Source organism: Canibacter zhuwentaonis (assembly GCF_018531145.1).
Classification (GTDB): domain Bacteria; phylum Actinomycetota; class Actinomycetes; order Actinomycetales; family Microbacteriaceae; genus Canibacter; species Canibacter zhuwentaonis.
Genome location: NZ_JAHDSZ010000001.1, coordinates 57,672 through 173,014, shown reverse-complemented (window position 1 = coordinate 173,014; position 115,343 = coordinate 57,672). Strand labels below are relative to the sequence as shown.

At 52.9% G+C, this 115,343-nt stretch carries 107 protein-coding genes, 6 tRNA genes and 1 other RNA gene (2 of these 114 cut by a window edge); 28 read left to right on the top strand and 86 right to left on the bottom strand.

Going from position 1 to position 115,343, the window contains the following annotated elements:
• Window positions 1-255: the start of a sensor histidine kinase gene (locus KJY78_RS00810; RefSeq protein ID WP_214336532.1), read on the bottom strand. It extends 1,218 nt beyond the left edge of the window; the window shows 255 of its 1,473 coding nt (coding positions 1-255); its start codon is at window positions 253-255; its stop codon lies beyond the left edge, outside the window.
• A gap of 207 nt (window positions 256-462) precedes the next feature.
• Between KJY78_RS00810 and KJY78_RS00805 the strand changes: the two genes are divergently transcribed.
• On the top strand, window positions 463-912 hold the full coding sequence (locus KJY78_RS00805) for an Rv3235 family protein (protein WP_214336530.1): 450 nt from the start codon (window positions 463-465) through the stop codon (window positions 910-912).
• Window positions 913-1,032: 120 nt separating this feature from the next.
• On the opposite strand, the gene rlmB is transcribed toward KJY78_RS00805, so the two are convergent.
• The 4 genes from rlmB to KJY78_RS00785 all read right to left on the bottom strand — a co-directional run bounded on the left by rlmB (window position 1,033) and on the right by KJY78_RS00785 (window position 4,991).
• On the bottom strand, window positions 1,033-2,010 hold the full coding sequence (gene rlmB, locus KJY78_RS00800) for a 23S rRNA (guanosine(2251)-2'-O)-methyltransferase RlmB (RefSeq protein WP_214336528.1): 978 nt from the start codon (window positions 2,008-2,010) through the stop codon (window positions 1,033-1,035).
• Complete coding sequence (cysS, locus tag KJY78_RS00795; protein ID WP_214336527.1) at window positions 2,010-3,443, bottom strand: cysteine--tRNA ligase; 1,434 nt, start codon at window positions 3,441-3,443, stop codon at window positions 2,010-2,012. Before cysS ends, rlmB begins: the two co-directional genes overlap by 1 nt.
• Before the next feature lie 126 nt (window positions 3,444-3,569).
• The gene (phoU, locus tag KJY78_RS00790; RefSeq protein WP_214336525.1) at window positions 3,570-4,208 is read right to left on the bottom strand and encodes a phosphate signaling complex protein PhoU; all 639 of its coding nucleotides are present in this window, start codon (window positions 4,206-4,208) and stop codon (window positions 3,570-3,572) included.
• 288 nt (window positions 4,209-4,496) lie between these two features.
• Window positions 4,497-4,991 (bottom strand): DNA modification methylase, encoded by a 495-nt coding sequence (locus tag KJY78_RS00785; protein ID WP_214336524.1) that lies wholly within the window; start codon window positions 4,989-4,991, stop codon window positions 4,497-4,499.
• Between the two features lie 162 nt (window positions 4,992-5,153).
• Here KJY78_RS00785 and KJY78_RS00780 point away from each other — a divergent pair, with 162 nt between their 5' ends.
• Complete coding sequence (locus KJY78_RS00780) at window positions 5,154-5,654, top strand: CarD family transcriptional regulator (RefSeq protein ID WP_214336523.1); 501 nt, start codon at window positions 5,154-5,156, stop codon at window positions 5,652-5,654.
• Between the two features lie 82 nt (window positions 5,655-5,736).
• On the opposite strand, the gene KJY78_RS00775 is transcribed toward KJY78_RS00780, so the two are convergent.
• From KJY78_RS00775 to KJY78_RS00755, 5 genes are all read right to left on the bottom strand, one after another.
• Complete coding sequence (locus KJY78_RS00775; protein WP_214336522.1) at window positions 5,737-6,471, bottom strand: phosphoglyceromutase; 735 nt, start codon at window positions 6,469-6,471, stop codon at window positions 5,737-5,739.
• Between the two features lie 155 nt (window positions 6,472-6,626).
• Window positions 6,627-7,979: a CAF17-like 4Fe-4S cluster assembly/insertion protein YgfZ gene (gene ygfZ / locus KJY78_RS00770; protein WP_250544009.1), complete on the bottom strand. Its 1,353-nt coding sequence runs from the start codon at window positions 7,977-7,979 to the stop codon at window positions 6,627-6,629.
• A 126-nt stretch (window positions 7,980-8,105) separates the two neighbouring features.
• Entirely contained in the window at window positions 8,106-8,426 is a 321-nt protein-coding gene (locus tag KJY78_RS00765; protein ID WP_214336521.1) for a hypothetical protein, read from the bottom strand.
• A gap of 25 nt (window positions 8,427-8,451) precedes the next feature.
• Window positions 8,452-8,958: a methylated-DNA--[protein]-cysteine S-methyltransferase gene (locus KJY78_RS00760; protein ID WP_348771146.1), complete on the bottom strand. Its 507-nt coding sequence runs from the start codon at window positions 8,956-8,958 to the stop codon at window positions 8,452-8,454.
• A gap of 233 nt (window positions 8,959-9,191) precedes the next feature.
• Entirely contained in the window at window positions 9,192-10,322 is a 1,131-nt protein-coding gene (locus KJY78_RS00755; protein WP_214336519.1) for a glycerate kinase, read from the bottom strand.
• Between the two features lie 256 nt (window positions 10,323-10,578).
• Between KJY78_RS00755 and ssrA the strand changes: the two genes are divergently transcribed.
• Window positions 10,579-10,949: a transfer-messenger RNA gene (gene ssrA / locus KJY78_RS00750) on the top strand.
• A gap of 171 nt (window positions 10,950-11,120) precedes the next feature.
• Here the strand turns inward: ssrA and KJY78_RS00745 are convergent.
• Window positions 11,121-11,684, bottom strand: a complete 564-nt coding sequence (locus KJY78_RS00745) for a hypothetical protein (RefSeq protein ID WP_214336517.1) — start codon at window positions 11,682-11,684, stop codon at window positions 11,121-11,123.
• Between the two features lie 193 nt (window positions 11,685-11,877).
• Here KJY78_RS00745 and KJY78_RS00740 point away from each other — a divergent pair, with 193 nt between their 5' ends.
• The 5 genes from KJY78_RS00740 to KJY78_RS06850 all read left to right on the top strand — a co-directional run bounded on the left by KJY78_RS00740 (window position 11,878) and on the right by KJY78_RS06850 (window position 16,763).
• Window positions 11,878-12,168, top strand: a complete 291-nt coding sequence (locus KJY78_RS00740) for a hypothetical protein (protein ID WP_214336515.1) — start codon at window positions 11,878-11,880, stop codon at window positions 12,166-12,168.
• Between the two features lie 439 nt (window positions 12,169-12,607).
• Window positions 12,608-13,840: a DNA cytosine methyltransferase gene (locus KJY78_RS00735; protein WP_214336512.1), complete on the top strand. Its 1,233-nt coding sequence runs from the start codon at window positions 12,608-12,610 to the stop codon at window positions 13,838-13,840.
• On the top strand, window positions 13,840-14,997 hold the full coding sequence (locus KJY78_RS00730; protein WP_214336509.1) for an ApaLI family restriction endonuclease: 1,158 nt from the start codon (window positions 13,840-13,842) through the stop codon (window positions 14,995-14,997). The genes KJY78_RS00735 and KJY78_RS00730 overlap by 1 nt, the downstream gene beginning before the upstream one ends.
• Before the next feature lie 630 nt (window positions 14,998-15,627).
• On the top strand, window positions 15,628-16,263 hold the full coding sequence (locus KJY78_RS00725) for a DNA cytosine methyltransferase (protein ID WP_214336507.1): 636 nt from the start codon (window positions 15,628-15,630) through the stop codon (window positions 16,261-16,263).
• On the top strand, window positions 16,239-16,763 hold the full coding sequence (locus KJY78_RS06850) for an Eco29kI family restriction endonuclease (protein WP_214336898.1): 525 nt from the start codon (window positions 16,239-16,241) through the stop codon (window positions 16,761-16,763). Before KJY78_RS00725 ends, KJY78_RS06850 begins: the two co-directional genes overlap by 25 nt.
• A gap of 404 nt (window positions 16,764-17,167) precedes the next feature.
• On the opposite strand, the gene KJY78_RS00715 is transcribed toward KJY78_RS06850, so the two are convergent.
• From KJY78_RS00715 to KJY78_RS00710, 3 genes are all read right to left on the bottom strand, one after another.
• On the bottom strand, window positions 17,168-19,441 hold the full coding sequence (locus KJY78_RS00715; RefSeq protein ID WP_214336505.1) for a hypothetical protein: 2,274 nt from the start codon (window positions 19,439-19,441) through the stop codon (window positions 17,168-17,170).
• A gap of 306 nt (window positions 19,442-19,747) precedes the next feature.
• Window positions 19,748-19,882 carry a hypothetical protein gene (locus KJY78_RS06670; protein WP_284675954.1) on the bottom strand — a complete coding sequence of 45 codons (135 nt, stop codon included), beginning with the start codon at window positions 19,880-19,882 and terminating at the stop codon, window positions 19,748-19,750.
• A 273-nt stretch (window positions 19,883-20,155) separates the two neighbouring features.
• Window positions 20,156-21,202 carry a DNA-methyltransferase gene (locus KJY78_RS00710; protein ID WP_214336503.1) on the bottom strand — a complete coding sequence of 349 codons (1,047 nt, stop codon included), beginning with the start codon at window positions 21,200-21,202 and terminating at the stop codon, window positions 20,156-20,158.
• Window positions 21,203-21,452: 250 nt separating this feature from the next.
• On the opposite strand from KJY78_RS00710, the gene KJY78_RS00705 reads away from it, so the two are divergent.
• Window positions 21,453-21,526, top strand: a tRNA-Met gene (locus KJY78_RS00705).
• A 118-nt stretch (window positions 21,527-21,644) separates the two neighbouring features.
• Here KJY78_RS00705 and KJY78_RS00700 read toward each other — a convergent pair.
• The 10 genes from KJY78_RS00700 to KJY78_RS00655 form a co-directional block, all read right to left on the bottom strand.
• Window positions 21,645-24,155 (bottom strand): HtaA domain-containing protein, encoded by a 2,511-nt coding sequence (locus KJY78_RS00700; protein WP_214336501.1) that lies wholly within the window; start codon window positions 24,153-24,155, stop codon window positions 21,645-21,647.
• A gap of 287 nt (window positions 24,156-24,442) precedes the next feature.
• Window positions 24,443-24,518, bottom strand: a tRNA-Ala gene (locus KJY78_RS00695).
• A gap of 86 nt (window positions 24,519-24,604) precedes the next feature.
• The gene (gene rsfS / locus KJY78_RS00690) at window positions 24,605-24,970 is read right to left on the bottom strand and encodes a ribosome silencing factor (protein WP_250544008.1); all 366 of its coding nucleotides are present in this window, start codon (window positions 24,968-24,970) and stop codon (window positions 24,605-24,607) included.
• A gap of 8 nt (window positions 24,971-24,978) precedes the next feature.
• Entirely contained in the window at window positions 24,979-26,148 is a 1,170-nt protein-coding gene (locus tag KJY78_RS00685; protein WP_214336500.1) for a hypothetical protein, read from the bottom strand.
• Complete coding sequence (gene nadD / locus KJY78_RS00680; RefSeq protein ID WP_214336498.1) at window positions 26,145-26,744, bottom strand: nicotinate-nucleotide adenylyltransferase; 600 nt, start codon at window positions 26,742-26,744, stop codon at window positions 26,145-26,147. Before nadD ends, KJY78_RS00685 begins: the two co-directional genes overlap by 4 nt.
• Before the next feature lie 5 nt (window positions 26,745-26,749).
• A complete protein-coding gene (locus KJY78_RS00675) occupies window positions 26,750-26,959 on the bottom strand; it encodes a hypothetical protein (RefSeq protein ID WP_214336496.1) in 210 nt (69 codons plus the stop codon).
• A gap of 266 nt (window positions 26,960-27,225) precedes the next feature.
• Window positions 27,226-28,734, bottom strand: coding sequence for a GTPase ObgE (gene obgE / locus KJY78_RS00670; RefSeq protein WP_214336493.1), 1,509 nt, complete (start codon window positions 28,732-28,734; stop codon window positions 27,226-27,228).
• A gap of 164 nt (window positions 28,735-28,898) precedes the next feature.
• A complete protein-coding gene (rpmA, locus tag KJY78_RS00665) occupies window positions 28,899-29,150 on the bottom strand; it encodes a 50S ribosomal protein L27 (RefSeq protein ID WP_214336490.1) in 252 nt (83 codons plus the stop codon).
• A gap of 32 nt (window positions 29,151-29,182) precedes the next feature.
• Complete coding sequence (rplU, locus tag KJY78_RS00660; RefSeq protein ID WP_214336487.1) at window positions 29,183-29,491, bottom strand: 50S ribosomal protein L21; 309 nt, start codon at window positions 29,489-29,491, stop codon at window positions 29,183-29,185.
• A 181-nt stretch (window positions 29,492-29,672) separates the two neighbouring features.
• Window positions 29,673-32,648 (bottom strand): Rne/Rng family ribonuclease, encoded by a 2,976-nt coding sequence (locus KJY78_RS00655; RefSeq protein WP_214336484.1) that lies wholly within the window; start codon window positions 32,646-32,648, stop codon window positions 29,673-29,675.
• A gap of 193 nt (window positions 32,649-32,841) precedes the next feature.
• Here KJY78_RS00655 and KJY78_RS00650 point away from each other — a divergent pair, with 193 nt between their 5' ends.
• Entirely contained in the window at window positions 32,842-33,456 is a 615-nt protein-coding gene (locus tag KJY78_RS00650; RefSeq protein WP_214336480.1) for a vitamin K epoxide reductase family protein, read from the top strand.
• A 172-nt stretch (window positions 33,457-33,628) separates the two neighbouring features.
• On the opposite strand, the gene coaE is transcribed toward KJY78_RS00650, so the two are convergent.
• From coaE to KJY78_RS00635, 3 genes are all read right to left on the bottom strand, one after another.
• Entirely contained in the window at window positions 33,629-34,252 is a 624-nt protein-coding gene (coaE, locus tag KJY78_RS00645) for a dephospho-CoA kinase (RefSeq protein ID WP_214336477.1), read from the bottom strand.
• A 229-nt stretch (window positions 34,253-34,481) separates the two neighbouring features.
• Window positions 34,482-35,921 carry a 30S ribosomal protein S1 gene (rpsA, locus tag KJY78_RS00640; RefSeq protein WP_214336474.1) on the bottom strand — a complete coding sequence of 480 codons (1,440 nt, stop codon included), beginning with the start codon at window positions 35,919-35,921 and terminating at the stop codon, window positions 34,482-34,484.
• A gap of 168 nt (window positions 35,922-36,089) precedes the next feature.
• Complete coding sequence (locus KJY78_RS00635) at window positions 36,090-39,296, bottom strand: choice-of-anchor M domain-containing protein (protein WP_214336472.1); 3,207 nt, start codon at window positions 39,294-39,296, stop codon at window positions 36,090-36,092.
• 100 nt (window positions 39,297-39,396) lie between these two features.
• On the opposite strand from KJY78_RS00635, the gene KJY78_RS00630 reads away from it, so the two are divergent.
• On the top strand, window positions 39,397-40,338 hold the full coding sequence (locus KJY78_RS00630; protein ID WP_214336470.1) for a cutinase family protein: 942 nt from the start codon (window positions 39,397-39,399) through the stop codon (window positions 40,336-40,338).
• A gap of 2 nt (window positions 40,339-40,340) precedes the next feature.
• Here the strand turns inward: KJY78_RS00630 and polA are convergent, their stop codons facing one another.
• Window positions 40,341-43,010, bottom strand: a complete 2,670-nt coding sequence (gene polA / locus KJY78_RS00625) for a DNA polymerase I (RefSeq protein WP_431732312.1) — start codon at window positions 43,008-43,010, stop codon at window positions 40,341-40,343.
• A 63-nt stretch (window positions 43,011-43,073) separates the two neighbouring features.
• Between polA and KJY78_RS00620 the strand changes: the two genes are divergently transcribed.
• Window positions 43,074-43,490 carry a PaaI family thioesterase gene (locus KJY78_RS00620; RefSeq protein WP_214336467.1) on the top strand — a complete coding sequence of 139 codons (417 nt, stop codon included), beginning with the start codon at window positions 43,074-43,076 and terminating at the stop codon, window positions 43,488-43,490.
• 71 nt (window positions 43,491-43,561) lie between these two features.
• On the opposite strand, the gene KJY78_RS00615 is transcribed toward KJY78_RS00620, so the two are convergent.
• The 8 genes from KJY78_RS00615 to KJY78_RS00580 all read right to left on the bottom strand — a co-directional run bounded on the left by KJY78_RS00615 (window position 43,562) and on the right by KJY78_RS00580 (window position 49,924).
• Window positions 43,562-44,170, bottom strand: a complete 609-nt coding sequence (locus KJY78_RS00615) for an ANTAR domain-containing response regulator (protein WP_369804396.1) — start codon at window positions 44,168-44,170, stop codon at window positions 43,562-43,564.
• 89 nt (window positions 44,171-44,259) lie between these two features.
• Window positions 44,260-44,341, bottom strand: a tRNA-Leu gene (locus tag KJY78_RS00610).
• A gap of 91 nt (window positions 44,342-44,432) precedes the next feature.
• Window positions 44,433-45,860, bottom strand: coding sequence for a pyruvate kinase (gene pyk, locus KJY78_RS00605; RefSeq protein WP_214336465.1), 1,428 nt, complete (start codon window positions 45,858-45,860; stop codon window positions 44,433-44,435).
• Between the two features lie 23 nt (window positions 45,861-45,883).
• Complete coding sequence (gene lgt / locus KJY78_RS00600) at window positions 45,884-46,843, bottom strand: prolipoprotein diacylglyceryl transferase (protein ID WP_214336463.1); 960 nt, start codon at window positions 46,841-46,843, stop codon at window positions 45,884-45,886.
• Window positions 46,844-46,868: 25 nt separating this feature from the next.
• A complete protein-coding gene (gene trpA / locus KJY78_RS00595; protein ID WP_431732315.1) occupies window positions 46,869-47,672 on the bottom strand; it encodes a tryptophan synthase subunit alpha in 804 nt (267 codons plus the stop codon).
• Window positions 47,666-48,877, bottom strand: coding sequence for a tryptophan synthase subunit beta (gene trpB, locus KJY78_RS00590; protein WP_214336457.1), 1,212 nt, complete (start codon window positions 48,875-48,877; stop codon window positions 47,666-47,668). The genes trpA and trpB overlap by 7 nt, the downstream gene beginning before the upstream one ends.
• A 33-nt stretch (window positions 48,878-48,910) precedes the next feature.
• Window positions 48,911-49,687 carry an indole-3-glycerol phosphate synthase TrpC gene (gene trpC / locus KJY78_RS00585; protein ID WP_214336454.1) on the bottom strand — a complete coding sequence of 259 codons (777 nt, stop codon included), beginning with the start codon at window positions 49,685-49,687 and terminating at the stop codon, window positions 48,911-48,913.
• A gap of 3 nt (window positions 49,688-49,690) precedes the next feature.
• Window positions 49,691-49,924: a DUF6704 family protein gene (locus KJY78_RS00580; RefSeq protein ID WP_214336451.1), complete on the bottom strand. Its 234-nt coding sequence runs from the start codon at window positions 49,922-49,924 to the stop codon at window positions 49,691-49,693.
• Between the two features lie 152 nt (window positions 49,925-50,076).
• Between KJY78_RS00580 and KJY78_RS00575 the strand changes: the two genes are divergently transcribed.
• Window positions 50,077-50,149, top strand: a tRNA-Arg gene (locus tag KJY78_RS00575).
• Between the two features lie 134 nt (window positions 50,150-50,283).
• Entirely contained in the window at window positions 50,284-51,573 is a 1,290-nt protein-coding gene (locus tag KJY78_RS00570) for an MFS transporter (RefSeq protein ID WP_214336449.1), read from the top strand.
• A 145-nt stretch (window positions 51,574-51,718) separates the two neighbouring features.
• Here KJY78_RS00570 and def read toward each other — a convergent pair whose 3' ends face one another.
• Entirely contained in the window at window positions 51,719-52,285 is a 567-nt protein-coding gene (gene def, locus KJY78_RS00565; RefSeq protein WP_214336446.1) for a peptide deformylase, read from the bottom strand.
• 49 nt (window positions 52,286-52,334) lie between these two features.
• Here def and orn point away from each other — a divergent pair, with 49 nt between their 5' ends.
• From orn to glpK, 5 genes are all read left to right on the top strand, one after another.
• Window positions 52,335-52,889 carry an oligoribonuclease gene (orn, locus tag KJY78_RS00560; RefSeq protein ID WP_214336443.1) on the top strand — a complete coding sequence of 185 codons (555 nt, stop codon included), beginning with the start codon at window positions 52,335-52,337 and terminating at the stop codon, window positions 52,887-52,889.
• Between the two features lie 78 nt (window positions 52,890-52,967).
• A tRNA-His gene (locus KJY78_RS00555) sits at window positions 52,968-53,040 on the top strand.
• A gap of 215 nt (window positions 53,041-53,255) precedes the next feature.
• The gene (locus KJY78_RS00550) at window positions 53,256-54,983 is read left to right on the top strand and encodes a glycerol-3-phosphate dehydrogenase/oxidase (protein ID WP_214336440.1); all 1,728 of its coding nucleotides are present in this window, start codon (window positions 53,256-53,258) and stop codon (window positions 54,981-54,983) included.
• 77 nt (window positions 54,984-55,060) lie between these two features.
• The gene (locus KJY78_RS00545) at window positions 55,061-55,816 is read left to right on the top strand and encodes an MIP/aquaporin family protein (protein WP_214336437.1); all 756 of its coding nucleotides are present in this window, start codon (window positions 55,061-55,063) and stop codon (window positions 55,814-55,816) included.
• A gap of 29 nt (window positions 55,817-55,845) precedes the next feature.
• Window positions 55,846-57,360, top strand: a complete 1,515-nt coding sequence (gene glpK, locus KJY78_RS00540; RefSeq protein WP_214336434.1) for a glycerol kinase GlpK — start codon at window positions 55,846-55,848, stop codon at window positions 57,358-57,360.
• A 110-nt stretch (window positions 57,361-57,470) separates the two neighbouring features.
• Here the strand turns inward: glpK and mnmA are convergent, their stop codons facing one another.
• The 4 genes from mnmA to KJY78_RS00520 are packed head-to-tail and all read right to left on the bottom strand — an operon-like array spanning window position 57,471 to window position 62,694.
• Window positions 57,471-58,652 (bottom strand): tRNA 2-thiouridine(34) synthase MnmA, encoded by a 1,182-nt coding sequence (gene mnmA, locus KJY78_RS00535; protein ID WP_214336431.1) that lies wholly within the window; start codon window positions 58,650-58,652, stop codon window positions 57,471-57,473.
• Window positions 58,653-58,666: 14 nt separating this feature from the next.
• Window positions 58,667-59,905: a cysteine desulfurase family protein gene (locus tag KJY78_RS00530; RefSeq protein ID WP_214336428.1), complete on the bottom strand. Its 1,239-nt coding sequence runs from the start codon at window positions 59,903-59,905 to the stop codon at window positions 58,667-58,669.
• Between the two features lie 2 nt (window positions 59,906-59,907).
• Window positions 59,908-60,876: a tetratricopeptide repeat protein gene (locus KJY78_RS00525; protein WP_214336425.1), complete on the bottom strand. Its 969-nt coding sequence runs from the start codon at window positions 60,874-60,876 to the stop codon at window positions 59,908-59,910.
• Window positions 60,877-62,694 carry a DUF8094 domain-containing protein gene (locus KJY78_RS00520; protein WP_214336423.1) on the bottom strand — a complete coding sequence of 606 codons (1,818 nt, stop codon included), beginning with the start codon at window positions 62,692-62,694 and terminating at the stop codon, window positions 60,877-60,879. It abuts the gene before it with no gap.
• 116 nt (window positions 62,695-62,810) lie between these two features.
• On the opposite strand from KJY78_RS00520, the gene KJY78_RS00515 reads away from it, so the two are divergent.
• On the top strand, window positions 62,811-65,390 hold the full coding sequence (locus tag KJY78_RS00515) for a hypothetical protein (RefSeq protein WP_214336420.1): 2,580 nt from the start codon (window positions 62,811-62,813) through the stop codon (window positions 65,388-65,390).
• 39 nt (window positions 65,391-65,429) lie between these two features.
• A complete protein-coding gene (locus tag KJY78_RS00510) occupies window positions 65,430-65,903 on the top strand; it encodes a ribonuclease H family protein (protein ID WP_214336418.1) in 474 nt (157 codons plus the stop codon).
• A 37-nt stretch (window positions 65,904-65,940) separates the two neighbouring features.
• Here the strand turns inward: KJY78_RS00510 and KJY78_RS00505 are convergent, their stop codons facing one another.
• The 8 genes from KJY78_RS00505 to rpsB all read right to left on the bottom strand — a co-directional run bounded on the left by KJY78_RS00505 (window position 65,941) and on the right by rpsB (window position 71,527).
• On the bottom strand, window positions 65,941-66,222 hold the full coding sequence (locus tag KJY78_RS00505) for a hypothetical protein (RefSeq protein ID WP_250544007.1): 282 nt from the start codon (window positions 66,220-66,222) through the stop codon (window positions 65,941-65,943).
• A gap of 2 nt (window positions 66,223-66,224) precedes the next feature.
• Window positions 66,225-66,818 (bottom strand): aggregation-promoting factor C-terminal-like domain-containing protein, encoded by a 594-nt coding sequence (locus tag KJY78_RS06760; RefSeq protein ID WP_348771145.1) that lies wholly within the window; start codon window positions 66,816-66,818, stop codon window positions 66,225-66,227.
• Window positions 66,819-66,879: 61 nt separating this feature from the next.
• Complete coding sequence (locus KJY78_RS00495) at window positions 66,880-67,443, bottom strand: DivIVA domain-containing protein (protein WP_214336891.1); 564 nt, start codon at window positions 67,441-67,443, stop codon at window positions 66,880-66,882.
• Window positions 67,440-68,324: a phosphatidate cytidylyltransferase gene (locus tag KJY78_RS00490; RefSeq protein WP_348771144.1), complete on the bottom strand. Its 885-nt coding sequence runs from the start codon at window positions 68,322-68,324 to the stop codon at window positions 67,440-67,442. Before KJY78_RS00490 ends, KJY78_RS00495 begins: the two co-directional genes overlap by 4 nt.
• A 50-nt stretch (window positions 68,325-68,374) precedes the next feature.
• Window positions 68,375-68,929: a ribosome recycling factor gene (frr, locus tag KJY78_RS00485; protein ID WP_214336416.1), complete on the bottom strand. Its 555-nt coding sequence runs from the start codon at window positions 68,927-68,929 to the stop codon at window positions 68,375-68,377.
• A gap of 78 nt (window positions 68,930-69,007) precedes the next feature.
• On the bottom strand, window positions 69,008-69,721 hold the full coding sequence (pyrH, locus tag KJY78_RS00480; RefSeq protein WP_214336888.1) for a UMP kinase: 714 nt from the start codon (window positions 69,719-69,721) through the stop codon (window positions 69,008-69,010).
• Between the two features lie 127 nt (window positions 69,722-69,848).
• On the bottom strand, window positions 69,849-70,676 hold the full coding sequence (gene tsf / locus KJY78_RS00475; RefSeq protein ID WP_214336414.1) for a translation elongation factor Ts: 828 nt from the start codon (window positions 70,674-70,676) through the stop codon (window positions 69,849-69,851).
• 29 nt (window positions 70,677-70,705) lie between these two features.
• On the bottom strand, window positions 70,706-71,527 hold the full coding sequence (rpsB, locus tag KJY78_RS00470) for a 30S ribosomal protein S2 (protein ID WP_214336412.1): 822 nt from the start codon (window positions 71,525-71,527) through the stop codon (window positions 70,706-70,708).
• A 302-nt stretch (window positions 71,528-71,829) separates the two neighbouring features.
• Between rpsB and KJY78_RS00465 the strand changes: the two genes are divergently transcribed.
• Window positions 71,830-72,570 carry a M23 family metallopeptidase gene (locus KJY78_RS00465; RefSeq protein WP_214336410.1) on the top strand — a complete coding sequence of 247 codons (741 nt, stop codon included), beginning with the start codon at window positions 71,830-71,832 and terminating at the stop codon, window positions 72,568-72,570.
• On the opposite strand, the gene KJY78_RS00460 is transcribed toward KJY78_RS00465, so the two are convergent.
• From KJY78_RS00460 to KJY78_RS00440, 5 genes are all read right to left on the bottom strand, one after another.
• Window positions 72,521-73,447: a tyrosine-type recombinase/integrase gene (locus tag KJY78_RS00460; RefSeq protein WP_214336407.1), complete on the bottom strand. Its 927-nt coding sequence runs from the start codon at window positions 73,445-73,447 to the stop codon at window positions 72,521-72,523. The genes KJY78_RS00465 and KJY78_RS00460 overlap by 50 nt on opposite strands.
• A gap of 30 nt (window positions 73,448-73,477) precedes the next feature.
• Window positions 73,478-74,845: a DNA-processing protein DprA gene (dprA, locus tag KJY78_RS00455; RefSeq protein WP_214336404.1), complete on the bottom strand. Its 1,368-nt coding sequence runs from the start codon at window positions 74,843-74,845 to the stop codon at window positions 73,478-73,480.
• Window positions 74,845-76,380: a YifB family Mg chelatase-like AAA ATPase gene (locus KJY78_RS00450; protein WP_214336401.1), complete on the bottom strand. Its 1,536-nt coding sequence runs from the start codon at window positions 76,378-76,380 to the stop codon at window positions 74,845-74,847. The genes dprA and KJY78_RS00450 overlap by 1 nt, the downstream gene beginning before the upstream one ends.
• On the bottom strand, window positions 76,373-76,717 hold the full coding sequence (locus KJY78_RS00445) for a YraN family protein (protein ID WP_214336398.1): 345 nt from the start codon (window positions 76,715-76,717) through the stop codon (window positions 76,373-76,375). Before KJY78_RS00445 ends, KJY78_RS00450 begins: the two co-directional genes overlap by 8 nt.
• A gap of 210 nt (window positions 76,718-76,927) precedes the next feature.
• Window positions 76,928-77,251: a DUF2469 family protein gene (locus KJY78_RS00440; RefSeq protein WP_214336395.1), complete on the bottom strand. Its 324-nt coding sequence runs from the start codon at window positions 77,249-77,251 to the stop codon at window positions 76,928-76,930.
• Window positions 77,252-77,291: 40 nt separating this feature from the next.
• Between KJY78_RS00440 and KJY78_RS00435 the strand changes: the two genes are divergently transcribed.
• Entirely contained in the window at window positions 77,292-78,614 is a 1,323-nt protein-coding gene (locus tag KJY78_RS00435; RefSeq protein WP_214336392.1) for a nicotinate phosphoribosyltransferase, read from the top strand.
• A gap of 1 nt (window position 78,615) precedes the next feature.
• Here KJY78_RS00435 and KJY78_RS00430 read toward each other — a convergent pair whose 3' ends face one another.
• From KJY78_RS00430 to prfB, 9 genes are all read right to left on the bottom strand, one after another.
• Complete coding sequence (locus tag KJY78_RS00430; RefSeq protein ID WP_214336389.1) at window positions 78,616-78,882, bottom strand: DUF3039 domain-containing protein; 267 nt, start codon at window positions 78,880-78,882, stop codon at window positions 78,616-78,618.
• Window positions 78,883-78,892: 10 nt separating this feature from the next.
• A complete protein-coding gene (locus KJY78_RS00425; RefSeq protein ID WP_214336386.1) occupies window positions 78,893-79,441 on the bottom strand; it encodes an ATP-binding cassette domain-containing protein in 549 nt (182 codons plus the stop codon).
• Window positions 79,395-79,616, bottom strand: coding sequence for a hypothetical protein (locus tag KJY78_RS00420; protein ID WP_214336384.1), 222 nt, complete (start codon window positions 79,614-79,616; stop codon window positions 79,395-79,397). The genes KJY78_RS00425 and KJY78_RS00420 overlap by 47 nt, the downstream gene beginning before the upstream one ends.
• A 53-nt stretch (window positions 79,617-79,669) precedes the next feature.
• A complete protein-coding gene (locus tag KJY78_RS00415; protein WP_214336382.1) occupies window positions 79,670-79,855 on the bottom strand; it encodes an ATP-binding cassette domain-containing protein in 186 nt (61 codons plus the stop codon).
• 327 nt (window positions 79,856-80,182) lie between these two features.
• On the bottom strand, window positions 80,183-81,712 hold the full coding sequence (locus KJY78_RS00410; RefSeq protein WP_214336380.1) for a S1C family serine protease: 1,530 nt from the start codon (window positions 81,710-81,712) through the stop codon (window positions 80,183-80,185).
• Between the two features lie 119 nt (window positions 81,713-81,831).
• The gene (gene smpB, locus KJY78_RS00405) at window positions 81,832-82,311 is read right to left on the bottom strand and encodes an SsrA-binding protein SmpB (protein WP_214336378.1); all 480 of its coding nucleotides are present in this window, start codon (window positions 82,309-82,311) and stop codon (window positions 81,832-81,834) included.
• A 68-nt stretch (window positions 82,312-82,379) separates the two neighbouring features.
• A complete protein-coding gene (gene ftsX, locus KJY78_RS00400; RefSeq protein WP_214336375.1) occupies window positions 82,380-83,294 on the bottom strand; it encodes a permease-like cell division protein FtsX in 915 nt (304 codons plus the stop codon).
• Window positions 83,291-84,772 carry a cell division ATP-binding protein FtsE gene (gene ftsE / locus KJY78_RS06845; RefSeq protein WP_214336373.1) on the bottom strand — a complete coding sequence of 494 codons (1,482 nt, stop codon included), beginning with the start codon at window positions 84,770-84,772 and terminating at the stop codon, window positions 83,291-83,293. The genes ftsX and ftsE overlap by 4 nt, the downstream gene beginning before the upstream one ends.
• Before the next feature lie 73 nt (window positions 84,773-84,845).
• The gene (gene prfB, locus KJY78_RS00390; protein ID WP_214336370.1) at window positions 84,846-85,973 is read right to left on the bottom strand and encodes a peptide chain release factor 2; all 1,128 of its coding nucleotides are present in this window, start codon (window positions 85,971-85,973) and stop codon (window positions 84,846-84,848) included.
• A gap of 249 nt (window positions 85,974-86,222) precedes the next feature.
• Here prfB and KJY78_RS00385 point away from each other — a divergent pair, with 249 nt between their 5' ends.
• Window positions 86,223-87,617: an aspartate aminotransferase family protein gene (locus tag KJY78_RS00385; protein ID WP_214336367.1), complete on the top strand. Its 1,395-nt coding sequence runs from the start codon at window positions 86,223-86,225 to the stop codon at window positions 87,615-87,617.
• A 307-nt stretch (window positions 87,618-87,924) separates the two neighbouring features.
• Here KJY78_RS00385 and rpsO read toward each other — a convergent pair whose 3' ends face one another.
• Window positions 87,925-88,194 (bottom strand): 30S ribosomal protein S15, encoded by a 270-nt coding sequence (gene rpsO, locus KJY78_RS00380; protein WP_214336364.1) that lies wholly within the window; start codon window positions 88,192-88,194, stop codon window positions 87,925-87,927.
• 425 nt (window positions 88,195-88,619) lie between these two features.
• On the opposite strand from rpsO, the gene KJY78_RS00375 reads away from it, so the two are divergent.
• Both KJY78_RS00375 and KJY78_RS00370 read left to right on the top strand, forming a co-directional pair.
• Complete coding sequence (locus KJY78_RS00375) at window positions 88,620-91,484, top strand: hypothetical protein (protein ID WP_214336361.1); 2,865 nt, start codon at window positions 88,620-88,622, stop codon at window positions 91,482-91,484.
• A 220-nt stretch (window positions 91,485-91,704) separates the two neighbouring features.
• The gene (locus KJY78_RS00370) at window positions 91,705-92,571 is read left to right on the top strand and encodes a fumarylacetoacetate hydrolase family protein (protein WP_214336358.1); all 867 of its coding nucleotides are present in this window, start codon (window positions 91,705-91,707) and stop codon (window positions 92,569-92,571) included.
• Between the two features lie 111 nt (window positions 92,572-92,682).
• Here the strand turns inward: KJY78_RS00370 and KJY78_RS00365 are convergent, their stop codons facing one another.
• The 3 genes from KJY78_RS00365 to KJY78_RS00355 all read right to left on the bottom strand — a co-directional run bounded on the left by KJY78_RS00365 (window position 92,683) and on the right by KJY78_RS00355 (window position 95,774).
• Window positions 92,683-94,173, bottom strand: a complete 1,491-nt coding sequence (locus KJY78_RS00365) for an aspartate ammonia-lyase (protein ID WP_214336356.1) — start codon at window positions 94,171-94,173, stop codon at window positions 92,683-92,685.
• 127 nt (window positions 94,174-94,300) lie between these two features.
• Window positions 94,301-95,173 carry a M48 family metalloprotease gene (locus KJY78_RS00360; protein ID WP_214336353.1) on the bottom strand — a complete coding sequence of 291 codons (873 nt, stop codon included), beginning with the start codon at window positions 95,171-95,173 and terminating at the stop codon, window positions 94,301-94,303.
• Window positions 95,174-95,198: 25 nt separating this feature from the next.
• Window positions 95,199-95,774, bottom strand: a complete 576-nt coding sequence (locus tag KJY78_RS00355) for a LemA family protein (protein ID WP_214336350.1) — start codon at window positions 95,772-95,774, stop codon at window positions 95,199-95,201.
• 99 nt (window positions 95,775-95,873) lie between these two features.
• On the opposite strand from KJY78_RS00355, the gene KJY78_RS06665 reads away from it, so the two are divergent.
• Complete coding sequence (locus KJY78_RS06665; RefSeq protein ID WP_256438179.1) at window positions 95,874-95,999, top strand: hypothetical protein; 126 nt, start codon at window positions 95,874-95,876, stop codon at window positions 95,997-95,999.
• 103 nt (window positions 96,000-96,102) lie between these two features.
• On the opposite strand, the gene KJY78_RS00350 is transcribed toward KJY78_RS06665, so the two are convergent.
• Together KJY78_RS00350 and KJY78_RS00345 are read right to left on the bottom strand one after the other, a co-directional pair.
• Window positions 96,103-96,176, bottom strand: a tRNA-Leu gene (locus KJY78_RS00350).
• A gap of 183 nt (window positions 96,177-96,359) precedes the next feature.
• Window positions 96,360-98,237 carry a phosphoenolpyruvate carboxykinase (GTP) gene (locus KJY78_RS00345; protein ID WP_214336347.1) on the bottom strand — a complete coding sequence of 626 codons (1,878 nt, stop codon included), beginning with the start codon at window positions 98,235-98,237 and terminating at the stop codon, window positions 96,360-96,362.
• A gap of 115 nt (window positions 98,238-98,352) precedes the next feature.
• Between KJY78_RS00345 and KJY78_RS00340 the strand changes: the two genes are divergently transcribed.
• Window positions 98,353-99,864: a helix-turn-helix transcriptional regulator gene (locus KJY78_RS00340; protein WP_214336345.1), complete on the top strand. Its 1,512-nt coding sequence runs from the start codon at window positions 98,353-98,355 to the stop codon at window positions 99,862-99,864.
• Between the two features lie 194 nt (window positions 99,865-100,058).
• Here KJY78_RS00340 and KJY78_RS00335 read toward each other — a convergent pair whose 3' ends face one another.
• From KJY78_RS00335 to KJY78_RS00255, 17 genes are all read right to left on the bottom strand, one after another.
• Complete coding sequence (locus KJY78_RS00335) at window positions 100,059-101,390, bottom strand: NAD(P)/FAD-dependent oxidoreductase (RefSeq protein WP_214336342.1); 1,332 nt, start codon at window positions 101,388-101,390, stop codon at window positions 100,059-100,061.
• A gap of 248 nt (window positions 101,391-101,638) precedes the next feature.
• Window positions 101,639-102,124, bottom strand: a complete 486-nt coding sequence (locus KJY78_RS00330; protein WP_250544005.1) for a DUF501 domain-containing protein — start codon at window positions 102,122-102,124, stop codon at window positions 101,639-101,641.
• Window positions 102,125-102,216: 92 nt separating this feature from the next.
• Complete coding sequence (locus KJY78_RS00325) at window positions 102,217-102,684, bottom strand: FtsB family cell division protein (protein WP_214336338.1); 468 nt, start codon at window positions 102,682-102,684, stop codon at window positions 102,217-102,219.
• A 195-nt stretch (window positions 102,685-102,879) separates the two neighbouring features.
• Window positions 102,880-104,160 (bottom strand): phosphopyruvate hydratase, encoded by a 1,281-nt coding sequence (eno, locus tag KJY78_RS00320; protein WP_214336335.1) that lies wholly within the window; start codon window positions 104,158-104,160, stop codon window positions 102,880-102,882.
• Window positions 104,161-104,230: 70 nt separating this feature from the next.
• Window positions 104,231-105,073 (bottom strand): PP2C family protein-serine/threonine phosphatase, encoded by an 843-nt coding sequence (locus KJY78_RS00315; RefSeq protein WP_214336332.1) that lies wholly within the window; start codon window positions 105,071-105,073, stop codon window positions 104,231-104,233.
• Between the two features lie 43 nt (window positions 105,074-105,116).
• The gene (gene yaaA, locus KJY78_RS00310) at window positions 105,117-105,887 is read right to left on the bottom strand and encodes a peroxide stress protein YaaA (protein WP_214336330.1); all 771 of its coding nucleotides are present in this window, start codon (window positions 105,885-105,887) and stop codon (window positions 105,117-105,119) included.
• A 232-nt stretch (window positions 105,888-106,119) separates the two neighbouring features.
• Window positions 106,120-106,380 carry a F0F1 ATP synthase subunit epsilon gene (locus tag KJY78_RS00305; protein WP_214336327.1) on the bottom strand — a complete coding sequence of 87 codons (261 nt, stop codon included), beginning with the start codon at window positions 106,378-106,380 and terminating at the stop codon, window positions 106,120-106,122.
• Between the two features lie 2 nt (window positions 106,381-106,382).
• Window positions 106,383-107,831 (bottom strand): F0F1 ATP synthase subunit beta, encoded by a 1,449-nt coding sequence (atpD, locus tag KJY78_RS00300; RefSeq protein WP_214336325.1) that lies wholly within the window; start codon window positions 107,829-107,831, stop codon window positions 106,383-106,385.
• A 25-nt stretch (window positions 107,832-107,856) separates the two neighbouring features.
• The gene (locus tag KJY78_RS00295) at window positions 107,857-108,744 is read right to left on the bottom strand and encodes a F0F1 ATP synthase subunit gamma (RefSeq protein ID WP_214336323.1); all 888 of its coding nucleotides are present in this window, start codon (window positions 108,742-108,744) and stop codon (window positions 107,857-107,859) included.
• Window positions 108,745-108,802: 58 nt separating this feature from the next.
• Window positions 108,803-110,428: a F0F1 ATP synthase subunit alpha gene (gene atpA, locus KJY78_RS00290; protein WP_214336320.1), complete on the bottom strand. Its 1,626-nt coding sequence runs from the start codon at window positions 110,426-110,428 to the stop codon at window positions 108,803-108,805.
• A 45-nt stretch (window positions 110,429-110,473) separates the two neighbouring features.
• On the bottom strand, window positions 110,474-111,247 hold the full coding sequence (gene atpH / locus KJY78_RS00285) for an ATP synthase F1 subunit delta (protein ID WP_214336317.1): 774 nt from the start codon (window positions 111,245-111,247) through the stop codon (window positions 110,474-110,476).
• Window positions 111,247-111,810, bottom strand: coding sequence for a F0F1 ATP synthase subunit B (locus tag KJY78_RS00280; protein WP_214336314.1), 564 nt, complete (start codon window positions 111,808-111,810; stop codon window positions 111,247-111,249). Before KJY78_RS00280 ends, atpH begins: the two co-directional genes overlap by 1 nt.
• A gap of 39 nt (window positions 111,811-111,849) precedes the next feature.
• On the bottom strand, window positions 111,850-112,083 hold the full coding sequence (gene atpE, locus KJY78_RS00275; protein ID WP_214336312.1) for an ATP synthase F0 subunit C: 234 nt from the start codon (window positions 112,081-112,083) through the stop codon (window positions 111,850-111,852).
• Window positions 112,084-112,132: 49 nt separating this feature from the next.
• A complete protein-coding gene (gene atpB, locus KJY78_RS00270; protein ID WP_214336309.1) occupies window positions 112,133-112,915 on the bottom strand; it encodes a F0F1 ATP synthase subunit A in 783 nt (260 codons plus the stop codon).
• A gap of 152 nt (window positions 112,916-113,067) precedes the next feature.
• Complete coding sequence (locus tag KJY78_RS00265) at window positions 113,068-113,544, bottom strand: Cg1360 family ATP-synthase-associated protein (RefSeq protein ID WP_214336306.1); 477 nt, start codon at window positions 113,542-113,544, stop codon at window positions 113,068-113,070.
• A 55-nt stretch (window positions 113,545-113,599) separates the two neighbouring features.
• Window positions 113,600-114,724, bottom strand: a complete 1,125-nt coding sequence (locus KJY78_RS00260; RefSeq protein WP_214336303.1) for a glycosyltransferase family 4 protein — start codon at window positions 114,722-114,724, stop codon at window positions 113,600-113,602.
• Window positions 114,725-114,732: 8 nt separating this feature from the next.
• Window positions 114,733-115,343, bottom strand: partial view of an L-threonylcarbamoyladenylate synthase gene (locus tag KJY78_RS00255; RefSeq protein WP_214336300.1) — the 3' portion only. The gene runs 79 nt beyond the window's last position; only the last 611 of its 690 coding nucleotides appear in the window; its start codon lies off the right edge, out of view; it ends in the stop codon at window positions 114,733-114,735.

Below are 115,343 nucleotides of genomic sequence, written 5' to 3'. Positions count from 1 at the left end.
GCGCTCCAGCAGGTCAACCCAGTCGGCGCGCAAATAATCACCTATAACACTGCGATAAAACACGGTTATCAAGCCGGTTGGGCGGTTGTGCGCAACGGCCAGATACTCACAGTCTTTGGTTGGCACCCACAACACTACATCGCCCAGCGCAAGATCTGCCAGCAACGACCAATCGCGCACCAGAGCCTGCAACCAAGAGATCTCCTCCTCGTTAAGGTTTGTGTATTTCTCTGCCATCTCAGCTAAGTTAGACATATTTTGATTAAACCATGGTTTTCTATGAGTTACCCCTGAAGGCAATAAGCATAAAAGAGCTAATACACCCTGGGCATGAAACCCGTTTGCTAAATACAACAAAAAGTGTTTATCTTTGATATATAAAAGACAAAGGTTCCGGTTCGACGCGGAGTAAATGAGTTTGGGGGTGCAAACTGTAACCGGACACAATCCGAAAGGGCAATTATGCTCGCTACACAACAGCAGCTTTCTAAAACAGCGCAGGCTTCAGCAGCCCAAACGTCCATAGCTGTCACCGCAGCACGCACAACGCACGAGATGCAGGGGCACAATCACAAGGCGGATCTGCCAGATCCGCTGCTCGTGAGAAACATTGCGCTGTGCGCAGCGGAAATAGTTTTCTGTAACCGCCCGCTCACAAAAATAAACGCTTTTATCAACAACAGCGTGGCACAAACCCTGCGCTTACAGCAGCGCATCGCGAAATCAGCGGGCGGGCAATCGGCAAAAGTCACCTGGCTCAGCAACCGTTCCCTCGCGCACCTTTATCGCGTGAACAACGAAACTGTTGACTGCGTTGTGATGCTGCTGCGCGATAAAATCGCCTTTGCCGTTGCGCTGCGGATGCAACGCGCCGGCATTCGCTGGCGCGTAACAGAACTCACGATTATCTAGCAAACAGCGTGATTTAAGCCTCCGCGCACGATTTATGCAGCAGCGCGAAAGCTACTTGCGCGCACAGTGTTATATACGGCACGTCACGCACCACGCACTAAACACCACACTGCGGCACGTTTAATCCTCCGCGCGCAGTTTTGCCACCTCGTAGCAGGCAATGCTCATCGCAATTGCCGCGTTCAAAGACTCGGTCGCCTGGCTAATCGGAATTGACACAGTCGCGTCACACTGCTCCGTAACAAGCCGTGACAGTCCGCTGCCTTCGCTGCCAACCACGAGCGCAAGCGGACGATCCGCCAAATACAGCCCCGGCAGCTCAGTTTCACCGTGCCCGTCAAGTCCCACAACAAAAACGCCCTGTTTTTTCAGGTCTTTAATTGCCCCGGTGAGATTACTCGCCATCGCAACCGGGCAGCGTGCTACAGCACCGGCCGAGGTTTTCCACGCCGCCGCAGTCACTCCCGCAGAGCGCCGCTGCGGCACAATCACACCGTGCCCACCAAAGGCGGCAAGCGAGCGGATAATAGCGCCTAGATTGCGCGGGTCAGTAACCCCGTCAAGCACCGCAAATAACGGTATTTCGCCAGAGTCAAAAGTCTGTTCCAGTAGGTCCATGTGGTGCGCATACCTGTACGCGGCAACTTTCAAGAGCACGCCCTGATGCACGCTATCGCGCCCAGCAAGCCTGTCCAGCTCCGCTTTTGTGATCTCCATAACGGGAATATCACGACCCGTTGCAATGCCCAAAATCTCTCGCACGCGCTCATCAAACTCTGTGCGCTGCGCAATATACAGTGTGGTTGCGGGAATCTTTGCGCGCAATGCCTCCAGCACGGAATTGCGCCCCGTTACAGTCTCGGTATCCGCCCCGCCACGCACGCCACCGCGGTTATCACCACCGCTGTTGTTGCGCCGCAGCTTCGCCTTCTCGCGCAACAACTTCGCCTTATATGCCGGATGGTATGTGCGATCTTCCGCCTTCGGCGTGGGGCCTCTTCCCTCCAGCGCTTGTCTGCCCTGACCTCCCGATCCAACGGCTTTACCACGGCTCTTCTTACGCACCGCGCCGGGTCGACCCTTTCTAATGTTACCCATCACAAACTCCAATTTGTGCCCTGACCCGTGTCGGTCAGAGTAATTCCGGCAGTGCTTAAAAAGTCTCTTATTTCATCGCTGGCTGCCCAGTTTTTTTGTTCACGAGCAAGATTGCGTTTTGCAATCAACTCACTGACCAGTGTATCAAGCGCTATATGAGATTTTGCGGACGCGACCGCAGCGTTTTTATTATGCCACTGCGCATGACGCGGATCAAGGTGTAAAACGCCAAGCATCGCAACCAGATTGGCGCAGTGCCCACGAGCGGCTGATACATCTTCCTGCTGCAATGCGGTATTAAGCGCGCGCACGCTCTCATGCACGCACGATAACGCCTGCGGCAGCGCAAAATCGTCACACATAGCCAGCGCAAAAGCCTCGGGAACGAGTTTTGCCAACCCTTCGCAGCTCTCGTGCACGGGTGGCATTTCAGCCCCCAACAGGATCGCCGCGCGAGATAGCGCTTGCACTATCCGCGTTACCGCAGCGCTCGCTTCCTCCATCGCCTTTAAGCTAAACGTTAGTGTTGAGCGATAGTGCGCCGCGCCCAGCATATACCGCACCGCGAGCGGATCCGTCTGCGCTAGCAGATCCGCCGCAAATAACGAATTACCCAGGGATTTTGACATTTTCTGATCGCCAACGTTAATCAGCCCATTGTGCACCCAGTATTTCGCGAACTCGTCACCGGCCGCCCGCGACTGCGCGTGCTCGTTTTCGTGGTGCGGAAAGCGCAGATCGCGTCCGCCACCGTGAATATCAAAGGCGCTGCCCAAATAACGCGTTGCCATCGCCGAGCACTCAATATGCCAGCCGGGACGCCCGGCAGCGCCGTTTGTAATCTGCCATTGCGCATCGTCGGGCTCGCCCTCCCGGTGCGCTTTCCAGAGCGCAAAATCTGTTGCGTGGCGCTTGCCCGGCACGGTTTCTGCCCCGGTTTCAACCGCGTCAAGGCTCTGGCGTGTTAGTTCGCCGTATCCGCTCCACGCCACAGTGTCAAAATACACGCTGCCGTCGTCGCTCTGGTAGGCGTACCCGCGCTCAATAAGGCGCCCAATAAGCGCGTCGATTTCAGGGATGTGCCCGGTCGCACGGGGTTCTGCCGCACCGGCTGCAACGCCAATAGCGCTGTAGCACTCGCTAAAATCACGCTCAACACGCGCTGCCAGCTGCCACCAGCGCGCTGTCGTGCCGGCAGCGTTCGCCAGAATCTTATCGTCAATATCGGTCACATTGCGGATCAGGGTCACCCGATGCCCGGTCGCGAGAAACCAGCGGCACATCTGGTCGTAGACAAGCGCGCTTCTGAGATGCCCAATATGTGGCGGCGACTGCACAGTTGGTCCGCACACGTACATCCCGACCTGTTCGGCTTCGCGCGGCTCAAAAGCAACCGTCTGCGCCAGATAAGAATCATATATTTTCTGCTGCATAACTATCTATATCTATTGTTTAACGGTGACTTTTCCACTGTTTAGCCAGCAGATTTCTGCGACGCAGCAAACTGCGTACCTGCTGGCAACGAGCGACCCACTAGCCGCGCAGCGAGCAACTTAAAATTAGCGGTTGCCCGCCAAAAAGTAAGTCATCTGCTTTGAAATACTGACCGCGTGATCGCCAAAACGCTCGTGATACCGACTCGCAAGCGTTACGTCGATCACGTGCTCGGGTTTTTGCTGCTGGGTTGCGCTCAGCACCTTTGCAAAAACCTCCGCGTGCAGCTCGTCAAGCTCGTCATCAAGATCACGGATCTTAAAGCACGTGCCGAGATCCTGCTCGCGCAGCAGGTGCATAATATTTTGTGCCATCTCAATATCCAGCTGCCCCATCCGCATAAAAATCGGTTGCAAACTCTGCGGCACAACCGCATCCGGATACCGCATCCGCACCAGCTGCGCAATGTGCTGCGCAAGATCCGCCATCCGTTCCAGTGACGCGCTCATACGCAAGGAACTCACCATCAACCGCAGGTCACTCGCAACCGGCTGCTGCCTGGCGAGCACGTCAGTGACGCGCTCATCAAGCTGCAGCACCAGCCTGTCAACAAGCGGATCCTGCTGAATTACGGTCTCTGCCAGGGTTAAGTCGCTGCTCGCAAACGCGGTTGCCGCGTTGTCAATTGCAACCATCACAAGCTCAGCTATTTCTGCTAGCCCGTCTTGAATTTCACGTAGTTCTTGCTGAAAAACAACTCGCATTAAAAACTCATTTCTTATCGTACCGAGCGCGCGAGGGTATAAACACCGCGCACATTTACAACACTAATAATCTCACAGAAAGTTATGTTTTTAATCATAAAGCATCTACTGTATTAACTATGCAATACAATCTGATACTCGCGCTGGTCGTGGGATTTCTGCTGGGCGCGCTGCTGTTTGGCACAATCTAGCTGGGCAGTACGCAATTGCGAGCGGATCAAACAAGCGTCCGAGTGTCAAAAAATAAACGGGGGGATATTATCCGTAACAACACCCCCGCAAATCTGTTTAGTTTTTAGGCGGGGTTACCGCATAAGGTTTGTACTCGTCAAGGGTGCCGTCAAGAACTGGCACGTTAACACGCTCTTCGTTTGATCCGCTAACTTGCAGATACGCGGTTGCTGTTGAACCGATTTCCTGCGCGCCAAGATCAACCCAGTTGATGTTTTCGGCAGCTCCGCGCGGGTCACCGTACTGCGTCACGCCCTCAGGCACTAGGAACTTAACCTGCGCCTCGGTGCCATCACTTCCAATAAACTTCATGGTTGCAATTTGCGGATCACCTGTGTTGTTAACCGCTGTGAAAACAACGTTCAGCGGCTTGCCGGATTTTGCCCCAACCAGCATAATGTTGCGCAGATTAATGCCGTTAATGTCCTGGTTGATGCCATCGCTGGCGCTGTATGGTTTGGTGGTTGCCACAGGTGCTACGAGCGAGCAGCCGCTTAACGAAACAGCGAGCACCCCCGCAAGCGCAAAAAATTTTACTGTGCGAGTTTTCACAACTTACCCTCCGAGATAAATATTTTTAATGTCTTTTTAATCATATCTAAAAAAGAAGATTTTCGCGGTTTGACGCACCTACTGGACGCGCTCAGATTAGGTGTTAATGAATGTGCTATCCTGATATGAGGCACTGATTTCTAAGCTAAGGAGCATTCCACTATGCAATTCGAGGTAGGCGAAACAGTTATCTACCCTCACCACGGTGCGGCAAAGATTATTGAGATTAAAAACCGCAAACTCGGCGGAGTTTCAAAAGTTTTTCTAAAACTCGAGGTTCATCAAGGCGATCTCACTATTGAAGTTCCCGCAGAAAAATGCGAGATGGTTGGTGTGCGCGATGTAATCAACGACGCCGGTCTTGCAGAAGTGTACGCCGTATTACGCGAGCAGTTCACAGAAGAGCCAGCAAACTGGTCACGTCGCTACAAAGCAAACCTTGAAAAACTCGCATCAGGCGATGTTCTCAAAGTTTCAGAGGTTGTGCGCGACCTGTGGCGCAGGGAGCACGATAAGGGGCTTTCTGCCGGTGAGAAGCGGATGCTTGTGAAGGCTCGCCAGATTCTCACCTCAGAGGTGGCGCTCGCTAAGAACAGCTCTGAAGAAGCAGCCGAAGAGCTCTTAAACTCTGTTCTCGAAAGCACTATCATGCCCGATTTCTAAAAACCTTTAGATAGTTAAAAGGGCGCGCAGGTTGTTCAAATTACAGCTGCTTGCGCGCCCTCTAACTTATTGCGCAGAAAGCCTATTTACCCTGCGCAGCAACCTGCGCGGCTGCTTCTTGAGCAGCCTCATAGTCAAGATATTCTCCCTTGCCCAGCGCTTTACCAGAGCTGTCAATCGTGTAAACCAGCGGCATTCCCGTTGGAATGTTAAGCGATGCAATATCGTCATCGCTAATTCCTTCAAGGTGTTTTACGAGCGCCCGCAGTGAGTTGCCATGAGCTGTTACCAGCACGGTTTTGCCGCTGTTCAGATCCGGCAGAATCTGCTCTTCCCAGTACGGCAGCAGCCTCTCAATAACGTCTTTTAAGCACTCTGTTACCGGAACTTCAATATCGCTATAGCGCACATCCGCGCTCTGATTGTATTTATCGGCTGCAGCAATTGCAGGCGGTGGCGTGTCGAAACTGCGCCGCCACAGCTGGAACTGCTCCTCGCCGTACTCTGCGAGCGTTTGCGACTTGTCTTTGCCCTGCAGTGCGCCATAGTGCCGCTCATTAAGTCGCCAGCTACGGCGTACCGGAAGCCACGCCCTGTCGGCGCTCTCAAGCGCCCGGTTTGCCGTCATAATTGCCCGCGTCAGCATGGATGTGTGCACAACATCTGGCAGCACACCAGCTGCCGTTAGCAGCTCGCCAGCACGCTGCGCCTCATTACGCCCCTGCGCTGTTAAGCGCACGTCTACCCAGCCGGTAAACAGGTTTTTTTCATTCCATTCGCTCTGCCCGTGACGCAGTAAAATCAGTGTATTGCTCATGCTTATTAGTTTATCCGCACCGGCAGAGTATATGCTCAACAGCGGTGCGTTTGTTTGGGGGACGACAGTGAGGATGACGCGCACTGCGCTGGTGGTAAATCGCCGCTGCCTCGCAAAGAGCGTCACCACTGGCGACGCACCTAATAACAGCGCAATTACTGGCGGCGCAGCAGCTGCTGACGCAGCAGCGGGTCGAGCGCCTGCGTGGCACCTGCATCGGGGGGCACGATTACCGTGGGAGCGGCACGCACGGTCGCGCCCGAGCTAGTAACTATCGCATACGAATCGGTCGTTTTGGCGGTGCGTTTCACAAGCCCCAGCCCGATCGCGCCAAGCTCGTAGTGCATTATCGCGCGCGTCACAATCCCGATTGGGCGCTCTGTTGCCGGGCTAGCTTCCGCGCCCCCGTGGACTGTTTTTGCGTCTGCCGGGCTAACTTCTACTCTCACCAAATCCGCTGCTAATTCTGGCGCACTTTTTGTTGCGCCTAACGGGTGCGCAGCAAAAATCTTATCCCCGGCAACCGGCAGAATTGCGTCACTGCCGTCGAGGTGCAAAAACACCAAACGGCGCGGCGGATGCCCCAGATTGTGCACCTTCGCGACGGTTTCTTGCCCTCGATAGCAGCCCTTGTTAAGATGCACGCTGCTACGCAAAAGATCATACTCGTGCGGCAGGCTGCGCTCATCAAAATCCGCCAGGCTCGGCCGCCACAGCGCAATTTCGTGAGCTGCTACCGCGTATGTGCCAGCCAGCCGCAAACCGTTGGATACCCCGCCGCGCACAAGCTCTGCCAGCAGTTTTGCATCTAGAATCAGCCGCACAGTGCCGTTCCCTGTTGCTGCGGGATGCTCACCGCCCCGGTAGTAAGAAATCTGCGCGGCAGAATCCGCAAAAACCCACGGATCACACCAGATCGCAGTAATATCGCTATTATTGGCGGATAAAAACTCGCGTATCGCGCCCCAAATCGGAACGCTACCCGCCAAATCAGCCTCGCGCAGTGCCGCATCGGCATCGCACAACGCCAAATCAGCCTCGCGCAACGCACCACAGTTCTGAATATTTTTAAGCGCCGCCCGTGGCGCGCAAATATCCGCACAAAAAAGGGTTTCGCTCGAGTCTGCAATCTGGTAATCGAACGTAAAGCGCATCCGCGTGAAATAATCCACTATCTCCTGAGCCTGCGCGCGCAACAGTGTTATCAGAATACAATCGCCCGCGTGCACTATTGCAAGCTGCGCAATAATTTTACCCTGCGGGCTGAGCAGCAAGGTTTCCGCGCTCTGCCCGGGTTGTAAACTATCTAATTTTTGAGTTGTTTGCGAGTGCAGTATTTTCAGCGCGTCAGTGCCGGCTAGTTTCAGCACCGCCAGATCAGTGCGCGACACAAGAGCTCTGCCCTCGCTGAAATGGCGGCTTTCCGCAAAAGGGCTGCCGTAGTGCAAAACTGCGTCCCCAGAGCTATCTAGCACAGCTTGCGGAATCTTAAACAGCTCGCTGCGCATTTAGAAAACTATTTCTGACCCTTGTAGAGTTTGTAAACAACAGCTCCGCTAACAAACGCAATACCCGCTGAGGCAAGACCCAATAGCGCCAGGAAAAAAATCTCAAAACCAAGAATCATACCTCTATTATAGCCTAGAAATCAGCGTCCAGACGCCGCTAACAAAGAGAATTGCAAGGCTTCCAGAAATCCCCACCGACAGCCGAATAATAAAACCGTTTTTATCCGCAACAAGCAGCTGCAAAATAAAGTTTACAAAAACAGCAACACCGATTGTTAGAATAATCCACTCAGCTCGCATGAACTTAACGTGCCCGTATATCGCCCAGATCGCGAGCGGCAGGGTCAAAGCCCAAGCCAGCGCAACGCTCCAAAGATGACCGACTTTAGTGATCTTGAAGATCTTGTCGAGGCAGTATCCCCCGGTTTTTCTATCAGGCTCACTCATGTTTTACAACAATACCGCATGCAGATTAATTTAATGACTCAAACCTTAAAATCGACTTTTTAAGCTCCATGCCCCACGCAAATCCGCCCAGTTGGCCACCCGTGCGCACAACCCGATGGCAGGGCACAAACAGCGGCGCGGCATTTCGCGCGCAGGCACTGGCGGCCGCACGCACCGCCGCAGCATTCCCGGTGGCTCGCGCAAGCTCGGCATAGCTGAGCGTGCTGCCGAATGGAATCTGCCGCATCTGATGCCAAACACCGCTGTGAAACTCTCCGCCGTGCTGTTTCACAGCAAAATTAGCGAGCGGATCCGGATCGCCACTGTAGTACGCCAAGACTGCGCTGCACGCAGCGGTGTCTGTCACGCAGAACTGCTCCGGTTGCAGTCTGGGATGAATCAGTGCTCGCAGGACGGTGTGATCCGCTGTCCATCCCGAAGCTAAAACCGCGCCGTTAGAAGCTGTTATAACTGTGAAATCACCGTCGGGAGTTTTTACCGTTTGATAATGCGCAATGTTTTCTGCGATCACAGTTATCACTTTCTAGCAGGCGTTCCGGGATTAGTTATGCCCATATTACAACGTTTACATCTTAAACCCTGTGCAATATCACGAGCGCGGCTCAGTTATCTTCTGCCACCGGACGCTTTCCACCGGACATTTTCCACCGGACGTTTTCCACCAGACGCTCTCAACCCGGGCATTTTTCTGCTTCTCCATGCTTTTTAAGCCTCCCAGCCAGATACTTAACTAACGCCCCACTGCTAAAGCCCAAAATCGCGCGCGAGCTGAGCCGCAGCAGCACGCACATAGGTGCGCGGATCGCGCAGCGACTCCGCAACAGTCACAGTGTCGCTAACAGTTTGATACACAGCGGCAACACCGCTGTCAGCCAGCTGTTCGGGCGTTAGATCGGAAACTCCGCACACCATAGCAACCGGAATATTTCTGGCCGCTGCCGCAGCAGCAACGGCCGCCGGCCCCTTACCGCATAGGCTCTGCGCATCTAACTTACCTTCGCCGGTGATCACCAGATCCGCTGTTGCAAGCTGTTCATAAAACCCTGTTATGTTAAAAACAACATCGGCGCCGGCACGCATTTTTGCGCCCAACACGGCCATACAGGCAAAACCAAGACCGCCCGCCGCCCCCGCGCCCGGCAAATCGCGGTAGCTGCCGGGCGGTGTTTTAAGAGCATCCTCTACCGCGTTTGCGGTTAGCTCCAGCGCATTTTCAAGCTGCGCGATCTGCGCAGCAGTTGCTCCTTTTTGCGGCGCATACACCGCAGCGGCCCCGTTTTCTCCGAGCAGCGGATTATTCACATCGCAAGCAACAGTGAGCTCGGCTGCGAAGATCCGCTCGTCAATTTCGCTGAGATCAGCAGCCGTTAAGGTTGCAAGATCTTTAGCACCGCGAATGTGCCCTGCCGCAACGCCCTCAAACCGCGCTCCGAGGGCGCGCAACATACCTGCGCCGGCGTCTGTTGTGGCGCTGCCGCCGAGCCCAATAATAATGCGGCGCGCGCCCGTGTCGAGCGCGTGCAATAGCAACTCACCAACCCCGTAACTGGTCGCGGTTAGAGGTAGTAGCTCGCCTTCCAGTAAGCTAAGACCGCACGCCTGTGCGATCTCTATTACGGCTGTTGCATCGCTGGCGCGGTATGCGTAGCTGGCGCGAACAGGGATGCCCGCCGGGCCTGTCACTTGCGCACGCTGCTCGCTAAAACCGGCGCTAACAGCTGCCGCAACCGTGCCATCGCCACCGTCTGCGATATTACACACGGATATTACCGTGTCGCTCCGGCTGTTTTCGCGCAGCCCAACAGCTATCTCACGCGCCAATTCCGCGCCCGAGAGCGACCCCTTAAACTTATCAACCGCGATGAGTACTTTCATAGCTCCGATTATAGCGGTTTAAACACTGCGCGCCCCCATCTGCCCTGCCGCACCCGGCGCACATGAGCCGAGGCATCAAGAACGGACGCGCCAAGAGGCAGCGCACCAAGAGCCGACACACCAAGTGCCAAGAGCCGACACACCAAAAGCCAAAGCCAAGGCTAAGAGCCAAAGCCAAGAATTGACCCGCTCTATATTTTGCGATAGATTTATATTCTCACTATATGTGCAGATCGTTGAAAATTAAACAGCACTAGGGGTCGATCGGTTTCGACATTTCGATTTGAGACCGTGAGAAGCGAGCCGAGAATGTAAGGTCATCTCGTTAATGTCCCTTGCAAAAAATAGGTGCAAACGTAAAACGCGCCGACTTCGCTCTTGCTGCATAAGTAAGACCGTAAAGTCCGTCAGGCAGAGTTCGTCTCCGCCTCTGTTCTGGTGTCATTTAGGAGACTGGCTAAAACACTGTGTTGCAGGGTGTTTTGGGACTTTAACTGCAACTGGGTCTGTCGTTTCAGAAGTTCGCAACAGTAAACGAGACCGAGTAAAACAGCTTAGCGAACTACGCTCGTAGAAGGCACGGAATCATCCAAATGGACCCGGGTTCAATTCCCGGCGACTCCACCATTAGGACTACCTTTGTGATACAAATGCACGAAGGTAGTCCTTTTTCATTTCCAGCGGTTCACCCCACAACTAAGCTCTAAAACTGCTGGCCAGAGCAGATTTTCTAGAATAAGTGGGATGTGATGACTCCACGATCGTCGTTACAGAGAGCTTCAAAGTTATCTTTCTTGACTAGATACCGTTCTTGAACTCGACCTTGATGCTGCCGTCCATGGCGATCATGAACCGGTCGGTGATGATCCGATAGAACACTTCGTCCCACACTAAGGCTTCTGGTTCTAGTTGGTTGATGGCTTTGCGTATGCGCTTCAGCTCAGTTGCGACCCCTTGCCTGCGTGCCAGTAAGCCTTGTGCTTCATCCAGTTTGGTGATGGTGTGCTGGTAGCGTTCTTCCAGTTGGGTGAAGCGTGCAAGGTAGTCAGCCTGGTCTTGCTGGATTCGCTTGTTGCCTTCAATCATATAGGTCATTAGCCCAGCAACGGTTTCCATTTCGCCTTGTAGGTTGAGGATGCCAGCTTCAACACCTGTTGTGTCAGCCAAGACGGTGTGAAGTTCCTCCCAGTCGATAAGGTTTTTCCGCTTCACCAGCCCAGTCACTGTGCTAACCCATGCTGCTTGCAGCTTCTTATCCATGATGGTTGGAGTCTTGCTTGGATGGTATTTGTCGTAACGGTCGTTGCATTTCCACACGACCTGCTTGTACTTCGAGTCGAATGCCAGGTCTTCACTCCACACAAACCACCGCAATGCTCACAAAACACCATGCGCGAAAACGTGCTGTCAAGCCTACCCGCGATGGAAGTGGCGGCAACAATGTGCTGGGCTACCTCCCAGCCCGTTCGCGCCTAATTTACAACACCGACTTTTCTCAGGTGAAACAACTGACCCGGCATCGCAAAAGTGCGAAAAGGGAGCGCTAACTCCTTTCTTGAGCAAGCAGCTTGATGATATGGATCATCGCCGGGGTGAGATAAAAGATAAGCTGGAGGCGTCCGGGGTTGCCAACAGTGAGGAATGTCAGCAGTCTTTGCAAGCAGAGTTAGGTCAGATCGTTGCTAGACAGGATAAAATTCCAGCCAAGCTAACCGAAATCACTGCATCTGCACAGAAACTCCAAGCTGAAATTCAGCAACACCTACTGCTGAGACAAAAATATGAGGAAGCTACAGAGTGTTTATGTCGGCAACCTCAACCGGCTAGGTCCGGTCATCAGCGCTGAAGATGCTATCGATGAACTGGATGTCCCCACGTATTGCCCGTTCTATGACAACGAACTAAATCAGAGCCAGCAGGTTCGGTATGTAGAGTCTGCAAGGGTTGAAACATCAAACACTATTGATAACATTCAGACCTTGAGCGAGGTTCAGGAAAACAATAATCAGCGCCTAAGCTCTTCGACTACATGATTGACTCAGGAGAGGAAAGCCAGCTCATTATCCTTAACAACACTGACGTGACTCCGACCAGGGACTTTAATAGTAAAGGCACAAAGGAGCTACGCTTCGGTGCAGCTGATGAGAGTGTATGTCAGCAGGGCTTCTAGCAACTGTTCCTGAGCGATTGAAGTTGTGCGAGGTGGTAATCTATCGGTTAGTAAGAGGTTGATACTCTAGAAAGAGTTATGAAAAATTCATTGGATTGGATACGGTGATTAAAGTTTGAACGGTGAAGAATCTAAAGCTCCGTTGCTCGTTGATCTATTTTGCGGTGCAGGCGGGTTAGTTACTGGCTTTGCTTCGGTTGGCTTTGAAACAGTACTAGCCTCAGATATTTGGGTACCGGCCGCAGAGACCTACCAATGTAATCACCTTGGTCATAGGTTTGTACAATCTGATATCCGTGACCTTGACCTCGTAGATGAACTTAAAGAATTTCAAGGTTGTCGACCTCTAGTGATTGCTGGAGGACCACCGTGCCAAGGATTTTCTTCGGCTGGCGCAAGATCAGCTAATGATGAACGCAACACGCTAGTTTCTGTATACGCTAAGAGAGCGCTATCTGTTGATCCTGATGTGATAGTTTTTGAAAACGTCGAAGGGTTTCTGACTGCTGAGGGTGGCAAATTCGTACTGGACTTGTTAGCTCCTCTCGTAGAAGCAGGTTACAAGGTTCGCCTTGAGAAGCTAAATGTCGCAAATTTTGGCGTGCCGCAACTCAGAAAACGCGTAATTGCGATCGCGGCAAAACGGAAAATTCCTGTGCCCTTACAGATTTCTACTATGGCTTTTGGCATGCCGGGAGCGGATTTGCTTGCTCGAGACAAGCCAAACGTTAAAGGAATCATTGAGTACTTGCAGCAGTTTCAAATTGATTCAGAGTCAGATTCGCTCAGCGAAGTGCGCAGACTATCAGGAATTGAATATGAGAGGGTAAGTTTGATTCCTCAAGGGGGAACTATGAAAGATCTTCCTGAGGAGTTACAACATAAAAGTTGGGGCACTAGAGCAAATCGAAGAGTTCGTGACGGAATTGTGACCGAAAAGCGTGGAGGGGCTCCTGTCGGCATACGAAGATTGAAAGCCACAGATCCTTCAAAAGCTATCACTTCCGCCGCAACCCGAGAGTTCATTCATCCTGAGGAGAATCGAATGCTTACTCTTCGCGAAGCAGCACTATTGCAAACTTTTCCAGTTAATTACGAGTTTGTAGGAAATAAATCTGAAATTGCAACTCTTATCGGAAACGCAATTCCTCCAGTGTTTGCGGCGGTTCTCGGTAAAGCGGTCAAAGAGACTCTCAGCGCTGATATGGTGACCGACACTAACGGTGGGATTGTTGAGCTTTCTTTGACGAACTCAACTGGGATGAGCCCAGCCCTTGCTAGAACTAAAAAACTAATCACTGCCAATATTCCTGACTTATCTAATCCTGCAGTTGAAAGGCTGTTCTAATGGCAAACTCATTGACTAATCCACAGCAACTCTCATTCGAGAAGCTTTTTACGAAGGGTAGCTCGCCTCAAGATAGAAAACTGTCGCACGATCTGGTTAGGTCATTAATCTTTATTACAGCAGAAGATTTGGATATTGACCTTGGATACAATGAAGTACCCATTCCTAAAGTCTATTCAACGAGCCTTTTTGATGAGTTAAGTTTCTTACCGGAATTGGACACGAAAGACTTATATTCGAAGCTACTCGGTCTCAACCCCAATGCTGAAACTTATGTCGCCTGTCTCGCGCAGGTTGTCCGCGCTAGGTTGAAGTTTGAGCGAGTACTTAAGACTCAGCCGTTATCGACCATGGAGCAGGTGGGTCCTCGTAGCCTTCTCCAGTTTGGCTCGATTGACAATGAAGCACTTGTCTCACTTTTGGTTTGGAGGAAATGGCTCTATGACATTGATAACCGAGCTGCGCAGGATACTGGTTATCTTTTTGAACCCGTTATCGCAGGCGCAATTGGAGGTATTCCGTATGGTCACAAGAATTCGCCAATTCGACGTTCGTCTGGCAAGGGCGGAAGACAAGTAGACGCAATTAAAGGCGCTTACGCGTATGAGCTTAAGATCCGAATTACGATTGCAGCTTCCGGTCAAGGTAGATGGAGCGAAGAACTATCGTTCCCTGAGGAATGTATTAAATCTGGATATACGCCCGTACTCGTAGTTTTGGACTCAACGGATAATCCCAAGTTGAGGGAGATTGTTGCAAAGTACCAAACTGCTGGAGGGCAAGCATATACTGGCGAAGACGCCTGGCAACATCTAAGAGATGAGGCTGGTGCTGAGATGGGAGTCTTCTTAAAGAAGTACGTTGAGCTGCCACTTAAGACAATGGTTCAACAAGAAAACTCAAGAACAGTTCTATTACCTTTAGGTCTCTCGCAGGAACCTTTTGGAATAAGTATTGACGTTGGGGGATCCTCAATGCGCATTTCTCATGGTGATTTTGCGCCTCTCGAAGATGAAGCAGATATCCCTGAAAATGCTGCTGACTTCTTACCTGGAAATCAGACCTGTTTTGTGGAGTTTGAGACTCAATGGGGATCACCGTTGAACGAAGCTCGCACCCGATTTCTAGACGAAGTTCGTCGTTCTAGATGTTGCTGACGTTCTAGCTTGTTCTTGGCTTGGTGAAGACCATCAACCGGCATAGTTCTTACCCCTCCCGAAAACCCCTATTTTCTAGGGTAAACGCCCGTATCGACATCGGCGGAAGAACCGGCTCGTTTGTATCCTATTTGGAGCGCAAACAACTCTAGGGGGAAGTGTCGAACTCTCGCTTTCGAGCGTAGGTTTGAACTTCCCACGCTTTGTCTCTATTGTACAGCACTGCTTCGAGGTCCTCAAACTAGGCAGGCTGAGAACAGCTGGATGTGTTCTATCCCTAGAATGCTAGTTCAGCCTTGATCTTCACCTCGCGGCGCTTATTAATGAAAAACCGGCATTGGATCTCTTAAATATGAGGTCATCAATTAGGCGAGGCATCTCACCGTCAATCACGTGCCAGAATGACCCCAAGCCCCTATCAGATCGCAAAAAACCAGTCACCTCGTGGCAGAAGGCACGCCAAATACTCGCGCAGCTACGCAGTTCGTAGTGTCTCACGCTGAATGCCGGGCGGTGCTCTAGCAAGACCCGGCACGTCTGCCTTTCAACAGGTGTGACGCAACTAGCACGTCGCCTTGTTTCAAGCGTTTCTCTCAACCGTGAGAGTCACGACGGATTGTAATGGAGTCTATGCGTAGTGTTGAATTGTTTGCCGGTGGCGGTGGACTTGCGCTCGGTACGCATCTGGGAGGATTCTCAACTGAAGTCATGACCGAGTGGAACTCATGGTCCTGTGACACTTTGCGGCTCAACAGCCATCTTGGTCATCCAATCCTCCGTAGAGCCAATGTCTACGCGGGAGACGTACGCAATATCGACTGGACTGGAATCGCTCCTGGCATTGACCTCGTGAGCGGTGATCCACCGTGCCAGCCCTTTTCGATGGGCGGCAAGACCATGGCAGCCGATGACCCGCGTGACATGTTCCCAGCGACCGCCGAAGTGATTCGCCAACTTCGACCTCGTGCGTTTATGGTTGAGAATGTCCGAGGTCTCACACGTCCGGCGTTTGCTAACTACTTCTCATACATCCAGTTACGTCTCGCACACCCTGACCTGGTTGCCCGCGCCGACGAATCGTGGAGCGACCACTATGCTCGCCTTCAGGCCGAACATACCTCCGTGCGTACGGATCTCCAGTATCGGGTCGTCACTCGTCTCGTCAACGCAGCCGACTATGGAGTCCCGCAACAGCGATGGCGCGTCTTCGTTGTCGACTTCCGCTGTGACATTGATGCCGAATCCCGAGGCGACACACAGCGCTAGCGCGCTTCGAAGGTGCGGGCATCTATGCGCTCTGCTACCATGGTTCTTTCGAAGCATACTCACTCCTGACTGTACAGAATCAACACAGCAGCCGCAAACCCGTCTACATCGGCAAGGCTGTGTCGTCAGGCGGACGACGCGGCATTGCGGTCGAGACAAAGACGACCGCTTTGTTCAAGAGGCTTGGTGACCACGCGAAAAGTATCATCGCCGCGTCCAATCTCGACATTGCCGACTTCCGTGCTCGATGGTTCGTTATGGAAGACATCTGGATTCCCCTAGGCGAGTCAGCAATGATTCGTCAGCATACGCCCGTGTGGAATGCCCTACTTGACGGTTTCGGCAACCACGACCCCAGCAGAGGTCGTATCAATGTCGTCCGCTCCAAGTTGGACACGCTGCACCCTGGTCGCCCATGGGCTAACAGGTTTCCAGCGAATCCCGAGTCGCCTGCCGCTGTCACACAGGAGGTTACGGAGTTACGTTCTCGTTTGACCTGAAAACAGATTTGGGCGCGAAGCGCAAAGGCACTCAAATAGCGCCCATCTTCTGCCTACTCCGCCACTAAGGCCATCTTTGTGTTATCTATGCACAAAGATAGTCTTTTTTTATTGCATAATATTTGCTCTTGCATAAAGATAAAAACAGCTGGTTAAGACAGGTATCGAAAGTAACTTCCCGTGCTTGTTCTATCTCAGCGGATCGAGTGGTGTAGCGGTTAGGGTGTTGGTTCGTGGTTTTCCTGGCCTGAATCAGGTGCTCAAAATATTTTCGAGGCTGAGCGAATTTATCCTCTAGCGCTACGCTTTAAGTTTCCAAGAATTAGCCTAAGAGAACCCCTTGAACTGGTGTTAGCGAATCCAAGGGGTTCTCTGAACTGTCGTGTTAAAACACAGTAGCTAAACTATGCCCTACTGCTGCGGCGGCGGTGAGCGGTGATAATCACAACACCAGCTCCCAAAAGAACAAAAACACCACCCAACAACGGCACAACCGTTCCCCCGGCACCCGTGTTTACCAGTGTCCTAGCACCTGTTTCACTACTATCCGCAGACGTTTCCACTGGCGCAACAGACTCCGGTGCTACCGGTGTCTCCGGCACAACAGGCACTGACGGTGCTGGCATCGACGGTGCTGGCTGTTCTGGCATCACCGGTGGTACCGGTTCTGTCTCCGTCTCTGACTCTGGCTCTGGTGCCGGTGCTGACTCCTGCTCCGGTTCTGATGGCGCTGTCTCCGGTTCTGTCTCCGTCTCTGGCGCTGGAGCTGGCACTGATGGTGTTGGCTCCTGCTCCGGTTCTACCGTTGGTGGCACAGGCGATGCTGGTGGAGTATCCACAACAACCCGCAACCCTACACGCACCTCAGCCGCAGCCTCCGTCACCCTAACAGTCTGCATCACCGGAACTCCAGTCTCCAACTTCCAACCAGCAGGAACCTCAACCTTATTAACAGTCACACTACAAGTACTACCCCTATAAACACCCTGAGATAACTGCCGCATACTACTAATCGGAGACTGGAAAACCTGAGTAAACGGAGCAGTAATATAATCCCCATCCCTACCAGGCACAGCACAAGTCAAAGTTCCAGAAACTTTAACCTCACCAGTCCAAGACCCACTCCCGGTAAAATCAAACACCCCCGTAAGAGACACCTGCTCTTCTTTAACCTTAAACGAAGTACCAGAATAATTATCGTCCTTCTTCTCCTTATTCTCCGTAACAGTATCCTGCGCATCCTCAGCAAGCATAACAGCACCCGCTAACACCCGCTCTGTACTCTGCAACTTCGACTGCAACCCAGCCTCACCCGTCGCCGTAAACACCAAACTACCACCAGCAGGAATACTATCAACCACAGTAGTCAAAAAACCCGTCTCATCATACATCCAACCATCATCAGTCGGGCACTTAGCACCATTTGACGCCGTACACGATGGTTTCAACTTTTCACCAGCGTGAATAAACCCCTCTGCTTTTGACGGTAAAAACAACTGCACATTAACCCGCTTAGCCTCACTACCAGTCACCTTCACTGTTGAAGTAACCGTCACAGGATCACCAGGAAGATACTCCGCCTTATCCACCGCAGTTATAACCGATACCTCACTAGCAGCAGCAGCTTTCAACGGCACATCCACAATATCACTCTGCATAACCCGCTTCACCACCGAACTCTTATACACCAACTGCCGACCCTCAGGAACCTCAACCTTAGTAACAGTCACAGCACAAGTACTACCCTTCACAACACTACTCATCATGCTCCACTGCAAAAGCCCCATACCATCATTGTTATTAAACGTTTTCTCAAAACTTTCACTAACATCATTATTACCAGGCACAGTGCATTTAAACATTCCAGAAACTTTAACCTCACCAGACCAAGACTCCTCACTCTCAGTAAGATTAAACAACGCAGTAACAGTCACATTCTCCTTTTTAACAGTAAACGAAGCCTTAGAAAAAGCATTAGCACCATTGCCAGCCCCCGCTATTATCCCATACTCATCCTGCATCATCTTCTGCACACCAGCCTGACCGGTTATCTTAAACTCCAAACTACCACCAGCAGGAATACTATCAACAGTCACATCCAACGAACCAACAACCGCTTCATAATTCCACTTACTAGCATCCGGGCAAACCGCATCACCCGATGATATGCACGATGGTGATCCTGTCTGCGCAGTAGCAAAAAACCCCTCATTAGCTTCCGGCAACAAAACAGAAACCTTAACCTTTTTAGCCTCACCACCAGTCACCTTTACTTTTGAAGTAATTGTTACAGTATCACCAGGAAGATACTCCGCCTTATCCACCATAGTTTCGGTTGATATGTCGGGATTAGCTGTCGCCTCTAAACGTGTTGCAAAACTAGCGGGTGTTTTAAAACCAGTTGTGTTAAACAAACCCATAGCCGTTGTAACAGCTTCACGCAACAAAACATTCACAGCAACACCACGCGCCACCAGGCTAGCAGCCTGCGCACCAACACCAGCAGCATCCACCTGCGTCGCAACAAAACCACCGGTTTTACTAGCCTGCCCGGTTGTAGACTGGTCAAGCGCTCCCGCCGGTTGCGGCGTAACCAAAACCCCCAACACCAAACCCAACACCAAAACAACAGACGCTACACCACGCGCGCCAAAAAACCCTGAAACCACACGCTTCAAAACAAACTCCTTCAAAACCATGAACCTAAACCCTTCCAATCAAATTTTAGAAACCATTAACACAAAAGAACCCGCACCGCACAAACACGAAACAAATTCAAACACACACAAAACACTACCCCCCCCCCCCCGAATAAATCAAATCAAAAACCACCCACGCACAAAAACACCCACCCCACAACCACACACAAAACCACACACAAAACCACACACAAAACCACACACAAAACCACCCGCGCAAAACCACCCGCGCAAAAAACCAGCCAAAACACCCCACACCAACAACACCCCCCGCCCAACAAAAGATTAAGCAACTTCTAGGGTGGTGATCTGCAGGATGCGGGCTTCTTTCCCGGCGGCGAGCTTATCCACGGTTGGTGTGGGTTTCGCGCCCGCTCGCACACGCCGTTCGCTACGCATCGTGCCGTCTTGTGCTGCCATACCAACCTGCTCGGAAAAAATCCAAGTCAGGGCATGGTTTTATGCACCCCGGTGGTGAACTTTCGACCGATGAGGGTAATACCCTGTTTGATTCCAAGATTGTACACGCGCAGAACCAGCCCCGCTGTGAGGTGGCGAGAGTGTAGAGATTTTATACCCCACCTCAAAAAATAAATGCGCGATAGCTAATCAACTACCTCACAATCCTAATGTTTTCTATTTTCTTAACAAGAGCATCAATAAGTTCCCGATTATATAGCCGCATAGTGGCATCTAAAAGAGATTAATCTGAGTTGAATGCAGCTCTGACCTGATAACAGACTTTTTAGGTTCTGTTTTCTGACTTTGAAATGTATTCCGCTCCCAAAATACACCGTCTGCGTATCCTTGGATACCAGGCTCCGCCACTGCGTTCTCGAGCCGCTTCATTGCCCATGCACAATAAGTCGGATTCCATTCAATCCCCACAAATTTTCGTCCCAGCTTTTTCGCCACAACCGAAGTTGTTCCTGATCCTAAAAATGGATCTAGCACAACTGCTCCAGGAACACTGCTTGCCAGTATAAGCTTTGCAATAAGTTTTTCCGGTTTCTGTGTCGGATGATCAGTGTTTTCAGTCATACTCCAAAAAGGAATTGTTATATCATCCCAAAAATTAGATGGTCTGGTATTCCGAAAATTCCCAGCTTCAGTTTCTTCCCAATCTTTCGGTTTCCCATCGACCTTGTAAGGTGCGATCACTTTACGGCGCATAAGTACATTTTCCAAATTAAAAACGTAATCTTCTTTATTAACCGTTGCATACCAAATATCCTCGAGTGAATTCTTCCAGTTTGAAATGGCTCCCCGACCCTTTTCTCTTTGCCAAGTAATTCGATTCCGTATATGAAAAAACTCAGATAACATTTTTCCAATCACTAAACTACTACTCCAATCGCAACAAACATAAATTGACGCATTTGGTTTGAGTAACGGAATGCAACGTTCCATCCACGACCTAGTATAGTGTTCATATTCTTCCATGGAACGCGCTTTGAAACGAACGCCGTGGAATTCTTTTGAAAGATTATAAGGAGGATCGACTATTAGCAGATCAATCGATGACTTAGGCAGATACGGAAGAACCTCAAACGTGTCGCCTTGAATTGTCTGATTACAAACAAGGGAAAAATCAATCGGCGCACTAACACTAAGCAGTTTCTCTTTCAATGCCAGCTCTTCTGGAATAGACAGAGTCAAGGTACGATTTCTGCCGGATCTTTGTTTTTGCGCACTGGGGGTTGCATGAACCGAAGTTTCAGATCCTCTGGAAACACACATGACAACATTATACTCTGCATCAATAGTGTCTCAATCATTTAGGTTTTAGATTTTCAAATCATAGTTTAGAAAACCTCATCTCTAAGATTACTTGATATCAGCTTGAACACATCCTTTTCAACGCATTCAACCGGATATAACCATCTAATCATTGTTCGTAACCCAGTGATAAAAAGAAACTGCCATCAGCTAGTACGACTGAGATTACAATTGCCTAAGCGCTAAATATCTGCTAGAATACTGTGTGTACCGCGGGGTGGAGCAGTTCGGTAGCTCGCCGGGCTCATAACCCGGAGGTCGTTGGTTCAAATCCAGCCCCCGCAACTGGAATAGCCCCTGTTATCAGGGTGCTAAACTTTTATGCCCGACTTTAGCGGCGGAAAATCTCCCGGCAGCGACCGTACAAGATCGTTACCGGGAGATTTTCGCTATAGCCAATCAGCTACGCATCGCGCCTACTACGGCGCAAAATCCCTGCGACACCAAGCGCAACTGCCCCAAGCGGCAACAGCGACGCACTAGATCCTGTGTTAGCAAGCTGCTTTTGCTCTTTGGCTTTATCAGCAACCGGTTTGTCAGTGGTTTTCTCAGCTGCTGCCTTTTCAGCTGCTGCCTTTTCAGCTGCTGCCTTCTCCGCTGCAGCCTTTTCCGCTGCCTTCTCCGCAGCGGCCTTCTCCGCAGCGGCCTTCTCAGCAGCGGCCTTCTCCGCAGCGGCCTTCTCCGCAGCGGCCTTCTCAGCAGCGGCCTTCTCAGCAGCGGCCTTCTCCGCAGCGGCCTTCTCCGCAGCGGCCTTCTCAGCAGCGGCCTTCTCAGCAGCGGCCTTCTCAGCAGCGGCCTTCTCAGCAGCGGCCTTCGCGTCCGCTATTTCTTTAGCAAGAGCGGTCTCAGCGTTCAGCGTTGCCTGCTGTGCGGCGGCATAAGCCAAATCAGCTTTTGTTTTCTCTGCCGCAAGCACCTGATTAGTCGGGTTTCTCAGGCTCTTCTCTGCGGCGACCTGGCTGTCAAACTTAGCTTCCGCCTCTTTCAACTTGGCCAGCGCAACAAGCACTCGCGCATCCGCAATTTCCTTCTCAGCAGCGACCGCATTAGCCGCAGCTTTTTCTGCCTTTGCCAGCGCGGCACGCGCATCCGCCGTTGCCTTCGCTTTAGCTTTCTCAGCTATTTCCTTGAGCCGCTGCTCTTCATCAATTTTTGCAATGGGAGTAGATTCCGGCACGGGCAAAACAAACTTGCGCAGCACGTAATACTCACGATAGTCGCCGCGCGACTCGTCAAAGGTTGGCACGAAAATTGCGTTGTTGCGCACAATAAAAGTATTATTGCCCGATTTTTGGGTGCTCTTGCCGTTCGGCAGCGGCAGCGTGGAAACGGTCTCAAAAGTGTTTGGCTTCAGATACCGCAGGCTACCGGTGCTACCCTCCTGTAGCACCGGCGTGCCGTCAGGAGCGAAGGCAATCGCCGCGATTCCCGCAATGCCATCTTTTGACACGGGAATCACGCTTGACACGTCACGGTTAGCGTATTTCAGAATCTCTGTTGTTGTGGTTCTGCCGTACGGGCTAACGTTGAAACGGTAAATAATCTCACCGTTAGTTACAAGGTTACGCACGTAGGCGCTCCCGTCGCCGTGGTGTGATCCTGCCATGAACTTTGCGCGGTCTGCCGGTGTTTTACCAGTAGCATCAATAGACACCAAAAGCCCCTTAGCACTGCGCGATGTGTCATCACTAAGGTACGGGCTTCCCTCAGAGTTGTACACAAAAGTATTGTCGTTCATCGCGGCAAGCTCAGCGTGCTCTTTGAAAGATGATCCGCCCCATATGCTGCCACTAACATATTTATCGCCCAGCAGCTCCTGTGACGACGGCAGCGCCAGCTCCGCAAAAGCGCCAGAGGCGTTAGTTAGCAGGGTCGCCTCTTCGTAGTTCTGGCTCACCGCAACCGCCGCAACCTGACCCGCGCCGTTCACTCCGATTGCGGCGATATTCTTGACCGCGGTGGTAACAAGCTCTGATTTGCTAAAGGTGTTATTTTCGATCTTCACCGCGCGCAGCTCTGTGGCTTTATCGAGGGCGGTGTAATAGACGAGTTTCGACTTTTTATCGTAGGCGTATGTTGCCTCTTTGGAGATGTTCGTTTCTGTGCGCGCCAGCTCCTTGAGGTTTTCATCGAGCAGCACCAAGTGACCGCCTGGCTCGCCCACTAGCACGTAAGGGTCGGCATCAGCTAAGATGTGCGGCCCGTCAGTGTACTCTTTTTTACTGTCCCAGCGCGCATCAGACAGGGTTGGTTTTCCGCTGTCGCTCGCAGGGCGGCTGCCCTCGCCCAGGTAGCTAATGGATAGCGGATCAAGCGCTTCGCCTACGCTGTAGAACTCGGAGAACATCTTGTTGCCAGCCTCAGTGAGCGTGGTTGCGATGTTTGACCAGTTAACCCGCCCATCCTGCACGGTCATAGTGGCGGATGCGGTGTGCAGCTTAGCAATACGCACAGGATCAGCGGGTGCGTAAACTCCGCCTGAAGGATACTGTTTGGAATAAACTTTCGCTTCTAGATAAGATTCGGTATCTGAGATCACCACGCGCGGATTCTGAAACTTAAGATCCAGAGCGCAATTACCCTCGAGCGGTTTTTCAGGGTTGTCACAGTATTTGAGATACGCAACGGTGCCGTTAAACTGCAGGTCTGTGAGGTTTGTTGCGGCCTCGTATTTTTTAGACGCGAGTTTAAAGGTGAACCCGTTTGTGTTTTTGGTGACACCGTCGAGCAGCTGAGTTGCGCCGCCCGTGTAGTTGTTGAAGCTGGTGCGGATCCCCCAGTCGAGATTACCGTCTTCAGCTGACTGCGTGAACGCTGAGTTTTGCGCAAAAGCAGCGTTTACTCCCAGGGGTGTTACCATCGCAGCACCCAACAAAACCGCGCCGATTTTAGCGCGGAACGAATGTTTTTTCATATTTCCCCCTATGCGAACTAAAGAATAACATCTGATGATATTTAAGTAGCATAACCATCATCAACCCATTATTCCACACATAGCGAAAATACAACACGGTTAATTTCTAAATCGCACCGCTAATTGAGCGCGCAATCGCAGCGGATCTGGCACTGCTCGACACCGCACAGCAGCAGCTCAGTTGCCGCGTCACCGGGACAGAACCTGCTTGTGTGCCAAGTGCGCTCATGCCCGATTACGCGAGCGAAGGCACTCTACGATCAAGACTCAGCTTTCACCTCATTTATTGGTGGATCTGAGGGGACTTGAACCCCTGACCCCCTGCATGCCATGCAGGTGCGCTACCAGCTGCGCCACAGACCCAGAAAATCAGCCTTTCGACCGATTTACCTAATCAAATATACCCTAAACGCACATCCTGCACAAAGCAAAACGCACCAAAAGACAACCTAAGCCGTTGTCAAATATCCGCTCAGGTCGATTTCTGGCTGATCCGCCCACAGTTTTTCAAGCGCGTAGTATTCGCGATCTTCCGCGTGAAAAATATGAACTATCAGATCACCGAAATCAAGCAGAATCCAGCGTCCGCCCTCACGCCCCTCACGGCGGAGTGTTTTCACACCCTGCAAGTTCAGCTCATCCTCAATATCGCGCGCAATCGCTTGCACGTTCCGCTCAACCTGACCGCTTAAAATCAAGAACGCATCTGCGTACCCAAAAGCCTCGCCAACTTTAAGCGCAACAGGATTCTGCGCACCAGATTTCTGAGCCGCCTCTAAAGCAGCCTCTATCATTTTCGTGTAATCAAAGCTCATAACTCTACCTATCCTAGTAACCCGTTTACAGCCGCGATTACAACCCCCACAGCGCTCACAATCAGCACACCACCGCCTATCGCAAAAAACATGGGTGCGCGACTGCTGTCTTTTTTGGCCTCGTTAAACATTTTCGCGCCCTCCTGTCGGTGCGCAGAAACAGCACGCACAGCAGCTATCGGCTGCGTGTTATTACCCGTCTGATAAATACTGTCGTTCTCAATTTCCATATCATCGCTCAGCCCGTCTGCTGTGCGGCGGTATCCGCCGGTCTGCGAGATTGACGGGTGCAGCTGCAGCGACCCCGAAATAAAAATCCCGCGCTCTTCATCTAGCGCGCTCTGCTGCATCGCCTCGCTCGGAATCTGCGGCAGAATCAGCGCGGCCGTGCCAATACTAACACTGCCCGTTGTTTCCTCCTCAACAGCGCGACTTATCAGTGTGTCAAACCCCACCGACGTATCAACAGTATTATATCTTGGCGCGTCAAACACCGACTGCTCAGTATCGAGCGGCGCAATATCGGGGAAAGAATATCCCTCCGCGTCTTTTCTAACCTCGCCCGCAGCTGTCGCAGCGTTATTTTTTAGCGGATCACCCAGCCCGGCATCTAGCCTGACGGCTTTATCCTTGTTAGCCGATACCGCACTCTTAGCAGCCGGTTTTGTCGCTTTTACTGGTTTTGAAGCTGTGCTCGCGGCGGTTTTAGAAATGCTTTCACTAACTGGCGCAGGCTCTGCGATTTCGGACGCTACTGGCGCATACTCTGCGGGCACCTCTTTTTTAGTATCGGCCGCGGTTTTTGCTTTAGCTGCCGCCTTCTGCTGCTCTTTCTTAGGGTCGTACGCGCCAAGCTTACCGTGCGCAGCTTCCCACTCCGCCAAAATCTTGCCGTATGCTTCGTCTTTAGCGCGGCGAATCCCGCGCCGATCAAGCGGCTTACCATCAGCGCCAACCTCTGGCGCAACAAACTCCGCGTCAAGCTTCGCCTCAAGCTGCTGCACAATCTCAAGCTGCGCCGTGGTTAAATCATACTGCTGACCATCAATTTGAATTGCAGCGGTTTCATTAAGCTTCAATTCTTGCGTGTGCCTGGCAGAGCTCTGTGACTCCTGCCTTGCCGCGCGCTCTCGCATCTCACGGCGCGATAAGTTAAGCTCTGGTTCCTTCTGATTCATGCGGCCTCATTACTTTCATAAAGACGGTGCTTCGCAATATACTGCACAACACCATCAGGTACTAGATACCATACCGGATAACCCTGCGCGACACGACTGCGACAGTCAGTCGAGGATATAGCCAGCGCGGGCACCTCTAACAAACTAACACTTTCGGCAGAGAGTCTGCTCAAAGACAGCTCGTGCCCGGGGCGCGACACTGCGATTAAACGCGCAAGCTCATAAACCTGCTCAATGTTCTTCCACTGCCCTATTTGCGCTATCGCGTCCGCTCCAGTAATGAAGAAAAGCTCATCTTCGGGATATTGCACGCGCAAATCGCGCAGCGTATCAGCCGTGTAGGTGGGCTGGTTACGGTCAATATCAACCCTGCTAACTGTGAACATGGGGTTTGACGCGGTTGCAATAACGGTCATTAAATATCTATGCTCCGCGTCAGAAACAGCCCGCTTATACCAGGGCTGCCCGGTGGGCACAAAAATTACGCGGTCAAGCTCAAAGCTCTTAGCAACCTCGCTGGCGGCCACCAAGTGTCCATGGTGGATCGGGTCAAAGGTGCCACCCATAACCCCAATTCTTTGCCGCACAGTGAGCATATTGCCTACCTGTGATGCGGTGCCTGACCACCAAATTTGCGTTTATACGCCTCGGCTTTTTCCGCGTGGCGGTTGGCAACATCCCGAAAACTGTAGGTCACAAGCGCCAGCGCCGACAAAAAAACAAAGGCAATAACGCCAAAAACAATAGCTGGAAAAGGCAACTCCTTAACTACGTTCGCCCCATTAGAGACATAAAAAACAGCTGCAATCATAAAACTCCCTCAACCCTGTTAGCGTGCAAAGCACAGCCCTGCCCAATGTTACCGCTTCTATCATATCGCACTGCGGCTAATAACCCCTGTTTCTAGCGGATCAGCACCCGCAAATAACAGCTCCATAGCGCAGCCTACCGCGCCGCACGCACTCTGGCACTCACCGGTAGCAGCTCCGCGCAGTTGGCACGTCAAGCGATCGGTCGCACGGGTGGCTGCAAGCACGCAGGCACGTGCGGACAAACCGCTACCTGTGGAAGCGTCCGCTATTGCTCCCACATTCCCCCCTCGCGGGCACGCTCCAGCTCGTCGCGGGCGGCGGCTTTTGCGTCCATCCACTCGTGATACTCCTTGCGGCGCTCCTTATTTGTGCGCCTGTCAGCCTGATCGAAGCGGTTATCGGTGCCACGTGCGCCAACCTGCGCCTCGGCGGCACTCGTCAGAGTTGGCTCCCAGTCAAACACCACGCCCTCACCGGCGCCGATAACAACCGCCGCACCCGCAACCGCGCCAGCTTTCACAAGCGCCTCTTCAATGCCGATTTTATTAAGCCTGTCAGCAAGATACCCAACAGCCTCATCGTTAGTGAAGTCGGTCTGCTCTACCCAGCGCTCGGGCTTAGCACCCAGAATACGGTACAGGCGGTTATCATCGCCGCCCTCAACCTTGATTGCAAAGCCACTCTCGTGCGCACGTTTTTTGTGCGGCACACTAACCTGTGTGCGCTCTGTCTGCGCGGTTTCTGCGAGCCTTGCCGCAAGCTCTGCGGCAACAATTTCACCGAGCGCGTAGCCCAGCTCGCGCAATCCCTCGCGAGTGTACGCGGACACGGGAAACACGCGATAACCGCGCGCTTGCAGCTCAGCTGTCACGAACTCTGCCAGTTCGGCGCCATCGGGAATGTCTATCTTATTGAGCGCGACCAACTGCGGACGTTCCAGCAGCGGAGTTTGCCCCTCAGCAACCGGGTAAGCCGCCAGCTCGGCGCGGATCACATCCAAATCGCTCAGCGGATCACGATCAACCTCAAGCGTGGCACAGTCTAAAACGTGCAACAGCACACTGCAACGCTCAACGTGACGCAGAAAATCAAGCCCCAGCCCTTTGCCCCGACTCGCGCCCTCAATCAGACCTGGCACATCCGCTATTGTGTACCGGTACTCTCCGTGCTCAACAACTCCCAGGTTGGGGTGCAGAGTTGTGAACGGGTAGTCAGCAATCTTGGGCTTAGCCGCGCTCATCGCCGCAATCAGGCTTGATTTACCAGCCGAGGGGTACCCCACCAGCGCAACATCCGCAATGCTTTTCAGCTCGAGCGTCAACGTCACCTCTGCACCAGAAGTTCCCAGCAGGGCAAAACCGGGAGCTTTACGCTTTGCGCTGGCCAGGGCAGAGTTGCCAAGCCCGCCAGAACCGCCTCGCGCGGCAATATATTCTTGCCCTGCTGCGGTAAAATCCACCAAGGTCTGGCCGGAGGCGTCTTTTACAACCGTCCCAACAGGAACCGGCACGGTTAGCGACTCTCCGTGCGCGCCATTACGCCAGTCACCAGCGCCATAGCTGCCATTGCGCGCGCTCAAATGCGGGCGGCGATGATATTCCAGCAGGGTTGTTATTTGCGGATCCGCCACCAGCGTAATATTACCGCCGTCACCACCGTTACCGCCGTCTGGCCCGGCAAGAGGCCTAAACTTTTCACGCTTCACCGAAACACAACCGTTACCACCGCTGCCGGCGGCAAGAAAAACCTGCACTCTGTCTACAAACGCGACCATACTATGCTGCTTTCTGTAATTGATCGCTAAACAGCTAATTCTGCTCAGCTACCTAACACTATTAGCGTACCGGTTACAGCAGAGAATCTGTGCTGTAACTTGCAACCCTGTGGCTAAACAAATGAGGGATGAGCAAAGCCCACCCCTCATAAAAAGCGTAAACGCTACGCGGCTACAATATTGACCACTTTGCGACCACCCTTTGTGCCAAACTCTACAGCACCGGCTACAAGAGCGAACAGAGTATCGTCACCGCCGCGACCAACATTAGCACCGGGATGAAACTTAGTGCCGTGCTGGCGCACAATGATTTCGCCAGCATTAACCTGCTGACCACCAAAACGCTTTACACCCAAGTACTGAGGGTTAGAATCACGACCGTTGCGCGTAGATGCCGCGCCCTTCTTATGTGCCATGAGTTAAGCTCCTTAAAATATAAACGAACGAACTATTTGATGCCGGTAATTTTCAAGCGGGTCAAATCCTGACGGTGACCCTGCCTTGATTTATAACCTGTTTTGTTTTTGTAACGCTGAATCACAATTTTAGGACCGCGCACATCTTCCAAAATCTCAGCTTCAACCTTAACTTTAGCTAATTTTCCAGCATCGGTTGTAATGTTATCGCCATCCACAAGCAAAACAGCCGGAAGCTGCAGTTTACCGTTATCATCGCCTTTAATGCGATTAACAGTGATAACCGAACCAACCTCAACTTTTTCTTGACGGCCACCGGCGCGCACTACCGCGTAAACCAATTGACACCCTCTTCTAATCTCACGCCTTACAAAGTAAAGCTATTATTCTGTACATATTGACCTGCCCGCAAGCAGTATGTTAATTAAACTCTTACCCGTTAAAAACAGGAGGAACTAATCTAATATACTACCGCACAAAGGCGCGAGCGGTCAAACACCACGCCCGTAATTTACGATCGCACTAATTGTCAGAATCAGCGCTATCCTCCGGCTTTTTACCCAGAGACGAATCCAGCAAAGTTTCCAAAATTGACATTGTCAAATCTCTGCTAACCTCTGGATCGTTAAGCGCACTCTTGCTCCGTGACTTCTCAACACGAGCCTGAATCTCAGCTTCCATCCGCGCCCGCTCACGCCCCCTACCAGAGGCGCGCGGATCAGGCAAAGCCCCCAGAACCTTGTCGAACAGCTGCTTCATCTCGCCCGATTTCTCGCCGTGACGCTGAATTATCTCGCCAGCGCCACCGTCCGCGGCGCGTTCTTTCGCCTTCTTCGGAGCGCGCTTTTCCATGTGCCCAAATAAAGCGTCAACCGCGTTATACGCAATTGTGGGATCTATGCGCACGTGCGGCTCATCCGATTCTACGCGCTCCTCTTCGCCGTCATACTCAAATTCGTCGGCGGTATCGTCCAGGTCGATCGGCACAATATCCAAGTCATCATCAAAGCTGTCAGAGTCGCTGTCGAGATCGTCCATATCGTACTCGTCAGCATCGTCAATATCATCAGCCTCAGCTGCTTCCTCAACATCTTGCGACTGTTGCTCTGTCAGATTCTGCTCAGTAGTTAATGCTGCGGAAGCTTGCTCAGCAGCAGCCTCTGCACCTACCTGCTCGCCCGCAGTCTCTGTCTTCTCAGCTGTAATCTCCGCCTGCTCAACAGCCGCTATCACCTGCTGCTCAACAGCATTTGCCCGCTCAGCCGGAACATCCACAGACTCTTGCTTGCCAGAATCACCCTCCCGCTCAGCAGCATCCGCTGATACCTGCTTTAGGGCAACCTCTTCAACCCTGTTTGAGCCAGCAGCTTTCACAACCCGGCGACTGCGGCGCGGCGCAAGCTTAGGCTGCTCCGTATGCTGTGCTTCCGGTGCGGTTTCGGTCGGTTTTACAGCGAATCCGCCACCGCCGCTCAAAACATCCCGCGCACCATCATCGCGCGGTTCGACCGCCGCATCCGCCCGGGTCTTATTCGCCCGCGACGAATTCGCCTGTTTCTTATCTGCCCGCGCTACATCCGTCTGCGACACAACGCTCTCTGCAGAGCCGTCAGTGAATTCTGCGGTCTCGTCTTTCTTGGCATCAGCGTTTATAGCTGCAACCACCTGCGCGATTTTAGCTGAAGCAGAACGCTTAATCTGGCGCGCCTGCTGCGCACGAGCCGCCTTCTTGCCAGAAGTATTCTGATCATGCTTGTGTGAAACCGGTGCCTGCTGAACTATCACCCCGCGACCCTCACAGACCTCACAATTATTACTGAACGACTCGAGCAGACCTAACCCGATCTTTTTGCGAGTCATCTGCACCAGCCCAAGCGATGTCACCTCAGCCACCTGATGCTTTGTGCGATCTCGACCTAGGCAGTCAATCAGCCTGCGATACACCAGATCACGGTTCGTCTCAAGCACCATATCAATAAAGTCAATCACAATAATACCACCGATGTCACGCAGGCGCAACTGGCGCACAATCTCTTCGGCCGCTTCAAGGTTGTTTTTAGTGACGGTCTCTTCGAGATTACCGCCGCTGCCAACAAACTTGCCCGTGTTCACGTCAATCACGGTCATTGCCTCGGTGCGGTCAAGCACGAGCGAGCCGCCAGAGGGCAACCAAACCTTGCGATCGAGCGCTTTTTTAATCTGCTCTGTGACGCGGAACTTAGCAAAGGCATCGCGCTCACCCCTGTGTAAAACAACCCGTTCTAACAGCTCGGGCGCAATCTTTTCAAGATAGCTGACGATTGTGCCATGCACGCTCTCACTGTCGATTACGAGTTTCTGGAAATCCTCGTTAAACACATCACGCACGATTTTAATCAACGTATCCGGCTCCGCGTGCAAGCACACCGGCGCTTTCGCCTCGGTTACGCCCTTGGAAATAGCCTCCCAGCGCGCACTCAAAGACCTCACATCGCGCTTCAGCTGCTCATCACTAGCGCCCTCGGAAGCGGTACGCACAATCACGCTTGAATCCACCGGCACAATCTCTTTCAGAATTTTTTTCAAACGCTGCCGCTCAGTATCCGGCAGCTTGCGTGAAATACCGTTTGTTGATCCGCCCGGCAAAAACACCAGAAAACGCCCGGACAGTGAAATCTGCGTCGTCAATCGTGCGCCCTTGTGCCCAACAGGGTCTTTCAACACCTGCACCAGAATCGAGTCACCCGGCTTTAGCACCCTGTCAATTTTGCGCGAGCGGTAGCTGCCGCTGTACTCTGACCAGTCAACTTCGCCAGCGTACAAAACAGCATTGCGCTCTTCGCCAATGTCGATAAACGCGGCCTCCATACCCGGCAGCACATTTTGTACCTTGCCCAGATAAACATTACCTATCAGCGAGGTCTCATCAGAGCGCGCAACATAGTGCTCAACCAGCATCTTGTCTTCAAGCACCCCGATCTGCACAAAATTTTGAGAGCTATGCACGATCATGCGCCGGTCAACAGACTCGCGCCGCGCTAAAAACTCAGATTCGGTAACCACCACACGGCGCCTGCCAATATCGCGGCTATCACGCTTGCGGTGCTTTTTAGCCTCCAGGCGCATAGATCCGGCAACAGGCTGCGTATCGTGCTCGCCCCGCTCCTGCTGCACCGCTTTTTGCAACTGGCTCCGCTCGTCGCGGGCGGGCGCACCCTTATCATCGCGATCTTTCTCGCGCAGAGCCTGCACAACCGGCTCCAGCGGCTTACGCTTCTCATCGCCTGCTTTACGAACAAGATCGAACAGCGGCATTCCCACTTCAAAACTCAGATACGGCACGCGCGGTTTTGGTTTTACCGGTGGCACATCCGGCGCAAGAAACATCACGCACTTCGTGTCAACCCGATCCGCCGCGATTGCTGCCGGTTGCGCGCTGACCTCCCGCGAGTTGCCGTCCACCATCTGAATAGCTGCTGGCGACTGTGTGTCACCTGCGGCAATATGTTCTTTCACCATAACAGTGTGCTCCTTAGCATTACGCTAGCCACTATTTTTGCTGTAGTGCGCCATATAGTGGCAAAAATCTTACACCTGCATGAAATCATGCATTAAATCTTGCGGTTTAATGAAAATAGTACAATAAACCTGTAAACAATTATTGCACTATTTATCAAGCCAAAACTGAGTAAACGCTAGTAAAATTAGTTTTATGAAAAATAACCGAGACAAAACCTTAAAATTAGCACTGGTCTCAATTTTATTTGGGGCAATTGGGTGGTTTGCGTCCATGGAGCTGGCCGTGGAATACCTTAAAAAGCTGAAAAACCCTGACTATGTCACAAACTGCGAGTTCAGCATTCTGGTCACCTGCGGGCCAAACATGGACTCTTGGCAAGGGTCGCTGTTCGGGTTTTCCAACACATTCATCGGCATTGCCGCTTTTGTTGCGCCGGTGCTAGTGGGGGTGGCGCTGCTCGCGGGGGCACGTTTTAGTAGCTGGTTCTGGCACATCTACAACTGCGCCCTGCTTACCGCAGTGGTGTTCGTTTTCTGGCTCAGCTGGCAGAGCGTTTTTGCAATTGGCACGCTGTGCCCATGGTGCATGGTGATATGGCTCGTAACAATTCCACTGTTCTGGCTAACTGTGCCCGCGACGGTCGCGGAGAATCACGCACGGGTAAGCGCCGGACTGCGCCGCATCTGCCAGTTTTTGCACGAGTGGCGCTGGGTGCTGGTAATTTTATCCTACGCGGCAATCGCTTTCTACGCACAACTGGGGCTCGACTGGATAACTCACGTGCGTCTCGCTTTTAGTGGCGGGTAATCACACTTATTTTGGCAGCGGATCGGCGCTGCGCGCTGTGGTTGGAGTGACAGCTGGAATTCGCTTTTAGCGGCGAATCCCCTCCCAGCACGAGATAGCTCAGAATCAGTCCGCCCAAAAACTGGCTTGTTATGCGCTAATCCGTCTTAAGAAGGTGCTCGGTCTCACGGTGCTAATTCACTCCACGCGCGCTCATATACGGAGCAGCGGTAATTTGCTGCCAAATCTGCTGTACCTGCTGCCGTGTTTGCGCAATATTCACATCAGTGGGCACAACCCAGTTGGCGATTGCGATCCGCGCTTCGTCTGAAACCTGTGCAGCAAGGCGCTGTGCAGCCATTTCAGCCGACAGCCCACGCTCTATTGTTAGTCGCCGCAGTCTGGTCTCTTTGTCTGCCACAACCACGACCACACCGTCAAAGTTGTGCTGTTGTCCGCTCTCCACCAGGAGCGGGATTTCGTACACGCAAACCGGAACTTCGCGCTGCTTTAGTTCGGTTGCGTGCAGCGCGAACAGGCGTTTCACCTCGGGGTGCACAATTGCTTCGAGCGCGCGTCGCTTAGCCGCTGAGGCAAAAACCACAGTGCCCAGTTTGCGCCGGTCGAGCTCACCGTCTGTGCCAATAATATCAGCGCCAAACTCTGCGAGCACAGCGGCGTGTCCGGGAGTGCCTTCGGCAACGGCTGCGCGCGCTAAAACATCGGCGTCAATCAGGGCAGCGCCGCACTCGCGGAACAGTTTTGCAACGGTTGTTTTACCGGCCGCAATGCCTCCGGTAAGTGCAATAATTTTCATACTACTTACTCTACTAAAAGATGGGTTGTAAGCGCTGCAGGAGCTTCGCGCCCGCAGCGGAAACCAGCTTGTAAGCGCTGCATGAGCTTCGCATCTGCCATAGAATACCGGGCAGCAAACGCTGGAGTGACCCCGTAACCACCTCAGAAAACCGGGTCATAAACACTAAAAGAGGCTCGCACTTTCCGCAGAAAACACGAGCCCCTGTTACCGCTTGTGAGCGGTAAAATTATTTAGCTTCGAGCTGTTCTTTAAGAGCTGCCAACGCTTCATCATCCACCAGAGCGACCGGTGCAACACCCTCTGCCTCAGCAGAAGCTGCGACCTGCTCAGACACAAGAGCCGGAGCTTTTACAGCATCAGCAACCTGAGCCTTGTGAGCCTCCCAGCGTGTCTGCGCAGCTGCGTACTCTTGCTCCCATACCTCACGCTCAGACTCGAATCCTGCTTTCCATTCTTGGGTTTCCGGGTCGAATCCTTCAGGATATTTGTACTCGCCGTTCTCATCATACTCGGTTGTCATGCCGTAAAGAGCGGGATCAAACTCAGTGCCCTCAGGATCAACGCCCTCATTAGCCTGCTTCAGGCTGAGTGAGATGCGACGACGCTCAAGGTCAATGTCGATGATCTTTACGAATGCTTCGTCACCAACTGAAACAACCTGCTCAGCAAGTTCAACATGGCTTGCAGAAAGCTCTGAAATGTGAACAAGACCCTCGATGCCATCAGCAACGCGCACAAATGCGCCGAACGGAACAAGCTTTGTGACTTTACCAGGGGTAATCTGCCCGATAGCGTGACTACGAGCGAATACCTGCCAAGGATCTTCCTGGGTTGCCTTCAGAGAGAGTGAAACGCGCTCGCGGTCAATTTCAACAGAGAGCACCTCAACGGTAACCTCTTGGCCAACCTCAACAACCTCTGCTGCGTGGTCGATATGCTTCCAGCTGAGCTCAGAAACGTGCACAAGACCGTCAACTCCGCCAAGATCAACGAACGCACCGAAGTTAACAATCGATGAGATAACGCCGCGGCGCACCTGACCTGGCTTCAGATCGTTCAGGAATGAAGAGCGTGTAGCCGACTGGGTTTCTTCAAGCATTGCGCGACGTGACAACACAACGTTGTTGCGGTTTTTATCAAGCTCAAGGATTTTAGCTTCAATCTCTTGCCCAAGGTAAGGGGTAAGATCACGCACACGACGCAGCTCAATAAGCGATGCTGGCAAGAAGCCGCGCAACCCGATATCTACGATCAAGCCACCCTTAACAACCTCAATTACAGTGCCTGTAACAATAGAATCGTTTTCTTTGATGTTTTCGACATCGCCCCAAGCGCGCTCGTACTGTGCACGCTTCTTAGAGAGGATCAAACGACCTTCTTTGTCTTCTTTCTGCAACACAAGAGCTTCAACGGTGTCACCGACTTCGACAACTTCACCGGGAGCAACATCGTGTTTAATTGAGAGCTCGCGAGAAGGAATTACACCCTCAGTTTTATAGCCGACGTCTAGCAACACCTCATCGCGGTCAATTTTAACAACGGTGCCCTCAATCATGTCACCATCGTTAAAAAACTTAAGAGTCTTTTCGACCGCGGCAAGAAAATCTTCTGCTGAGCCGATATCGTTTACGGCTACCTGGGTTGCCTTGGTCGTTTTGCTTGTCATAAAATGTACTCCAAATAAGGAAGAATCGGGCGCTAACAGATTTTGCTAGCGCGAATCGAACATCGTAAATCGCAACAATAGCGATCGCTCCATAATATAATATTTGGCTGGGTAAAAGCAAAGTGTGGCTGTGAATTTTAAATTCACAGCCACACTTTGCTTACCAGCCTAAGAAACGGCGCAGCTAGCTAGCTCAAAGACGCCATCACCAACGCGCATATTACCGCCGAGGATAATCCGCTTCGCACTAGGCGCATATTTTGCAATCGCATCCGCTGTTTGTTTGCTTAAGCAGGAGCCCGCAGTTAGCAACAGCGGCGCCCCATCCAGAGCCGCTTTCGCGCCTCCTGTAAGCGCATCCGCGTAGGTCTCACCGCTCGCGAAATAAACCTTTTGTGGTTTATTCCACAGCAGCTCCTGGTTTACCAGGAACGCTGTCTCGTAACGATCCTCTCCCGCTTTGCGCACCACCTGCGCGCCCAAGCGCCGCAAGTCAGATTCAATGCCTCCAGATACTGCGGCCGTGCCACCCAAGATCACAGCGTATTTGGTTTTAGCAGCGCCCAGCAGCTCTTTAGTTGCCGAGCTTAGCCCCGCCTGCTTACCATCAACGAGCAGCACAGGGGCTTTTTTAGCGCCCGCCAGGCTGGTCGCCGCAAGCGCGTCGGGGAAATCGCGGCCTGTTGCAATAACCGCGCTCGCAAACTTGCCGTTAAAGACCTTCAACGCGAGTAAGCGATTTGTTTCGTAGCGATCGTCACCGGCGATGCGCTCCAGGCTGAAGCCCTTTTCGCGCGCAAGCTCGCGCAGTGCGTTCTCGCTCGCGCGAGTTACGGCGTGTTCGCCTCCCACGATGTAGACAGTTTGCGGATTCAAACGCCTAATCTCAGCGAGGGTTGCGCTGTTAATGCCCTCGGTTTTAGAGCTGAGCAGCACCGGCGACTCGAGGTGTGCCGCCGCTGCTCCGGCACCCAGCGCGTCCGCGTAGCCACCACCGTCAGTGATAAACAAGGCTTTTACTCCCGCGCTGTACTGCTTTGAGATCTGCACTGCGGTTGCAAAACGATCCTCACCAGACAAGCGCTGCGGGGTTTTATCAATACTGTCAGCAGGAGCATTGTCCGCTATGGCTTTATCGCCCACCAGGAAAAACAGTTTCTCTGCCGGTGTTGCAAAACGCTCGCCCGACTTGTGCTCTCCCGTGTAACGCAGCTCAACAGAGTAAACACCCGGCTTTGTAAACACCCATCCGGTGTGCAAGTGATCGCCCGGATACACATCAAAACTACGCGGCTTACCCTCACCACTGCCAAGCAGCACCTCCGGTATTCCAGCAACCCTGCGCACGCTGTAAAGATTCAGCTCGCCCGGGCCGCTAAAATCGGTCATCTCAAGTTTCATAGTGCCGTTAATATCGGCTTCACTAACCGTTTCAGAGCTGTAACCTGGCCACGGCAAATCAAGTTTCTGTGCTTCTGGCAGAACCCAGTTGATGCCCTCGTAGTCGAACACCCGCTGCCACTCTTCCTTGTTTTTCTTAGGCAGGCGGCGCTGGATCGCGGTATCTGCAACGGCTATCGCAATATCGCGCACGCTGCGATTCACCTCCTGCTTTGAGTGCTCGCGACTACTGTCTTTAAGCACCATGCTGGCTTTACCGTGATGCAGGTAGACTGCAATGTCAAGGTGTCCCTTCCTGATCAGCAGGCGCTTCTCAAGCGGAGTATCACCGCCGTGCTGCACATCACTTCCCGGTTCTGCCGGAGCAGGAACTGACGGCGTTACCGTTGGCGGCGTGGGCTGCGCGCTGTTTTCACGCTTGATTTCTCCTGTGGCACTGTACTTGGTGTTTGGCTGGTACTCTTCAGCAACCTTTAGCACGCTAGATTTTAGGTTTGTTACAGCCGGGTGTGGCAAGAAAATAGCCTCAAAGCTGCCGTCCAGCCCATCATTATCTTCCGTGTAGAAGCTAACACTGCGGCTGCCCTGCCCCGATGAGAACATATATTCGCTCTGTACCTGCCCGTCAGAGGTTCTCCTGACAATCCAGAACAGCCCATAAACTCCGTCGCGATCAACCGCCACAGTAACCCTGCGAGTGTTGGTGTAGTTAACAGGCTCTGATGCAACCGTGTACTTAATGTCAGAGTCGTAGGAAATATTTTCCGGCAGGAACTGCGGCGCAGCAGCCGGCGCAGCAGCAATTATTTCCCCTGTTTCTGCTGTGTTAACAGTTTTGCCCGGCTCTGTTTCAGGACCGTAATTAAGGACTGCAGATGTGTAAACAACCTCGCCCTGCTGGTTTTTCACAGCAACCTGGTATTTACCGGCGCTCGCGCCGATCATCTCGGTGTAACCGGCTTGCCCGTCGTGCAGTTCAACCTCGGCGAGCTTAAATCCGTCGATATAGAACTGGGCTGTTCCTGCGAGTGTTTTATCGGTGACAACTCTAAGATCACGCGCGCTCGCTATAACATCTTCTGGTGTTTTAGCGTTTGCGGGGGCAATACTAAACCCGAGCTGCGCATTTTCCTCTTTGGGAAGACTGAAAATGGACTGTGCGTTTTTTTTGCCCTCGGGTTGCTCGGTCTCGTCTTTATGCACCGGTTCTGGCTTGATCTGCTGCCCCGGTTCGTTACCGCCAACCTGCCACTCCAGGGTTTTTATTTCGCTGCTGATAAACTCGCCTGCGGTTGTGCGCGCGGTTGCGCGGTATATCAGCTCGTAGCGACCTGGTTTTTCAAACAGGTTGTAGTTGTGAGTGTGAGTTCCAGCGGATAGTTTCGCGCTCCGGTAGTTTGCGTCCGAGCTGCTCAAAAGTCGTTTAACAAAACCTGCGCCGCCCTCATCTTCAGCCTCGTACCAACCCAGCAGCTCTACCCTGCCGGGGCCTTTAACGTCTATCAGATCGAGCGTGAAGCTCTTGTCTCTAAAGTTTTCGATTGGCACACCCGCATCAGCGGCGTATCCCGACCAGATGACCGGATGCCTAAGCCCTGAAATATCAGGACCCATATACCAGCTGGTGCCAGCTTTGCCCAGAAAATCAAGCTCCGGGGCGTGCTCTGGCACCCTAAAAATAAACCTCTGTTTTCCGTAATTGTAGCCGGGCCCGAGATAGTTAATTGTTTTTTCAAGCGGCAGTCGATTGTGGGAAAACTCAGACTTCAGCACCAGTCTGCCGTCTTCATAAAACACCTTCGGGCTGTCTACGTGAGCCCGGGTTGCAACAATTTTCTGCTCTTCTGCAGGCGGATTATCAACCGCGTTCGCGCCACCAATAAAGGCGCATGAAAGCAGTATCGTGGCAGCAATAAACGAACCACCAAGCTGGCGGAGCGCTCTCAACTTTGATTTTTGGGTTATGTTTTGCATATTTATATGATAATGAATATCATTAACATTATCAAGTTAGCGGTCAAAAATTACCTACACACCAAAAGCACGACCCTAAAACTAGAGTAAAATTACTGCTGTGAATTTCGCTGCTCCAGCTCAAAAACTAACCAAACTAGCACTCGTGGCGGCGCTGCTAACCGCGCTTGCAATCATTTTTGCAGGGTGCTCTGCCAGCACACCCAATGCCGCCGCGCAAATCTTAGCTATCAACGCAATTGCCGACCGCGAAGAGGTTAATAACGGCAGTAAAAAGTGGGATCTTAACGCACACCCCGCATCCACCGCAGCCAAGCTGAGCGGCTGCTCGGCGGTGCTGCTAATCACAGCTCGCGGCACAGATGAGCCGCTCTCCAGGGGAAATCTGCTGTCCGTAGTTGCAAATAAACTCACCGAGGTTCTTAGCAAAGCGCAAATGGAGTATAAAAGCAACCCAGCAGCAAACACCAACCAGAGATCCGCCGCAGTAGTTGCCAGCAAAACGGCGGTCCCGATATTTCAGCACTACGATCTTGAGTATCCCGCAACCGCGGAATTTGGCGAGAGCGCACCCGAAGGAATGCGCAAACTCACAGACACCCTAGAAAATCAAGCGCGCCTGTGCCCGGAGCAGAAAATCCTGCTAGCAGGGTACTCGCAGGGGGCATTTACAATCGCAGAGTCTCTTACCGCCCCCAGTAAGCGCTTTCTCGGCACCAACACCGGGTTGCCGAGCGATAAGGCAACAGCCAATATTGCGGGCATTATTCTCTACGGGGATCCGCGCTTTGTGGCGTCTGAGCCGTACGCATACGGCAGCTTCAAACCGGGGCGAGACGGCATAATCCCAAGACTCCCCGGCACGCTTGACCGGTATGCGGATATTATCCGCAACTACTGCGTAGCGCACGATATTGTGTGCCAAGCTATGCAGCAAAACCGCGAAGACGGGCACGTTGCGTATTTCCACAACGGGATGCAGGATGAGGGCGCCAAATTTTTGCTTGAAAAACTTGCTGCCAGCTACGAGCAGGAGCAGTAACCCTAGTGCGCCGCCAGCTGCCAGTTAGCGCCAACCCCCAGCGAAACCTCCAGCGGAACTAGCAGCTGCGCGGCTGCGGACATCTCCTCGCGCACAATCTGTTGCAGTGTTTCAAGCTCACTCATGGCGGCCTCAAACATAAGTTCGTCATGGATCTGCAGCACCATTCGGCTGCGCAGCTTACTCTCGGCTAGGCGCTTTTCTATTGCCAGCATGGCAATTTTAATAATGTCTGAGGCGCTTCCCTGAATCGGTGCGTTAAGCGCCGCACGCTCAGCGTTTTGCCTTACAACCCGGTTTGATGATTTCAGCTCCGGAAAAAGCCTGCGCCGCCCAAAAATGGTTTCTGTGTAGCCTTTTGTGCGCGCCTGCTCAACAACGCTGCGCAGATAGTCGCGCACTCCGCCAAACCTGTTAAAGTAGTCAGACATAAGCTGTTTTGCCTCCGCCTGCGAAATATTAAGCTGGCTGGCAAGTCCAAACACGCCCAGCCCGTAGGTCAGCCCATAAGACATCGCTTTCACTTTTGCGCGCATACTTGCGTTAACATCCGCCGGAGCAACCCCGAAAACCCGCGCGCCAACAGAGCGGTGCAGATCTTCGCCTTCTTTGAACGCCGCAATCAGCCCCTCGTCATTAGACAGGTGCGCCATGATCCGCATTTCAATCTGCGAATAATCAGCGGTCAGCAGGCAGTCGTAAGCGTCATCATAGGTGAAAGCGCCACGAATCCGCTCCCCCTCAAAGCTCCTGGTGGGAATATTCTGCAGGTTCGGAGCGGTTGAGGCAAGCCGCCCGGTAACAGCACCTATTTGCAGCAGGGTTGTGTGGATCTTGTTATCCGCCGGTGAAATCGAGTCAATTAGCGTTTGCACCATCTGCGCCAGCTTGTTTTTTTCACGGTGCTCGATAAGCGCCTCCAAAAACGGGTGCGGATGCGCCAGCTGCAGCTCTTTAATGCTTTTCGCGTCAGTTGAATAGCCGCTCTTAATTTTACGCGACGGCGGCAGAGCCAGGTCTTCAAACAGCACTTTTTGTAGCTGCTTCGGCGACGCAAGGTTGATTTGCTGGTTAATTGCGGCGTAGGCTTTGCGCTCAAGCTCTGCAACCTGCTCTTTCAGCTCCAGCCGATGCCCCTCTAAAACGGGCAGGTCAATCGCGATTCCACGCTCTTCTAGGCTTGCAAGCACCGCCGTTAACGGCAGCTCAATTTCCCTATAGAGACGCTCGCTGCGCGTATCAAGGTTGCTCAGCGCATAAGAATTAAGGCGCAGCACTAGCCAGGCGCACTTTGCAGCCCCGATTTCGCCCGCGACAATCTGCTCTTCTGTAACCTCTTCGCCCAGAAACTTACCGCACGATTTAGCAAAGTTTTTCTCGTTAATATCAGGGCGCAAAACGTTCAGCGCAAGCTGCGCGTCCGCTGTAACACCGTTCAGCTGCACGCCCAAGCTGGCCAGTTCGTGGCTCAGCTTTTTTGCGTCCCAAACCTGTTTGGCAGACTCGCTTGCAAGCCACTTTGCAAAACCCTGATAATCTGACCCGCCAGGCAGCCAGCTAAACTCAACGCTGGCTGTGACCGTTGCAAGCCCGACCGTGTACTTACCCGAGGCACGCTCACGGTCGGGCGCAATAAATACGCTCTTAGCTTCGTCCCTGTGCAGCCAGGCTTCAAGCTCCTCATCCAGGAGCAGCTGCGGATCAGGAAACTCCGCTTGCAAACTGACAGCAGCGGTATTTGCCGCACCTGCTAACTCGGGATCTGACAGATCCGCCACTGTTACCTCCCCCGCAAACTTAGCGACCCGCCGCAGCACACTTCTAAACTCTAGTTTCCGTAAAACCGGGGTCACCCGCGCCATGTCTATTTGCCCGCGTGCAAGATCGCTAATTTCAAACGGGAGTTCAACATCGCGTAAAAGCCGGTTTAGACGGCGGTTGCGCTCGGCAAGATGCGCGTTTTCGCGTAGATTCTCACCAACTTTGCCCTTTATGCTGTCTTTGTTTGCGAGAATTTCGGCCAGTGAGCCGTACTCGTTAATCCACTTTGCGGCGGTTTTTTCACCAACCTTTGGGATGCCCGGCAGGTTATCGCTTGTTTCACCAACCAGAGCCGCCATATCGGGATACTGCTCGGGTTTAATCCCGTATTTTTCAACCACCGCAGCTGGCGTGTACTCTTTGAGCAGTTTCACGCCCAGTGCGCCCGGGTACAGCAGAGTGACATTCTCGTTAACAAGCTGAATAGTGTCTCTGTCACCGCTCACAACATAAACCGCATAGCCCTGATTGTCTGCGGCGGTTGCCAGAGTAGCGAGAATATCATCCGCCTCATAACCCTGTTTTTCTACTGTGACAATACCCATCGCTTCAAGCACCTCTTTGAGCAGCGGCACCTGCCCCTTGAACTCCTCGGGCGTTGCACGCCGGGCGCCCTTATACTCGGGGTATTCTTCGGTGCGGAAAGAGTGGCGCGAAATATCAAAGGCAATCGCCAGCGAATCGGGATTGTATTTTTCCAACAGCACCAAAAGCATAGAGATAAAAGCGTGAACCGCGTTTGTGTGCTGCCCAGAAGTGGTTACAAACGCGTCAACGGGCGCGCCGTAAAAAGCTCGAAACGCAAGCGAGTGACCGTCAACTATCATCAGGGTTGGCTTAGACTTATTCACATATAAAGCGTAGCGCTGCCCTCTGTGTATCATTTATGAAAGGCATTAAAGACAAGGAGCAAAATGAGCAAAACAAACAGCGGCATGGAGTTTATAGCTGCTCGCGGGCTGGGGAAACTCGCCGCAAAAATGGAAATCGAAATACTCGAATTCACCCCCGATCGCGCAGTTGCAAGAATGCCCGTTGCCGGCAACACGCAGCCAATCGGGCTGGTGCACGGGGGCGCTTATGCTGTGCTCGGCGAAACTCTCGGCTCGATGCACGCCAACTTCTTAGCACCCACAGATAAGGTCGCAGTGGGAGTGGATATTAACGCAACCCACACTTCCAGCGCGACAGAAGGGTATGTGATCGGGGTATGCACACCCATTCGCACGGGCAAATCTTTAACGGTGCACGAAATAGTAATCACACGAGACAGCGATGGCGCACGCTGTTCAACCGTACGGATCACAAACTTTTACAAGCCCCAACGATAATCATTAAACTGAGGGTGCACAGCGCAAAACACTGTGCCCCCTCAGCTACCAGTTATCATTAAAGGAGCTGATTATGCTGGATTGTTTTTCTTTGGACCTAGCTGGTCGATAACTGTTTTAGCAACATCGGCCATCGTCAAACGGCGATCCATAGAAGCTTTTTGAATCCACCTAAACGCCTCGGGCTCGCTCAAACCCATTTTGTCGTTTAGAATTCCCTTCGCCCGATCTACAAGCTTACGGGTTTCAAAACGCTCTGCCAAATCAGCCACGTCGTTTTCAAGCGTCATAATCTGGTCAAAACGTGAAACCGCAATCTCAATCGCGGGCAACAGGTCGTTAGGTGTAAATGGTTTTACAACGTAAGCAAGAGCTCCTGCCTCTGCTGCGCGCTGCACCAATTCTTTCTGACTAAACGCGGTGAGGAGCACAACCGGAGCGATTCCCTCCTTGTTGATTTGCTCTGCCGCTGAGATACCGTCTAGCTTAGGCATCTTTACGTCCATAATAACCACGTCCGGCTTCAGCTCGGTAACAAGCCGCAAAGCCTCTTCACCGTCGCCGGCTTCGCCGACAACTTCGTAGTCATTGTCTTTAAGCGTTTCGACTATATCTAGCCGAATCAAGGACTCATCCTCGGCAACAACAACTCGTCTCTTGGTAATGTTTTCTTCGTTCACGATTATAGACTATCCCTTATCTCTAAAAAACTGCTGAATAAAAAAAACTATAAACCGGGCAAATTAGAGCTTCTTAATAAAGCTAACTGTGCCGGATGAGAGACTCGAACTCTCACACCTTGCGGCAACGCATTTTGAGTGCGTCGTGTCTACCAATTCCACCAATCCGGCATATGCTACAGAGTGCCTTAACAAGCGTATCGTAATTTGACGCGAAGATAAAATCGGGGCGCGACAGAAAACCCCTGCCGCGCCCCGAGACTTAGACGATCCGCCCGGTAGCCTCGCCAATTTTGTGAATCCGCATTGTGTTGGTTGTGCCAATAACACCCGCGGGGGTGCCACAGATCACAATCACAATGTCACCCACCCGGGCTTTGCCCGAGTCTATCAGCACGTTATCAACCTGCTCGAACATTTTGTCGGTGTTTTTAACGTGCGGCACGTTGTAACTACGCGCACCCCAGGTTAGCTCCATTCTGCGACGCACCTCTTCAGAGGTTGTGAAGCCGAGAATCGGAATCAAACTGCGCAGGCGTGAAACCCGACGCACAGTGTCGCCCGACTCTGTGAACACCGCAATAAACTTCGCATTAACAAAGTTGGCAATCTCGTTAGCAGCGAGCGTGAGCGCGCCACCCTGCGTATGCGGATCCTTCCCCAGCGGCGCAATTCGTGACAGCGCATGGGTTTCGGTCGCCTCAATGATCCGCGCCATAGTGCTCACCGCGACGGCTGGGTACGCACCTACGCTGGTTTCACCCGAGAGCATAACCGCATCCGCGCCATCAATAATCGCATTCGCGCAGTCTGACGCCTCCGCCCTGGTTGGGCGCGGATTCTCAATCATCGACTCCAAAACCTGCGTCGCAACAATAACCGGCTTCGCCTCCTGCCGCGCCAGCATAATCGCCTGCGTCTGCACAATCGGCACCTGCTCGAGCGGCATCTCCACGCCCAGATCACCACGGGCAACCATAATCCCATCAAAGGCATCCACAATCTCAGCTAGGTTATCAACAGCCTGCGGCTTCTCAATTTTTGCGATAACGGGCAGGCGCTTGCCCTTTTCGTCCATGATTTCATGCACCCGGGCAATATCTTTCGCACTGCGCACAAAAGAAAGCGCAATATAGTCAACACCCAAATCGAGCGCAAACCTAAGATCGTCTTCATCTTTCTCAGAGAGCGCAGGCACATTAACGGCAACGCCCGGCAGGTTAATTCCCTTGTTGTTAGAAACAACTCCCGGCACTTCAACAACTGTGTGCACCGTGTCAAAGGTTACTTTAACAGCTCGCAAAGCAACTTTTCCGTCATCAATTAGCAGCGGATCACCAACTGCAACATCCTGCGGCAACCCCTTGTAGGTAGTGCCGCAAATTTCTTTTGTGCCCTCAATATCCCTGACAGTGATTGCAAATTCGTCACCCAGCTGCAGTTCGTACGGCCCGTTGGCAAACTTGGTGAGCCGAATTTTAGGACCCTGCAGATCCGCCAGAATCGCAACGGGACGCCCCACCTCGATTTCGGCGCGGCGAATATTGCGGTAGATCCCGTCGTGCACATTGTGCGTGCCGTGAGACATATTCATGCGCGCAACGTTCACACCGGCCTTCAACATCTCGAGTGTCATCTCGTATCTGGCAACAGCCGGCCCCCATGTTGCAACAATTTTCGCGTGACGCATAGCCACCCTTTCTCTAATCTACTCTAGCTTTCAGTATCTTTTGCAGTCGGTTTAGTTACGCTCGCAACAACTCCTGTGTGCGCCAAAATCATGTGATATTTTGACGGATCAGAGGTTATCGGCAACACCGACTTTCCGGGGCGATATTTACCCGGCAGATACACGTTATTTTCAATTCCGGTGTGGCGCGTTTTTTGATAGCAGTAGAGCGCAATACCCAGCACAATTGCGAGCAACGCAGCAAGTTGGTTTGTACGCAACCCGAAAACAACTATAAAGCTGGGATCCAGTCGCATTCCTTCAATTACGAACCTACCAAAACCGTACCACACGAGGTACATCGCAAAAAAAGTACCCCACCGCGGGCGTAGTTTGCGCTCAATTAGCAGCAACACAACAACACCCGCAAAGTTCCAAATCATCTCGTACAGGAATGTTGGATGAAACAACACTCCCGATGGCAACCCCAGCGGATACGCGGGATTGCTCAATGATATTTCCAGACCCCACGGCAGAGTTGTGGGCGCACCAAACAACTCGTGGTTGAAATAGTTACCCAGCCTTCCAAAAGCCTGCGCCAGCAAAAGCCCGGGCACAAGCGCATCCGCAAAAGACAGAAACCTAATTCCGGTCATGCGCGAAGCTATTAGAACACCGCCTGCGCCACCGATTAGCGCGCCGAAAATAGCTATTCCGCCGCGCCAAATCTGGAACACTTCAAGCGGATCACGCCCCGCACCAAAAAAATCATCCCAGTGCGTTAGCACGTGAAAAACTCGCGCGCCGATTACGCCCGCAATAACAGACCACACGGTTAAATCGATCGCCGCACTGCGCTCCCCACCGCGCTTAGCAAGCCTCTTGCCGGTCACAATAGCGGCAACTATCACGCCAAAAATTATGCACAGCGCGTAGATGTGGACGCGGAACGGGCCCACCTCAAAATACTGTAGCTCAGGGCTTGGAATACTCGTTAGTAACATCTGTTATTTTCGCTTTCAACCGTCTTTAAGAGTTAGTAATTCTTGTAGCCGCCGTAGCGCTAGCAAACTCTGCCGCCTTATCACCGAGCGATTTTACACCGGCATCAGCCAATTCTCGCACCAGAGCCGTGCCAACAACCGCGCCGTCAGCGTACTGGGCAATTGCGCTCACGTGCGCGGGCACGCTCACGCCTATTCCTACGCAAACGTATTTTGCACCCGCGTTTTTAAGCCGCGCAACAAGCTGTTTCGCAGCGCTATCAAGTTCGTCCCGCGCGCCTGTTATGCCCATTGTTGAAACGGCGTAAACAAAGCCGCGGCTGCTGCTCGCGATCATTTGCAGCCGCTCAGCAGAGGAGCTGGGCGCGGCCAGAAATATTTTATCTAAGCCTTCAGAATCGGCGGCGGCGATCCACTCATCCGCGCACTCCGGCGTAATATCCGGGGTGATAAGCCCCGCGCCACCGGCTCTGTTAAGATCTGCGGCAAATTTTTTAACGCCGTACTGCAAAATTAGATTCCAGTAGCTCATAATCAAAACCGGCGTTTTAACCGTGCTTGTTATCTCTTGCACTATCTGAAACAGCTGCTCAAACTTAAAGCCGTTAGCGAGCGCCGTATTGGTTGCGCGCTGAATAACTTCACCGTCCATAACCGGATCAGAATAGGGCGGGCTCAGCTCGATAATATCCACTCCCGAATTGGCAAGCTCTATTGCAGCTGCCACAGTTGTTGCGGCATCGGGAAATCCGAGCGGCAAATACCCGACAAAAGCGGTTCTGCCAGCCTTGTGCGCGGCAGCTATTGCCCGTTCTGTTTTACTCACGATATTTCCCCGTCGTTAATAAGCCCGAAATAGTTAGCCGCGGTGTGCATATCTTTGTCGCCGCGCCCTGACAGATTCACCAGAATTGTGTCGCTACTCGTGAGGGTTTTTGCAACCTCAAACACACCCGCAAGCGCGTGCGCCGACTCTATCGCTGGAATAATACCCTCGGTGCGGCTGAGCAGTTTAAATGCCTCCATCGCCTGCGCATCGCTTGCGCCAATGTATTTAACGCGCCCAATATCATGAAGCCAGGCATGGTGCGGACCAACACCCGGGTAGTCAAGCCCGGCAGAAATCGAGTGCGAGTCGAGCGTCTGCCCGTCACCATCCTGCAGGGCGTAAGTCATCGCACCGTGCAGAACTCCCGGGCGACCGCGCTGAATTGAAGCAGCGGTGCGCCCAGAATCAAGCCCTTCACCAGCCGCCTCAACGCCATAAATACCCACATCGCTATCGTCTAAAAACGCGCTAAACAGCCCAATCGCATTCGATCCGCCGCCAATGCAGGCAATAATCGCGGTTGGCAGCGAGCCGGTACGCTCGAGCATCTGCTCTCTGGCCTCTTCTCCGATTATTTTTTGAAAGTCACAAACAATAGTGGGAAACGGATGCGGCCCTGCCGCGGTTCCAAAAATGTAGTTGGTGTTGTCAACCGTTGCAACCCAGTCGCGGAAGGCCTCGTTAATAGCGTCTTTCAGCGTGCGAGATCCCGTGTTCACGGGGATCACTTCCGCCCCCAAAAGACGCATTCTCGCAACGTTTAGAGCCTGCCGTGCAGTGTCTAACCCGCCCATGTATATTGTGCACTCAAGCCCGAGCAAAGCCGCTGCGGTTGCGGTGGCAACTCCGTGCTGCCCAGCACCGGTTTCTGCGATTACTCTCGTTTTGCCGAGCCGTTTTGTGAGCAGAGCCTGCCCCAGCACATTGTTTATTTTGTGCGAGCCGGTGTGGTTAAGATCCTCCCGCTTCAGAAAAATTCTGGCTTTGCTGCCAATCTGCGCCGCAAAGTTTTGCACCTCCGTAAGCTCTGAGGGTCTGCCCACATAGTGCTTAAGATACTCCCGCAGCTCGCGGTTGAACTCCGGATCAGCCAGCGCAGCATCGTGCGCCTCCGTCAGCTCGGCAATCGCCATAATCAGCGACTCTGGCATATACCGCCCGCCGTATTCGCCGAACTTCGGGCCGCGTGCACCGCTTAAAGCCATAATCCCTCCAAAATAAGCAAAGCGCCCAGTTTACTAGGCAACACTGGCAAACTCGGCAACCGTCTCGGTCGGGTCGCCGTTCACAACTAGCGCCTCGCCAACAAGCACCGCATCAGCTCCGGCGGATCGATAATGCGCCACATCAGCAACGCTCATAACAGCAGATTCTGCAACCCTAATAACGCCGCTCGGGATCTGATCGGCAACCTGCGCAAAAAGATCACGATCGAGCGTAAAATCGTTCAGATTACGAGCGTTCACACCGATCAGCTCAGCCCCCAGATCAACCGCGCGGGAAACCTCCTCTGAGGTGTGCGTCTCGACCAGAACGGTCATTTCCAGCTGCAGAGTTAGCTCGTACAGGCGCTTCAGCAAAGGCTGTTCCAACCCCGCCACTATCAACAGCACCATATCGGCACCCGCCGCACGAGCCTCCAGCAGCTGATACTCACTGGCAATAAAGTCTTTGCGCAAAACAGGCACGCTAACGGCTTTACGCACGCTCTCAAGATCCGCCAGGGATCCTTTAAAGCGCCGCTGTTCTGTGAGCACACTCACTGCCGCAGCGCCCCCCGCTTCATACTGCTTAGCAAGCCGTTGCGGATCTACAATCTCGGCCAGTTCACCCCGGGACGGGCTAGCCCGCTTAACCTCCGCGATAATCTTTATCACCTCATCGGGCGCAAGGGCTGCAAGCACGTTAAGCGCGGGAGGTTTTAGAGCGATAGCAGCTTCCAGCTCCGCTATAGAAACTCGTTCTTGGCGTGCCCTAGCATCTTCCAGCGAACCTGAATATAAGTCGCTCAGCACAGTTTAGTGATGCTCCTTTGGCACGAACCTAGGCCCTTTAATGCCGTACCCTACCTTTGCCATGATGAACCCGATAACGGGACCGAGCAGAAAAACAGCAAGGCTCGCCCACACGTAAACGGGCTTATCCAGCACAAAAAACACAGCACCAACTGCAAAAGCAAGAATCATAATGATAACTCCCGTCCAGGCGGCAGGGGAATCTCCGTGTCCGGGATCGTTGTGTGCGGTACTCAAAACGCCTCCATATTAAAGTGAAATAAATTTATTCTTGCTCAAGTCTATACTTTTATAAGCCCTCGCCGCTACTTGACAAACAAAATAACCCTCGTCTGACAGCGCTCACACACAAACCCATCTTTTTACGGTAAAATACTCAGTGCTGATATGCCCTAATAGCTCAAAGGATAGAGCAACGGCCTTCTAATCCGTAGGTTGCAGGTTCGAGTCCTGCTTAGGGCGCAGTGCAACAGTCAGCGGTTTCCTCACTTTGGGCTGCTGGTTGCATCATGGTAAGAGCACCACCGTAGTAATCGGCGGTGCTCTACTTAAGTAGTTGTAATTTTAGTAGCAGTCATTTTGAGGGGGTTGTACGGGTGTCACATCACAAGCTTCCCCACGAGCTCTGGGCACTAATTGCCGCATCTTTCTGCGTTTCGCTCGGTTACGGTGTTGTCGCACCGGTGATTCCGCAAATAGCAAAATCTTTTGGCGTTTCAGTGACCCTCGCCAGCGCCCTGATTAGCGCCTTCGCGCTAATGCGCATTGTTGGCGCGCCGCTCGCGAGCCTGTTCACAAGCAAGTTCACAGAGCGCGCCGCATATATGCTCGGTCTTACAATAGTCGCCGTTTCAACGGGACTTTGTGCGTTCGTTACAAACTATCAGAGCATGATTGTGATGCGCGCCCTCGGCGGCATCGGCTCGGTTATGTTCAGCGTTGCGGCAACGTCTCTGCTCATTAAGTTTGCCCCCGTTGATATGCGCGGCAGGGTTGTTAGCTACAACGGCGCCGCTTTTTTGCTCGGCAACCTGTGCGGGCCGGTTTTAGGAGCTGCGGTAACACACTTCGGAATCCGTACCCCCTTCGTTTTCTATGCAGCTACGCTGATAATATCCGTTATTGTAATCGGCTTCACAATCAAAGCCCAGCCAGCGGCAGACGCAAGCGGCGCAAACACTGCGGCGGATGAGCACGTCACAATCGCACAGGCATTCAAAAACCCATCGTTTAAGGCCGCTATGTCGTCGCTGTTTGCAACGGGATGGGCAATCTGGGGCGCGCGTATCTCGGTGGTGCCACTGTTCGTGATCACGGTGGTAGACAAAAGCCCCGCCGCTGCGGGATGGGCGCTGGCAGCGTTTGCAGCGGGCAACGCGCTGCTTATAATCCCTTCGGGGCGCTGTAATGACAGGTACGGGCGCAAACCGATGGTGCTAATAGGGCTGGCGATTATCGCCGGCACGTATTTCACATTGCCGTTTATTGCCAATATTCAGGTGTTGTGCGCCCTGATGGCTGCCTGTGGTATGGGCGCATCACTCGCCAACCCCGCACAGCAGGCTATTATTGCCGATGTTGCCAAAGGATCGCGCAGCACCGGCGTGGTCTCAGCAAGTCAAATGGCGGTAGATGTCGGCAGCATGATAGCACCCATTGCGGTCGGATTATTAGCTGACCACTACGGCTACCGACCCGCTTTCACGGTGACGGGCGTAATTCTGTGCGTTGCGCTAGTATGGTGGCTTTTCGCGCCAGAAACCCTGCCTAAAAACAAGCGAAATGCGGGCGATGATCTAAACACCAGCGAGCTTATCGAGCCAAACCACGTAACCGGAGCCATTCCTGTTGTACGAGAGTACTACATAAGAAAACCGCGTCACTAGTTGGCGAGTCACTAGAAAGCCTGCGCGCCAGCTGACGCGCTGTCAGAAAGCTGCGTCGCTAGATGGCTGCGCGACCAGTTGGTGATCCCCTGGCTGGTACGCCGCCAGAAAATCGTACTACTAACCGGTGCGCTAGCGCAATCCGCTACCCCTCGAGGCTGTCAATTCCGGGAGTCCAGCTTAGCCCCGGCTTACCCCAGTTGCGTTTTCGTTTAATGCGCATTGCTTCGTTGTGAGCATAGCCGGTTAGCCTGTCCACGTAGATGTAACCGTTTAGATGGTCGTATTCGTGCTGCATAATGCGAGCAAACCATCCCGTTGCAGAGATCTCAAACCATTTTCCGTCGGCATCCTGCGCACGGAGTTTAGCCGCGGCTGATCTACGCAGCTCAAACCGCTCACCCGGAAAAGAAAGGCAGCCTTCAGCCTCGTGCTCCGGATCCGCCTGCCCCGGTTCTGGCGGGATTATCCACAGCTCAGGATTGATCGCAACACCGATCGCGGGAGCCTCGTCCTGATCTGCGTAGTTCCACACAAAGATCCGCTTTCCAATACCAATCTGCGGCGCAGCAAGCCCCACACCGGGAGCTGCAACCGTAGTTTCGTGCATATCCGCTATCAAACGGTGTAACTCTTTATCAAACTCGGTGACAACCTCTGCTAAAGTGTGCAAAACCGGCTGTCCGTAGATGCATATTGGTAAAATTGCCATAATTAGATTTTAGCGATAAATATCAGCGGCACTGGCTAAACTGGTGCGCATGGGGAAACAAAGCGCGAATCATATTGTGTGGATAGACTGTGAAATGACGGGGCTTGATCTGGAGCGAGACCGGCTGGTGGAAATAGCGGTAGTCGTCACCGACTTTGAGCTGCGCCCGCTCGCACCGGGGCTGCAGCTAGTTATTAACCCGGGTTCTGACGCGCTTGCAAACATGAACGATTTTGTGCGCAAAATGCACACAAAGAGCGGATTACTGCCCGAAATTAGCGCGGGCCTTTCACCCGCAACAGCTCAAGAAAAGGCGATTTCCTACCTTGCGCAGTGGCAACAGGATAACGCGCGGCCGCTTGTTGCGGGCAACACTATCGGCACGGATCGGGCTTTTTTGAGCCGCTATATGCCACAGTTGCACGAGCTGTTGCACTACCGCAGCATTGATGTTTCCACAATTAAAGAGCTTGGTAAGCGCTGGCATCCTGAGGTATGCAAAAAAGCTCCCGTAAAAACCGGTAATCACCGTGCGCTGGATGACATTCTGGAGTCTATCGCCGAGCTTGCCTACTATCGCGAAAATATTTTTGTTAGCGACTAAAACGCGCCTTAACGGCTTTGCGCAATCGCTTTTTGTCCTATATAGTTTATTGAGTTAAGTGCAATCGCACTTAATATGGTGGCTATAGCTCAGTCGGTAGAGCATCGGCTTGTGGTGTCGAGGGTCGCGGGTTCAAGTCCCGTTAGCCACCCTATCCCCCCCCCCTTAATCCCAGTGCAAAAACACGTGTGCTGGAATCTTTTTTGCTTTGTTTCAAATCTGTTTCAAAGCGCATTTGATAGCTGGTTGTCACAGCTTTTTGCGGTAATATACTTCAGAACCGTGTGGTTGTTCTTATAATGCCCTCACTTTGTAACAGTCAAAGCGTTAATTAACGCCCTAACCAGCAATAGAAAGAGACATCAGGTGACAAATCTAGTTCCCCGCAGCGCAGTTAAAACACTCCGCGACCGAGCTGAGGCAGATGTTTTAATCATAGGCGGCGGCATCAATGGCATCGCTACTTTTAGAGATCTTGCGCTACAGGGCATAGATGTTGCGCTTGTTGAGCAGGCTGACTTTGTTTCCGGAGCCTCATCCGCATCCAGCCACATGGTACACGGAGGTATCCGCTATCTCGAAAATGGCGAGTTTCGCCTCGTGCAGGAGGCGGTTGTAGAGCGCAATCGGCTGCTTAAAAATGCCCCGCACTTTGTGAAGCCGCTGCGCACCACAATGCCAATTTTTTCCACTTTCTCCGGCATAGTTTCAGCCCCCTGGCGAATGCTTGTAACCCACGGCAAAGGGAAACCGGCGGAACGCGGCGCAGCTCTTATTAAAATTGGGATGACAATCTACGACATCTTCTCTCGCGACGGTGGCGCAGTGCCTAGACATCGCTTTGTTGGGCGCAAAAAGAGCCTTGAGTCATTCCCCGAGATGCGTTCTGACGTCAAATACACCGCAACTTATTACGACGCTTCGATGCATGATCCTGAGCGGATCGCACTTGATGTGCTACGCGACGGCAAAATTCACGGCGGCGATCTGGCGCGTGCAGCAAACTATGTTGCGGCCGTCGGCTTTGAAAACGGCGCGGTGCAGCTTAAAGATAAAACAACCGGTGAGGTTTTTGCGTTTAAGGCAAAGGTTGTTTTAAACGCTTCCGGAGCGGAAACAGACATCACCAACGCAACCTTTGGCAACGCAACAAATTTTATGGGCGGCACTAAAGGATCACACATTGTGCTTGACAACCCTGAGCTTTACAAAGCAACGGGAGGCAACGAGATTTTCTTTGAGCACAAAGACGGTCGTATCGTACTGATCTACCCGTTCAAAAACCGCGTGCTTGTGGGCACAACAGATGTGGATGCCGATCCGTCTCAAAAAGTTGTTTGCACTGACAGCGAGATTGACTACTTCTTCGACCTCGTACATCACGTGTTCCCGGGCATAATCCTTGATCGCAATCAGATTGTTTACACCTTCAGCGGTATTCGCCCGCTGCCAAGTCACGACGACACCGCCCCCGGCTTCGTGTCACGTGACTACCGCATTGAGCGCACACAGCTCAGCGGAGTTCCTTTCCTTAGCCTGATTGGCGGCAAATGGACCACGTTCCGCGCGCTTGCCGAGCACTTTGCGAACGACGCAATGAAAGAGCTTGAAATAACTCGCAAGGCGAGCACGCTGGAGCTGCCGATCGGTGGCGGTAAGAACTTCCCAGCCAATGCTAAGCAGATCAACAAGTGGCTTGCCGCTAACCGCGGTTCAGTTGCGGTGGATCGCGCAACCGAGCTGCTACACAGGTACGGCACTCACGCAACCGAGATATTCGCACAGATTCAAAACGGCGAAAAAATGCTCGAGCACGCGCACGGATACTCGCAGGAAGAGCTCGCCTACCTTGCAACAACCGAGCAGGTTGTGCACCTTGACGATCTGCTCAAGCGCCGCACCCACCTGGCATTCCTCGGTTACCTAACCGAGCAGACCCTGCAGGAGGTCGCAGCAACTATTGCAAAACCGCTCGGCTGGGATGCTGCTAAGCAAAAAGCAGAGATCGCCCGCACAGCAGCAATATTGCGCGCAAACCATCGAGTGCTGCTGTCGCAAACCGGCGTTGCTGATATCGGAACTCCGGTACAATAAACACATATTTATCCTCACTAATAACAATGCGTCAGAGCCAAATACTCTGACCCTAAACTAGAAAGGTCAATGTCAAAATGGAAGACATTAATCTAGGCTTGTACTTCCTATCTGAAACGGTAGGCACAGCGATGCTGCTTTTGCTCGGCGCTGGCGTTGTCGCTAACGTCGCTCTTAAGGGTACAAAAGGCAACGGTGGCGGCTTCCTCATGGTTACGTGGGGCTGGGGTCTTGCTGTTTTCTCGGGCGTGCTGGTTTCAGCGTACTCGGGTGCACAGCTAAACCCTGCGGTTTCAATCGCGCTGCTAATTAAGGGCGCTATCACCGCAGAACAGTTTATGGTTGCTGTTGGCGCGCAGCTGGTTGGCGCTATGCTGGGCGCGTTCATTGCGTGGCTCGCATACAAAGAGCACTTTGATCTAGAGCCAGAGGCTGCAACCAAACTCGGCGTATTCGCAACCGGCCCGGCAAACCGCTCATACGCTTGGAATCTCATAACCGAGGTTATCGGCACTTTTGTGCTCGTCTTCGTGATCTTCGGTTTCGCCGATTACGGCGTTGCAGAGGTTGGCGTTCCTGCTGGTCTCGGTGGTGTTTCAGCTCTGCCGGTTGCGCTGCTCGTTGTTGGTATCGGTGTCTCGCTTGGCGGACCTACCGGATACGCTATCAATCCTGCTCGTGACCTAGGTCCACGTATCGTGCATGCGCTACTGCCTATTAAAGGCAAAGGATCAAGCGATTGGTGCTACTCATGGGTGCCGGTTGTTGGTCCGCTAATCGGCGGCAGCCTGGCTGCTCTTGCCGCTCCCGTACTACTCGGACTGGTCGCATAAGCGACCGGCTATCTGATAGGAGACAAAAAATGTCAAAATATGTAATTGCAATCGATCAGGGAACAACCTCTAGCCGCGCTATCGTGTTTGATAAGTCTGGCTCGGTAATCTCTGTTGGTCAAAAAGAGCACGAACAGATTCTACCCAGGGCAGGATGGGTTGAGCACGATCCAGCCGAGATCTGGCAAAATGTGCAGGAGGTAATCGGCATTGCCCTGTCGCGGGCCGATATTACCCGCCACGATATAGCTTCTGTTGGTATCACCAATCAGCGCGAAACAACCGTTGTGTGGGATAAAAACACTGGAAAACCAGTTTACAACGCGATCGTTTGGCAGGACACCCGCACCCAGTCAATCGTTGACGAGATTGCTGGCGAAGCTGGCACAGACAAGTACAAAGCAAAAGTTGGGCTGCCGCTAGCAACCTATTTCTCAGGCACGAAAATCAAATGGATTCTTGACAATGTTGAAGGCGCTCGCGAAAAAGCTGCGGCTGGCGATCTGCTATTCGGCACAACTGACTGCTGGGTGCTGTGGAATCTAACCGGCGGTAAAGACGGTGGCGTGCATGCAACCGACGTTACCAACGCATCACGTACGCTGTTCATGGATTTGAAAACCCTGTCATGGGATGAATCGATCCTGGCTGACTTCAACGTGCCGCTCTCAATGATGCCAGAGATCCGCTCTAGCTCAGAGATTTACGGCTACTGCAAAAACAGCTCACTGCTCCGTGAAACACCTGTTGCGGGGATTCTTGGAGATCAGCAGGCAGCGACCTTTGGTCAGGCTGCTTTCCAAGCTGGTGAAAGCAAGAACACCTACGGCACCGGCTGCTTCCTGATTTTCCAAACCGGCGAAGAAATTGTGCAGTCTGAAAACGGTCTGCTCACAACAGTTGGATACAAAATTGGTGACGAGCCAGCACACTACGCTCTCGAGGGCTCAATCGCGGTTACCGGATCACTTATCCAGTGGCTTCGCGACCAGCTCGGCATTATCAGCCAAGCGCCAGAAGTTGAGGATCTTGCTAAACAGGTTGCGGACAACGGCGGCGTGTACATTGTGCCAGCGTTCTCTGGTCTTTTTGCGCCATACTGGGATTCAAGCGCCCGCGGTGTTGTAACAGGTCTTACCCGTTACTCAAACAAAAACCACATTGCACGCGCAGCGCTTGAGGCTGTTGCTTACCAGACGCGCGACGTGCTTGACGCTGTGAATGCGGATGCCGGAGTGGATCTAACAGAGCTGAAGGTTGACGGCGGTATGATCGCTAACGACACCCTGATGCAGTTCCAAGCGGATGTGCTTGGCGTGCCAGTTATACGCCCGGTTGTTGCCGAAACAACCGCGCTTGGCGCAGCTTACGCAGCCGGCCTTGCAGTTAAGTTCTGGGCAAACAAGGACGAACTGTCAGCTAACTGGCAGGAAGATCGTCGTTGGGAGCCTAAGATGGATGCGAGCGAGCGCGAACGCCTGCTACGCAACTGGAAGAAAGCCGTTGCACGTTCTAAGAACTGGGTTGATGAGGATGTTGCATAACTAACCGCAACCTAATTGTGGGGGCTGTAACCTAGGTTACAGCCCCCACTTTTAATTAGCCAGCTGCCATAAAGCTGCTTGCGCCGCTACTAAACAGCGGCGCAAGCAGCTTAACTGCCCGCAGCAACCGATCCGCTATCAACTGTTGTATCGCCCTCTGTGACCGATATGGCACGGTCAATTGTGAACTGCCCCAGCACCCGTGTGCCAATATAAATAACAGCGCTCTGCCCCGGCGCAACACCCGTTAAAGGTGTTTTAGGGTCAATAATCATTTCGTGCGTCGCCTCTGCCCGGTGCTGCTCTGTGCGATTGGTCTCAGTTATTGCAACGAGTCGCGCCCGAGCTGGCATCGTGTCAGCATGCGCTCTAATCTGAATTTCACATTCAAAACTCTGCGCAATATCAAACCCCGGCTCTGATGTGAACGACATTCTACCGCCGGCTATTCGCGCAACTGCTAAAGCCTCGCGCGGCCCGACAACAACCTGGTTGGAAACTGGTCTAATGGAAAGCACAAATCTGGGTTTACCGTCTGGCGCGGGGCGTCCCAGTTTCAGCCCTCGCCGCTGCCCCACAGTGTAGCCGTGAGCGCCGTCGTGACTGCCAACAACCTCGCCAGATTGATCCACAATCTCACCCGGGGTGCGCTCAATATGCTCTTTTAACCAGCCGCGAGTGTCACCATCAGGGATGAAACAAATATCGTAGCTGTCAGGCTTCTGCGCTATTCGAATGCCACGCGCCGCAGCCTCTTGTCTCACAAGGGTTTTTGACGGAGTGTCACCGAGCGGGAAATAACAGTATTTTAACTGCTCCTGCGTTAACACCCCGAGCACGTACGACTGGTCTTTAGCCTCGGCGCTGGCGCGATGCAGTTCCCTGCCGTTTACGGTTTCAATAATGTTCGCGTAGTGACCGGTGGCCACCGCGTCAAACCCGAGAGCAATAGCCTTGTCTAGCAGAGCTTCAAACTTAATTTTCTCATTGCACCGCAAGCACGGGTTTGGCGTTCTGCCAGCTTGATACTCGAAAATGAAATCGTCAACAACCTCAGCCTTAAAGCGCTCAGAAAAATCCCACACATAGAATGGAATGTTCAAAAGATTCGCTACGCGCCGCGCGTCCATCGCATCTTCAACCGTGCAACAGCCGCGGCTTCCCGTGCGCAGCGTGCCCGGCATTCTGCTCAACGCCAGGTGCACGCCAACAACTTCGTGCCCGGCCTCAACCGCTCGCGCCGCAGCAACGGCGCTATCCACTCCGCCGCTCATAGCCGCTAAAACTTTCACCGTGTTAGTCTACCCTACTTTGTTTCTATCGAGGATAGCCCGGCTCTGCGCGCAGCCGCAATACTGTCGGGCAAGGCTCGCAGCAAACGCAACACGTCAGCGTCGCTCGTGTCGGCGCTAAATGTTATCCGCAAAGCACCGATCGCGACCTCATCGGGCAGTCCGATTGCCTTACAGACGTGTGATATTGCGACAACCCCGGCGGTGCAGGCGCTCCCGGTGGAGACCGACACCCCGTGTTGATCCAGCAAAAACAGCAACGAATCGCCCTGGCAACCAGCAAAGGTGAAATGCAGATTACCAAATGCTCTGGCTGGCAGCTGCGCACAACCGTCCACCGTATAATCCCGCCACAAAACAGGCTCGCTGCCGCGCAGCACCGCACCGCTGTCAAGCTTTCTGATCCGCTGTAAAATCAGCTGCTGAATCTGCGACATTCGCTTTTGCGAGTTGCACATATCGCGATCCACGATTTCTATTGCTTTAGCAAACGCGATCGCCGCTGGCGCGTCTTGGGTGCCAGATCGCGACCGCTGCTGCGTGCCGCCGTGCAGCAGCGGCACGGGCGTGTATTTGCGGCGCAAAACGAGCGCTCCGCAGGCAACCGGTCCGCCTATTTTGTGCGCAGAAACACTAAAACAGGCGGTTTTTAGCACATTTTTTAGCGGAAACTGCCCCAGCGCGGCGACAGCGTCAAAGTGCAGCGGAATGCCGTGCTTGTCTGCAATATTTTGCAGCTGCTGCGCGGGCTGCACCGTGCCGATTTCGTTATTAACGAGCACAACCGTGATAACCGCTATTTTTGCAGCTTCGTGTTCTAGAATCGCTCGCTCGAGCACCTCGGGGTGCAGCACCCCGGCTGCATCCAGGGGCAGCCACACCAGTTCAGCTCCCTGACTGGTAGCCAGCCACTCCACAGTGTCAACCGTTGCGTGGTGCTCGCCCTCAGCGACAAGAATAATTGGGCGCTCCCCCGCGCTGTTGCGCTGCCAGTAAAACCCCTTAAGCGCCAAGTTTATTGCTTCCGTGCCGCCGGCGGTAAAGACTATCTCGGCGGGCGTAACTCCGAAACTGCGCGCTATTGTTTCACGCGCCAGCTCCAGCAAGTCGCGCGAGTTTTGCCCGTCGCTGTGCTGTGAGGCGGGGTTGCCAACGGTTTCACGAAGCGCTCGCACATAGGCGTCTAACACCTCAGCGCGCATAGGCGCGGTTGCGCCATAGTCAAAGTAGCTACGCTCCCTGTTTGTGAACATTTTCAATAGAGCAGGTTTGCAAGCTGTCTCCGAGCCGCGCTAACTCGCGAATCCGCCACCCCAACAACCTCAAACAGCTCGAGCAGTCGCTCTTGAATTTTTTTGCGCTCCTCGACACCGTGCCGGGCAAACTGCTCGAGCACTCGCAAAAATCCATCTTCCACGTGCCCGCCCGAAATATCAAGGTCAGCAACCAGTAACTGCGCCTCAGTGTCTAGCGGATCATCGACCGCCGCCTGTCGTATTGCAGCGGCGGTTTTACCTTGCAAACGCAATAATAGGCTAATCTGCGCCCGGGCGGCGATCGCCTCCGCATCGCGCGGAGATTTCAGAAGCACACTGTCGTATTCAGCAACCGCTGTTGCATAGTCGCCCCGCTCAGCTGCCTCAATTGCCTTTTGGTGCGCGGGGTTGACTTTTTCTTCTGGCAACTCCTGCACGCCAGAAAGATCCTGCGCAGCAACCTGCCCGGTCATTCCCTGCGAAGCCGCAAGTTGCACAATCTGCTGATAAACCTGCCGCAGCGCTGACTCCTGCTGCGTCCCTTCAAAAAGTTTTTGCGGCTGCCCGGCGATCATTAGCAACGCGCCCGGCATTGCCTGCGGCGCGAACACCTGCGCTAACCGTGCGTTAGCTGCCGCGTCAATAACGCCCAGCACGATTTTACCGCCGGACGCGCGCGTAATACCGGTCAGGGTGTTAAGCATCTGCTGCGATTCATCCGTCTCGTCAACCAACAACAGCACAACCGGAACAATGTTTGAAAGCTGTGCCGCGTTGTCAAAGCTCGCTTCGTTAATCTCGAACACAACGGCTGGAATCTCGACGGTGTTTAATCCGCCGCCTGCGCCGCCCGTCTGCGCCCCGACTGCTGCCCCTCCGGGCAGGGCAAAACCTGTGCTGTTAGCAGTTTGTGCTTTATTTGCGAGGTGGCTCAAATCAACCCCGCCGCCAATATAACGCTGTGACATTTATCCGTTCGCTCCTATTAGTTCGCTTGCCGAGCCGAGCAGCTGAATCTTGGCGTTCTCAGTGTTACCCTGCTTAGGAACATAAAACAGTAGCTGGTGCAAAACCTGCTGCTCAATTTTTTTCACGTTACCCGACAGATCTGACACGCTTTTAACAACTGTGCCCACGGGCAGTTCTGTGTTGCCCTGCGCCTCTGTGACCCGGTTTTCAACCAGGGAAATAGCAACTAGCGCGCCGCCAGCTCCCGTTGAGAGCGCTGTTGGCACCATCTCTCGCGGTGCAACCGAAACGCTGAATGAAGCCTTGTGCTCCTGATTAGCGATTCGTTCTTCTTCTGATTTCACCCATGACATCCCGCCACGCCCGAGCACCGCATCACCCTCGGCGTTAAAAATTGCGATGTGCTCAGATTCACCACCCTTGGTTAGCAAATCTGCGTAGTACACGGCAAGGTCTTTAGGCGCAACCACCAAACTACTCTGCACGTTATCTAGCACCGCTGTGCCCTCCACAGCTGGCGCGGCCTGCGGCATTTGAATGCCTCCGCGCAGCGCGAATATGCGCGACACCTGGTAGTTTGAATGCGGATCATTCTGGGTCATTAAAACACCCAGTGTTGAAGATGTTATTTTCGCGCCCGCCGAGCCTGCTTCTCCAGACCCAATGAACGCCTCAAGATCAGGGTTTTCTTTTGAAGAGTTTAGGGTTAAGAAGATTGTGCGCGGCCACACATCGGTGTCTTGAATCAACTCGTAACCAATCCGCTCGGGCAGCAGATACGGCGGCACAACGGCATAGTCTCCGTCAGCCTTGCGAATTTGATAGTTTGCCTTGCGTTGCGCCAGCGCGTCTCCCGTGAAACGCTCCTCCAGAATCTCGCTGTTAAGCTCGGTATCTGCGGCATCGCTCACGGTCACCAGCTCGTGCACAATTCGCGATAGTTGCTCATTGTTAGGCACAACGCTGTTTTGCCCCTGCTGCTCTTTGGTTAGCGGATCAGGAGCTGCAAAATCTGGCCAGTACTGCGCGCATCCGCTAAGCAGCAGTGCGGAGACGGTCATAAGCCCCGCAGCTGCAACGGCGCGCCCGGCAATTCGCGAATCCTGCCCGGCAGCTCTCTTTTTAACCTTCAAGCGCGAGCTTCTAAAAGTATTACGCAGACCAACAAAGACGCCGGTTTGACCCCTGCGCGGCCCGAGCCCACGCCTGTCACGATCCACAAAAATAATGTACAAAATCGCTCCGAGAACCGTGAATACACCCCCAGCAGTGAGCAGCGGTCCTGCCCACTGCGTTTTGCGCTCAAGCGTTAAATTAACTGTTAGCACCGCGCCAATGCTTTTGCCCTCTTCTGAAGTTGCGATTAACAACGCCTGGTCTTGAGCCAGCTCAGAGTCAAACAGCAGACCAGAGCCAGCCTCACCCCTTTTAACTTCCTGCCACAAGTCACTCTGCGCTACCGGCACACTGCCTAGATCACGCGATGAGGTCTCAGCCGGCACGCTCTGCGATACTAAACTGCGCGAATCGGGGTTAACGGTGAGCATTTCATAGCCCAGCGGCACAACCCACGCCACCACATCGTTAAGAGAGCCCACAGCCAGCACCGCCTCAGTGCGTTCCAGCTCAAGGCTCCTGTTTTTGTGGGGCAGTTTCGCAAGTTCTGCGGCAGGAATAACCGCGTAGGAAGCTTGCTGAGTGGCATCACTCTGCAGGCTAAGCTCTGTTGGGCCGGCAAGAAAAGTGGCTTTACCAACGCCGAGCAACAGCAGAACCAGCCCCAGCAGGAGCGAGCCCAGCGCCAGCGTATAACGCACAAAAACTCCTTACTTTATAGCAACAGCAGGTTAGTAAATATCAAATAATTTTAGCTGGATACGCTCGGAGCAGACTGGAAGAATTATCCATTAGAATTATTAAGATAGGAGGAACAGTGTCTCAATTCAATATCACTATGCGCGGATACAATCGCGCACAGGTCGACCAGCACATTACCGAGCTTAGCAGGCTACTGCAGGAGGCTCAAGACGCGCACGCTCGGCTCGCAAGCGAGCACAAGGCGACGCAAGCTGAGGTCGCCGCAAACAAGCTACTCATCGCAGATTTACAGGAGCAGCTTGAAAACCTGGGAGCAACGGGCTACACAGGGCTTGGTCTACGGGTTGAAAAGAGCCTGCAAATAGCTGAAGACACTGCAAACCGCCTCATAACACAAGCTGAGGCGGATGCCGAAAAACTGCACAGGAAAACCGAGGCGGAAACAAAAAGACTGCTAACTCAGGCGCAAACACAGGCGGATAAACTAATCGCCAGCGCGCACGAACTCACAGAAAATATGGTTAACGGGGCGCGCAACGACGCGGCAGAGCTCACCGCTAACGCTAACGCAGAACACGAAACCACCCTCGCCGAAGCGCGGCAGGAAGCGGATCACATCCGCACAACAAGCAACAAGGAAGCAGCACACACTCTCGAACAGAGCCGCCGCGAGGCGGCCAAAGCTGTCGCAGACGCGTATGCAGAAGCAACCACGATTCTGGAGCGAGCACGGCAGGAAGCATCCGAGTTGCAGGCGGAAACAGAGCGTACGGCGGCTGAATCTGCTCGCAACAGCGCACAGATAGCCAGCGAGCAGAAACAGGCGCAGACGCAAATGCTCGCCGAGCACGAGCAAGCGCGCGCCGCTTTTGAAACGGCACAGGCGCAGCGCGAAACGGCTTTTGCGACCGAGATGGCTCGCAAAGAAAACGAGCTAAACGCACGGATAAGTAAAACCGAAGCGGATCTCGCTGCGCGATCCGCCGCACAGCTTAATGAGCTGCAGCACGCTAAGGAAACCCAGCAGCAAGAGCTTGCAGCACAGCTGCGCCAGCACGAAGCCCGGCTGGTACAGGAGCGTAAACAGCACCTGTTGCAAATAGCGCAGGAGCAAAACGAGGCCAAAGCAGCCGCTGCACAGTTGCGCGAAAGCGCCCAAAAGCACAGCGAGGAACAGCTAGCAACAGCTAAAGAAAACAGCGCAAAAGCTCTTGCAAAGGCCGTCGCAGATGCTCAGCGCATCTGCGACGAAGCCGAGACAAACGCCGGCGCGATAGTCTCCGCAGCACAAACCTACGCGGCTCAGCTGCGCGACAGCGCCGTTGATGAGATTACAACCGAGCGCGAGCTTGCCGCAGCGCAGATAGAGCAAGATAAAAAAGACGCGGCAGCACAAATTGCAAGACAAAAACAGCAGCACGAAGAGGATATCGCAGCTTCTCAAAAAGCGCACGAAGACGCGCTTACGAGCGAGCTGATTACGCACCAGGAGCGTATAATTAACGAGAGCACGCAGCACGAGCAGCGCCTGCAACAGGAGCTTGAAGAGCACAATAAAACCATCGCTTACGAAAAAAACGCGCACGCTAAAAAACTAGCGAGTGAACGCGCACAGCACGATCTCGCGTTAGAAGCTGAGCTGCAAAGAGCACAACAAACCATTGCGAGCGAGCGCGAAACAACCAGCACAGAGCTGGCTCAGCTGCGCGAGAGCCAGCAGCAGAAACTCGCGCAGGAGCTCGCATATGCCGCCGCTGAAATTGCTAAAAAGCACGAAGAATTCGCGGTTATGCAGGATGTGCATCGTGCCAAGGCGCTGTTTGAGCTCGAAACTATGCGAACAGCTCACGATCGCAAAATTGCCGATGAGACGCGTCTTCACACTGAAAAGCTGGCAAGCGCTGAAAAACTGCAGCGCGCGCGGCTAACGCTGGAAGCGAGCACCGCTGCAACAGACGCTAATAACCGCGCTAAAATTATTATTTCTGAAGCGGAATCAACCGCCGCTAAGCTCGTGTACGACGCAGAGATGACCGCCACACAGCTGCGTGATGATGCTGCCACCCACGCGCGTGAAACACGGGAAACCGCTGACGCAGAAAAACGCGCTCTGGCCACAGAGCAGGCAGCCTCGCGCAAGGAGTTTGCAGCGCAGCTGCAAAGCGACTTTGAGCAGGCGGCAGAGACAAACGCTAAAGCCATTAGCGCCGCGCAGAATGAACTGGCAGAGCTCACAGCGGCGACCGCCGCGAAGCGTGAAGAGCTAAACCAGATAACCCAGCAGGCACAGCAGGAGGCGCGTTCTATCCGAATTACGGCAGAAACGCGCGCCGCAGAGATTGTCGCAGAAGCCCAGCAGCGCGCTCACACAACCTTCACGCAGGCAGAGAATCGAGCTCAAAAAATGCTCAACGCGGTGGAAGATCGCATGAATCAGCTGAAGGTTGAGCGCGCGGCCGTGGCGAGATACTTTGAGAGCCTCGGCGATGTTGTAACCAACGCTAAAAAGCTCACCACCAGCGCGGAAAATGCGATCCTCAACAAAATTGGTGAGCACGCGGCAAACACTGTGGCAACTGCTACAACTGCGGCTGCGGGTATAGCAGTTGCTGCGGATCCAAATACAAAAAACGCGGCTTCACCTGCGTGCGTAACCGAAGACACGGGCACAACCGCAAATGCAGACCCTCGATAAACCGCGCGAACAACATCACCCGAGCAGAAAGAAAACTAAGTGCCCGCTGTTATAACCGCAGCGACTGACGGATCCGCTCTCGGAAACCCCGGTCCAGCAGGCTGGGCGTGGGTTATTGACAAGCAAAACTGGCGTGTCGGCGGCTGGCAGCACGCCACCAACAATCAAGCCGAGCTGATGGCGGTGCTTGACCTGTTACGCGCAACCGAAAACGCCGCGGGCGAGCTGGTGATTCAAAGCGACAGCAAATACGTTATCGACTCTTTAACCAAGTGGATGCCCGGCTGGAAGAAAAAAGGCTGGCGCAAAGCCGACGGCAAACCCGTGCTAAACGTAGAACTAATGCAGGAGCTAGATCGCGCACTCACTGGGCGTAAAGTCACTTTCGAGTGGATCAAGGGTCACTCAGGGCACTTGCTCAACGAAACCGCTGACACGCTCGCAGTTGAAACCGCAAACTCCTTTCGCGTGCATGGCACAGCAACAAACGCGGGTCCCGGGTTTAACCTCTAAAAAATACTCCAGCAGACGCAGACCCAGGGTTCAATCCCTAGAAAATATTCCAGCAACGCAAATGCCAGTGACGCCGCTCGGCAATAGCCGCGCTATCACCCATAATATAGTCACTACGCCAGGCTACGGTATGCGCAACACCGGGCGCAATATTACCACCGCACCCGGGGCACACATAGTTTTTTAACGCCCGCTTTGCGGGAATTAAGCGCACCGTGTACGCTTCATCCCGCTTAGTAACTATCGCACCGCCATAGTTGCTCAAACTCTCAACATCTTTTAGCGAATCCTGCGGCGCACGACGATTTTTGCGCCCCAATACTAATACCAGCCAACCGCTTGTGAGTGCAACCATGCAGCACACGGTGAACCGTATCTAGCAGAAATATAGCCTAGCCCCCAGCGGATCTGAGTTTCCGCATTTGTTTGCCAATCTGCTCCGGCGGATGCCATTTTACTGCCCGGTAGCGCTTGCGGAATGCCGTATGCGCCGCTTGACGAGTTCATCGCACTAGAGTTCCAATTAGACTCTTTTTTCCACAGCGCGTAGAGGCAAGAAAACTCAGCGTCGTTACCAACATAACCGCGCGCAATATCCTGTGCTGTGCCGGGGCTTGTTGCAGGGGCTGCTGGCGGTGTGAACCCGGCACTGCCCGCTCCGACTTCTGCGGTTGGCGCGGATTTTTTGATCGCAACAACCTCAACCGCGGGAAGCTCAAACTCGGTTTCTTCAGTTGCCTTAGCCATTAGTTGCTGGTTCATAACCGATCCGCGCTCAAGCGGCACAACATCCGCCTGCGCAGGTGTTATAGCTGATAGCGGCGCACCAATAACCACCGCCGCAACCGCCAACGCAGAAAGGCATGCTAGCACCTTGCGCGGCTTGCTAACCGAACTAGTTTTAGTGTTTCTCATGTTTAATCCCCCGGCTCACAATATTAACAATTATATTTCACTTGAAAATCAATTCCTGAAATTATCTTTGATACAAGTACAGCTCGACAAGAGCATCAATAAACGCATCAACCTGCGCTTCGTCATAGCCGCGCCACTGCCTGTGAAACACGCTCTCACGCAGCTGCGCCACCGTCACCCGCTGCCCCAGTGCCTGCACCGCCTGCTCCACCAGGCTATCGACCTCGACGCAGTTGTAGCCGGACGCAAAAATCCCACGCCGTCTGAACTTGCGGCGCTTGCGCAGTCCTGCGCGAAACTTCACATCCTGCACCAGGTGCGCGATTGCAGCGTTGCTCATCCGCCGCGCGTCAACATCGCTCAGCAGCTCCGCCCGTTCGCGTTCGTAGAGCACGTCTTCTATGCGATCCAGCGCGGCATCAACAAATCTGGTGGCGTATCCGCGCTTGACAAGGTCGAAGGATGTTTTGCGCAAATCCTGCGAGGTTAATCTGTTAGCGGATCGATCCGCTCCCTCGTAGGTTTCACGCGCACGCGCTAAAAACTCGTTCACCTGCTGCACATCATAGCCCAGCTCACGCCCCGTAACCAGCGGTAGCCTGTTATCAGTTTCAGAAGATGTCATACTGCTCCCGTCAGAATCGCAACGGTGTAAAAGGGAATAATTGAGGGCAAAATAGAGTCCAGGCGGTCGAGCATCCCGCCGTGCCCGGGCAGTAGTTTGCTGATGTCTTTAACTCCCAGGCAGCGTTTGATGAACGACTCGACCAGGTCTCCGGTTGTTGCTGTAATTAGCACCGCAGCTCCGAGCAGCACACCAACCCACCACGGCAGCTGCAGCAGGTAAACAGCGGTTAGCGTGCCAGCTATCAGCAGCGCGAGAGCCGCACCTGAGAAGCCCTCCCAGGTTTTGTTGGGGCTAATACGGGGTGACATTTTGTGCTTGCCGAGCGTTACGCCAACGATGTAAGCGCTAATATCGCACACAACACAGAGCATAATTATCGCAAACACCCAGAGTTTGCCATTAACTTGGTCAGAAAGATACATTAGCACTGCCATTCCCATTAGCAAGGGAATGTAGACGAGGGTGAAGATGCCGGCGCTTAAATCTGCCAGCATGGTGCGTTTGTGAACCACCTGCTTTGCGAATATCCCCTCGGATAACCGCCATAAAAGCAAGAGAGAGGATCCAAAGAACATTCCCCAGAGCATCCCGTCAGCGCCCCAGAACCATGTCCCGATCAGGATCATTATCGAGCCGAGAATAACACCGATGCGCGGCACGCGCAATCCGCCGATCCGAAACGCAGTGGCGAGCTCATAGATTGAAATCGCGCTGAGCGCAATAATCAGCACCAGCATTAAGGGTTCCAAGAAAACCAGCGAAATCACGAATACAGCGCCGAAAAACAGTCCGCTCGCAACCGCAAAAACCAGGTTACGCCCCGCCCGGGCAGTAACCTTGGCGTTTGCGGCCTCAAACTTCTGTTGTCTTTTGCTCACCTTAGCTCGTAAACTGCCTCGCTTATTCACAACAGCTTCTGGCTTCAAACCTAAACCTCTAGCAGCTCTGCTTCTTTTTTGCTAAGCGCAGAGTCAATCTGATCGATAAAGCTTTTAGTGATGCTCTCAAGCTCTTTTTCGGCGCGCCCGACCTCGTCTTCGCCAACTTCCTGCTTGAGTTTATCAAGCTCATCTTTAGCTTTGCGACGCGCGGCACGCACGGCAATACGCCCCTCTTCTGCGCGATTTTTAACCATTTTCACGTAGTCGCGGCGGCGTTCCTCGGTAAGCTCTGGCAGCGTAACGCGCACAACGTTACCATCGTTACTGGGGTTTGCCCCCAGGTTAGGCATCTCGCGGATAGCTTTTTCGATGCTCTGCAGAGCCGATTTGTCGTAGGGTGTAATCAGCAGACTGCGCGCGTCTTGATTTTGCACGGATGCCAACTGCGGCAGCGGTGTCATCGTGCCGTAATAATCAATCTGCACGTTCTGCAACAGCGCCGGATTAGCACGCCCGGTGCGCACGTTGGCAAAGCCGTCTTTGATTGCGGCAGTAGCCTTTTCCATTTGCGTTTTAACTTCGCTTAAAACTTCAGTAATCACTGTTTTGCTCCATTCTAGAAATATATTTACCAGCTTAGCGAGTGCACCAAAGAAGTTCTGGAGTTTCACCACCATTGGCTAACCTGCGGTAACTTTTGTGCCAAGCGCCTCGCCGCGAATCGCGGCAGTTAGATTTCCTGCGGACTCCATGCCAAAAACGCGCATCGGCATTTTATTGTCTTTGCACAGACTGAATGCTGTTGAATCAACAACTTTTAGACCGTCCTGCAGGGCTTTTTCGTAGGTAATAGCGATTATCTTCTTAGCTTCAGGATTTGTGCGCGGATCCGCTGAATAAACCCCGTCAACACCGTTTTTAGCAACGAGCACTTCATCCGCCTCAATTTCAAGCGCGCGCTGCGCGGCAACCGTGTCGGTCGAGAAATAAGGCAGCCCCGCACCGGCTCCAAAAACAACAACGCGCCCCTTTTCAAGGTGGCGTATAGCCCGCAGCGGCACATAGCTCTCAGCAACCTGTGTCATTGTTATCGCAGACTGCACCCGGCACTGCACACCGGCCTGCTCGATAAAATCTTGTAACGCCAGGGCGTTCATAACGGTGCCAAGCATACCCATATAGTCAGCGCGGGCGCGATCCATACCGCGCTCAGAAAGCTGCGCACCGCGAAAGAAGTTGCCGCCGCCAACAACAATTGCGACCTCGGCGTATTTAGTGCCCTCAGCGATTTCACGCGCAATCTGCCCCACGATATCAGGGTTTACACCCAGCATACCGCCGCCAAAAGCCTCGCCCGAAAGTTTGAGCAGCACACGGCGCTGCGCCTGTTTCATATATGTTTTTTTCACTTACTCACCAATCATCTCAGAGTTTTTCTACAAATATTTTAGGGGTTGCTATTAGGCAATTAGATAAAACAAAACACGGGGCGCAAACAGCAACCCCGTGTTTCATTTTTAGCTATGCTCCAACCTTAAAGCGCGCAAACGCGGTGGGTTTAATACCCGCCTCTGCAACAACCTGCGCAACGCTCAGCTTGTTGTCGCGAGCGTAAGGCTGGTCGAGCAGCGCAACGTTCTTAAAGAATCCGTTAAGGCGACCTTCTATAATCTTTGGCAGCGCAACCTCTGGCTTGCCCTCAGATTTTGCAATCTCGGTTACAATATCGCGCTCTTTATCAACCTCAGCAGCTGGCACGTCTTCACGGCTCAGGTACTGCGGATCAGCGAACGAGATGTGCTGCGCAATAGCGCGTGCGGTTTCAGCATCCGCCCCCTCGTATGCAACAACAACACCAACCTGCGGTGGCAGGTCTTTAGAGGTGCGGTGCAGGTAAACAGCGAAGTTATCGCCGGTGACCTCTGCAACCCGGCGCAGCTCAATTTTCTCGCCGATAATAGCGGCCTCATCATTAATCAGCTCCGCAACGGTTTTACCCTCGGCATCAGCCTCGAGTGAGCGTGCTACGCAGTGGGTGTCAGCCTTCACAATTGCGTCAAGAACTTTTTCTCCCAGGTCGATGAACTTCTGATTTTTAGCAACAAAGTCTGTTTCGCAAGCCAGCTCGATCATAACAACCTTGCTGCCTGTTTCGCGGATCGTAATCAGACCTTCGCTGGTTGTGCGACCCTCACGCTTAGCAACGCCTTTAGCGCCCTTCAAACGTAGGATTTCGATCGCTTTCTCAATATTGCCGTTAGCTTCTTCGAGAGCTTTTTTGCTATCAACCATGCCCGCGCCAAGACGCTCGCGTAGCTCTTTTACTGCCGCCATACTTACTGCAGTCATATTAACTCCTTAAAGAATAGTTTTCTAAATTATTTAGCTTCTGATTCTGCCGCTTTATCAGCTTCAGCCTCAACTGGTTTTGCTTCCTCTTTAGCGCTGTTGTTCTCGAGCAGCTCAACCTCCCACTCAGCGAGTGGCTCGGCTTCACCCTCCTCAGGCTTCTTGTGGCGATCAATCAGCCCCTCGGCTGCCGCATCCGCCATTAAACGTGTTAGCAGCTCAACAGCGCGGATTGCGTCGTCATTACCCGGGATCGGATAGGTTACATCGTCAGGATCGCAGTTGGTGTCGAGAATAGCAATAACTGGAATGTTGAGCTTTTTCGCCTCATCAATTGCCAGGTGTTCTTTATTCGTGTCAACAACCCAGAGCGCTGCCGGGGTTTTTGACATATTACGGATACCGCCGAGCGACTTCTGCAGTTTCTCAAGCTCGCGCTTTTTCAGCAGCAACTCTTTTTTGGTGAAGCCGCTTGTGCCGCCCTCGTAATCAAGGTCTTCAAGCTCTTTCATGCGATCAAGGCGGCTTGTAACGGTCTGAAAGTTTGTCAAAAGACCACCCAACCAGCGCTGATTCACATACGGCTGGTTAACGCGGGTAGCCTGCTCAGAAATAACCTCCTGAGCCTGTTTTTTGGTGCCAACAAACAGAATCTGACCACCGCGCGCAATTGTGCTCTTAACGAACTCGTATGCAGAGTCGATGTAGCCCAGTGACTGCTGCAGGTCAATGATGTAAATACCTGAACGCTCGGTGAAAATAAAACGTTTCATTTTCGGATTCCAGCGACGAGTCTGGTGTCCAAAGTGTACGCCGTTGTCCAGCAACTGACGTGTTGTCACTACTGCCATTGCAGCTCTCCTTGTGTTTTTGTGCATATTGCACGCTTACAGTTAATGCGCTAATAGCGCCCTGATGCCCCAATTCTCATCACTCTGTGCGAGCACAGAGACTATGACCAAAATTGTTTTGTGAGCACGCGAAGTCACCTCGAAAGGCGCTATATAAGCATAGCAGGCGTAACAGACATTTCTTTTGGAAAACTCACCGCCGTGGCAGAATTATTTGCTTGTCACAGGCACAATTTACGCCGGTTATCAACATCGCACGCAAAATAAGCGTTTTTATCGAAGTTTGCGCACAGAATAGCAGCATGATTTTTTCAAAACGCAGCACGCTACAACTGTTGCGCTCCCTGTGTGCGCTAGTTTTTACAATGCCGCTTGTTATGGCGGATCATGCGAGTGTGACGGCTCGTACGAGCACGGCTGATAACACAAGCGGGACAGTTGAAAAATGGTGTGCGCCGCTCGGTGGTCCGCTAAAAATAACTAGATACTATGAAGCGCCCGCGCACAGATACGCTCCCGGGCATCGCGGAGTTGACATTAAAGGCAACAACGCTGTGCGTGCGCCCGCAGCGGGAACCGTGAGTTTTAACGGCATGGTTGTTGACCGGCACATAATAAGCGTTAAAACTCACAGCGGAGAAACTTATTCTCTTGAGCCTGTTATCAGCTCGCTGCAGGCTGGAGATAGGGTTGCCAGATGTGAGATTCTGGGAAATGTTGCGGTGGGCGGACACGTCGGTCACAACACCGTGCACCTGGGAATTCGTAAAAACGATGTCTATGTAAATCCGCTCAGGTATCTAAGCAAAAAACCGCGCCTTTTACCCCTGGAAGCAGCGTCCACAACGTCGCAGCTCATACCGCGCGCAGAATCCACACAGCGCACAGCATTCACACCACACGCAGCACAATATCCAGCGCCGTCGCGCACAGAACTTATCCAACAACGCCAGCACAGCGCGCACCACAATCACGCGCAACACATTCAAGCAACTAGGCTCGCGGGTGCGCCTGGCGGTATAGCTGCCCTAGCTTATCAATAGCAACGTGGGTGTATATCTGTGTGCTGTGCAGGCTGACGTGCCCCAGCATTTCTTGCACAACGCGAATATCAGCTCCGCCGTTCAGCATATGGGTCGCCGCGGAATGCCGCAGCGAATGCGGACCGCGCGCAACTCCTCCAGCATATTCAGCAAGGTGCTGCGACACTATTTTGTATGCCTGAGAGGTTGCCAACACTCCCCCTCTGTTGCCCACAAACACGGCATCAGCCGCCGCGCTTATTTTCCGACTGTTTTTAAGCAGCTCATTGCGTCCCTCCAAGAGATACTTATTTAACGCAAGCGCCGCGGTTTTGCCGTAAGGCACCGTTCGCTCTTTGCCGCCTTTACCGTAGACCGTGATAGCACAATCCGTATGATTTACGCTGGCAATTTTAAGCTCGCAGATTTCCGCAACCCGCGCACCGGTTGCGTACATCATCTCAAACAACGCCCAGTCTCGCTGCGCCACAGCGCCCTCGGTCTCAGCCGCGTTTTTCAGCGAGTCTAAAACTTCTGCCAGCTGCGTTTCAGACAGCACACGGGGCAAATCAGTCGTGTGTTTAGGGTTCTTCAATAATTTTGCGGGATTGCTTGTAATTTTATTGTTTACAAACAACCAGTTTCCAAAGGATTTCAGAGTTGCGACAGTACGCGCCACGCTTGCGGCGGATTTGCCCCGCTGTTTCTGTTCCCACACGTATTCGCGGAGTTTTTCAAGGGTGAAATTATCCAAACTCGGCGCTGTTTTTTGATCCGCTGTTGTTGACATATAGCTCAACAACCCGGCAATTTCGCGCTCGTATGCGCGCACAGTGTGCTTAGAGTAACCGTGCTCATATTCTAGTGCGCTTAAGTATCTAACAGCGCTAGCTTTCATTTTACCTCCGCCAAAAGTCTACCCCTTAAATCATGTAATAAGCTTCCAAACAACCGTCTCGTTTTTATATTCCTGCTTTGCTTTCCCGAGTAAAACAAGTTCTGCCAACGCCAAAACACATTCCTCACGCGAGAGACCCGACAGCGCAGAAACTTTTGCAATATCGTAGTAATTTCTGTGCGACAGTGAATCTAAAACCCTTGTGTGCGTACTCAGCTCTCTCGCCTCGGCTGCAGAGTCTCCTGTCTGCGAATCTTCGCTAAGGTCAAAAACCTCTCGCAGCACATCCATCCCTGAAATAAGCTCGGCGCCATACTCTCGAATCAGCTTGTGACAGCCGGTTGCGTTAGCAGAGTCTATATTGCCAGGCACCGCGGCAACTATACGCCCGATACTTGCGGCGTGCCCAGCGGTGTTAATGCTGCCTGATCGAGCACCAGCTTCGGTTATTAAAACCCCCTCGCTGATCGCGGCTATTAACCGGTTGCGCTGCAGAAACCGCCACCTTGTTGGCGCAGCGCCGGGAGCTAGTTCGCTCACAATCGCGCCTCCCTGCTCAACTATCGCACGGAACATTTGCTCGTGCGATTGCGGATAATAGCGATCCGCTCCCCCAGCCAGCACCGCAATAGTTGGGCTTGCGTGCTGCAACGCTGTGCGATGCGCTATGTAGTCAACCCCGTATGCGCCGCCTGAGACCAGCAGTTTCCCGCACCTAATAAGCTCTGCTGCAAGATCCTCGGTCACGCGATTGCCGTAGTCGCTGCTGCAGCGCGATCCCACAACCGCAACCGCCGCTCGGCTCAGAATCTCAGCATTACCGCGCACCCATATTCCAATCGGCTGATTCACGCCCAGATCCGTAAGCTGCGACGGATACAGCTCGTGATGCCATGTTAGAAAGCACAGCTTATTAACCTGAGCTATCAGCAAGCACTGCCGCAAAGTCTTTCCCACTCCATGCTGCGCGATGCGATTACGCCAAACCTCCAAACCTCTTGTGAAAGTTGCAAGACGCACCTCCTGCGCGTCTTCGCACTCTACGCTGTCGTACACGCTCCGATACAGGGTTTTAGCGTTTTCGTCAGAGCTCACAGCGCTGATCGCAAGCGCGGGCAAAAGTCTAACAATGAGCTTAACCGCTGTTGCATCGCCCGGTTCGATAAGACCCGTCCAGACCGCTGCTGCCGCCGTCTGTGTTAAACGCCAGAGTCGATAGTCGTTTTGTTTTAGATCCGCCAGATACTGCCACAGATTATACAAAGTGTTTTCTGCTTCAAAAACAAGTTGTGCTGCCGCAGCATCCCCTGGATCAACAAAACCAGCCGCCAAACGCTCAAGCGTTCGCAGCTCTGCTTGATCTAAGGTTTTAATAATTTCGATAATTTCAATTTTCATTAGAGTTGTCCTGCTCTCATAGTTAAAGCTTTAGCAATGTGTTCTCGCATTGGTGCCTGCGCACCCGCGAGATCAGCCAGAGTCCACGCAACACGCAGGATTCTGTCGTAACTACGCAAACTAATTTCACCGTGCAAAAGAGCACTGTCAAGAACCGCTGTGACCGCGCGAGGCAGCGCATTTTCCGGAGCTCTAAACCACGCGCCTGAAACCTGCGAATTGCACTGCCAAACAGTATTTTTATATCTCTCGCGCTGTATTAAACGCGCTTTAATAACGCGTTCGCGCACTGTTTGGCTATCTTCAGCCTTGCCCCCAGCTGCTTGCGCGGTTGATCTAACCCGATTCAGCAACAGGTGGATATCAATTCTGTCGCGCAAAGGTCCAGAAATGCGCAATAAATACTTTCTGCGCATCACTGCAGTGCACTCGCACATATTTTTTAAGTCGTTGCTTTTAGCGTAACCGCACGGGCACGGATTAGTTGCCAACACCAGCTGAAACTTAGCCGGCATAATGACCTGCGCACGCGCACGATTAATCTGTATTTCACCGCTTTCCAGAGGTTGCCTAAGCGTGTTCAAAACCCGTGGCGCAAATTCTGCTGCCTCATCAAGAAACAACACCCCGTTATTAGCTTTTGTAACAGCACCCGGCCTAACCCCGTTGCGATCCGCATTTCCAATTATCGCAGCGGCAGTTGCCGTGTGATGAGGAGCAATAAACGGCGCGGTGCGGGTGAGACCTGTCATGCTTGCGTCCTGCAGAGATTGCACGCTGCTGGTTTCAAGCGCAGCCGCGTCATCAAGCACTGGCAAAATTGAAGGCAGGCAGGATGCTAAAAGCGTTTTGCCAGCTCCCGGGGGACCAACCATCAGCATATGATGCCCGCCAGCGGCGGCGATCTCCAGGGCCGCTTTCGCTTCTTCCTGCCCAATAATATCTTTCAAATCAGGCTGTTTTATACTCTCTGCAGCTCGGGTAGATGATTCCTGACTAACCTCTCGCCACTGCCCGCTTTCCGCGCGATGCCAGGCCACTGCGGCCTGCAGATTAACAACGGCAATAACTTTAATATCCGCAACAAGCCGTGCTTCTTGAGCGGCTTCCTCAGCCACCATAACAACCTTAAACCCGTGTTTTTTCGCGGCAATAACAGCGGTTAAAAGCCCACTCGAACGCCGCACCGAGCCATCAAGCCCGAGCTCACCAATATAAGCGCAGTCAAACTTTTGAGGGTTGGGAATGTGCCCGGATACCGCCATCGCGCTTAAAGCTATAGCCAAGTCAAAACCGGAACCCTGTTTTGGCAGCGCGGCAGGCGATAAGTTAACAGTGATAAACCTGTTGCTCAGCTCATGCTTAGCCTGAATACAAGCCAGGCGAACCCGCTGTTTTGCCTCGGTGAGAGCGGTGTCTGGCAGCCCAATAATTACCATCCCCGGTAGCTGACTGGAAACTGCAGCCTCAACGGTCACAACGTCTCCTGTGATTCCGGTTAGCGCAATGGCTTTTGTGCGTGCAATCTCAGTCATTAAAAACCCCTTGCAGGTAATCAATTTTGAGGGTGTCATCGTGGTTCACCAGCACCGAAGCTGCGTCCACCCGCAACCTCGTGACGCTGAAACTGTGTATACTCGCCCAGATTCCCAAAAGTTTGCGCAGCCGCTGCATTTTTAGGGGCGTAATCGCTTCAAAGGGGCTGCCGTACGCCATGCCGCGCCGTGTTTTTACTTCAACGGCGGCAACACAGTCCGCATCCTGCACGATTATGTCCAGTTCGCCCTGCAGCACGCGCCAGTTGCGCGCTAAAATCCGCCACCCTTTAGATTCGCAGTATGCGACAACCGCGGATTCTCCCAGGCGTCCCAAACACTGCCGTTTTTGTGATGTTTTGTGCTGCGGAGAATGCGTGCAATAGGACACTAATTCAGCTGCTCTGCAATGATTGTTTTGAGTCATTATGTTTACCTCCGTAAACAGTGTGACCTAGCTATTTATAAAGTTTTTAATAAACCCAGCATACTGTGGATAACCCCGTTAAACACGGCTTTAGCGCGGCTGTGTAAAACAATTCAACGGCTAATCGCGCAGTGATAAATCATCAGGGATTTTAATATCAACATGGTTTAACTCTTCAATGTTAATATCATTCTGAGTGATAATCTGCGCTGATTTCAAAAACTTATCAGAGCGGTAAAAATCCCAGACCCACACATCTTCTAAGAACACACGAAACACCAGCCCCTGGCGGCTCTTATACTTAACAACCTCAACAGAGTTTGCAAGATACACGCGACGCTCTGTTTCAACGAAATACTTAAACTGCCCGATAACATCACGATACTCTTCGTATAGCGCGGTTTCTGCGGGATGTTCGCGACTGTTTATTTCGTCCTCGTTCATACAGTTAGTTTAACAATAAAAGCGCGTTAAACTTTTATCTATGACTAACACTTCAAGCGCGCTGCGCACCGATCACTACGAGCTCACAATGGTAGATGCCGCCCTTCGTGCAGGCACAGCCAACCGCGCCAGCGTTTTTGAGGTGTTCACCAGGCGACTAAACGGCGCACGCCGATATGCAGTGCTCGCGGGAACGGGCAGGATGCTAGAAGCGATTAAACAGTTTCGATTCACCCAGCAAGAGCTCGAATACCTTGAAAAACGCAATTTTCTACGCCCTGAAACGCTCGACTGGCTAGCCAATTACCGTTTTCGCGGGAGTATTTCAGGCTATTTAGAAGGTGAAATATTCTTCCCCCACTCCCCGCTGCTCACAGTAGAGTCAAGCTTTGCCGAGGGCGTGCTGCTCGAAACTATCGTACTGAGCATTCTAAACCACGATTCCGCAATTGCCACGGCCGCAAGCCGCATGGTTATGGCCTCACAGAATCGCTCTCTTGCGGAGATGGGCTCCAGACGAACCAGCGAAACCAGCGCGGTATACGCGGCCCGCGCAGCGTATATCGCGGGCTTTGCGGCAACCAGCAATCTCGAGGCGGGACGCAGCTACGCAATCCCCACAATGGGAACCGCAGCGCACTCTTTCACCCTGCTGCACGACTCTGAGCTGGACGCTTTCCGCGCCCAGGTCGCCGCCTACGGCTCAAACACAACCCTGCTAATTGATACCTACGATATTGAGCAAGGAGTGCATAACGCAATCGCTGCGGCGGGCACAGAACTCAGTGCGGTGCGTATTGATTCCGGCGACATTCCCGTTGTTGCCAGCAAGGTGCGCAAACTGCTCGACAGCCTGGGCGCACACAACACTAAAATAACGGTCACAAACGATCTAGACGAGCACACAATAGCCGCTCTTGCCGTGGCCCCGGTTGACAGTTTCGGGGTTGGCACATCCGTTGTCACCGGCTCTGGAACTCCCACTCTGGGCATGGTCTACAAGCTTGTTGCAAGGCAAGATAAGAGCGGACAGTGGCAGCCAGTGAGTAAAAAATCAGAGGGAAAAATCTCGCGCGGTGGTAAAAAAGTGGGAATGAGGCAGAGCGCGGCAGAGCCCACAGCAGAAATCGTCGGAATAGTAGACGCAACAACTAAGTTTCACGAAATCAAACCACCCGCAGGGCTGGATCTGATATCCGCTCCCCTTGTAACAAACGGTGAAATAAACCCGAAAAACACGGGAGTTCAGGGCATTGCGAGGGCACGGCAGCTGCACGCCAGGCGGCTATCGAGCCTCCCTCCGGTGGCGCACAGCCTGCGCCGTGGCGAACCCGCGCTAAACACCGAGTTTATAGAGTTGTAAGCTAGTCTCGCAGCAGCTCTTCGTAGATCTGCTTGCACTTAGGGCACACCGGGAAACTCTCCGGGTTGCGGGATGGCACCCACTTTTTACCGCAGAGCGCGCGCAGCGCTTTGCCGGTAACGGCAGATTCAACAATCTGATTTTTAAGCACGTAGTGCGAAAAACGCTCCTCATCTCCGTCTTCGTAGTACGTGTCTTCAAGTAACTTTTCCAGGTCGCGATCAACAATTTGGGTGTCACTGCCGGGCTTAATATCTACTGCTGACATACTTTATATTCTAATCGTAAATTTCTGTTATGCTTACAGTTTTCGGCGCGCTACGGTCGAAAATATAGCCGCCCGCAAGCAAAGCATCCGACAGAATCAGCGATCCGCCGCCAATTTTGGCGACCATCATAAGAACTGAATTCAACAGCGTTACACCGTGCAGAATTGTATAGATGCCGTACCAGACAAGCTGCGCGGCGAGCGCTAATCCGCTTCTGAAAGATATAATCTGTGCCGACAATCCGCGCAACCACGCCAGCCCTCCCGAACTCGCCTCAGAATCTACTAGATGCATGAATTCCCGCTCAAGGCTCCTGCCGCCGCGCACGCTGTCAACAGTGCCCCGCTCGATAATTCTGCCGCCAACAATCACGACAACGTGATCGCAGGTGCGCTCGATCAGCTCCAAGCTGTGACTTAACATCACAACGCTGCCGCCACCGGCGACAAACTTTTCGAGCAGTTCGGTCACGCTCGCAGCGCTCACCGAATAGCTGCCCTGAAACGACTCGTCAAGCACCAACAGCAACGGCGCGTGAATCATCGCGCAGGCGAGCATGATTTTTTCTGCATTCCCGCAGAATAGTCGAAAACAAACCTGTTAAAGCGAATCCGAGCACAAACGCCTCGGCTAGCTCAGATGTGCGCCGCCGCACGGTTTCACGGTCAAGCACGTGCAGCACTCCCACACAGTACAGCAGTTGCACGCCGGTAAGCTTGTCAAAGAGGCGCATTTTATCAGGAAGAGTGCCTATTTATTTTTTTTACGCTTCACTTCGACACTGTTTTACCAAGCCTGCTCTCCCAGCACCGCTATTTTGCCCGATGTTGGGCGGTTTAGCACGGTGATCATTGTTAACGTTGTTGTTTTACCGGCACCGTTTGATCCCAAAATTCCAGTAAAAGAGCCTTCACGAACAGCAAAACTAGCGTCTTCTGCAGCAACCGTAGCGCCATACATTTTTGTTCGCATTTCGCACTCGAGCACAACCGGATTATCAGCAATTTTAACGCCGCGCTGCCGCGCCTTTTAAATCGGCAACTCTTGTTTATCGTTTTTATGCCCGGTTCTACCCCTGAGCTAGGTCTCTGCGAGAAAATGGTTTCACCGGCTTTCTCCTGTTACCGTTTTTCTAACCACTCTCACTACCCGCTGCTCTCTATTATAGCGACCTACTGTAAAACAAAACTACTAGTCATTTTAACAGGCGAAAATTAAAAATTGCTATAATCCTGAACGGTCAGCGCACGAATACGCCGACCGATCAGAATTGTTCCCGATTAAACCCGCTGCACGCAGCTACAGAGTGCCCAGAGTCACGCTCTGTTCAACCTCTTTGCCGTCGCGGATTATAGTTAGTTTGATATTGTCGCCACCGGCGTGCATCCGCACCCGAGCGGAAACGGCGGTGCCATCCGCCGTACCAACACCGTTAATAGCGGTGATAATATCCCCAGGTTTAAGCCCCGCTGATGCCGCCGCGCTGCCCGGCTGTACCTCGGTTATAACCCCGCCTGCGTGAGTTGCGCCCTGCATCCGCGTGGCATCCGCAACGCTCGCACCGAGCAGGCCGTGGCTGGGCTTCTCGCCTTTAATTATCGACTCAATAACCCGCTGCACCATGTTTGACGGGATCGCAAAACCAAGTCCCACGCTGCCCGGGGTTTTGCCCTCACCGCCACCCGTTGAAACGATCGCAACATTAATACCGATCAGCTGACCTGCCGCGTTAAGCAGCGCACCTCCCGAGTTTCCTGGGTTGATTGAGGCATCGGTTTGGATAACCGAGAGCGTAACCCGATTCGCTCGCTGCTGCCGCTGCGGCTGCTGTTCTGGCTGCCCGCCATCTGGCGTGCCAAACTCGTACTGCCACGGATTGCGCGGTCCGCTCTCCTCATCAGGTTTTTGATGCGGATCATCAAGCGGCGCAGCGCCAACGCTAATTCCCCGGTTAAGCGCGCTCACAACGCCCGTTGTGACGGTGTTTGGCAGCTCAAGCGGAGCGCCTATCGCAACCGTTAAATCGCCTACATTCAGTTTTTCTGAATCGCCAAACTCAATCGGAACAAGATCGTTTGCTTCGACTTTAACAACCGCCAGGTCTGAGTACGGATCAAGCCCAATAAGTTTGGCCGGCAAGAACTTACCGTCGCTCATGCGCACGGTTATTTTGCCGTTGGTGTCACCGTTAGGCGCGGCAACGTGCGCGTTAGTTATAATGTACCCGTCAGCAGAGTACACAACGCCAGAGCCTGTTCCTCTCGATGACTGAGTTGCGACATCGAGGGTCACAACGCTCTTGGTTTTTTTGGCGGCAATTTCAGAAACTCCGCTAAGGTTTTCGGCGGGGCGGTCAATTTTTGTGTTTGGCACGCCGCTCTGTGTGACGGTGGAATGTCCCCTGTTTGCTAGGTTGTGGAACATTACCGCCGAGGTGCCGCCAGCGATCACAAAGCTTGTTAGCGAGCCAATTAAAATGCCCGTCACTAATGACTTGTTTGTATTCGACCGTTTGCGTCTTCCATTTATAGCGGATCGCTGCGCCCCCGCGTTGCCTCCCGGAGTGCCGCCTCCCGACGAGTTGCTGCCCGGGGTGCTACCGCCCAGGCTGTTGCCGCCAGCTGAGCCAGGAGCATCCTGGATGAGGACAGTGGGCGCATCCGCCGCGACTCCGGCAGGCGCAGCTTCGGGTCGCGCAAAATCAGGGTGCGGGCGGTAATAGTTTTTAACAGCGCGCGCACCGTCGCCGCCGCTAGCACCATTTGTATAGGTCAAACTCAGCTCAGAATTAGTGCCGTTACCCTCATATTTGTTTTCTGAATCAGTCATGCGAACTCATTTCCTAAAAATTTGTAACAATTAACTACAATCGTGCACGACAAATCTATGATTTTCATTAGACAGGGCTGAATTATTCCTGAGATTTTTAACGTCTAAACACAGTCAGGCTATTCACCGAGCCTGTTACGCTCGCGCATAGCGCGTTCCGCTTCTCGTTTATCCTGCTTTTCGCGCAGTGTTTGTCGCTTATCGTACTCTTTTTTGCCCTTTGCAAGAGCAATCTCGACCTTTGCTCGCCCGTTGTTGAAATACAGTTTAAGCGGTACAATAGTCATTCCACCGTCACGAGTTTTAATGAAAAGCTTGTCTATTTGCGCTCTGTGTAGCAGCAGTTTACGTTTTCTACGCGGCGCGTGGTTGGTCCATGTGCCGTTAATGTACTCAGGAATATAGGCGCTCTCCAGCCAGGCTTCACCGTACTCAATAAAAATAAAGGCCTCGTTCAACGATGCCCTGCCCTCTCGCAGCGATTTAACCTCACTCCCAGTGAGCACAAGCCCGGCCTCATAGGTGTCAAAAATATGGTAGTCGTGGCGCGCACGCTTGTTACTGGCAATCAAATGCTCGCCTGCTTTCTGCTTTGCCACAACCCCTCCTTTGCAAACCCGCAGCAACCAAATGATTTTACATCGGCAACACCGGCAGTAGCCGAGTGCTACTCTCGTAAATACCTTGAAATGGCTATTTTAGCAGCTGCTGTTGCCAGCGCAACACCAAACACTATCAAAATTGGCGGCACAAGCAGCGACTGCTCAACCGTGATATAGCTTGTAAACGGCATTTGCGACACCAAAAAACCCTGCACAAATAATTTCACAATTAGCACGGTGGCAACGCCGGCAAGCAGCGCGCCAACGGCGGCCGCAATAACGCCCTCCAGAATAAACGGAATCTGAATAAACCTGTTAGACGCACCCACCAGCCGCATAATCTTAATCTCACGACGTCTCGAATGCGCAGACAGTTTAATTGTTGTTGAGATCAGCAGAATCGCGGCAATCAGCATCAACCCGGCTATTGCGATAGCAGTATAGCTAGCGATCCCCAGAATCAAGAAGATTCTGTCGAGCAGGGCGCGCTGATCCACAACCGACTGCACTCCGGCAGTGCCGGAGAATGCCTCTTTGATAATTTCAGAGTGCGACGGATCCTTAAGCTTTACCCAGTACGTCTGATTCAGCTGCTCAGGGGTTGTGATATCAACCAGAGGTGAGCCCGTAAGCTGTTTCACAAACTCTTTATAAGCGTCTTCGTGGTTTAAGAAAAAGTAACTGTCGATGTATGGCGCGAGCACATCCGATTTCAGTTCCGCCTCAACAGTGGCTATCTGCTCGCTGTTAGCATCACTGCCAGAACAAGTTGCGCTCTGGTCATAGCTCGTGCAGAGGTAAATTGCGACCTGCGCGCGATCGTACCAAACGTTTTTCATCTGTTGCACCTGCATCTGCATCAAAATCGCAGCTCCAACAAATGTCAGCGAAACAAACGACACCAGCACAACCGACACAACAACCGACATATTGTAGCGCAGCCCGCGCAAAACCTCGCCAATAACAAAAGAAAATCTCATCGCACAGGCCCTACATCGTCAGAATCCGCTTCTTTTTTAATTCCGAGCCGGTCACTTATGCTCGCGCCGCCGCGCGCACTTTTTTCCGCCCAGTGCACAGGATCAAGCGTTGCATCGAGCTCATCATCAGGCGTTGCGGGCTTGTTGAAACCGTACTGCTCTGCGCCAGCGGTGGCGGTGGCAGCAAATCCCTGCGCCGCAGCTGGCGCAAACGCGCTCCCCACCGGCGCGTGCTGCTCATTGGCTTGTGGGCGCTGCCCGCTCATCTGCGCAGACCTCTCATCAAACACCGCGGCAGCTTGCGGCGCTCCAACAACCGCAGTTTCTGGCAGTGGATCAACCCGCGCCGCCCGAGTTTGCGCCTGCGCTTGAGCCTGTGCCTGTTTCTGTGCTTCAATCTGAGCCTGCGCGTTATAATTCGATTCCGGTTGCTGCTCAGGAATAAACCCGAGACCGGGGTCAAAAATTGCCGCTCCGGTTTGTGCCGGGTCAGTTTGCGCTCCGTCTGCTTGCACCCCAGCGGTTTGCGCCGTAGCATTTTCACCCGCCATCTGCTGCGCCACAAAACCCTCTGCAGCAGGGGCTTTTGTAACCTCGGTATCAGTTACCAATTCAATTAAACTATGTTCCAAAACAACCGGAGTCGCAGGCGCATCAATAGCGCTCGACCGCTGCGCAGTCTGCTCCGGCACAGCACCCGTTTCCGGAGCAAGCTCCTGCTCAATAGCCTGGGTTGTTAGTAGAATTTCCTTGCGAGCAGCAGCGACCCCAAACAGATTGTCGAGCTTGATTGATGCGGTGTGACCGTATCCGCCCCCGACTTCATCACGCACAACACGCCCGTTTGAAAGCTCGATCACGCGCTGCTTCATAACATCAACAAAGCCCGCCTCATGCGTTGCCATAACAACAGTTGTGCCACCCGCGTTAATAGCGCGCAACAGCTTCATAATTCCCAGACTTGTGGCGGGGTCAAGGTTGCCGGTGGGCTCATCAGCGAGCAAAATAGCCGGCTTGTTAACTATTGCGCGCGCAATTGTGACGCGCTGCTGCTCGCCGCCCGAAAGCTCGCTCGAATACCGGCGCTCTTTGCCGCCCAAACCAACCTGCTCAAGCACACTCGACACTGTCTCTTGAATATAGCCACGAGATTTCCCAATAACCTGCAGCGAAAAAGCCACATTTTCGTAAACTGTTTTATCCGGCAAAAGCAAAAAATCCTGAAAAACAACGCCCAAATTGCGCCTAAAAAACGGCACTTTACGGTGCGATATTTTGCTCAGATTGTGCCCCAAAACATGCACATCACCCGAGCTGGGCTGCGCCGCGCACTGAATAAGCTTCAGACAACTCGACTTGCCAGAGCCAGAAGCTCCCACCAAAAAAACAAATTCACCGCGATCAATCTGCAGTGATACACCATCAAGCGCGGGGCTCTTGCCGTCATAAATCTTTGTGACGTTTTTAAAACTAATCATTAATACACCAGACTATATTTAGAGCTGTTGCTAACTCATACCGCGACACATCTAACATCCGAAATATCCTACCTCACACACCTGCGTTTTGCCGCAAAGAGCGCCATCTTATACCCGCCGCCAAAAAGCCATCCAGTGCGCCATCAAAAACGGCCTGCGGCGTGTTCACCTCGTGCTGGGTACGCAAATCCTTCACCATCTGATACGGCGCAAGCACGTAGCTGCGCATCTGATCGCCCCAGGCGGCTGTAATCTCGCCCGCCAGCTCCTTCTTCTTCGCGGCCTCCGCCTCTCGCTGCAAAATAAGCAACCGTGACTGCAAAACACGCAACGCCGCTGCCCTGTTCTGCAGCTGGCTCTTCTCGTTCTGCATCGCGACAACGATGCCCGTTGGCAAGTGCGTTATCCGCACCGCAGAATCTGTTGTGTTCACAGACTGCCCGCCCGGTCCGCTCGAGCGGTAAACATCAACGCGGATCTCACTGTCCGGAATCTCAACAGTGCTCGCCTCTGGCAATAGCGGGATCACTTCAACCGCGGCAAAGCTAGTCTGCCGCTTCCCGGCAGAATTAAAAGGGCTCATGCGCACCAGCCGGTGCGTGCCTGATTCAACGGACAGGGTGCCAAAAGCGTAGGGCTCGTCAAACTCGATTGTGCAGGATTTAATTCCCGCCTCTTCGGCGTAGCTAACGTCCATAATCCGGGTTAGATAGCCTTTTTTCTCGGCGTAGCGCAGGTACATTCGCTGCAGCATCTCGGCAAAATCCGCCGCGTCAACCCCGCCAGCTCCGGCGCGGATCGTCATAACCGCGGGATACTCGTCGTATTTGCCGTTTAACAGCGTCTGCGCTTCCAGCTCGCCAATCAATTGCTCCAGCTCTTGCAGTTCTGTCGCCGCCTCTGTTACAAGCTGCGCACTGTCCGGGGCTGTCTCGTGTTCCGCGGCGAGCTCTAGCGAAACAACTGCATCGTCAAGTCGCGCGGCAACGAAGTTAAGCTTTTCCAGCTTTGTTTTGCACCGGCTCAGCTCGCTTGTGATCTGCTGCGCTCGTTCTTGGTTTTGCCACAGCTCCGGATCCGCCGCCTGCTGCTCCAACTTTTGCACGGTGGATCTTAGGCGCGCCAGGTCACTAACCTGCAGAATATCGTTAAACACTCTGCGCAACCGGGTTATTTGCTCGCTAACTTCCAACGCTGTCATAATGGCTGCAATTCTACCCGCGCGCCCTATTAGAGCGCTGAAATTGACACGGCGCAACCTAGCACGAGGGTTTTTTCATCCGCTGTATTCAAGGCACTAAATAGAATTCTGAGAAAATGCCGACCACTTTTGCCTGCGCGATTAAAACTAATATGCGAGAATGGGAGGGTAGATATGTAATTTCATGGCTATCTGCTGAGGCGCTGTTTAGCGCCAATAACCCTATATTATCATTGGAGAACGATACAAATGTCTTACGATCCAAGCGCAACGGTTGATCTCGCTGCGATGCAGAAGAGTGCGTCAAATCATCTTTGGCCACAGTTCACATCACGCAAGGTATTGAATGACGGAATCCCTGTAATTACTCGCGGCGAGGGTCATAAAATTTATGACGCTCAGGGCAAAGAGTATATTGACGGGCTGGCCGGACTGTTTGTTGTAAACGCAGGTCACGGTCGCGAGCGCATCGTTGATACGATTGCAAAACAGACCCGCCAGCTTGAGTTCATGCCCCTGTGGTCATACGCCCACCCGGCGGCTATCGAGCTTGCAGAGCGCCTTGCAAACTACGCGCCTGCCGACTTGAACCGTGTGTTTTTCACAACAGGCGGCGGCGAGGCAGTGGAAACAGCTTTCAAGCTGGCTAAGCACTACTGGAAGCTGCAGGGTAAGCCAATGAAGCACAAGGTTATCTCTCGTGCTGTTGCTTACCACGGCACACCGCAGGGAGCCCTTGCGATCACCGGCATCCCAGATATGAAAAAATTCTATGAGCCACTAACTCCTGGCGGTCATCGTGTGCCAAACACAAACTTCTACCGGGCCGCTGAAAACGGCGCACCAAGCGAGGATCTTGAAGAGTTTGGTCAGTGGGCAGCAAACCGCATTGCTGAAGCAATCGAATTTGAGGGTCCAGACACAGTAGCGGCGGTATTCCTTGAGCCCGTGCAGAACTCGGGCGGATGCTTCCCGCCTCCTCCGGGATATTTTAAACGCGTGCGCGAAATCTGCGACCAGTACGATGTGCTGCTTGTAAGCGATGAGGTAATCTGTGCTTACGGTCGTATCGGTGATTTCTTTGCTTGTAACGCTCTCGGCTATGTGCCAGACATTATTACGAGCGCTAAGGGCATCACCTCAGGTTACGCACCACTCGGTGCGGCAATCGTTAGCGATCGCGTCTACGAGCCATTTCAGAATGTTGATAATACTTTCTACCACGGCTACACCTGGGCGGGACACCCCGCTGCCTGTGCTGCCGCCCTTGCTAACTTCGATATCTTTGAAGAAGAACAACTCAACGAGCACGTTAAAGAAACAAGCCCGTTCTTTAGGTCAGAGCTTGAGAAACTGCTTGACATTGATATTGTTGGCGACGTGCGCGGCGCGGGCTTCTTCTTCGGTATCGAGCTTGTAAAGGACAAAGCAACCAAAGAAACCTTCACCGAGCAAGAGTCAAACCGTCTGTTGCGCGACTACCTGAGTCCTAAACTTTGGGAGGCGGGTCTGTACTGCCGCGCTGACGACCGTGGAGACCCTGTGATTCAGCTTGCTCCGCCACTTACCATTGGCGAACCTGAGATTAAAGAAATCGCGAGCATTCTACGCTCAGTGCTGAAGGACGCGTCTAAAAAGATCTAGTCTAGCGGGCAACTAGAGGTTGGTCGGGGATTTTCCCTGACCAACCTCTTTGTTTATAAGTGGATTGTGAATGCGGAACGTGCGGAATGCAATGTGCGCAAGGGCGCATAAAACCTGGGTTCGCAACTACGATACAGTCCCGGGCGCAACAGACCGGACACGCAGCCAGAAAACGCAAGCTCGGGCACATATATACGCGGTATTGCACCATACAACAGCGCATAAGCGAGCAAAAAACTGCCCTCCCGTGTTTTAGAAGCTGCAATCAACAGCCAGACACCGGGAGGGTAGCAGATTATTTAAATCCTTATCGGCGCAAACCTAGCCGCTGGATCAAGCTACGGTAGCGCTCAATGTCGATCCGCTGCAAATAACCAAGCAAACGACGACGCTGCCCAACAAGCAGCAGCAGCCCGCGACGTGAGTGGTGATCGTGTTTGTGCTCTTTGAGGTGCTCTGTGAGATCTTTGATGCGCTTAGAAAGAATCGCAACCTGCACTTCTGGAGAGCCAGTGTCGCCCTCTTTAGTTGCATATTCGGCAATAATCTCTTGCTTTGCTTTTGGATCAAGTGCCATTATTAGCTCTCCTTGTGTTGTTGCGCGGCGCATAACACCCTGTGTGCTAGCTCTCTTTATCCGCGGCCGTTATACGGCAATTAAACAATAATACCAGATGCGCCTTGCAATAACCAGGAGCGCCCGCGCACAGCATCCGTCATCTTATCACCCAAGCAAACGCATCCGCCAAAGCGCGCACATCCACACCCCATTCCGCCCCAGCCTACATATCCCCACCCAGCGTACATATCCGCGGCTGCGAATCCGTGACACCGCAACAAGCTCGCCGTGCAAACTGAATTGTTTCTCATGCCCCAAGCAAGTGCAAGTTTTCCACAGGTTTTTAGCAGCACCCAATCTAGTGCATCTCTCAGTGCAACTATTTATGGACACAGTTTGCACAGTGTTTTACAGAAAACACGCTTAACACGAAAGGTGCGCACATGAGCCACAAACAATTTATTCGGCGAGAACGCGGGACGCAGCTGCTCCCCGCTAAAATTACGGTTTTGGTTCTCACCGTACTGCTACTAGCAATGTCCTTTATTGCGGGCAGCATTTTAACTTTAAGCCCGGCCGTGGCAACACCACAGTCTGATATCGGTTACGGCCCTGGCGTTGGCTGGAACGGTCGCAGCGGCTCCCCCGGCGCGGGCGCGTTCATAATGGATGGTCAACTGGTTTACTGCGTTGAAATCGGCATTATTACGCGGAAAACCCCGCCCATATTCAAACCGCAAAACACAATCCCCGCCTACAGCAAGGCCTATATTAGCGCGGGTGAAGTTGCTGGCGACGAACTCAAACAAATGAGCTTTATTATCTCTAAGTACGGGCAAACAAACGACAACGTGCAGACCGCCGCTGTTGCGCTTGCAGTATGGAAAATACGCGACCGCAACGGCGGCAACAGCGGGCACAATCACGAACTGAAAAAGGTTTTGAGAGTGGTTGGCGAGCAGGTTAACAGCCGCGCTGACAGTATGCTCGCCGAGGCGAGTTCATGGGTGCGCGCTGCCTCACAGCGCAACGCCGCTATCAGCATCGAAACCCCTTACCGCGGCACCATTGCAATCCCGCAAGGAATCACAGAGCTCAACATCCACAACGGCAGGTTCAGTGACGATGATTCAACCACCAAGAAATGGCAAAACGGCGCACCGGCGGGCACAGTGCTCAGCTGGGTCGGTATTCCGCCGCACGACCGAATATGGGACCGTTATTACAGGGTCTGGTTCAACGGCAAGCAGATTGTGCATGATGAGCAGATCCTATTCGGTAACGGCGGCGGTCGGCAGTCCACAATTAAATTACGAATACCCAAAGACAGAGAAAAGCACTTTGAGGCATCTTACTCTGATGCGGACACTCTGTGGGCACCAGAAGTCACAAGTGCGGTAGCTTCCAAGTTTATAAAGATAGGCGATAATTTTTCAGACACGGTCACTTTCAGCCCAGCCAAAGCAACCGCCGCGCTGTCAGACACCTGGCGGTGGCGTATCAATGACTCAGGCGAGAAAGAATGGATGCCAGTCACCGCAACAGGCACGCTGTACGGACCTTTCCTCTCTGACCCGGCGCTAAATCCCTCTCGCGAAGCGCCCCGGGGCGCTCCCGTTGTTGCTCGGACAAAAATCACAACCGACCCGAGGCGCGATCACAGCACCGCCCAAACATACCAGGTTTCTGTGCCTCAAACAGTTCAGGAGCAGGGCTTCTACACCTGGAAATGGGATATCGACACAGCGGATCAAGATCCTGCCATAATCGGCACAAAAGACTGCACCGCATCCGGCGGCGCACCGGGCTGCCGCGCCTTTCCCGAAAAGTATTTTTACACTGACGGATTTGGTGCGCGAGAAGAAACACAGGTCGGGAAAATGCCGGTGAAGTTCAAAACCGAGCTGTCTGCAGCAGAGCTCACTGTCGGCACAGAGTTTACCGACACCGTTAAAATAAGCGCCAAGGACAACTGGCTTCGCGACAGTAACGGTGACCGTATCCCGCTCACGCTAACGGGCACCGCCTACCTCTACTCTGGCGTTGAGCTGCCGCAATCCGCCACTGTACCAGATAGTGCAGTCGCGATAGGCACGGTTAAAGTCACAACGGATCCCGCAAAAAACGAGCAGGATCTAGTATCCCCGGCAATCAGACTACCGCTGAACACTGACCCCAAATACAGCTTCGTTACAATGCGCTGGTGTGTTGTGGATGCGGATCAGAGCACGCCCGGAATATGGGATGAAACTTGCGACGATTTCGGAGTGCCGACTGAATCAGCAAAAATTGTGCGGCCAATAGTTGTTAGTAAAGCACTCAAAAACGCGTCTGTTTTTGACTCTATTACCGATACCGCAATAGTTACCGGCAGTGTTCCTGAGAACACAAGCATTGTGTTCGAACTCTACAAAAAACCCGATTTGAACGACATCGAACAGAGCAACCACGTAATAAAGCAGAACGACGCGGCAACAGAACAGAGCGACCAAAGCATCAAACAAGAAGACCAGGACGTAAAACAGCGCCACCGGGGCATACAACAGGTTCTGCGACAGAGTTTCTTCAGCGGTTCACCGGTGTGCACTCCGGCAAACAAAATCGCCACAACAGCACCCAAACCGGTTACCTCCGGGGTTGCGCAAGAGGCTGAATACGTCTCCGATGCTCTTAAAACAACAGGGAAGGGTGTTTACTGGTGGATTGAAAAACTTATAGCAACCCACCCCGATGATGGCACTGTAACCCTGCACGAAGGAAAATGCGGGATTGAAAACGAGACAACGGAGGTTACTGACGCAACGGTTGTGACTAAAACCAGACCAGAAGTGCATATTGGTGAAAAAACTTTTGACACCGCGACAGTATCCGGCGTGTTGCCAAGCACAAGCAGCGGTGTTAAAACTGAGCTCACATTCGCAGCCTACAAGGCACTGGACACTAACGCTCCCGTTTGTGAAACATCAAATATGGTGTTCGCGCTAGATAAACCAGTTCTCGTTGAATCTATCGGGGCATACGAGTCTGAAAAGGTGAGTTTTAGTGAGCCTGGCGTATACTACTGGGTTGAAACTCTGACGTATGTTAAACCAGATGGCGAACGGATTGTCGCTCACCGCGGAAAATGCGGTCTGCCGGACGAAACAGTTAAGGTTACGCCATCTCCTATTTTAGAGGTGACAGGAGCTGTTGAAAAAATAGCGTCTGAGCTTGGTCTGCTGGGTTTTGTTGTTGCCGGATCGCTCGCCGCGGCAGGAATTGGAGCAATAGGCTACGGCATTTACCGCAGAAACAAGCCACAACAGTGACCAACAGCTAACAGCAGGGGTGATAATTACAGGAAATAAAGATGCCTAAACTCACTGTGAGGGATGCACAGTTTGAGTACACTAGGTTAAGAAATAAACGTGCTTAAGCTGCTGTGAGAGCGGCGTGAGCTGCTCGCCACTCTCACAGACCAGCACAAAAACGCTCGCGCAAAACAACATTCACAAAAAATTATGACGTGTTTTAGATAAAGTTATTAGCGTGAAACTTGCGCATTTAACTCCTAACCCTGATTTATCACCTCGCCTAGCTGTTATTAAAGGATCTCACGCTGTGTTTGCAGCTGAGCTTGGATGCGCTGCAAAAACACTACAGCAGCTACTAGAGTCAGAGCCTAAAGCGTACGCAGATTTACAATCCGCCGCAACATCTCTGCAACCTGGCACCGGCACAAAACTAAGCGATTTACAGTACGGTCCGTCAGTAATCAGCCCGCCTGTCACACTCGCAGTGGGTCTTAACTACAGTGAACACGCCAACGAGCTAAGCCTTGATAACGATGCCGGTCCTGTGCTCTTCTCGCTTTTCCCAAACTCGCTCGCGCCTCACAACGGCACGGTTGAGTTACCAACCCATCTCACCCGCGAAGTTGACTACGAGGGCGAGCTGGGGGTGATAATCGGAAAGGAAGCCAAGAACCTAACCCCTGAAAACGCTCTGGATCACGTTTTTGGATACACAGTCGTAAATGATTTAACAGCTCGCAACCTGCAATTTGCAGAACCGCAGTGGTCACGCTGCAAGTCTTTTGACGGCTTCACTCCGGTTGGTCCCGTTGTTGTTACAGCGGATGAAATACCAGATCCGCAGCAGCTTAAAATAACAACAGAGTTCGATGATCTGCGAGTGCAGGACTCATCAACTTCTTTTATGGTGCGTTCTGTGAAACAGCTGCTCGTAACAATTTCACAATCACTAACGCTCAAGCCCGGCACAATGATTTCAACCGGCTCTCCGGGCGGAGCCGGACGCAGCCGTAAACCACCGCTCTACCTTAAAGACGGCACTGTTGTTACGGTAACGATCGAAAAAATCGGCGCGCTCACAACCCACGCGGTTGAAGTTTAATACGCAGCGCTAAAACAAACCATTAAATCATTCAAAACTCCCCGCTATCTAAGCTATCAGCTAGCGGGGAGTTTTTAAGGGTTGCAAACCCAATAGGTTATTGCGCGGCTATTAAGCCTCACCCATTACGCTTGTGGCGTCAACTTCGGTGGCCGGAGTCACATGAGCTGCGGCGCGCACGGTCTCGGTGTCTGGGGTGATTCCCGCGAGGCGTGCTGGCTGCAGGATATCCGCCAACTCGCTCTCCTTCAATAGACCCTTAGCAACAACCAGCTCACGAATATTCGCGTTCGTGGCGAGCGCTTCTTTTGCGAGCTTAGCAGCCTCAGCGTATCCAATAACAGGGGCAAGAGCGGTTATCACAGTAACCGAGCGCTCAACAGTTTCAGAGAGCTTGTCGGTGTTTGCCGTGATACCATCAACACAGTTTAGCCGCAAGGTGAGGCATGCCTGCTCAAGCCACGTCATAGACTGGAACAGCGAGTGAGCGATAATCGGCTCAAAAGCGTTAAGCTGCAGCTGCCCAGCCTCAACGGCCATCGACACTGTAACATCAGCACCAGCAACAGCATACGCCACCTGCGACACTGCCTCTGGAATTACAGGGTTAACCTTGCCCGGCATAATCGACGATCCCGCCTGGCGAGCCGGCAGGTTAATTTCACCGATGCCAGCCTGCGGACCAGAAGACAAAAGCCGCAAATCATTAGAAATCTTAGAAAGCTTCAGCGCGCAGCGTTTCAGAGCGCCCGAGAATGTAATAAACACGCCCGTGTCACTCGTCGACTCAATCAAATCACCGGCCGTTTCAAGCGGAATTCCCGTGATATCGCGCAGGTGCTCAATAACCGCTTCTTTGTAACCGAGCGACGCGTTAATTCCCGTACCGATAGCGGTCGCGCCCATATTAACCTCGTACAGCAGACGCTCAACTTCTCGCAGCCGGTCAACGTCTTCGTAAAGTGTCACACCAAAAGCACGGAACTCCTGCCCCAGTGTCATCGGGACAGCATCCTGCAGCTGTGTGCGACCAACCTTAAGAATGTTGCCAAACTCTTTGCCCTTAGCCTCAAAGCTCTTCGCGAGCTCCTCAATTTGACAAGTCAACGACGTGAGCGAGAAAGCGATCGCAATTTTAATTGCGGTTGGGTATGTGTCGTTGGTTGACTGGCTACAGTTTGTGTGATCGTTCGGATTAATAAACGCGTAGTCGCCTTTTTCACGACCCGCCAGCTCCAAAGCTCGGTTTGTGATAACCTCATTCGCGTTCATGTTGGTTGAGGTGCCAGCACCTCCCTGCACAACGCCAACAATAAACTGGTCGAGCAGCATTCCGTTTTTGACCTCTTCGCAGGCGCGGTCAATCAGGCGCGCTTTCTGCTCATCAATAGCGCCAATCTGCAAATTAGCGCGCGCTGCGGCCTGTTTCACGCACGCAAAGGCACGCACAAACTGCGGATAAACAGAGATAGGTCGCCTTGAAATTGGAAAGTTCTCCAGCGCGCGCGCTGTGTGCACACCCCAGTATGCGCTGCGCGGCACTTCAACACTGCCGAGCGAGTCCGTCTCTAAACGTGTCTGCTTCGAGTAATAATCCGTCACTCTATTCTCCCTTTCTAAGGGGCTTGCTCCCCTTTGTGCTTTGCTATCTAGAGTAACGCTTTTACGGTATTTTTTCCACTCAAAACACACCCTAAAATACGTTTTGTAAAAGATCGTCAGAAACTCGCTAAAACTTAGCTTGATTCTCAAGCAGGCGTTTAATTCTGCTCTCTATCGGCGGATGCGTTGCGAACAGCTGCTGCACAAAACCGGCTTTGTTAGGATCTGATATCCACATGTGCGCCATGCTTGTCTGCTGCCTTTTCAACGGCTGCGCGTGCTCCTGCAGCTTGTGCAGCGCACTCGCGAGCGCAACAGGGTGTCGGGTTGTGAGCGCGCCAGTTGCATCCGCTAAATATTCCCGCTGCCGAGAAACGGCAAGCTGAACAACTGTTGCTACGAGCGGCGCAATCAGCATCGCCACAATGCCAAAAATCATTGCTACCGGGTTGTTGCTATTACGCCCGCGCCCAAATACCGTGATGTGCATCAGCATATCGCCAATCATGCCAACGGCCACAACCAGCCCGTAAACTATCATGTTTACTCGGATGTCGTAGTTGCGCACGTGTCCCAGCTCGTGCGCCATCACGCCCTCGAGTTCGGCATCCGTCATAATTTCAAGCAGCCCGGTAGTCGCCGCAACAACCGCGTTCTCGGGGTTTCTGCCGGTCGCAAAGGCGTTGGGAGCAGGGTCGTTTACAATGTACACTTTCGGCATCGGCATACCGGTTGTAATCACAAGGTTTTCAACTGTGCGATAGAGGCGCGGATTGTCTCGCTCGGTAATCTGTACCGCGCCTGCCATACTTAGTGCCTGCCTGCTTGCCATGAAATACTGCACCAGCGTGTACCCAACAGCTCCCAGCACAATGAACACGGTAACCGTGTAGCTGTTATAGATAACGCCAGCGAGATAACCCAAACCGCCGATTATGAGCACAAAAAAGGTCATAATCAGCCAGGTGTTTATTTTATTTCTGCGGATCTCCCTGTACACGCCGAATACCTCGCGCTGCTAAAAACTAGTTACCGAAGTCAATGCGCGGCGGCTCTGCAATAGCCGCAAAATCTTGCACCTCAAAGAACTCACGCTCTTTGAAACCCATGCCACGCACAAAAATCGTGTTGGGGAAAACCTGAATCTTAGTGTTCAGCTCGCGCACTCCGCCGTTGTAGAAGCGGCGCGATGCTTGGATTTTGTTTTCGGCATCAACAAGAGCGGACTGCAGCTCCAGAAAGTTCTGGCTCGCCTGCAACTGCGGATACGCCTCCGCGATCGCAAAGATGCTCTTAAGCGCCTGCTGCATATGATTTTCTGCCTCTGACGCGGCCGCGGGACCGGACGCGGCAAGCGTTTCTGCTCTGGCTCGCGTTACCTCTTCAAATGCCGCGCGTTCGTGTGTTGCATACCCTTTAACGGTGTCAACAAGACTCGGGATCAGGTCGGCACGCCGCTTCAGCTGCACTGTAATATCGCTCCACGCCTCATCAACCCGCGCTCGAAGCGTTACAAGCGAGTTGTAGGTAACCCACACGTAAACACCAAGCACCAGCACGAAACCGAGCGCCACCAAAAACACAATTAATGAAACATCCATGACTATATTCTATAGTTTATCAACTGCTAAAACACTGGAAGCAGAAGGCGCTGTTTAATACCAAGCTAAACAAGCCAGCGGCGATATTAAGCGCAGAGGATGCTTACTCACAACGCCAGCTACAACACTGGCAACGCTTTCAAGGCTGCACCGCAGCTACGGCTTGAACTAAAACTGATCTGGATGCTACAAAATAAATCTCAAAACTACTTTGCGATTCTGTAGAGAACACTCAGGTTTTGCAGCTCAGGGATCTCGCTTACCGCTCGACTCCAAAACTCAGAGATCACAACTTCACGCCTTCGCATAATAAAAATAACAAAATTTGTACCCCCACTGGGACTCGAACCCAGACTGGAAAGATTTTAAGTCTTCTGCCTCTGCCAATTGGGCTACGGGGGCGCGCCGCAAAAACAGTACCGATTATAATAGTACACGCTCAAGAGCTAGGGCGGCAAATTAATCACAACACCCACTCCGCCAAAAAGCCTAAGCAAAACCAGTGGGTAAAACCGCCCAGGCGCAAGTGTCAGGCAAAACCCCACCGCCAGCAAAAATCACCAGGCAACACTGGCTAAGGTGAAATTAAGCCCCGAGACGCTCGCGCAGACCCTGCAGCTGCGCGCGTAGCTCCTGCGGCACGCGGTCACCGAACATCGCAAAGAACTCCTCAGTCAGCATACACTCTTGCAGCCAGCTCTCATTATCAACCCTAAATAACTCGGCAAGCGACTCGTCGCTAATCTCAATACCTGTCAGGTTCAGCTCGCCACTGGCGGGAACAATTCCCACTGGCAGCTCTTCGCCCTTCGCATCGTCGCTCTCGCTGTCAGCATCGAGGCTGCGCAAAATCCAGTCAATAACACGCGAGTTCTCACCAAATCCTGGCCACAAAAACTTCCCGTCAGCGTCTTTTCTAAACCAGTTCACCTGGAAAATAGCCGGCGCTTTATCTCCCAGCTTCTCACCTATTGCGAGCCAGTGCCCCCAGTAATCCGCCATGTTGTAGCCGCAGAAAGGCAGCATCGCAAACGGATCCCGCCGCAGCTCACCAACCAGCCCCTCTTGCGCCGCAGTTTTCTCGCTCGAAATCGTAGCGCCCATAAACACCCCGTGCTGCCAGCTGAGCGCTTTTGCAACCAGCGGCACGTTTGTGGCACGCCTGCCGCCAAACAGAATTGCGTCGAGCGGCACCCCGTTTTCAGCTTCGCTCCACTCAGGGGCAATGCTCGGTGCCTGTGTCACAGGAACAGTAAAGCGCGAGTTAGGGTGTGCCGCTGGTGTCCCGCTCGCGGGAGTCCAGTCCTGCCCCTGCCAGTCGATCAGGTGTGCGGGCACCTCATCGGTTTTACCCTCCCACCACACATCGCCGTCATCTGTGAGCGCCACATTCGTATAAATCGTGTTACCCCAGAGCGCGCTAATCGCGGTCGGGTTGGTGCTCTCGCCGGTGCCGGGCGCGACTCCAAAGAAGCCCGCCTCCGGGTTAATTGCGTACAGCCTGCCATCCGCTCCCTGCCTGAGCCACGCAATATCGTCACCCAGGGTTTCAACTTTCCACCCCGGAATTGTCGGCGTTAGCATCGCCAGGTTGGTTTTACCGCAAGCGGATGGGAACGCCGCCGCCAAATTATAGACGCGGCCCGTGTTCGTATTGGTTACCTTGATCAGCAGCATATGCTCAGCAAGCCATCCCTCGCGCTTGCCCATCACACTCGCAAGGCGCAGCGCAAAACACTTCTTTGACAAGAGCGCGTTGCCGCCATAGCCAGACCCGAAGGACAACACCTCAAGCGTGTCTGGAAAATGGCAGATGTACTTGGTGCTATTGCACGGCCAGGCGCTGTCTGCCGCGCCGTCAAGCAGCGGCGCTCCAACCGTGTGCGCGGTGCGCACCCAGTTAGCTCCGCGCTCAATGTGGCGCAGCACTTCAAAACTGACCCGCGCCATAATCTGCATACTCAGCACCGCGTACGGGGAATCGGTGAGCTGCAATCCCAGCTGCGTAATAGCACCGCCGATGGGACCCATAGCAAAGGGCAGCACATACATTGTGCGGCCGCGCATCGCACCCTTAAAAAACGGCAGCAGTTCTTGACGCATCTCGTCTGGGTCGCGCCAGTTGTTGGTTGGTCCGACTGCTTCGGGATCCGCCGCACAAATAAAGGTACGCTCTTCAACACGCGCAACATCGTCACTGCTTGAGCGCGCTAGAAAACTGTTTGGGCGAATATCCGGGTTGAGTTTTATCAGTGAGCCCTGCGCTACCATCTCTGCGGTCAGCAGCTGCCACTGCGCGGTGCTGCCGTCGCACCAGAATATTTGGTCCGGCTGCATTATATCCGCCATCTCGCAAATCCAGCCTAAAACCTTGGCATCTTTTACCGGTGCAGCGCTCTCAAACTCAGCGATAGTGTGCGTAATTGGCTGATAGTCGTTGTCGATTTTTGTGGCGGTGGTCATTTTAGCTCCTAAACACCGAATAAAATTTCTCCTAATTTAATTATTAGTTATGTTTAGTGACATAACAGCCAAAAAACGGTGTAAACTTTTTAATTTTTTTACGTATAATATAAATATGTCTAATTTTACAGCGGATATCGCGGGCGCGACTCCAGCAACCCCCTCAAAAACGCAGAAAACTGGCGATAAAAAGCAGAGCGCGCTCATTCTCGGCAAAAGAATAAAGCATTTTCGTAAAAAATCGGGGCTTACGCTGGTCGAGGTGAGCGAAAAAATCGGGCTCAGCGTGAGCCAGCTCTCGCTCTACGAAACCGGCAAACGCGAGCCTAAAATATCGGTGCTCGCACAGCTAGCGGCGATTTTCACAACCGATATTAAAACGCTCCTCACCGCAAGCGCGCCGTCAAAAAGAGCCGAACTCGAAATTAAACTACTCAGCCTGCAGCAGAGCGAACTGCTCAAAGAGCTGCAAATACCGCCAATAACAAACCCACAGGCGCTCTCGGAAAACGCCCTCGAAACAATAGTCACGCTCAGCACTGCGCTGCACGAGCAGTCGCGCGAAAAAGCCGCCAGCTCCGAGGGCGCGCGGCACGCGAACACACTGATTAGGCAGCGGATGCACGAGCTCAACAACTACCTGCCAGAAATTGAGAAACTCGCAGAAGAGCTGATGGCACAGGTTGGGCACACTAACGGAGCGTTAACACACCGCACAGTTGCCGTGCTCGCGGAAAAACTCGGCTTTGAGCTTATCTTCGTTGAGGATTTGCCGCAGAACACGCGAAGTATCACCGACCTTGAAAACGGTAGAATCTATTTGCCACCGGCGTCAATTCCGGGCGGACACGGACTGCGCGCACTAGCGCTGCAGGCAATGGCGCACCGCATTCTGAAGCACAAACCACCCTCAAACTACGCCGAGTTTTTACGCCACAGGCTCGAAATAAACTACTTCTCATCCGCCTGCCTGATTCCGGAAACTGCCGCAAAAGAGTTTTTACTACGGGCAAAGCAAAATCGCAACCTGGCGATCGAAGACTTCCGGGACGCTTTTGGGGTGACCCACGAGACCGCCGCACACAGGTTCACAAACCTGGCAACAACCCACCTGGATTTACCCGTGCATTTTTATCGCACCGACACCGCAGGGTTGCTAATCCGCGGATTTGCGAACGACGGATTGGTTTTACCCACCGACTCAGCGGGCAACGCTGAAGGGCAGATTCTGTGCCGCAAGTTTCCCGGTCGTACCGCTTTTCAGCGCCGCACTCGCACAAGCGAGTTCTACCAGTACACGGACACGCCCGCTGGCACTTTCTGGTCGAGCGTACAAACAGGAGAAGCGGAAACCTCTGGCGGATTTTCGATCACCTGCGGGGTTGCGTTTAGCGACGCGAAATGGTTTAGGGGTAGCGACACCACGGTGCGGCGCGTTTCTAAGTGCCCATCGAGCAAGTGCTGCAAGCTCCCCTCCACACAGCTGCGCAACAGGTGGCAAAACAAAAGCTGGGCAAGCGCCAAAATGCACCAGTATATTCTCGCACCCCTCCCGAGCGGAGATTTTCCAGGCGTGGATGAAACTGAAATGTACGAGTTTTTAAGCCGCCACGCGCCCAGCTCGTAACCGCGTTGTAACATCCGCCACAGTGCGGCGAGCTAGCAACCATTCTGTGTCTCGCACCGGAGTCATAACCGCGTGGTGACACCAAACCCGTGGCGCACCAGGCTCATAACCGCGCTCTGAAACAACTATTGCGGGGCAAATCCGCGCTGCACGATCCGCCCCGCAATAGTTACAGCCCAAAAAATTGCCGAGTTTTAAGATTTGGGACGCGCCGCAAACCGCTCAAACTCTGCGCGCGGGGACTTGTTGGCTTCAATTCCAACCCCGTCGCGCTTCCAAATAAAGTGACCTACCCAGCCGCCAAACACGCGAGCTTTACGCTCCCACGTTGGAATTGCCATGCCATGGTAGAGCCGGTGCGCAAGCCATGCAATGTATCCGGTCAGGTGCACTTTACCAGACTGGAAAACACCCGTGTTCAGGCCAAGACCGGCAACCGCACCAAGGTTTTTGTGGTTGTACTTAAACAGCCCCTCACCGCGCAGCTGTGCTGTAATGTTACGCGCCAGCAGCTTACCCTGCCGCACAGCGTGCTGCGCGTTCGGCACACAGAAACCGCCAGGACCTGGGGTCTCGGAAATATCCGGTGTTTGCGCGGTGTCACCAGCGGTCCAAGCGCCCAGCACCTTTTCGCCGTTTTCGGTTGTTACCTGCAAGGTTGGTGATGAAATAACGTGACCGCGCGAGCCAATCGGCAGATCGGTGTTGCGCAAGAACGGGCGCGGCATCACACCTGCTGTCCAAATAATCAGGTCAGAGGGGTATTCCTCGCCGGTAGAGAGTTTAATCTGCCCTCCTGTTGCATCCTGCAGCTGAGTATCCAAGTGAATCGTCACACCTTTAGCGCTCTGGTCTTTAATAACCCAGTCGGCCAGCTCTTGGCTCACCTCGGGCATGATCCGCCCCATTGCCTCTACGAGGTGGAATGAGGTTTCTGCAAAATCAATTTCCGGGTAGCGCGAGAGCAGGTCGTTAGCTGCGCTGCGCAGCTCTGCAATTGTTTCTATTCCTGCGAATCCACCGCCAACAACGGTCACCGTCAAAAGTCGCTCGCGCTCTGCTGAACCCTTTGGCAAGGCAGCGGCGCGCTCGAAATTGCCAAACAGGCGATCGCGCACAGCCGCCGCCTCTTCGATGGTTTTCATGCCGATAGCGTTATCAGCGATGCCCGGAATTGGGAAGGTGCGCGACACCGAGCCCGTTGTAATCACAATCTCATCATATGACTGCTCAAGCGTACTGCCATCGGCAAGCTCAATAGTTGCGAGCTTGTCGGCGTGCCTGATGCCAACAACCTTGCCGCTAATTTCTGCGGTGTTGCGCAGGTGTCGCCGCCTGCTCACAACCGCGTGGCGCGGCTCAATTGAACCGGCCGCCACCTCGGGCAAGAACGGTAGATACTGCATATACGGCAGCGGATCAACTATCGTCACATTAGCCTCACCGCGACGCAAATGCTTTTCTAGATGCCAAGCGGTGTAAAATCCCGCGTAGCCACCACCAACAATTAAAATCTCTTTAGTCAAGAAAAACTCCTTTATGCTGTGGCGCGTTTACGCCACTTCTTGTTATACCTAATATTCTAATCTAAAACGCCGTTGCAAACTTTACAGCGCGGTGAGCGCGCAACTATTACAAACTGCACAGCGTGATGAGCGCACAATTAATGCCTTTGCACAGCAAAATTACTCGCGAAAAACGCACAGTTATCGCATACTGCACAACACGGCAAGCACGCAATTGCCATAACCCGCACAGCCCGGTAAGAGCGCAATTAATGCTCCTGTGCTAAAAAGCCACTCGCGGCAAGCGCAATATCTCCGAGCGGATTAACGCCCGCACCTGCTGCCAAGGCGTGCCCAATTAGCGCGTGCAGGCATTTGACACGCGCAGGCATTCCCCCCGCGCTGATGCCCTCAAGCTGCGGAACTTTACCGCCCGCACGCTCGCGATCCGCTATGTACAGCTCGTGCGCCCGGGTGTAGGCTGCGCGCAATTCAGCGTCTTCTTGCAGCCGCACGTTCAACTCTGCCATAAAACCGGTCGCTTCGAGCCGGGAGGCGGCAGCAACGGCCTCGGGGTGTGTTAGGTAGTAAAAAGTTGGGAACGGGGTGCCATCAGCCAGGCACGGGGCGGTTGCCACCACCAGCGGCTCCCCCGATGCGGCTCGCGCGGCAATATACAGCACTCCGCGCGCCGGCCGCCCAAGCTGCCCGCTCACAATCTCAATATCATCCTGAGACGGTTTTTTACAGTTCATTTTCATTGTGCCTAACAGTCTCAATATCAGCCTGAAATGGTTTTTCAAAGTTCATGTTCATGCTGCTTTTGTTGTTCGTTTTGCGGACGTGGTTATTCCTGCTCGGGCTGCTCATCCGCTTGCGCGGGCGGCTTCTCGACCTGAGAGGCTCGCAAAATAGAGCCCAGCAGGTTTTGTGACCAGTCGCTTTTAGCGGCGGTTAAATCTTTTTCTGTTACTTCGCGGCTTGTTTGCGGCAGCTGGATATCGTTAATAATTCCCAGCTGGAACTCTCCGGGCATAACGTAAAAAAGCCTGTCACGCGACTGCGCTCGCACGTAGTTTGGATCGTCCCAGTTTGCAACAGCGCGCTGTTTTTCAGCGACTTCGTTGCGTGTTTGCTCGAGCTTCTGTTCAACTGCCTTAATCTCTTGTTTTTGTTCAAAGTATTTAAGCGTATTTGGAATAATCGACACAAACGCAGCTATCACAAACACAATACAGAACAGTTTAATTATGCTCGGGCGCAACCTATATTGCCTCGACGCGGCGGGCGTTTGTACGGTTTTTTTAGCACCCATAAACACTCCAAATAAAATAAAAGTACGATGAGTGTTTACCGCGTGCAAACGTGGTAAACACTCATCGCGATCATATTACGCTAATCGGCATTGTGCACAAACACACTAAACACCAACTACAACCAGAATAGATCAAATAAGCACCACACGCAAACTTGGCAAACGCTCACCTCACACAGTCGGGCTAAGCTACTGCTACGCACCAAACCGCGGGAAAGCGGCTTTGCCAGCGTATTCAGCAGCTTCACCGAGTTCTTCTTCGATGCGCAAAAGCTGATTGTACTTAGCAACGCGCTCGCTGCGCGCGGGAGCACCGGTTTTAATCTGCCCCGTCTCAAACGCCACCGCCAAATCGGCGATCGTCACATCCTCCGTCTCGCCCGAACGGTGCGACATAATTGTTGAGTAAGCGTTGCGATGCGCAAGCTTCACAGCATCAGCGGTCTCCGTGAGAGTGCCAATCTGGTTTACCTTCACGAGCAGGCTGTTGCCAGCTCCCGTGGTAATTCCCTCCGCAAGACGCTCCGGATTGGTTACAAACAGATCGTCACCAACAAGTTGCACCGCGTCACCAAGCGCGTCAGTCAGATTAACCCAGCCTTCCCAGTCGTTCTCATCTAGCGGATCTTCAATCGACACGAGCGGATATTTAGCAACAAGCTGCCGATAGTAGGCTATCATTTCATCCGCTGTACGCTGTCTACCCTCGAAAGTGTACACTCCGTGCTCGCAAAACTCACTCGATGCCACATCAAGCGCAAGCGCGATATCAGACCCGGGAGTGAAACCCGCGCGCTCAATCGCCTCAACAAGCAGATCAAGAGCCGCATCATTGGTTGGCAGGTCGGGCGCGAATCCGCCCTCATCACCAAGCCCTGTTGATAGGTTACGCTCTTTTAGCAGACCTTTCAGCGTATGGTAAACCTCAGCACCCCAGCGCAAAGCTTCGCTGAATGTTTCTGCGTCAATTGGCACGATCATAAACTCCTGAATCTCAACACCGGTGTCAGCATGAGCGCCACCGTTAATAATGTTCATCAGGGGCACCGGCAAGGCACACGCTGTTGGACCGCCAAAGTAGCGAAAAAGTGGTAGCCCAGCTGAAACCGCCGCCGCGTGCGCAACCGCCATGCTCACGCCAAGAATTGCGTTAGCGCCCAGTTTTTCTTTATTATCACTGCCGTCAACCTCAATTAGCGCCTGGTCAATAGCGCGCTGGTCATCCGCCGCCATACCCTCAATAGCAGGACCTAGCGTGTTATAAACTGACTCAACAGCTTTGCAAACGCCCTTACCAAAATATCGTGTTTTCTCTCCGTCACGCCGCTCGTACGCTTCGTACTCACCAGTTGATGCACCGGCAGGAACCGCCGCACGCCCCACCGATCCGTCGGTTAAGCCGACCTCTACCTCAACTGTGGGATTGCCGCGAGAATCAAGAATTTCACGGGCAATAACTGCATCAATAAGTGCCATTTGTTTGGGCTCCTTTATTATTCTTAGTGGCCTAATAAGCCACTACAATTTTACGCGCCCAACCTTTGATTTAGCTAAGATTACGCTCAGTTTCCGCGCTGTTGCCCTCTGCTTCCGCAGGAACTCCCGTCAGCGCATGCACCTCAAGTACGATCACCGAGATATTATCGCGCCCTGTGTTGCCGAGCGCGTGCTCAAGCAGAACTTCAGCAGCATCGGCTGCCGTATCCGCCTGACTCAAAAAATACTGAATACCCACGTCGGTGAGCTCTTTTGTGAGCCCGTCAGAGCAGATCAGAATCCGCTGCCCGGGCACGATCGCGATTTTCATAAGATCCGGCACGGGCGACTCATAGCCGCCAACGGCACGAGTAATAATATTTGCATGCGGATGCACCTCCGCTTCTGCGGGCGTTATCGCGCCGCTGTCCAGCAGATGCTGCACAACAGAGTGATCGCGCGTGACCTGCGTTAGCGCGCCCTCAAAAAAATGGTAAACCCGCGAATCGCCAATGTTGAAAATATTCCAGTTGGGCACGTTCGTTTCTGTGCCAAAAAAAGCACCGGTCACGGTTGTGCCGGCCGTGTGCCGCGTCGCATTATCTTCCGACTGAATATCAGTCACAGCTACAGTTAGCGCTCGCACCAGCGAGTCAATATCGACCGCATCACCAGATTCTGCGAGTTCTGCAAGCCTCATGGTTACGGCAGCGGATGCGATCTCGCCGCCCTCGTGACCACCCATTCCATCGGCAACCGCGAACACGGGGGGTATTGCAAGGTAGCTGTCCTGGTTAGTTTCACGCCGCAGCCCGACGTGGGTTAGCCCGTGCCAGGATAGTTCTACCCGCACATCGCTGTCAGCGCTATACTGCAGTACACGATGGCTCGCGTTTTCCCCCGGTGCTGACATATCTAAACCTTTCTACCGTAGCCTATTTTAGTCACAAAGTTACTTATTGATTAACTTTCGGGTCAAATTTTGTAATCAGAGTAAGCTCACCATCGATTGTAACAACCTCTAAATCGTGCGCCCGCGCCCAGGTTGTAAAGCCTGCGGCATCTGTAATATCCGCGCCGCTGCAAGCCAAGCGCCGCACGAGCTCACCCTTGGCCTGCTTGTTAAAGTGATTAAGCGCCTTAAGACTACCATCCGCCGCCCGCTGCGCCACCCGCAGTTTAACAGCAGTATCGCCATACTCGAGCGGAGCCAGGGAGGCGTAGTCGTTCGAGCGCAAATCAAGCACAAAACCGGCACTGCACAAGTCGATATCTTGAAAAACGCCCTGCCAAAACTTTTTCAGACTTATTTTCAGCTCGGGCAAACTGCTCGCTGCAGAGAGCCGATAATTGGCGATCGGATCTGCCGCGCCCACGATTCCGTAGAGGGCAGATTGCACGCACACGTGCTGCGCGAGCCACATTAGTGCTTGCCCGTTAAGCTCGGTCGCATTGAGTACATCGTACAAAACCCCCGTGTAGCGCAAAATCGCCGGCAACTGTGGGGTGTTAATCGCAGGATCATCGTTTAGCGCTGATTCTCTGCTGCTGGTCGATTGCCTGTTAGCAGCAAGCCCGCCAACACCAGCGTTGGTCGCCAGCGCTGCAACGCCGACAATCCCTCCGCTTGCCACCAGCGCCCTGTTGGCCGCAAGTGCCACATCCGCTTTAGGAGACGGGCGCAGTTTCAGGCTCTTATAGGCACGCTCATCCGGTGCGGTACTCAAAGACACCAGCGCACTCTGCACACACGCTCGCGCTGCGTGCAGAGTAGGCGCGGCTAAAAAGCTGAGCTTTTCGCGAGCAGCACCAGCGGCTGTAAGCACCGCTGCGGGTTCACTGTGCCGTGGCTCTGCACAGCTGAGCTTAGTTTCGGACGGTGGCAGTAGAACAAGCACGGTAAAAGTTTCTAATATAAAAATGTTGCCGCTATGGTTAGTAACGGCAACATTTTTTAAACTATGCGCTCAGTCTAGCTTTTCCAGCCACAACGTACACGTTGTCACGGTCAACCGATAAGAATCCGTCAGCCGCTGCAACAACAACCTTCTCACCCGCGTCAGTAGTAACTTTCACGTCGCCCTTTGACAGCACCGCGAGAACTGGTTCGTGACCGGATAGGATGCCGATCTCACCCTCGGTTGTTATTGCGGTAACCTGTTGCGCACTGCCACTCCAAACCTCGGAACTAGCAGAAACAACACTAACGTTCAAACTCATAACTAGCCGTTTTCTTTCTGAATCTGAGCCCACTTCTCTTCAACGTCAGAAATTGAACCAACGTTAAAGAACGCCTGCTCAGCAACGTGATCGAACTCGCCCTTACAAATTGCGTCGAACGACTCAATAGTGTCTTTTAGCGGCACAGTTGAACCCTCAACGCCGGTGAACTTCTTAGCCATATAGGTGTTCTGCGATAAGAACTGCTCGATGCGGCGCGCGCGTGAAACGGTGATCTTATCTTCCTCAGAAAGCTCGTCAACACCAAGAATCGCAATAATCTCCTGCAGCTCTTTGTTTTTCTGCAGAATCTGCTTAACCGTGGTTGCCACGCGATAGTGATCCTCGCCCAAATAGCGCGGGTCAAGAATACGTGAGCTTGAAGTAAGCGGATCAATCGCCGGATACAGACCCTTAGATGCAATCTCACGAGAAAGCTCGGTTGTTGCGTCAAGGTGGGCAAATGTTGTCGCCGGAGCCGGATCAGTGTAGTCATCCGCTGGCACGTAAATAGCCTGCAACGATGTAATCGAGTGACCGCGAGTTGATGTAATACGCTCCTGCAGCACACCCATTTCGTCTGCCAGGTTAGGCTGGTAGCCAACAGCGGATGGCATTCTGCCGAGCAGTGTAGAAACCTCAGAACCTGCCTGTGTAAAGCGGAAGATGTTGTCAATGAACAACAACACGTCCTGCTTCTGCACGTCACGGAAGTACTCCGCCATGGTTAGCGCTGACAACGCAACGCGCAAACGGGTTCCTGGTGGCTCATCCATCTGACCAAACACGAGCGCAGTTTTATCAAACACGCCAGCGTCTTCCATCTCGTGGATCAGGTCGTTACCCTCACGGGTGCGTTCACCAACACCGGCGAACACAGAAACACCGCCGTGATCCTGCGCCACGCGCTGAATCATCTCCTGAATTAGAACCGTTTTACCAACACCTGCGCCACCGAACAGACCGATCTTACCGCCCTGCACATAAGGTGTTAGCAAATCGATTGATTTAATACCGGTTTCAAACAGCTGGGTTTTTGATTCTAGCTGGTCGAAGGCTGGCGGTTCGCGGTGGATGCTCCACCGCTCTGTTGCGTGGAAGGTTTCGCCTTCTGGCAGGTTTAGCACATCGCCGGTAACGTTGAACACTTTACCCTTGGTGATATCACCAACTGGCACCGTGATCGGGCTGCCGGTGTCTGTTACCTCTTGCCCACGCACAAGTCCGTCGGTTGGTTTCAGCGCAATCGCGCGCACCAGGTTATCGCCTAGGTGCTGCGCAACCTCGAGCACAAGTTTAAACTTTTCGGCGCTCTCGCCAAGGCTCACCTGTGTTTCGAGCGCGTTGTAAACGGATGGAATTGCGTCGTGCGGGAACTCGATGTCGACGACGGGACCGGTAACGCGTGCAATACGCCCTACGGTCGCTGTCTGCTCTGCAGTGTTAGTCATCTAATTTCTACTTTCTTAAATTGGCTTATGACAGCGCGTCAGCGCCACCGACTATCTCAGAAATTTGTTGCGTAATTTCAGCCTGGCGCGCGTTGTTTGCAAGCCTTGTGTAATCACGCATTAGCGTATCAGCATTATCACTGGCTGACTTCATAGCCTTCTGAGTTGCCGCGTGCTTCGCAGCGGCAGACTCGAGCATGGCGTTGAAAATACGAGCCTCAATATATGCTGGAATCAGCCGGTCAAGCACACCCTCAGGTGTCGGCTCAAAAGTGTATAGCGGATCAAGCTCAGCCTCATCAGAATGGGCGCTCTCTGCAACAAGCTCAATCGGCAACAGACGCAGTTTGTGCGGCAGCTGTGTCACCATACTGATAAGACGGTTGTAAACCAGGTATATCTCCTGCACCCCGTCTGCCTCTGCGCTGTTAAAGCTCGCAATAAGCGCGTCGCTAATCTCTTTTGCGGTATCAAAAGAGGGGTTTTCAGTATCTCCCGTCCAGACTTGCACGGCATCACGGTTGCGGAACTTGAAATACCCCTGCGCCTTACGACCCACCAGATAGTAAACCGGCGCTTTGCCTTTCTGCCGCAAAAGCTCGCTAAGCTCTTCTGCTTCGCGCAGTATTTGCGAGTTAAAAGCGCCGGCCAACCCACGATCAGAGGTAAAGATAACCACGGCAACCCTGTCAATTTTTGCAGCAACCTGCAAAAGCGGATGCGGTTGGTCTGAGTGAGTTGCCACAGCAGACACCGCGCGCGTAATTGCACGCGCGTACGGATCCGACGCTACAACTCGCCCTTTCGCCTTCTGAATACGAGATGCCGCGATAAGCTCCATCGCGCGAGTAATCTTCTTCGTCGTTTGGGCAGACCGAATTTTCTGCCTATAGACCCGAAGCTGCGCTCCCATATTTCTCCTGTGCTTTGCTCTAATTGGTGCGGGTGCCAAGACGCCCGCACGCCACTATCTATTTCTTAACAACAATTCGTTCTTGATCCACTTCAGCGCTATCAGCTGCCGCGAACTTTTCTGCTACAGTAACACCTGCAGAGGTTAGAAACTCTTTTTTGAAAGCGTCAATCTGCTGTGAGATCTCAGCAACCGACTCATCGCTTAGCAGGTTGGTTTCACGCAGCTCGGTTAGAACATGAGAGTTGCGTGACAAGAAGTCTAGGAACTCACGCTCAAAACGTAGAATGTCTTCAACCGGAATATCATCCAGTTTGCCGTTTGTGCCGGCCCAGATAGAAACAACCTGCTCTGCAACCGCATACGGTGAGTACTGTGGCTGTTTCAGCAGCTCGGTTAAGCGCGCGCCGCGTTCGAGCTGGCGGCGGCTAGCCGCGTCAAGATCTGAAGCGAACATCGCAAACGCTGCAAGCGCACGATACTGCGCAAGCTCAAGCTTAAGCGTGCCAGAAACTTTCTTAATGGATTTAACCTGCGCATCGCCACCAACACGTGAAACTGAGATACCAACATCAACAGCTGGGCGCTGATTTGAGTTAAACAGGTCAGACTGTAGGAAGATCTGTCCGTCTGTAATCGAAATCACGTTGGTTGGGATATAGGCTGAAACGTCATTAGCCTTGGTCTCAATAATCGGCAAACCAGTCATTGATCCCGCGCCGAGCTCATCAGAAAGCTTTGCGCAACGCTCTAGCAAGCGAGAGTGCAGATAGAACACGTCGCCCGGGTAAGCTTCACGCCCTGGCGGACGGCGTAGCAGCAGCGAAACCGCACGATAGGCCTCAGCCTGTTTTGAAAGATCATCAAACACGATAAGCACGTGCTTGCTATTGTACATCCAGTGCTGACCGATAGCAGATCCCGTGTAAGGAGCTAGGTATTTAAATCCGGCTGGATCAGATGCGGGTGAGGCAACGATTGTGGTGTATTCCATAGCGCCAGCTTCTTCGAGCGCGCCTTTAACACCGGCAATCGTAGAGCCTTTCTGCCCGATCGCAACGTAAATGCAACGCACCTGCTGTGACGGATCGCCCGACTCCCAGTTTGCTTTCTGGTTGATGATGGTGTCAATCGCAAGCGCTGTTTTACCGGTCTGACGGTCGCCAATGATGAGCTGGCGCTGTCCGCGACCAATGGGAATCATCGCGTCAATAGCTTTAACACCGGTCTGCAGTGGTTCGTGCACTGACTTACGCTGCATTACTCCAGGAGCCTGCAGCTCAAGCGCACGGCGACCCTCAATTCCGGTGATCTCACCGAGTCCGTCAATGGGATTGCCTAGCGGATCAATAACCCGCCCGAGGTAGCCCTCACCAACTGGCACTGACAAAACTTCACCGGTGCGAGTAACCTGCTGGCCCTCTTCAATTCCGGTGAAATCACCAAGAATTACAACGCCGATTTCTGTTTCGTCAAGGTTTTGTGCGAGACCTAGCACGCCGTTATCAAAGCGCACAAGCTCGTTTGCCATAACGTTAGGGAGACCCTGCACATGCGCAATACCGTCAGCGGCATCAATAACAGTGCCAATCTCAGTTTTATCTGCAGCAGCTGACTCATAAGACTGCGCAAAATCTTTTAGAGCATCGCGAATCTCATCAGGGCTGATAGCAAGTTCTGCCATTTCGTATCCTCATTTCGCCGGTTAAACCGGATCAGTTGTGCTGCCTTATCCGGCTAGCTGAAGTCTAAGGTTAGCAAGGCGGGCGCTAATGCTACCGTCAATTATCTCGTTAGCAAGTTTTACGCGCACCCCTCCAACCAGGGTTGGATCAATTACTGTTTGTAGCTTAACTGGTTGCTCCGCGATTTTGCTCAGCGCCTCTTGTAAGCGTGCCGCACGGGTTTCGTCTAGCTTGCTCGCCACCGCAACCTCGGCTAGCACATAGCCGTTTTGAAAAGCGGCGGTGTGCGCTGCTTCTCGTAGCGCAACAGAGAGCTTGCGGCCCGCAGGGTATGCAACAAAGTGGGCAATAATGCGCAGCGCAGAGTCTGAAACTTTTTCGCCAAATACCTTTTTTGCGAGTTGAGCCTTGAGCGGCGCTGCAATTAGCTTGCTGCCCAGGTTCAGTTCAAGACCATGGCTCGAATCAACCACCTCCGCTGCCGCGTGCAGTTCCTCGTCAAGATGCTGCGCGTTAACAGCGACCGCACGCACAGCAAGGCTTTCAACGCCGCTAACTAACTCTTCTGGGTTAGACCACCGACGCACAGTTGCCGCAACAAGAATCTCGCGAGCGTTTCGTGAAAGAGTCTTAAAAAGACCGTTCACAAAATCGGTTTTCTCCTGCTCTGCAACTGGTTTTGCAAGAGCTGCCGCCAAAGAGCGCGAACTGCGCATATGACCAGCAGCCTGCAACAGCTCACCAGCAACACCAGCCTCGGTTGTGTTACCGAGCTGCTGTGCAACAGCTGCTAATGATTCTCGTGAAGCACTTCCCATTATTTAGCTACCGTTTCACCCTGTTCAAGGTCGACAAGGAAATCATCCACAATTGCATTAGCTTTCTGATCATTGCTAAGAGACTCAGAAACAACGCGTGATGCAAGATCAATTGCAAGCACACCAACCTCTTTGCGCAGAGCAATTTTCGCGCTCTGCTGCTCGGCTTTGATTTGCTCTTTAGCGTTGCGCACGATCCGCTCCTGTTCTGCGGTTGCATCAGCTTTTGCGGCTGCAATAATTTTATTGGCATCAGAGCGTGCGTTTTCGCGGATCTCGCCCGCCTCAGCACGCGCGCTTGCAAGCTGTTCCGTGTATTCCTGCAGAGCCGCTTCTGCCTTCGCCTGAGCTTCGTCAGCTTTCGCAATATTACCCTCGATAGCAGCGGAACGCTCATCGAGCAATTTCTGCATTTTAGGCAGCACCGATCGCCAGAAAAAGATCAGAATAACAGCAAAACACACAGCAGACCACAGCACATCGTAAGTTGCGGGCAAGAGCAGACCAAAAGAGCTGTCAGAACCACCCTCAGCTCCAAATGCACTACTACTTCTATAAATCATATAAACGTCCCTTTCGAGACCAGAGTCTGGGTTTGCTGTTTAGGAAATTGCTGCGAAGATAAACGGGGTTGCGATAGCGAAGAAGGCCAGAGCCTCTGTAAACGCAACACCGATGAACATTGTCACCTGCAAACGACCGGCCATTTCTGGCTGGCGAGCCATGGCCTCAACGGTTTTACCAACGATAATACCCACGCCAATAGCGGGACCGATAGCTGCAAGACCGTATCCTACAGTTGCGATGTTACCTGAAATTTCAGCGAGAACTGGCAAGTTCTTTTCCTTCCGATTAAAAAGCGCAGCGAGTGCAGCGCCGTTTGGTTTAGTGCTCTTCAGCCAGCGCTAGCTGGATGTAGACAGTGGTTAAAACAGTAAACACATAGGCTTGCAACACGGCAACGAGAATCTCAAATAGTGTAAATACAAGACCAAAAACTAGTGTGCCAGCACCAAGGGCTTTCATAAACCCCGCTCCCTCTAGGAAGAAGAAGTGAGTGGCGGCAAAAAGCAAAACTAACAGCAGGTGACCAACAACCATGTTCATCAACAGACGCAGTGTCAGAGTTGCCGGACGAATAACAAACGTTGAAAGCAACTCAATAGGGGTCACAATAAAGTACAAAGGCCAGGGCAACCCGGGCGGCAACAGCGCATTGCGAAAGAACCCGATAGGAGCTTTTTTAATACCCGCGTACATAAAGCAAACATAGGCCACCGCAGTAAGCACAAGCGGCAAACCAACAACCGATGACGCTGCAATATTGAACCCAGGGATAATGCCCGTGAAATTAAACGCAAGAATAATGAAAAAAATCGATGTCAGAATCGGCAGAAAACGCTTACCATCAACTTTTCCGAGCATTTCTTCTGCGATATTAACTCGCACAAAATCAAGCCCCATCTCAACAAGAGACTGACCGCGGCTTGGAATAAGCCGCATATTACGAGTACCAAGCCAGAACATAACAACAACCGCGATCGTCATAATGAAGCGAATCAGCATAATGCGGTTGATCGCAAAAGGAGTTCCTGCGAACAGGAACACCTCGGGGAAGAACTCCTCCAGCGAAGGAGAATGAAAGCCGCCGTTGTCATCTACAAACATAAATGCATCAGCGGCGAATTGCACAGTGTTAGCTAACAGTGTGTTTCTCCTTAAAGTTAGAGGGCTAAAGTCAGTTCCTGGCTCACGGGATACAACCCGCTAAACACGCACACATAACAATAGTAACAGATTTTAGCAGCGAGCGTCAGCCGCTAGTGCAATTGCACATCGCTCACGGCAGGAAGCTTATGCTTCAAAATAACCAGCAGGTCAAGCAGCAGCGACAGCGCAACGCCAACAACAACCGTAATAAAAAAGACTTTCGGATCAAGCCAGGCAGTGCCCTTCACAAGAAACGCGGTGACCAAAAAAAACACAATTTTCAAAAAGAACGCGCCCAGCACACACCCGAATAGAACCTGCACGTAACTGGCGCTGTGCACAAACCGATTCGCAAACACCATCGCACCGGCGGTAAATGACATAAAAACCCCGGCAACAGCCGCGCCCGCAACGGCCGCAATAAAACCAAACTGGCTTGATATAACCCACCCGACAACCCCAGCTGCGATACCAAGACCGAGCACTAAAAACAGCCCATAAACAACTATTTTCTTCAAAATCGGCTGCGAAGTTGGCAGCACAGTTTGCCCGTCCTTATCCGCCAGAGAGTTATCCGAATCAAACATCCATTCAGTCCTTTCACCGTGCTAAAATCAGCTAACACACCTGTCGCGCAAGCAACTATACCGTAGATTCACGCCTTGTACGCAGTTTAGCAACAACCCTCTGCGCTGGCAAAACCGTTATTAAAAGGCAGAGCAGCGATCCGCTGATAAAAATGATTGCGGGCAGCAGAAAGCTCTGCAGCACAAACACGAGCAGGCACGACAACGCGATAGTGACCGTCCACAGGTGGAAGATAATCACGACCTGCAGGTGCGAGTGCCCGTAATCGAGCAGTCTGTGGTGCAGGTGCTTGCGATCCGGCTTGAACGGGCTGCGCCCGGCGCGAATGCGGCGAATCACGGCGAGCAGCATATCTGCCAGCGGCAGCAGCAGCAGCGCAAAGGGCAGAATAATTGGAATGTAGCTGGCCAGCACGAGTTTTTGGTTGAGCGCGCCGGGATTCAACTGCCCGGTGACCGAGATCGTTGCAGCCGCCAGCAGAAACCCGACGAGCAGTGCGCCGGTGTCGCCCATAAAGAGTTTTGCACGGTGCAGATTCCAGGGCAGAAACCCAAGGCACATACCGAAGGTGCTTGCCGCGATTAGACCGGCAAAGGTTATTGCCGAGTTTTGCCCCGCAGTATCCGCCAGAATGCGGGTGTAAACGAAAAAGAACCCGCTGCTAATAAGGGTGAACCCGGCGGCGAGCCCGTCAAGACCGTCAATAAAATTAACCGCGTTCATAACCGCGACAATCAGCAGCACTGTTAGCACCAGGTTCACAATCGGCGAGACCACAATCAGGGTTGAACCAAAAGGCAGCGAAAGAATTTGCACGCCCTGCCAGGCAAGCAAACTTGCCGCGCCAATCTGCGCGCCCAGCTTCAGCATCCAGTCGATGTCGTAGATGTCGTCAATAATGCCCACCACCGCTATTAGGCAGGTGGCCGTTAAAACCCCAAAAACCGCCGTGTCGTTGCGCAGCGTGTCGCGCACTATCGGAACGAAATACACCGCAACAACCGCGGCAATAAGCCCACAAAACATAGCAATTCCGCCAAGCCGCGGGGTTGGTATGCTGTGCACGTCGCGCTCGCGCACCTCGGCGTGCCACTTTTTGCGCTTTGCAATTTTAAGCACGACCGCCGATGAAATCCAGGTTACCAGTGCCGAAACAATGGCGACTATATAATATTCCACCGGCTTTGTTACCGCTCTATCAAAACCTGCGGTAAAGCATCCGCCAACTGCTGTGCCGTAATTGCGCCGCTACGCAAGATTTTTATGACGGGCAAAGCGGGCTGATCCGCGCTTTCCTGCTGCTTGTTTAACGCAGTCACATCAATAATTGTGGATGCTGTGCCGTCTCCTGCAACCCGCCCGGTTTCAAGATACACCGCAACGCTATCGCCTAGCTGCTCGCGCGATTCTGCCGCTGTAAGCCCCGGTTTTGCGCCGTGCAAATTGGCTGATGAAACCGCCAAAGGTCCGGTTTCTGCGAGCAGCTGCAACGTGAAATCATGCTTCGGCATCCGCAGCGCAACCGTGCCAAAAGTATCGCCCAGATCCCATGTTAGCGACGGCTGTGCAAGCGTCACAACTGTGAGCGGACCGGGCCAGAACTGCTCAGCCAGCTGCAACACCTGCGCGGGAACATCCGCCGCGAGCGCATGCACAGTCTGCACCGAACTAACCAGCACCGGCGGCGGGCTCTGCCTGGTGCGACCCTTTGCCGCGATCAACTTTTGCACCGCTGCGGAGTTGAAAGCATCCGCCGCTACCCCGTAGACCGTGTCTGTTGGCAGCACCGCAAGCTCCC

Bases quoted from the DNA above. Each gene is read 5' to 3' on its own strand.
- KJY78_RS00805 (WP_214336530.1), top strand. From the start codon at position 463: ATGCTCGCTACACAACAGCAGCTTTCTAAAACAGCGCAGGCTTCAGCA.
- rlmB (WP_214336528.1), bottom strand. From the start codon at position 2,010: ATGGGTAACATTAGAAAGGGTCGACCCGGCGCGGTGCGTAAGAAGAGC.
- cysS (WP_214336527.1), bottom strand. From the start codon at position 3,443: ATGCAGCAGAAAATATATGATTCTTATCTGGCGCAGACGGTTGCTTTT.
- phoU (WP_214336525.1), bottom strand. From the start codon at position 4,208: ATGCGAGTTGTTTTTCAGCAAGAACTACGTGAAATTCAAGACGGGCTA.
- KJY78_RS00780 (WP_214336523.1), top strand. From the start codon at position 5,154: ATGCAATTCGAGGTAGGCGAAACAGTTATCTACCCTCACCACGGTGCG.
- KJY78_RS00775 (WP_214336522.1), bottom strand. From the start codon at position 6,471: ATGAGCAATACACTGATTTTACTGCGTCACGGGCAGAGCGAATGGAAT.
- ygfZ (WP_250544009.1), bottom strand. From the start codon at position 7,979: ATGCGCAGCGAGCTGTTTAAGATTCCGCAAGCTGTGCTAGATAGCTCT.
- KJY78_RS00765 (WP_214336521.1), bottom strand. From the start codon at position 8,426: ATGAGTGAGCCTGATAGAAAAACCGGGGGATACTGCCTCGACAAGATC.
- KJY78_RS00755 (WP_214336519.1), bottom strand. From the start codon at position 10,322: ATGAAAGTACTCATCGCGGTTGATAAGTTTAAGGGGTCGCTCTCGGGC.
- KJY78_RS00730 (WP_214336509.1), top strand. From the start codon at position 13,840: ATGGCAAACTCATTGACTAATCCACAGCAACTCTCATTCGAGAAGCTT.
- KJY78_RS00725 (WP_214336507.1), top strand. From the start codon at position 15,628: ATGCGTAGTGTTGAATTGTTTGCCGGTGGCGGTGGACTTGCGCTCGGT.
- KJY78_RS06670 (WP_284675954.1), bottom strand. From the start codon at position 19,882: ATGGCAGCACAAGACGGCACGATGCGTAGCGAACGGCGTGTGCGAGCG.
- KJY78_RS00710 (WP_214336503.1), bottom strand. From the start codon at position 21,202: ATGTGTGTTTCCAGAGGATCTGAAACTTCGGTTCATGCAACCCCCAGT.
- KJY78_RS00700 (WP_214336501.1), bottom strand. From the start codon at position 24,155: ATGAAAAAACATTCGTTCCGCGCTAAAATCGGCGCGGTTTTGTTGGGT.
- rsfS (WP_250544008.1), bottom strand. From the start codon at position 24,970: ATGAGCTTTGATTACACGAAAATGATAGAGGCTGCTTTAGAGGCGGCT.
- KJY78_RS00685 (WP_214336500.1), bottom strand. From the start codon at position 26,148: ATGAATCAGAAGGAACCAGAGCTTAACTTATCGCGCCGTGAGATGCGA.
- nadD (WP_214336498.1), bottom strand. From the start codon at position 26,744: ATGCTCACTGTGCGGCAAAGAATTGGGGTTATGGGTGGCACCTTTGAC.
- KJY78_RS00675 (WP_214336496.1), bottom strand. From the start codon at position 26,959: ATGATTGCAGCTGTTTTTTATGTCTCTAATGGGGCGAACGTAGTTAAG.
- obgE (WP_214336493.1), bottom strand. From the start codon at position 28,734: ATGGTCGCGTTTGTAGACAGAGTGCAGGTTTTTCTTGCCGCCGGCAGC.
- rpmA (WP_214336490.1), bottom strand. From the start codon at position 29,150: ATGGCACATAAGAAGGGCGCGGCATCTACGCGCAACGGTCGTGATTCT.
- KJY78_RS00655 (WP_214336484.1), bottom strand. From the start codon at position 32,648: ATGGTGAAAGAACATATTGCCGCAGGTGACACACAGTCGCCAGCAGCT.
- KJY78_RS00650 (WP_214336480.1), top strand. From the start codon at position 32,842: ATGAAAAATAACCGAGACAAAACCTTAAAATTAGCACTGGTCTCAATT.
- coaE (WP_214336477.1), bottom strand. From the start codon at position 34,252: ATGAAAATTATTGCACTTACCGGAGGCATTGCGGCCGGTAAAACAACC.
- rpsA (WP_214336474.1), bottom strand. From the start codon at position 35,921: ATGACAAGCAAAACGACCAAGGCAACCCAGGTAGCCGTAAACGATATC.
- KJY78_RS00635 (WP_214336472.1), bottom strand. From the start codon at position 39,296: ATGCAAAACATAACCCAAAAATCAAAGTTGAGAGCGCTCCGCCAGCTT.
- KJY78_RS00620 (WP_214336467.1), top strand. From the start codon at position 43,074: ATGAGCAAAACAAACAGCGGCATGGAGTTTATAGCTGCTCGCGGGCTG.
- pyk (WP_214336465.1), bottom strand. From the start codon at position 45,860: ATGCGTCACGCGAAAATTGTTGCAACATGGGGGCCGGCTGTTGCCAGA.
- lgt (WP_214336463.1), bottom strand. From the start codon at position 46,843: ATGTTACTAACGAGTATTCCAAGCCCTGAGCTACAGTATTTTGAGGTG.
- trpB (WP_214336457.1), bottom strand. From the start codon at position 48,877: ATGGCTTTAAGCGGTGCACGCGGCCCGAAGTTCGGCGAATACGGCGGG.
- def (WP_214336446.1), bottom strand. From the start codon at position 52,285: ATGGCAATTTTACCAATATGCATCTACGGACAGCCGGTTTTGCACACT.
- orn (WP_214336443.1), top strand. From the start codon at position 52,335: ATGGGGAAACAAAGCGCGAATCATATTGTGTGGATAGACTGTGAAATG.
- KJY78_RS00545 (WP_214336437.1), top strand. From the start codon at position 55,061: ATGGAAGACATTAATCTAGGCTTGTACTTCCTATCTGAAACGGTAGGC.
- glpK (WP_214336434.1), top strand. From the start codon at position 55,846: ATGTCAAAATATGTAATTGCAATCGATCAGGGAACAACCTCTAGCCGC.
- KJY78_RS00530 (WP_214336428.1), bottom strand. From the start codon at position 59,905: ATGTTCACAAACAGGGAGCGTAGCTACTTTGACTATGGCGCAACCGCG.
- KJY78_RS00525 (WP_214336425.1), bottom strand. From the start codon at position 60,876: ATGTCACAGCGTTATATTGGCGGCGGGGTTGATTTGAGCCACCTCGCA.
- KJY78_RS06760 (WP_348771145.1), bottom strand. From the start codon at position 66,818: ATGAGAAACACTAAAACTAGTTCGGTTAGCAAGCCGCGCAAGGTGCTA.
- KJY78_RS00495 (WP_214336891.1), bottom strand. From the start codon at position 67,443: ATGACATCTTCTGAAACTGATAACAGGCTACCGCTGGTTACGGGGCGT.
- pyrH (WP_214336888.1), bottom strand. From the start codon at position 69,721: ATGAAACAGGCGCAGCGCCGTGTGCTGCTCAAACTTTCGGGCGAGGCT.
- tsf (WP_214336414.1), bottom strand. From the start codon at position 70,676: ATGACTGCAGTAAGTATGGCGGCAGTAAAAGAGCTACGCGAGCGTCTT.
- rpsB (WP_214336412.1), bottom strand. From the start codon at position 71,527: ATGGCAGTAGTGACAACACGTCAGTTGCTGGACAACGGCGTACACTTT.
- KJY78_RS00465 (WP_214336410.1), top strand. From the start codon at position 71,830: ATGATTTTTTCAAAACGCAGCACGCTACAACTGTTGCGCTCCCTGTGT.
- KJY78_RS00460 (WP_214336407.1), bottom strand. From the start codon at position 73,447: ATGAAAGCTAGCGCTGTTAGATACTTAAGCGCACTAGAATATGAGCAC.
- dprA (WP_214336404.1), bottom strand. From the start codon at position 74,845: ATGAAAATTGAAATTATCGAAATTATTAAAACCTTAGATCAAGCAGAG.
- KJY78_RS00450 (WP_214336401.1), bottom strand. From the start codon at position 76,380: ATGACTGAGATTGCACGCACAAAAGCCATTGCGCTAACCGGAATCACA.
- KJY78_RS00440 (WP_214336395.1), bottom strand. From the start codon at position 77,251: ATGAACGAGGACGAAATAAACAGTCGCGAACATCCCGCAGAAACCGCG.
- KJY78_RS00435 (WP_214336392.1), top strand. From the start codon at position 77,292: ATGACTAACACTTCAAGCGCGCTGCGCACCGATCACTACGAGCTCACA.
- KJY78_RS00430 (WP_214336389.1), bottom strand. From the start codon at position 78,882: ATGTCAGCAGTAGATATTAAGCCCGGCAGTGACACCCAAATTGTTGAT.
- KJY78_RS00425 (WP_214336386.1), bottom strand. From the start codon at position 79,441: ATGCTCGCCTGCGCGATGATTCACGCGCCGTTGCTGTTGGTGCTTGAC.
- KJY78_RS00420 (WP_214336384.1), bottom strand. From the start codon at position 79,616: ATGCGCCTCTTTGACAAGCTTACCGGCGTGCAACTGCTGTACTGTGTG.
- KJY78_RS00415 (WP_214336382.1), bottom strand. From the start codon at position 79,855: ATGCGAACAAAAATGTATGGCGCTACGGTTGCTGCAGAAGACGCTAGT.
- KJY78_RS00410 (WP_214336380.1), bottom strand. From the start codon at position 81,712: ATGACTGATTCAGAAAACAAATATGAGGGTAACGGCACTAATTCTGAG.
- ftsX (WP_214336375.1), bottom strand. From the start codon at position 83,294: ATGAGATTTTCTTTTGTTATTGGCGAGGTTTTGCGCGGGCTGCGCTAC.
- ftsE (WP_214336373.1), bottom strand. From the start codon at position 84,772: ATGATTAGTTTTAAAAACGTCACAAAGATTTATGACGGCAAGAGCCCC.
- prfB (WP_214336370.1), bottom strand. From the start codon at position 85,973: ATGACAGCGTTGGAAGTTAGCGAGCAAATAACCCGGTTGCGCAGAGTG.
- KJY78_RS00385 (WP_214336367.1), top strand. From the start codon at position 86,223: ATGTCTTACGATCCAAGCGCAACGGTTGATCTCGCTGCGATGCAGAAG.
- rpsO (WP_214336364.1), bottom strand. From the start codon at position 88,194: ATGGCACTTGATCCAAAAGCAAAGCAAGAGATTATTGCCGAATATGCA.
- KJY78_RS00375 (WP_214336361.1), top strand. From the start codon at position 88,620: ATGAGCCACAAACAATTTATTCGGCGAGAACGCGGGACGCAGCTGCTC.
- KJY78_RS00355 (WP_214336350.1), bottom strand. From the start codon at position 95,774: ATGGATGTTTCATTAATTGTGTTTTTGGTGGCGCTCGGTTTCGTGCTG.
- KJY78_RS06665 (WP_256438179.1), top strand. From the start codon at position 95,874: ATGCTTACTCACAACGCCAGCTACAACACTGGCAACGCTTTCAAGGCT.
- KJY78_RS00345 (WP_214336347.1), bottom strand. From the start codon at position 98,237: ATGACCACCGCCACAAAAATCGACAACGACTATCAGCCAATTACGCAC.
- KJY78_RS00340 (WP_214336345.1), top strand. From the start codon at position 98,353: ATGTCTAATTTTACAGCGGATATCGCGGGCGCGACTCCAGCAACCCCC.
- KJY78_RS00330 (WP_250544005.1), bottom strand. From the start codon at position 102,124: ATGAACTGTAAAAAACCGTCTCAGGATGATATTGAGATTGTGAGCGGG.
- KJY78_RS00325 (WP_214336338.1), bottom strand. From the start codon at position 102,684: ATGGGTGCTAAAAAAACCGTACAAACGCCCGCCGCGTCGAGGCAATAT.
- eno (WP_214336335.1), bottom strand. From the start codon at position 104,160: ATGGCACTTATTGATGCAGTTATTGCCCGTGAAATTCTTGATTCTCGC.
- KJY78_RS00315 (WP_214336332.1), bottom strand. From the start codon at position 105,073: ATGTCAGCACCGGGGGAAAACGCGAGCCATCGTGTACTGCAGTATAGC.
- KJY78_RS00305 (WP_214336327.1), bottom strand. From the start codon at position 106,380: ATGAGTTTGAACGTTAGTGTTGTTTCTGCTAGTTCCGAGGTTTGGAGT.
- atpD (WP_214336325.1), bottom strand. From the start codon at position 107,831: ATGACTAACACTGCAGAGCAGACAGCGACCGTAGGGCGTATTGCACGC.
- KJY78_RS00295 (WP_214336323.1), bottom strand. From the start codon at position 108,744: ATGGGAGCGCAGCTTCGGGTCTATAGGCAGAAAATTCGGTCTGCCCAA.
- atpA (WP_214336320.1), bottom strand. From the start codon at position 110,428: ATGGCAGAACTTGCTATCAGCCCTGATGAGATTCGCGATGCTCTAAAA.
- atpH (WP_214336317.1), bottom strand. From the start codon at position 111,247: ATGGGAAGTGCTTCACGAGAATCATTAGCAGCTGTTGCACAGCAGCTC.
- KJY78_RS00280 (WP_214336314.1), bottom strand. From the start codon at position 111,810: ATGATTTATAGAAGTAGTAGTGCATTTGGAGCTGAGGGTGGTTCTGAC.
- atpB (WP_214336309.1), bottom strand. From the start codon at position 112,915: ATGTTTGTAGATGACAACGGCGGCTTTCATTCTCCTTCGCTGGAGGAG.
- KJY78_RS00265 (WP_214336306.1), bottom strand. From the start codon at position 113,544: ATGTTTGATTCGGATAACTCTCTGGCGGATAAGGACGGGCAAACTGTG.